This window comes from Pectobacterium jejuense (genome assembly GCF_026800125.1).
GTDB lineage: Bacteria > Pseudomonadota > Gammaproteobacteria > Enterobacterales > Enterobacteriaceae > Pectobacterium > Pectobacterium jejuense.
On record NZ_JAPQKX010000001.1, the window covers coordinates 689,568 to 785,270 of the forward strand.

At 51.2% G+C, this 95,703-nt stretch carries 85 protein-coding genes and 1 other annotated feature (1 of these 86 cut by a window edge); of the genes, 35 read left to right on the plus strand and 50 right to left on the minus strand.

The genetic code is table 11. From position 1 onward, the window contains the following. The 3 genes from rssA to galU form a co-directional block, all read left to right on the plus strand. Positions 1–4: the 3' end of a patatin-like phospholipase RssA gene (gene rssA, locus NXT09_RS03145; protein WP_205550552.1), read on the plus strand. It extends 902 nt beyond the left edge of the window; only the last 4 of its 906 coding nucleotides appear in the window; the start codon falls outside the window, past its left edge; its stop codon occupies positions 2–4. A 118-nt stretch (positions 5–122) separates the two neighbouring features. Beyond that, positions 123–1,139, plus strand: a complete 1,017-nt coding sequence (gene rssB / locus NXT09_RS03150; RefSeq protein WP_268578833.1) for a two-component system response regulator RssB — start codon at positions 123–125, stop codon at positions 1,137–1,139. Positions 1,140–1,344: 205 nt separating this feature from the next. After that, the gene (gene galU / locus NXT09_RS03155) at positions 1,345–2,256 is read left to right on the plus strand and encodes a UTP--glucose-1-phosphate uridylyltransferase GalU (RefSeq protein ID WP_268578834.1); all 912 of its coding nucleotides are present in this window, start codon (positions 1,345–1,347) and stop codon (positions 2,254–2,256) included. A 146-nt stretch (positions 2,257–2,402) separates the two neighbouring features. On the opposite strand, the gene hns is transcribed toward galU, so the two are convergent. After that, a complete protein-coding gene (gene hns, locus NXT09_RS03160; RefSeq protein WP_010275331.1) occupies positions 2,403–2,810 on the minus strand; it encodes a histone-like nucleoid-structuring protein H-NS in 408 nt (135 codons plus the stop codon). Between the two features lie 663 nt (positions 2,811–3,473). On the opposite strand from hns, the gene NXT09_RS03165 reads away from it, so the two are divergent. After that, on the plus strand, positions 3,474–4,070 hold the full coding sequence (locus NXT09_RS03165) for a thymidine kinase (RefSeq protein ID WP_015840216.1): 597 nt from the start codon (positions 3,474–3,476) through the stop codon (positions 4,068–4,070). A gap of 153 nt (positions 4,071–4,223) precedes the next feature. On the opposite strand, the gene adhE is transcribed toward NXT09_RS03165, so the two are convergent. Continuing rightward, positions 4,224–6,899 carry a bifunctional acetaldehyde-CoA/alcohol dehydrogenase gene (gene adhE / locus NXT09_RS03170; RefSeq protein WP_268578835.1) on the minus strand — a complete coding sequence of 892 codons (2,676 nt, stop codon included), beginning with the start codon at positions 6,897–6,899 and terminating at the stop codon, positions 4,224–4,226. Between the two features lie 1,007 nt (positions 6,900–7,906). Here adhE and oppA (NXT09_RS03175) point away from each other — a divergent pair. The 6 genes from oppA (NXT09_RS03175) to oppF all read left to right on the plus strand — a co-directional run bounded on the left by oppA (NXT09_RS03175) (position 7,907) and on the right by oppF (position 15,338). Continuing rightward, positions 7,907–9,577 carry an oligopeptide ABC transporter substrate-binding protein OppA gene (gene oppA / locus NXT09_RS03175; RefSeq protein WP_268578836.1) on the plus strand — a complete coding sequence of 557 codons (1,671 nt, stop codon included), beginning with the start codon at positions 7,907–7,909 and terminating at the stop codon, positions 9,575–9,577. Between the two features lie 191 nt (positions 9,578–9,768). Continuing rightward, positions 9,769–11,406, plus strand: a complete 1,638-nt coding sequence (oppA, locus tag NXT09_RS03180) for an oligopeptide ABC transporter substrate-binding protein OppA (protein ID WP_010295222.1) — start codon at positions 9,769–9,771, stop codon at positions 11,404–11,406. A gap of 53 nt (positions 11,407–11,459) precedes the next feature. Further along, on the plus strand, positions 11,460–12,380 hold the full coding sequence (gene oppB, locus NXT09_RS03185; protein WP_205592806.1) for an oligopeptide ABC transporter permease OppB: 921 nt from the start codon (positions 11,460–11,462) through the stop codon (positions 12,378–12,380). An 11-nt stretch (positions 12,381–12,391) separates the two neighbouring features. Then, entirely contained in the window at positions 12,392–13,300 is a 909-nt protein-coding gene (gene oppC, locus NXT09_RS03190; RefSeq protein WP_014915337.1) for an oligopeptide ABC transporter permease OppC, read from the plus strand. A gap of 11 nt (positions 13,301–13,311) precedes the next feature. Then, positions 13,312–14,307 (plus strand): ABC transporter ATP-binding protein, encoded by a 996-nt coding sequence (locus NXT09_RS03195; RefSeq protein WP_205550542.1) that lies wholly within the window; start codon positions 13,312–13,314, stop codon positions 14,305–14,307. After that, a complete protein-coding gene (gene oppF / locus NXT09_RS03200; RefSeq protein ID WP_205550540.1) occupies positions 14,304–15,338 on the plus strand; it encodes a murein tripeptide/oligopeptide ABC transporter ATP binding protein OppF in 1,035 nt (344 codons plus the stop codon). The genes NXT09_RS03195 and oppF overlap by 4 nt, the downstream gene beginning before the upstream one ends. A gap of 71 nt (positions 15,339–15,409) precedes the next feature. Here the strand turns inward: oppF and NXT09_RS03205 are convergent, their stop codons facing one another. Both NXT09_RS03205 and cls read right to left on the minus strand, forming a co-directional pair. Further along, the gene (locus NXT09_RS03205; RefSeq protein WP_010275303.1) at positions 15,410–15,733 is read right to left on the minus strand and encodes an HI1450 family dsDNA-mimic protein; all 324 of its coding nucleotides are present in this window, start codon (positions 15,731–15,733) and stop codon (positions 15,410–15,412) included. Positions 15,734–15,788: 55 nt separating this feature from the next. Then, positions 15,789–17,249: a cardiolipin synthase gene (gene cls, locus NXT09_RS03210; protein ID WP_010275301.1), complete on the minus strand. Its 1,461-nt coding sequence runs from the start codon at positions 17,247–17,249 to the stop codon at positions 15,789–15,791. A gap of 315 nt (positions 17,250–17,564) precedes the next feature. On the opposite strand from cls, the gene NXT09_RS03215 reads away from it, so the two are divergent. Next, a complete protein-coding gene (locus tag NXT09_RS03215; protein WP_085996914.1) occupies positions 17,565–17,741 on the plus strand; it encodes a YciY family protein in 177 nt (58 codons plus the stop codon). A gap of 86 nt (positions 17,742–17,827) precedes the next feature. On the opposite strand, the gene NXT09_RS03220 is transcribed toward NXT09_RS03215, so the two are convergent. Next, positions 17,828–19,501: a Tar ligand binding domain-containing protein gene (locus NXT09_RS03220; RefSeq protein ID WP_268578837.1), complete on the minus strand. Its 1,674-nt coding sequence runs from the start codon at positions 19,499–19,501 to the stop codon at positions 17,828–17,830. A 321-nt stretch (positions 19,502–19,822) separates the two neighbouring features. Next, positions 19,823–20,119 carry a YciI family protein gene (locus NXT09_RS03225; protein WP_205550537.1) on the minus strand — a complete coding sequence of 99 codons (297 nt, stop codon included), beginning with the start codon at positions 20,117–20,119 and terminating at the stop codon, positions 19,823–19,825. Positions 20,120–20,385: 266 nt separating this feature from the next. Here NXT09_RS03225 and tonB point away from each other — a divergent pair, with 266 nt between their 5' ends. Next, entirely contained in the window at positions 20,386–21,138 is a 753-nt protein-coding gene (gene tonB / locus NXT09_RS03230; RefSeq protein ID WP_268578838.1) for a TonB system transport protein TonB, read from the plus strand. Between the two features lie 125 nt (positions 21,139–21,263). Here tonB and yciA read toward each other — a convergent pair whose 3' ends face one another. The 3 genes from yciA to NXT09_RS03245 form a co-directional block, all read right to left on the minus strand. Then, positions 21,264–21,686, minus strand: a complete 423-nt coding sequence (gene yciA, locus NXT09_RS03235; RefSeq protein WP_010275288.1) for an acyl-CoA thioester hydrolase YciA — start codon at positions 21,684–21,686, stop codon at positions 21,264–21,266. A gap of 19 nt (positions 21,687–21,705) precedes the next feature. Further along, on the minus strand, positions 21,706–22,275 hold the full coding sequence (locus tag NXT09_RS03240) for a septation protein A (RefSeq protein ID WP_268578839.1): 570 nt from the start codon (positions 22,273–22,275) through the stop codon (positions 21,706–21,708). A gap of 199 nt (positions 22,276–22,474) precedes the next feature. Next, positions 22,475–23,227 (minus strand): YciC family protein, encoded by a 753-nt coding sequence (locus tag NXT09_RS03245; protein ID WP_268578840.1) that lies wholly within the window; start codon positions 23,225–23,227, stop codon positions 22,475–22,477. 350 nt (positions 23,228–23,577) lie between these two features. Here NXT09_RS03245 and ompW point away from each other — a divergent pair, with 350 nt between their 5' ends. Then, complete coding sequence (gene ompW, locus NXT09_RS03250; protein WP_268578841.1) at positions 23,578–24,210, plus strand: outer membrane protein OmpW; 633 nt, start codon at positions 23,578–23,580, stop codon at positions 24,208–24,210. Between the two features lie 210 nt (positions 24,211–24,420). Here the strand turns inward: ompW and NXT09_RS03255 are convergent, their stop codons facing one another. The 7 genes from NXT09_RS03255 to NXT09_RS03285 all read right to left on the minus strand — a co-directional run bounded on the left by NXT09_RS03255 (position 24,421) and on the right by NXT09_RS03285 (position 32,147). Then, positions 24,421–25,152: an oligogalacturonate-specific porin KdgM family protein gene (locus NXT09_RS03255; RefSeq protein ID WP_240585308.1), complete on the minus strand. Its 732-nt coding sequence runs from the start codon at positions 25,150–25,152 to the stop codon at positions 24,421–24,423. A 385-nt stretch (positions 25,153–25,537) separates the two neighbouring features. Beyond that, positions 25,538–26,344 carry a tryptophan synthase subunit alpha gene (gene trpA, locus NXT09_RS03260; RefSeq protein ID WP_039500924.1) on the minus strand — a complete coding sequence of 269 codons (807 nt, stop codon included), beginning with the start codon at positions 26,342–26,344 and terminating at the stop codon, positions 25,538–25,540. Then, the gene (trpB, locus tag NXT09_RS03265) at positions 26,344–27,537 is read right to left on the minus strand and encodes a tryptophan synthase subunit beta (RefSeq protein ID WP_268578897.1); all 1,194 of its coding nucleotides are present in this window, start codon (positions 27,535–27,537) and stop codon (positions 26,344–26,346) included. The genes trpA and trpB overlap by 1 nt, the downstream gene beginning before the upstream one ends. 13 nt (positions 27,538–27,550) lie before the next feature. Next, entirely contained in the window at positions 27,551–28,918 is a 1,368-nt protein-coding gene (gene trpCF, locus NXT09_RS03270) for a bifunctional indole-3-glycerol-phosphate synthase TrpC/phosphoribosylanthranilate isomerase TrpF (RefSeq protein WP_268578842.1), read from the minus strand. A 7-nt stretch (positions 28,919–28,925) separates the two neighbouring features. Continuing rightward, positions 28,926–29,924: an anthranilate phosphoribosyltransferase gene (gene trpD / locus NXT09_RS03275; protein ID WP_268578843.1), complete on the minus strand. Its 999-nt coding sequence runs from the start codon at positions 29,922–29,924 to the stop codon at positions 28,926–28,928. Between the two features lie 82 nt (positions 29,925–30,006). Then, on the minus strand, positions 30,007–30,585 hold the full coding sequence (locus tag NXT09_RS03280; RefSeq protein WP_010275261.1) for a glutamine amidotransferase-related protein: 579 nt from the start codon (positions 30,583–30,585) through the stop codon (positions 30,007–30,009). Further along, positions 30,585–32,147 (minus strand): anthranilate synthase component 1, encoded by a 1,563-nt coding sequence (locus tag NXT09_RS03285; RefSeq protein WP_268578844.1) that lies wholly within the window; start codon positions 32,145–32,147, stop codon positions 30,585–30,587. The genes NXT09_RS03280 and NXT09_RS03285 overlap by 1 nt, the downstream gene beginning before the upstream one ends. A 31-nt stretch (positions 32,148–32,178) precedes the next feature. Then, positions 32,179–32,283, minus strand: a sequence feature (Trp leader region). Positions 32,284–32,503: 220 nt separating this feature from the next. On the opposite strand from NXT09_RS03285, the gene rnm reads away from it, so the two are divergent. The 3 genes from rnm (at position 32,504) to rluB (ending at position 35,224) form a co-directional block, all read left to right on the plus strand. Then, positions 32,504–33,388, plus strand: a complete 885-nt coding sequence (rnm, locus tag NXT09_RS03290; protein WP_370690891.1) for an RNase RNM — start codon at positions 32,504–32,506, stop codon at positions 33,386–33,388. 151 nt (positions 33,389–33,539) lie between these two features. Next, positions 33,540–34,160 (plus strand): L-threonylcarbamoyladenylate synthase, encoded by a 621-nt coding sequence (locus NXT09_RS03295; RefSeq protein ID WP_268578846.1) that lies wholly within the window; start codon positions 33,540–33,542, stop codon positions 34,158–34,160. Positions 34,161–34,339: 179 nt separating this feature from the next. Next, positions 34,340–35,224 (plus strand): 23S rRNA pseudouridine(2605) synthase RluB, encoded by an 885-nt coding sequence (gene rluB / locus NXT09_RS03300; RefSeq protein ID WP_205550519.1) that lies wholly within the window; start codon positions 34,340–34,342, stop codon positions 35,222–35,224. A 207-nt stretch (positions 35,225–35,431) separates the two neighbouring features. Here the strand turns inward: rluB and cobO are convergent, their stop codons facing one another. Beyond that, positions 35,432–36,022: a cob(I)yrinic acid a,c-diamide adenosyltransferase gene (gene cobO / locus NXT09_RS03305; protein WP_268578847.1), complete on the minus strand. Its 591-nt coding sequence runs from the start codon at positions 36,020–36,022 to the stop codon at positions 35,432–35,434. Between the two features lie 18 nt (positions 36,023–36,040). Beyond that, the gene (locus tag NXT09_RS03310) at positions 36,041–36,802 is read right to left on the minus strand and encodes a YciK family oxidoreductase (RefSeq protein ID WP_268578848.1); all 762 of its coding nucleotides are present in this window, start codon (positions 36,800–36,802) and stop codon (positions 36,041–36,043) included. Between the two features lie 356 nt (positions 36,803–37,158). On the opposite strand from NXT09_RS03310, the gene sohB reads away from it, so the two are divergent. Next, complete coding sequence (sohB, locus tag NXT09_RS03315) at positions 37,159–38,205, plus strand: protease SohB (RefSeq protein ID WP_268578849.1); 1,047 nt, start codon at positions 37,159–37,161, stop codon at positions 38,203–38,205. Between the two features lie 74 nt (positions 38,206–38,279). Here the strand turns inward: sohB and NXT09_RS03320 are convergent, their stop codons facing one another. Next, the gene (locus tag NXT09_RS03320; RefSeq protein WP_039276201.1) at positions 38,280–38,549 is read right to left on the minus strand and encodes a YciN family protein; all 270 of its coding nucleotides are present in this window, start codon (positions 38,547–38,549) and stop codon (positions 38,280–38,282) included. A gap of 368 nt (positions 38,550–38,917) precedes the next feature. Here NXT09_RS03320 and topA point away from each other — a divergent pair, with 368 nt between their 5' ends. Continuing rightward, positions 38,918–41,518: a type I DNA topoisomerase gene (gene topA, locus NXT09_RS03325; RefSeq protein ID WP_205550510.1), complete on the plus strand. Its 2,601-nt coding sequence runs from the start codon at positions 38,918–38,920 to the stop codon at positions 41,516–41,518. 381 nt (positions 41,519–41,899) lie between these two features. Further along, complete coding sequence (gene cysB, locus NXT09_RS03330) at positions 41,900–42,874, plus strand: HTH-type transcriptional regulator CysB (RefSeq protein WP_005968651.1); 975 nt, start codon at positions 41,900–41,902, stop codon at positions 42,872–42,874. Positions 42,875–42,995: 121 nt separating this feature from the next. Here the strand turns inward: cysB and dtpA are convergent, their stop codons facing one another. The 11 genes from dtpA to NXT09_RS03385 form a co-directional block, all read right to left on the minus strand. After that, entirely contained in the window at positions 42,996–44,492 is a 1,497-nt protein-coding gene (gene dtpA / locus NXT09_RS03335; RefSeq protein ID WP_268578850.1) for a dipeptide/tripeptide permease DtpA, read from the minus strand. Positions 44,493–45,180: 688 nt separating this feature from the next. Then, the gene (nth, locus tag NXT09_RS03340; protein ID WP_268578851.1) at positions 45,181–45,816 is read right to left on the minus strand and encodes an endonuclease III; all 636 of its coding nucleotides are present in this window, start codon (positions 45,814–45,816) and stop codon (positions 45,181–45,183) included. Further along, complete coding sequence (locus NXT09_RS03345) at positions 45,813–46,520, minus strand: electron transport complex subunit E (RefSeq protein WP_268578852.1); 708 nt, start codon at positions 46,518–46,520, stop codon at positions 45,813–45,815. The genes nth and NXT09_RS03345 overlap by 4 nt, the downstream gene beginning before the upstream one ends. Continuing rightward, positions 46,517–47,146, minus strand: a complete 630-nt coding sequence (rsxG, locus tag NXT09_RS03350) for an electron transport complex subunit RsxG (RefSeq protein ID WP_268578853.1) — start codon at positions 47,144–47,146, stop codon at positions 46,517–46,519. Before rsxG ends, NXT09_RS03345 begins: the two co-directional genes overlap by 4 nt. Before the next feature lie 10 nt (positions 47,147–47,156). Next, positions 47,157–48,212 (minus strand): electron transport complex subunit RsxD, encoded by a 1,056-nt coding sequence (gene rsxD, locus NXT09_RS03355; RefSeq protein ID WP_268578854.1) that lies wholly within the window; start codon positions 48,210–48,212, stop codon positions 47,157–47,159. Then, complete coding sequence (gene rsxC, locus NXT09_RS03360; protein WP_268578855.1) at positions 48,213–50,483, minus strand: electron transport complex subunit RsxC; 2,271 nt, start codon at positions 50,481–50,483, stop codon at positions 48,213–48,215. Then, the gene (rsxB, locus tag NXT09_RS03365) at positions 50,476–51,054 is read right to left on the minus strand and encodes an electron transport complex subunit RsxB (protein WP_039473065.1); all 579 of its coding nucleotides are present in this window, start codon (positions 51,052–51,054) and stop codon (positions 50,476–50,478) included. The genes rsxC and rsxB overlap by 8 nt, the downstream gene beginning before the upstream one ends. Next, the gene (gene rsxA / locus NXT09_RS03370) at positions 51,054–51,635 is read right to left on the minus strand and encodes an electron transport complex subunit RsxA (RefSeq protein ID WP_010275190.1); all 582 of its coding nucleotides are present in this window, start codon (positions 51,633–51,635) and stop codon (positions 51,054–51,056) included. Before rsxA ends, rsxB begins: the two co-directional genes overlap by 1 nt. A 216-nt stretch (positions 51,636–51,851) precedes the next feature. Beyond that, positions 51,852–52,067: a transcription modulator YdgT gene (gene ydgT / locus NXT09_RS03375; protein ID WP_010275188.1), complete on the minus strand. Its 216-nt coding sequence runs from the start codon at positions 52,065–52,067 to the stop codon at positions 51,852–51,854. Positions 52,068–52,357: 290 nt separating this feature from the next. Beyond that, positions 52,358–53,863, minus strand: a complete 1,506-nt coding sequence (gene araA / locus NXT09_RS03380; RefSeq protein ID WP_240585322.1) for an L-arabinose isomerase — start codon at positions 53,861–53,863, stop codon at positions 52,358–52,360. 37 nt (positions 53,864–53,900) lie between these two features. Continuing rightward, complete coding sequence (locus tag NXT09_RS03385; protein WP_268578856.1) at positions 53,901–55,586, minus strand: ribulokinase; 1,686 nt, start codon at positions 55,584–55,586, stop codon at positions 53,901–53,903. Positions 55,587–55,958: 372 nt separating this feature from the next. Here NXT09_RS03385 and NXT09_RS03390 point away from each other — a divergent pair, with 372 nt between their 5' ends. The 7 genes from NXT09_RS03390 (at position 55,959) to NXT09_RS03420 (ending at position 63,769) form a co-directional block, all read left to right on the plus strand. After that, complete coding sequence (locus tag NXT09_RS03390) at positions 55,959–56,942, plus strand: arabinose ABC transporter substrate-binding protein (protein ID WP_205550467.1); 984 nt, start codon at positions 55,959–55,961, stop codon at positions 56,940–56,942. Positions 56,943–57,053: 111 nt separating this feature from the next. Then, on the plus strand, positions 57,054–58,577 hold the full coding sequence (gene araG / locus NXT09_RS03395; RefSeq protein ID WP_205550465.1) for an L-arabinose ABC transporter ATP-binding protein AraG: 1,524 nt from the start codon (positions 57,054–57,056) through the stop codon (positions 58,575–58,577). A gap of 18 nt (positions 58,578–58,595) precedes the next feature. After that, positions 58,596–59,582 carry an L-arabinose ABC transporter permease AraH gene (gene araH / locus NXT09_RS03400; protein ID WP_268578857.1) on the plus strand — a complete coding sequence of 329 codons (987 nt, stop codon included), beginning with the start codon at positions 58,596–58,598 and terminating at the stop codon, positions 59,580–59,582. Between the two features lie 63 nt (positions 59,583–59,645). Next, a complete protein-coding gene (araC, locus tag NXT09_RS03405) occupies positions 59,646–60,578 on the plus strand; it encodes an arabinose operon transcriptional regulator AraC (RefSeq protein ID WP_010275170.1) in 933 nt (310 codons plus the stop codon). Positions 60,579–60,692: 114 nt separating this feature from the next. Further along, entirely contained in the window at positions 60,693–61,739 is a 1,047-nt protein-coding gene (locus NXT09_RS03410) for an oxidoreductase (RefSeq protein ID WP_014915368.1), read from the plus strand. A gap of 329 nt (positions 61,740–62,068) precedes the next feature. Continuing rightward, entirely contained in the window at positions 62,069–63,061 is a 993-nt protein-coding gene (locus NXT09_RS03415; protein WP_268578858.1) for a bile acid:sodium symporter family protein, read from the plus strand. Between the two features lie 243 nt (positions 63,062–63,304). Further along, positions 63,305–63,769, plus strand: coding sequence for an SgcJ/EcaC family oxidoreductase (locus NXT09_RS03420; protein ID WP_205550457.1), 465 nt, complete (start codon positions 63,305–63,307; stop codon positions 63,767–63,769). Positions 63,770–63,848: 79 nt separating this feature from the next. Here the strand turns inward: NXT09_RS03420 and add are convergent, their stop codons facing one another. The 4 genes from add to manA form a co-directional block, all read right to left on the minus strand. Continuing rightward, the gene (gene add / locus NXT09_RS03425) at positions 63,849–64,865 is read right to left on the minus strand and encodes an adenosine deaminase (protein WP_268578859.1); all 1,017 of its coding nucleotides are present in this window, start codon (positions 64,863–64,865) and stop codon (positions 63,849–63,851) included. Positions 64,866–64,986: 121 nt separating this feature from the next. Further along, complete coding sequence (locus NXT09_RS03430; protein WP_268578860.1) at positions 64,987–65,964, minus strand: arsenic resistance protein; 978 nt, start codon at positions 65,962–65,964, stop codon at positions 64,987–64,989. 94 nt (positions 65,965–66,058) lie between these two features. Continuing rightward, the gene (locus NXT09_RS03435) at positions 66,059–67,618 is read right to left on the minus strand and encodes a YdgA family protein (RefSeq protein WP_268578861.1); all 1,560 of its coding nucleotides are present in this window, start codon (positions 67,616–67,618) and stop codon (positions 66,059–66,061) included. An 87-nt stretch (positions 67,619–67,705) separates the two neighbouring features. Next, a complete protein-coding gene (manA, locus tag NXT09_RS03440) occupies positions 67,706–68,878 on the minus strand; it encodes a mannose-6-phosphate isomerase (RefSeq protein WP_174868355.1) in 1,173 nt (390 codons plus the stop codon). 239 nt (positions 68,879–69,117) lie between these two features. On the opposite strand from manA, the gene fumC reads away from it, so the two are divergent. Beyond that, a complete protein-coding gene (gene fumC / locus NXT09_RS03445; protein ID WP_205566002.1) occupies positions 69,118–70,515 on the plus strand; it encodes a class II fumarate hydratase in 1,398 nt (465 codons plus the stop codon). Between the two features lie 62 nt (positions 70,516–70,577). Here fumC and tus read toward each other — a convergent pair whose 3' ends face one another. Beyond that, positions 70,578–71,513 carry a DNA replication terminus site-binding protein gene (gene tus, locus NXT09_RS03450; protein ID WP_268578862.1) on the minus strand — a complete coding sequence of 312 codons (936 nt, stop codon included), beginning with the start codon at positions 71,511–71,513 and terminating at the stop codon, positions 70,578–70,580. 167 nt (positions 71,514–71,680) lie between these two features. Beyond that, positions 71,681–72,949 carry an MFS transporter gene (locus NXT09_RS03455; RefSeq protein WP_268578863.1) on the minus strand — a complete coding sequence of 423 codons (1,269 nt, stop codon included), beginning with the start codon at positions 72,947–72,949 and terminating at the stop codon, positions 71,681–71,683. 114 nt (positions 72,950–73,063) lie between these two features. Between NXT09_RS03455 and NXT09_RS03460 the strand changes: the two genes are divergently transcribed. The 4 genes from NXT09_RS03460 to NXT09_RS03475 all read left to right on the plus strand — a co-directional run bounded on the left by NXT09_RS03460 (position 73,064) and on the right by NXT09_RS03475 (position 77,748). Continuing rightward, positions 73,064–73,960, plus strand: a complete 897-nt coding sequence (locus NXT09_RS03460; RefSeq protein WP_240585331.1) for a LysR family transcriptional regulator — start codon at positions 73,064–73,066, stop codon at positions 73,958–73,960. A 181-nt stretch (positions 73,961–74,141) separates the two neighbouring features. After that, positions 74,142–75,359 (plus strand): sugar metabolism global transcriptional regulator Mlc, encoded by a 1,218-nt coding sequence (gene mlc, locus NXT09_RS03465; protein ID WP_205566006.1) that lies wholly within the window; start codon positions 74,142–74,144, stop codon positions 75,357–75,359. 133 nt (positions 75,360–75,492) lie between these two features. After that, entirely contained in the window at positions 75,493–76,158 is a 666-nt protein-coding gene (bioD, locus tag NXT09_RS03470; protein ID WP_174865615.1) for a dethiobiotin synthase, read from the plus strand. 102 nt (positions 76,159–76,260) lie between these two features. Continuing rightward, on the plus strand, positions 76,261–77,748 hold the full coding sequence (locus NXT09_RS03475; RefSeq protein ID WP_268578864.1) for an MDR family MFS transporter: 1,488 nt from the start codon (positions 76,261–76,263) through the stop codon (positions 77,746–77,748). Between the two features lie 61 nt (positions 77,749–77,809). Here NXT09_RS03475 and NXT09_RS03480 read toward each other — a convergent pair whose 3' ends face one another. From NXT09_RS03480 to NXT09_RS03520, 9 genes are all read right to left on the minus strand, one after another. Further along, positions 77,810–78,109, minus strand: a complete 300-nt coding sequence (locus tag NXT09_RS03480; protein WP_095994553.1) for a DUF1161 domain-containing protein — start codon at positions 78,107–78,109, stop codon at positions 77,810–77,812. Between the two features lie 104 nt (positions 78,110–78,213). Next, positions 78,214–78,831, minus strand: a complete 618-nt coding sequence (locus tag NXT09_RS03485; protein WP_268578865.1) for a hypothetical protein — start codon at positions 78,829–78,831, stop codon at positions 78,214–78,216. A gap of 164 nt (positions 78,832–78,995) precedes the next feature. Beyond that, positions 78,996–79,346 carry a DUF1283 family protein gene (locus NXT09_RS03490; protein ID WP_174865612.1) on the minus strand — a complete coding sequence of 117 codons (351 nt, stop codon included), beginning with the start codon at positions 79,344–79,346 and terminating at the stop codon, positions 78,996–78,998. A 270-nt stretch (positions 79,347–79,616) separates the two neighbouring features. Continuing rightward, positions 79,617–80,366 (minus strand): bifunctional NADP-dependent 3-hydroxy acid dehydrogenase/3-hydroxypropionate dehydrogenase YdfG, encoded by a 750-nt coding sequence (gene ydfG / locus NXT09_RS03495; RefSeq protein ID WP_014915384.1) that lies wholly within the window; start codon positions 80,364–80,366, stop codon positions 79,617–79,619. Positions 80,367–80,573: 207 nt separating this feature from the next. Then, complete coding sequence (locus NXT09_RS03500) at positions 80,574–81,758, minus strand: pyridoxal phosphate-dependent aminotransferase (protein ID WP_268578866.1); 1,185 nt, start codon at positions 81,756–81,758, stop codon at positions 80,574–80,576. A gap of 309 nt (positions 81,759–82,067) precedes the next feature. Continuing rightward, entirely contained in the window at positions 82,068–83,285 is a 1,218-nt protein-coding gene (locus NXT09_RS03505; RefSeq protein ID WP_226308936.1) for a glycosyltransferase family protein, read from the minus strand. Between the two features lie 30 nt (positions 83,286–83,315). Then, a complete protein-coding gene (locus NXT09_RS03510; RefSeq protein ID WP_268578867.1) occupies positions 83,316–84,140 on the minus strand; it encodes a mannosyl-3-phosphoglycerate phosphatase-related protein in 825 nt (274 codons plus the stop codon). Positions 84,141–84,342: 202 nt separating this feature from the next. Further along, positions 84,343–85,305, minus strand: a complete 963-nt coding sequence (locus tag NXT09_RS03515; protein ID WP_268578868.1) for a GlxA family transcriptional regulator — start codon at positions 85,303–85,305, stop codon at positions 84,343–84,345. Positions 85,306–85,350: 45 nt separating this feature from the next. Further along, positions 85,351–86,127 carry an MBL fold metallo-hydrolase gene (locus tag NXT09_RS03520; RefSeq protein WP_268578869.1) on the minus strand — a complete coding sequence of 259 codons (777 nt, stop codon included), beginning with the start codon at positions 86,125–86,127 and terminating at the stop codon, positions 85,351–85,353. 246 nt (positions 86,128–86,373) lie between these two features. On the opposite strand from NXT09_RS03520, the gene pptA reads away from it, so the two are divergent. Continuing rightward, a complete protein-coding gene (gene pptA, locus NXT09_RS03525; protein ID WP_014915392.1) occupies positions 86,374–86,604 on the plus strand; it encodes a tautomerase PptA in 231 nt (76 codons plus the stop codon). A gap of 21 nt (positions 86,605–86,625) precedes the next feature. On the opposite strand, the gene yddG is transcribed toward pptA, so the two are convergent. The 3 genes from yddG to NXT09_RS03540 form a co-directional block, all read right to left on the minus strand. Continuing rightward, positions 86,626–87,537 carry an aromatic amino acid DMT transporter YddG gene (gene yddG, locus NXT09_RS03530; protein ID WP_268578870.1) on the minus strand — a complete coding sequence of 304 codons (912 nt, stop codon included), beginning with the start codon at positions 87,535–87,537 and terminating at the stop codon, positions 86,626–86,628. 191 nt (positions 87,538–87,728) lie between these two features. After that, positions 87,729–89,240 (minus strand): pyridoxal phosphate-dependent decarboxylase family protein, encoded by a 1,512-nt coding sequence (locus tag NXT09_RS03535; protein ID WP_268578871.1) that lies wholly within the window; start codon positions 89,238–89,240, stop codon positions 87,729–87,731. A gap of 9 nt (positions 89,241–89,249) precedes the next feature. Further along, positions 89,250–90,635, minus strand: coding sequence for a diaminobutyrate--2-oxoglutarate transaminase (locus NXT09_RS03540; RefSeq protein WP_205550419.1), 1,386 nt, complete (start codon positions 90,633–90,635; stop codon positions 89,250–89,252). Positions 90,636–91,048: 413 nt separating this feature from the next. Between NXT09_RS03540 and NXT09_RS03545 the strand changes: the two genes are divergently transcribed. After that, on the plus strand, positions 91,049–91,282 hold the full coding sequence (locus NXT09_RS03545) for a type II toxin-antitoxin system Phd/YefM family antitoxin (protein ID WP_039486865.1): 234 nt from the start codon (positions 91,049–91,051) through the stop codon (positions 91,280–91,282). A gap of 30 nt (positions 91,283–91,312) precedes the next feature. Further along, the gene (locus NXT09_RS03550) at positions 91,313–91,648 is read left to right on the plus strand and encodes a type II toxin-antitoxin system RelE/ParE family toxin (RefSeq protein WP_268578872.1); all 336 of its coding nucleotides are present in this window, start codon (positions 91,313–91,315) and stop codon (positions 91,646–91,648) included. Positions 91,649–91,695: 47 nt separating this feature from the next. Here NXT09_RS03550 and NXT09_RS03555 read toward each other — a convergent pair whose 3' ends face one another. Both NXT09_RS03555 and NXT09_RS03560 read right to left on the minus strand, forming a co-directional pair. Further along, positions 91,696–92,991, minus strand: coding sequence for a glycoside hydrolase family 10-like protein (locus NXT09_RS03555; RefSeq protein ID WP_268578873.1), 1,296 nt, complete (start codon positions 92,989–92,991; stop codon positions 91,696–91,698). 5 nt (positions 92,992–92,996) lie between these two features. Beyond that, on the minus strand, positions 92,997–93,284 hold the full coding sequence (locus tag NXT09_RS03560; protein ID WP_268578874.1) for a VF530 family protein: 288 nt from the start codon (positions 93,282–93,284) through the stop codon (positions 92,997–92,999). Positions 93,285–93,918: 634 nt separating this feature from the next. Between NXT09_RS03560 and NXT09_RS03565 the strand changes: the two genes are divergently transcribed. Continuing rightward, on the plus strand, positions 93,919–95,703 hold a 1,785-nt coding region (locus NXT09_RS03565), incomplete at its 3' end, for a tetratricopeptide repeat protein (protein ID WP_268578875.1).

Here is a 95,703-nt window from a genome sequence, read left to right on the forward strand (position 1 = left end):
ATAGTGAAGCGTACTGCATAGCGTTAACGCACATGCAGTGAAGAAGACAGGGTGTGCCGCCTATCCGGCACACTGGCGCTAAAGCAGGTGTGATTATTCGGTGTTTGAAGTAAGGGGTACTGATGGAACAACCACTAGCGGGTAAGCATATTTTAGTCATTGATGACGAGGCCGTTTTTCGATCTGTGCTCGCTGGTTATCTGACTTCTCTTGGGGCTTCAGTTCAGGAAGCGATTAACGGATTAGATGCGCTGAGTACTCTTGAACATTACCAACCCGATTTAATGATTTGCGATCTGAATATGCCGACGATGGGAGGAATCGAGTTCCTTGAACGTCTGCGCCTGAAAGACAACGACACGCCAATACTGATCATTTCTGCAACCAGCCAGATGGCGGACATTGCCAAAGTCTTGCGGCTTGGTGTTCAGGATGTGTTGCTAAAACCGATTCGTGATTATGCTCGTTTGCGTGAAGCCGTGATGTCCTGCCTGTATCCCGATATGTTCACTTCACAGTTGAATGAGATGGATCAACTCATGCAGGACATGGACTCCCTGAATCAATCTCCTGAAGCAGTCACCAAACTGCTTGCTCAGCTACAGCCGCCCGTTCAGCAAACGCTTGCTCGTTGCCGTGTCAACTATCGTCAGTTAACGGCGGCCGAACAACCGGGGCTGGTGCTGGATATTGCCGCGCTTTCGGATACTGAGTTAGCGTTCTATTGCCTTGATGTCACTCAGGGTGTCAATAATAGTGGGACGCTGGCAGCGTTACTGCTTAGAACCTTGTTCAATGGGGTGCTTCAGGAACATTTGGCCGATCAACAACACCGTTTGCCGTATCTGCCGACGCTGTTAAAGCAGGTGAACCAGTTGTTGCGGCAGGCGAGCCTGGACGGTCGTTTTCCTTTGCTCGTGGGGTATTACCATCAGCAGTTAAAACAGCTGATACTGATTTCCGCCGGGCTAAATGCGACGCTGAATGTTAACGAACAGCAGATAGCGTTGAATAGTGGCGTTCCTTTAGGCACGCTTGAAGGCGCTTATCTCAACCAGCTGAATTATCAGTGCGAAGCATGGCAATGCCAGATCTGGGGCGGCGGCGGCCGTTTACGACTGATGTTGACTACAGAATAGTCTGATAGCGCGAGATGGGGCTGGTTTCAGGTAATACCCATCTTTCGGTATTATTTTTTATTTCCTACTATGTAGGGAGTTATCTTATTTTTATTGAACGGTAACGTTGGGACAAGCGTGCTCTTGTTAAAGTCGTTATACTCTTGCGGTTATCTTGATTAGATAAATAAAGTTCATTATTTGAACGGTATATAAGAGGCTGTTTATGTCTATTGTGAATAAAAAAGTAAAAAAAGCGGTCATACCGGTTGCTGGCTTAGGGACGCGTATGCTGCCGGCCACCAAAGCCATCCCTAAAGAAATGCTGCCGTTGGTAGATAAACCGCTGATCCAATATGTTGTTAATGAGTGTATCGCAGCAGGGATTAATGAAATTATTCTCGTTACACACTCTTCTAAGAATTCTATCGAAAACCATTTCGATACCAGTTTTGAACTGGAAGCCATACTGGAAAAACGCGTTAAACGTCAGCTGTTGGAAGAGATTCAATCTATCTGTCCTAAGCACGTCACCATTATGCAAGTGCGTCAGGGGTTAGCCAAAGGGCTGGGCCATGCCGTATTGTGCGCGCATCCGTTAGTCGGAGATGAACCTGTCGCGGTTATTCTGCCAGATGTGATTATTGATGAATATGAATCCGATCTGAAGAAAGATAACCTGAGCGAAATGTTGCAGCATTTTTCTACGACAGGCCATAGCCAGATTATGGTTGAGCCCGTTGAAAATGTAAGTAGCTATGGCGTGGTTGATTGCAAAGGCGTGGAATTAAAAGCAGGGGATAGCGCACCTATGGTTGGTGTGGTTGAAAAACCTAAAGCTTCCGAAGCACCGTCTAATTTAGCCGTCGTTGGCCGTTATGTCCTTTCTGCGGATATTTGGTCTCTGCTGGAGAAAACACCGCCAGGCGCAGGTAATGAAATTCAGTTAACTGATGCCATCGCAATGTTGATGGAAAAAGAAACAGTAGAAGCGTATCACCTTAAAGGTGTGAGCCATGACTGTGGTAATAAATTAGGCTATATGCAGGCATTCGTGGAATATGGTTTACGCCATGATGGTTTAGGCCAGGAATTTGCGCAGTGGCTGCAGGAAACGATTGAAGCAGAAGAAAAATAACAGAATGTAATGATTGCTCTCTGTTTACAAAAAACAGAGAGCAGCCAAAAATGGCGACATATCTGTTTTCTCTTTGCAATATGCGTTACCAAAGAAAAACCCCCGATAGTTATCGGGGGTTTTTCGTATTCAGTACTTATAAACGATTACAGCAGGAAATCGTCTAAAGATTTACCTTGCTCTTCGATTGCTTTCTTGATTACTGCCGGTGTACGACCCTGGCCAGTCCAGGTTTTAAGTTCGCCGTTTTCGTCAGTGTATTGATATTTTGCCGGGCGGGCAGCGCGCTTGCTTTTACCTGCAACCTTAACTGAACCTAAAGACTGCAATAATTCGTTAGGGTCAATACCGTCTGCAATCAGCATATCGCGATATTGCTGCAATTTACGCGCACGTTCTTCAACTTCAGCCTGAACCTGGCTATCTTCTTCGCGGCGTTCATTAACCACGACTTCCAGTTTTTCCAGCATTTCTTCCAAAGTATCCAGGGTGCATTCTCTTGCCTGGGCACGCAGAGTACGGATGTTGTTAAGAATCTTTAGTGCTTCGCTCATTGTGATAATCTCAAATAATATTATTGGTGGCGTGTAGTGTGATAATAGAGTGCTATTTTCCTTTCTGCAATAGTCAAATTTGTAAGTTTGTTAAAAAACATCATTTTTAAAACAGATCTCACATCGTATGTTACATAAATATAAATACTTTCCTGTTATCAAAAAAATACATTTGGTATGCCGCTTTTCTACCTCAAACGGCAGAGAATGACTTATTGATGCCGTGCCGTTGTTATAAGGAACGTTTATATCTTTTATCATAACAGACCGTCGCTGGTGGGCGTATGGACAAAATGTGGCCGAGGAATAGCCCATTGCGCAGCGTGAAGACGAGTTGTTACAATAAGTGTTTACGACACGAATATCATATACTCCAAATAATTCGAGTTTCAGACAGGCGGCAAGAGACGGACAAATTCGTCGGGAACGAATTTAACCAGCCAACGGCTGGTCTCCGGAGAGAGACAGGATTTCTCTCATTTAATCCCGATGCGCTGACACAGGTAAGTGATTCAGGTGACAAATCTGCCGGGAGCAGATTTGAACGCTGCTAGCAGCGGCCCTTTAGGGTGAGTCCCACGACGGGCCGAGTATTTAAACGTCGCCAACGTACATGCAACTTGAAGTATTACGAGTATATAGCCTGCCTTTTGGAGTAACCGAGTGGCCCAACTTTATTTTTATTATTCTGCAATGAATGCAGGGAAATCGACGGCGCTATTGCAGTCGTCATATAACTACCAGGAGCGTGGGATGCGCACGCTGGTGTTCACTGCAGAAATAGATAATCGGCATGGCGTAGGGATAGTAAGTTCACGGATCGGCCTTTCTTCTCCTGCATTATTGTTTAATCCGCAGACATCGTTATTTGGATTGCTGGAGAAAGAGCACCGCGCTCAGCCCGTAGATTGTGTATTAATTGACGAATGTCAATTTTTAACCCGTGAGCAGGTGAGTGAGCTTTCCGATGTCGTGGACCAATTAGATATCCCGGTATTGTGCTACGGGTTGCGTACTGATTTTCGTGGCGATTTGTTTTCTGGGAGTCACTATTTATTAGCGTGGGCAGATAAGCTGATTGAGTTAAAAACGGTCTGTCACTGCGGCCGTAAAGCCAACTGTGTATTGCGGTTAGATGCACAAGGTAATGCCGTTCACGAAGGTGAGCAGGTCGTTATTGGCGGCAATGAGAGCTATGTTTCCGTGTGCCGTAAGCATTATAAAATTGCGCTGGGATTAACCCGTAAAGAAAGCGAGTAAGGCGGTTAAATATCCGGCAGACAGGGCGATTAATAAACGGTGTATTGATGCGTGTCTATGCTGAGTACGAGTAATAAAAATGCCCAACCTTAAAAGGGTTGGGCATCGTTGAAAGATAAACCGCCGTTAGGCTAAGGCGGTACAGCAAGAACGTTAGTGTGCGGCTTTCTTGCCGGTTTTAGCGGCTTTTGCTACAGGCTCAACCGCTTCCGTTTTTTCTTCTTCAGAGAACTTACGACCGTAGTAAGTATCCAGCAGAATCTGTTTCAGTTCGGAAATCAGCGGGTAACGCGGGTTAGCGCCAGTACACTGATCGTCGAACGCATCTTCTGACAGTTTATCGACCTTAGCCAGGAAATCGGCTTCCTGTACGCCAGCCTCACGAATGGACGTTGGGATCCCCAGCTCGGTCTTCATTTCTTCCAGCCAGTTCAGCAATTTCTCGATTTTCTGCGCGGTACGATCGCTTGGTGCCGTCAAACGCAGGTGATCGGCGATTTCCGCGTAACGACGGCGAGCCTGTGGACGGTCATACTGGCTGAACGTCGTCTGCTTGGTCGGGTTGTCGTTCGCGTTATAGCGAATCACGTTTGAGATCAGCAGGGCGTTAGCCAGACCGTGCGGAATATGGAACTCCGAGCCCAGTTTATGCGCCATGGAGTGACAGACGCCGAGGAAGGCGTTGGCAAACGCAATCCCTGCAATCGTCGCGGCATTATGAACACGCTCACGGGCAACCGGGTTTTTCGCGCCGTCGCGGTAGCTGTCTGGCAGGTTTTCCTTCAGCAGTTTCAGCGCTTGTAACGCCTGTCCATCTGAATATTCGTTTGCCAGCACGGAAACATAGGCTTCCAGCGAGTGGGTTACTGCATCGAGTCCGCCAAAAGCACACAGCGATTTCGGCATATTCATCACCAAATTGGCATCAACAATCGCCATATCTGGCGTCAGCGCGTAGTCCGCTAACGGATATTTCTGCCCGGTGGCATCGTCGGTCACTACGGCGAACGGCGTCACTTCGGAACCGGTACCGGATGTGGTGGTAATCGCCACCATTTTGGCTTTGACGCCCATTTTCGGGAACTTGTAGATACGTTTACGGATATCCATAAAGCGCAGCGCCAGCTCTTCGAAATGCGTCGTCGGGTGCTCATACATTACCCACATTATCTTCGCGGCATCCATTGGAGAACCGCCACCCAGCGCAAGAATTACATCCGGTTTGAAGGAATGCATTTGCTCTGCGCCTTTACGCACGATGCTCAGCGTCGGGTCAGCTTCAACTTCGAAGAACACTTCGGTTTCTAGTCCATGCTGTTTCAGTACAGACGTCACCTGATCGACATAACCATTATTGAACAAGAAGCGGTCGGTCACGATAAATGCACGTTTTGCACCATCGGAAGCGACTTCTTCCAGTGCGATTGGCAGTGAGCCGCGACGGAAATAAATGGATTTAGGAAGTTTATGCCACAACATATTCTCAGCTCGCTTGGCTACCGTTTTCTTGTTGATCAAGTGCTTCGGACCGACGTTTTCGGAGATGGAGTTTCCGCCCCAGGAGCCACAGCCCAGCGTCAGAGACGGAGCGAGTTTGAAGTTGTAGAGATCGCCGATACCGCCCTGAGAAGCAGGGGTGTTAATCAGGATACGCGCGGTTTTCATCATATTGCCGAAATGATTCACGCGCTCTGGCTGATTGTCCTGATCGGTATACAGGCAGGATGTGTGACCGATGCCACCCATTGCGACCAGTTTTTCCGCTTTAATTACGGCATCGTTGAAGTCTTTCGCACGGTACATCGCCAGCGTCGGAGACAGTTTTTCATGGGCAAACGGTTCGGATTCATCGACGGCCGTCACTTCACCAATCAGCACTTTGGTATTCGCAGGGACAGTGATACCCGCCATTTCTGCGATCTTCGGTGCAGGCTGGCCCACGATGTCTGCGTTCAGTGAACCGTTTTTCAGCAGAATACCCTGTACGGCATGCAGTTCTTTGCCTTTCAGCATGTAGCCGCCGTGGGTGGCAAAACGTTCGCGCACGGCATCATAGACGCTGTCTACCACGATGACGGACTGTTCTGACGCACAAATTACGCCGTTATCGAAGGTTTTCGACATCAGAATAGACGCTACGGCACGTTTGATATCTGCGGTTTCGTCAACGACAACCGGCGTGTTACCAGCGCCTACACCGATTGCCGGTTTACCGGAGCTGTATGCGGCTTTCACCATGCCCGGACCGCCAGTTGCCAGAATCAGGTTGATATCTGGGTGATGCATTAGCTGGTTGGACAGGTCGACAGAAGGCTGATCGATCCAACCGATGATGTCTTTCGGTGCCCCTGCCGCAATTGCCGCTTGCAGAACAATGTCAGCAGCTTTATTGGTCGCATTTTTTGCACGTGGATGGGGGGAGAAGATAATCCCGTTACGAGTCTTCAGGCTGATCAACGCTTTAAAAATTGCGGTAGAAGTGGGGTTGGTGGTGGGAACAATGCCGCAAATCAGGCCAATCGGCTCGGCAATCGTAATGGTACCAAAAGTGTCATCAGTAGAGAGGATGCCGCAGGTTTTTTCATCCTGATAGGCGTTATAAATGTACTCGGATGCAAAGTGGTTTTTGATGACTTTGTCTTCCACGATCCCCATGCCAGATTCGGCAACTGCCATTTTTGCCAGCGGGATACGGGCATCTGATGCAGCGAGTGCGGCAGCACGGAAGATTTTGTCCACTTGTTCCTGAGTGTAAGTGGCAAATTCCTGCTGTGCCTTTTTCACTCTTTCGACCAATGCGTTAAGTTCAGCAACGTTGGTTACGGCCATAATGCTCTCCTGATAAATGTTAAACTCTTTCAGTCAATTGTTCGCCGGATAGAACAGTATAGATAAACGAGCGGGAGGCGTTTTCGTTACCTGGCTATTCTTTTCTGCCTATTTCGCATTAATTGACTCAAAGAGCTTGTCAGCCACCGTTGTGGCGCGATTGTTGCTTTTTAAAATACTGTAACCGTCGATATCATGGATTTTTGAAATATTGTTTTGAAATTACGTCAAAATTAAGACGATCTGCGCGTCCGTTATGGTATGAAATGAGCATACCTATTTGTGGGTGCCTTTTTTGTGATCAATATCGAATTTTCTTTAAGCTGACACCATTCAGCAGCTTGATGTTGATAATGACTATCATTAACCGGACACAATTAGAGGTTTTTCTACCTAAAAGGGATTGTAAGGAATGGGGGGTATCGGAGTGGGACATTGTTAGGGGGACATTCCGGGCACGACGTTGTGCACATAACGAGAATGACCTGTTCGTATAAAACGTATTCGTATAAACGACGCTTATATCTTAATCGAGTTAGTTATTTTACGCGCAGCCTACTGTAAGGAAATCGCGTGCTATTATCGTGCAAGATGAGTAACTGAGTTGTTAAAATAATAACATTCCAGTCAGATAATGACGCAGACAGGTAAGCGTGCATCATCATTTTTGTGCTGTGAAAATGATAAAACCCACTACGATGTTTTTTTGTTCAAAATATATAAATTGCTGAATATTTAAAAAATATCTGCAAATAAATAGAAAAAACATTGTTTATCATGGGGTTAATGGTTGTGTTGAATGATTGAAATAAAACGTTTACTGGGCTGTAGTAAAGAAAATTAAGCAACATCAATGTAAAAATATTGGCGAATGTGTCTGCTTTTGATAGCTTCGAGTGTCGACCTGCTATTCGTTATTCACCCATAAATTAATTTTATGATTTATTTGGATAATGGGCGATCTTTTCTGCTCTATGTGACGGCGATTTTTACGCGTAGAGTCCGGTATGGCGTTGTATCAAGACAGGGGCGTTTATAAAGTGAAAACTCGCAAAACAAAACGATGCTTTGTTACCAGTATGATTGCCGCAGCAGTGATGGCGTCATGTGTGAATGTTCAGGCTGCTACTGTACCTGCCGGTGTTGAGCTGGCGAAAGAGCAGATTCTGGTGAGAAACAATGGCGCTGAGGTGTCATCACTGGATCCGCATAAAATAGAAGGTGTGCCGGAATCCAACGTCGCGCGCGATTTATATGAAGGGCTGGTGATTTCCGATCCAGATGGACACCCGATTCCTGGCGTTGCTGACCGGTGGGAAAGCAGCGACTTTAAAGTCTGGACGTTCCATTTACGTAAAGACGCCAAGTGGTCCAATGGCGAACCGGTTACCGCGCAAGATTTCGTTTATAGCTGGCAGCGTTTGGCCGATCCGAAAACCGTTTCTCCTTACGCCAGCTATCTACAATATGGTCATCTGCTGAATATCGATGACATTATCGCTAGCAAAAAATCTCCCGATACGCTGGGCGTAAAAGCCCTCGACGACCATACGCTGGAAGTTACATTAAGCGAGCCGATCCCTTACTTTTATAAACTACTGAATCACTCGTCCCTGTCCCCGGTAAATAAAGCGGTGGTGGAGAAATTTGGTGATAAATGGACCCAGCCGGAAAACTGGGTTGGGAATGGCGCCTACCGCCTGAAATCCTGGGTCGTGAATGAGCGGCTTGTACTAGAGCGTAATACCCAATATTGGGATAACGCCAAGACCGTGATTAATCAGGTCACCTATCTGCCGATTGCTTCTGAAGTGACGGATGTTAACCGCTACCGTGCGGGTGAGATTGATGTCACCAATAATAAATTGCCCATTGAGCTATTTCAGAAGCTAAAAAAAGAAATCCCACAAGAAGTTAACGTCAATCCCTACCTCTGTACGTATTATTACGAAATCAATAATCAGAAACCGCCATTTAACGATGTCCGGGTACGTACGGCTCTGCGCATGGGGCTTGATCAAGACATATTGACCAATAAAGTGAAAAATCAGGGCGATATTCCTGCCTATGGCTATATTCCTCCGTTTACGGACGGCTTGAAAGCGCATACGCCAGAGTGGTTTACCTGGCCACAGGCGAAACGTAATGAAGAAGCGAAAAAATTGCTGGCGGAAGCGGGCTATACCGCAGAGAAACCGCTGACATTTAATTTGCTCTATAACTCGTCAGATTTGCATAAAAAGATGGCGATCGCGGCGGCATCGATCTGGAGACAGAATCTGGGTGTTGACGTGAAGCTGGAAAACCAGGAATGGAAAACCTATCTCAGCACGCGTCATCAAGGCAATTATGACGTTGCGCGTGCCGGATGGTGTGCGGACTATAATGAACCGACATCCTTCCTGAACAGCATGCTGTCAGACAGTAGCAACAACACCGCGCATTATAAAAGTGCGGCGTTCGACAAGCTGATGGAGCAGGCGGTTCAGGCGAAAACGGACGATGAGCGTGCGCAAGTTTATCAGCAGGCAGAATCGCAGTTGGATAAAGATGCCGCGATTGTGCCGGTCTATTATTACGCGAACGCTAGACTGATAAAACCTTATGTCGGTGGCATCACCGGCAAGGACCCGTTGGATAATATACGGGTGAAGGATCTCTATATCATTAAGCATTAATCCGCGGTTATTTACGGTTTGATGCAAATGAAGTGAGCAAGCAGTGATTAATTTGGTGTTTAATCTCTGGTTACCCATTCCTGCCATGTGGGAATGGGTCGTGAGTCGAATCGATTAATCGTTTTCTCACCGGGCTCTAATTCAGGAATCGTGCTGGGATAACTAACACGACAACATTACAGGAGAAAATAATGACACACATCACAACTAAAAAAAGAGTAGCTGCCGCTATTATCGCGGCATTAAGTAGCACGATGGCTGTTTCTGCCTTCGCCGCGACCGTTCCCGCAGGCGTTCAGTTAGCAGAAAAACAGGAATTGGTCCGTAACAACGGTGCTGAAGTTTCCTCCCTTGACCCGCATAAAATCGAAGGCGTACCGGAATCCAACGTGTCGCGCGATCTGCTGGAAGGATTGGTTATTTCCGACGTTAACGGCAAAACCAGTCCCGGCGTAGCAGAAAGCTGGGATAACAAAGATTTTAAAGTGTGGACATTCCACCTGCGTAAAGATGCAAAGTGGTCCAACGGTGAGCCGGTTACCGCACAAGATTTCGTCTATAGCTGGCAGCGTCTGGCCGATCCAAAAACGGCATCGCCTTACGCCAGCTATCTGCAATATGGTCATCTGCTGAATATCGATGACATCATCGCCGGCAAGAAATCCCCGGATACGCTGGGCGTGAAAGCGATCGACGATCATACCTTTGAGGTGACGCTTTCCGAAGCGGTGCCTTACTTCTATAAGCTGCCTGTTTACGTCGCGATGTCCCCAATCAATAAAGCCGTCGTTGAAAAATTCGGTGAAAAATGGACGCAGCCGCAAAACTGGGTCGGCAACGGTGCCTACAAGCTGAAAAGCTGGGTCGTAAACGAAAAAATGGTGCTGGAGCGTAACCCGCAATATTGGGATAACGCCCACACTGTGATTAATCAGGTGACGTATCTGCCGATTGCGTCTGAAGTGACGGACGTTAACCGCTACCGCAGCGGTGAGATCGACATGACGTACAACAACCTGCCAATCGAACTCTTCCAAAAGCTGAAGAAAGAAATCCCGGATGAAGTGAAGGTTAACCCGTACCTGTGTACCTATTACTACGAAGTTAACAACCAGAAGCCGCCATTTAACGATGTACGAGTCCGTACCGCGCTGCGTCTGGGTCTGAGCCAGGATATTCTGACCAACAAGGTTAAAAATCAGGGCGATATTCCTGCCTATGGCTTTGTTCCACCATATATCGATGGCCTGAAAGCGTCAGTTCCAGAGTGGTTCACCTGGCCACAGGCGAAACGTAATGAAGAAGCGAAAAAACTGCTGGCGGAAGCGGGCTATACCGCAGACAAACCGCTGACGCTGAACCTGCTGTATAACACCTCCGATCTGCACAAGAAAATGGCGATCGCAGCGGCTTCTATCTGGAAACAGAATATCGGTGTGGACGTTAAGCTGGAAAACCAGGAATGGAAAACCTTCCTCAGCACGCGTCATCAGGGAACCTATGATGTTGCTCGCGCCGGATGGTGTGCAGACTATAACGAACCTTCAACCTTCCTGAACAGCATGCTGTCAGACAGCAGCAGTAACACCTCGCACTATAAGAGCAAAGAGTTTGATGCACTGGTGGCGAAATCCTTGCAGGTGAAAACCGATGAGGAGCGCGCTGCGGTTTACCAGCAGGCGGAATCGCAGCTGGATAAAGACGCTGTCACCATACCGGTCTATTACTATGCGAATACCCGACTGGTGAAACCTTATGTTGGTGGATTAACGGGTAACGATCCGCAGGATAATGTTTACGTGAAAGATCTTTATATCATCAAGCACTAATAATAATGGCTGGCGCACGCGGTTGTGCTGCCAGCCTTTTATAGGTACGAGCAATGTTAAAATTTATTCTTCGCCGCTGCTTAGAGGCGATTCCGACACTATTCATCCTGATCACCATCTCGTTTTTCATGATGCGATTGGCACCCGGTAGCCCTTTTACCGGTGAGCGTAATTTACCGCCGGAAGTGATGGCGAATATTGAAGCCAAATACCATCTGAATGACCCCATTATGACGCAGTACGGCAACTACTTGCTGCAATTGGTGCAGGGTGATTTCGGTCCTTCTTTTAAATACAAAGACTATTCCGTGAACGATCTGGTCGCGACGTCTTTCCCTGTTTCTGCAAAACTGGGGGCTGCGGCATTCATTCTGGCTGTTGTTTTTGGTGTGAGTGCCGGCGTGATCGCCGCGCTGAATCAGAATACGAAATGGGACTATACCGTGATGGGCTTTGCCATGACGGGGGTGGTGATACCCAGCTTTGTTGTTGCGCCGTTGCTGGTGCTGATTTTCGCCATTACGCTGCGGTGGCTACCCGGCGGTGGGTGGAACGGTGGGGCACCCAAATACATGATCTTACCGATGGTGGCACTGTCTTTGTCTTATATCGCCAGCATCGCGCGTATTACCCGAGGATCGATGATCGAGGTTTTACACTCTAACTTTATTCGCACCGCGCGCGCCAAAGGCCTGCCGATGCGCCGCATCGTCCTGCGCCATGCGTTAAAGCCTGCGCTGCTGCCTGTGCTCTCTTATATGGGGCCGGCATTTGTGGGGATTATTACCGGTTCGATGGTGATTGAAACCATTTTTGGTTTACCCGGTATTGGGCAACTGTTCGTAAACGGTGCACTGAACCGCGACTATTCACTGGTACTGAGCCTGACGATTCTGGTCGGCGGCTTAACTATTTTATTTAATGCGATCATTGACGTGCTCTACGCTGTTATCGATCCGAAAATTCGCTATTAATTGGGGGCGTTATGTTTTGGAATCGAAAAAACGTTGAAGCGTTAGAGAACTTCACCGAGCAGGCTGAGATTGAAGGGCGCAGTTTGTGGCAGGATGCGCGTCTGCGCTTTATCCACAACCGTGCGGCGCTGGCCAGTCTGCTTGTGTTGGCCGTGATTACCGTGTTCGTGATCTTCGCCCCGATGCTGTCTGCATTTGACTATGCGGATACGGACTGGGGAATGATGTCAGCTGCGCCGGATATGACGTCTGGACACTATTTTGGTACGGATTCCTCCGGCCGTGATCTGCTGGTTCGTGTTGCTATTGGGGGCCGCGTCTCGCTGATGGTTGGCGTCGCAGCGGCGCTGGTTGCGGTGATCGTCGGAACGCTGTACGGCGCGATGTCGGGTTATCTGGGCGGGAAAGTGGATTCGGTGATGATGCGTCTGCTGGAAATCCTCAACTCATTCCCGTTCATGTTCTTCGTTATTCTGCTGGTGACGTTCTTCGGGCAGAACATGCTGCTGATTTTCGTGGCTATCGGCATGGTGTCCTGGCTGGATATGGCGCGTATCGTGCGTGGCCAGACGCTGAGCCTGAAACGTAAAGAGTTTATTGAAGCGGCGATGGTTTCCGGTGTGTCCACGCGCGGTATCGTGTTGCGCCACATTGTGCCTAACGTGCTGGGCGTGGTGGTCGTTTACGCCTCTCTGCTGGTGCCAAGTATGATCCTGTTCGAATCCTTCCTGAGCTTCCTGGGTCTGGGAACGCAGGAACCGTTAAGCAGCTGGGGCGCCTTGCTGAATGATGGTGCGAACTCGATGGAAGTATCGCCGTGGTTACTGTTCTATCCGGCGGCGTTTCTGGTTGTCACGCTGTTTTGTTTTAACTTTATCGGCGATGGCCTGCGTGATGCCCTCGACCCGAAAGATCGCTGAGGAATATCGACATGAGCAAGATTGAGTTAACTGGCGCGCACGACGCGCTGCTACATGTTCAGGATCTCCGGGTAACGTTCAAAACGCAGGATGGCGACGTGACGGCCGTTAACGACCTGAACTTCACGCTTAACGCTGGTGAAACGCTGGGGATTGTCGGTGAGTCCGGCTCTGGTAAATCACAAACGGCGTTTGCGTTGATGGGGCTGCTGGCTCGCAATGGTCGTATCGGCGGCTCGGCACGTTTTCGTGGCAAAGAAATTCTCAATTTGCCTGAAAGCCAACTGAATAAGCTGCGTGCTGAAGAAATCAGTATGATCTTCCAGGATCCGATGACGTCGCTGAACCCTTACATGCGCGTCGGCGAACAGCTGATGGAAGTGCTGATGTTGCACAAACACCTGAGCAAAAGCGAAGCGTTTGAAGAATCAGTCAAAATGCTGGATGCAGTCAAAATGCCGGAAGCGCGCAAGCGTATGAAGATGTATCCGCATGAGTTTTCCGGCGGAATGCGTCAGCGCGTGATGATCGCAATGGCGCTGCTGTGCCGTCCGAAGCTGCTGATTGCCGATGAACCGACAACCGCACTGGATGTGACGGTTCAGGCGCAGATTATGACGTTGCTGAACGAGCTGAAGCGCGAGTTTAATACCGCCATCATCATGATTACCCATGACCTGGGGGTTGTTGCCGGTATTTGTGACAAAGTGCTGGTGATGTACGCCGGGCGCACGATGGAATACGGCGTTGCACGCGATGTCTTTTATCATCCGAGCCACCCGTATTCCGTTGGTCTGCTCAATGCCGTGCCGCGTCTGGATGCGGAAGATGACGTGCTGGCGACCATTCCGGGTAATCCGCCTAACTTATTACGTTTGCCGAAAGGGTGTCCGTTCCAACCACGCTGCCCGTACGCGATGGATGTCTGCCATAGCGCACCGGCGCTGGAATCTTTTGGTGATGGCCGCTTGCGCGCCTGCTTTAGAGCGATTGAGGAGGTGGTATGAACAACGCGGACGAGAAGAAGGTGTTGTTAGAAGTGGACGAGTTGAAAGTCCACTTTGATGTCAGAGATGATAAGCAGTGGTTCTGGCAGCCACCGAAAAAACTGAAAGCGGTCGATGGTGTGACGCTGCGTTTATATGAAGGCGAAACGCTGGGCGTGGTGGGGGAATCCGGCTGCGGTAAGTCTACGCTGGCGCGTGCCATTATCGGGCTGGTAAAAGCGACCGACGGACGCGTCACCTGGCTGGGAAAAGATCTACTGGGGATGAGCGCCGATGAATGGCGCGCCGCGCGGAGTGACATTCAGATGATATTCCAGGATCCACTGGCATCGCTGAACCCGCGTATGACCATCGGCGAGATTATTGCCGAGCCGTTAAAGGTTTATCATCCAGAGCTGGATCGACAGACGGTGAAAGATCGTGTGAAAGCGATGATGCTGAAGGTTGGGCTGTTGCCGAACCTGATCAACCGCTATCCGCATGAGTTCTCTGGCGGGCAGTGTCAGCGTATCGGCATCGCGCGTGCGTTGATTCTGGAGCCGAAGCTGATTATCTGTGACGAACCAGTTTCCGCGCTGGACGTGTCGATTCAGGCACAGGTGGTTAACCTGCTGCGCCAGTTACAGCGTGAAATGCGCCTGTCGCTGATTTTTATCGCCCATGACCTATCGGTTGTGAAGCACATTTCCGACCGCGTGCTGGTGATGTATCTGGGTCATGCTGTAGAGCTGGGAACGTACGATCAGGTCTACCAAAACCCACAGCACCCGTATACGCGTGCGCTGATGTCTGCTGTGCCGATTCCCGATCCCGATCAGGAGCGAAACAAGAAGATACAGCTGCTGGAAGGGGATTTGCCTTCACCGATCAACCCACCATCGGGCTGTGTGTTCTGCACGCGTTGTCCGATTGTCGGCCCTGAGTGTTCGAAAACCCGGCCATTGCTGGAAGGGAGCTTTACGCACGCGGTTTCGTGTTTGAAGGTCGATCCGCAGGCGCTGTTACCGGTGGCAGAAGCTGAATCGCAGTAATCCGTTTTATCGGCTACTGATGTAAAAAAGGCGTCTCCTGTGGGAGACGCCTTACGTTTAAGCAAGAAAAATTATTCTTTCCACAAAATGTGGCAAAGTTTGTGGTCTTTTTCCCGGCAAATCAGCACGCGGGCAAAAATATCCGTGATCTCTTCACCGTCTTCTTCAGCCAGCCCAATGACGACTTCGGCAAAAAAGTCAGGATTTAGGTCGAAATCAACGTGTTCAGCCCAGTCTTCAGCAGGGTCGAATAACTCTGCACCACCGCGCTCTTCAAATTGCAGGTTGAACAGCAGAATATCTGCCGGATCGAGATTATCAGCCGCGAGTTCCAAAAAGATATCGTAGGCCTGTTCCAATGCTTCGTCTTCGGTCAGGCGATTATTCAAATCCATAACGTCATTCCTGTTAATTCCCAATAGCCTTATTAGAACACGGGAAAACGCGTATTTATAGCAGGGGGCTGAAAAAGTAGAACAGCCGCTCGACGATACGTTGCCAGTAAGGGCGGTTTTGCCACTGCGTCGCGTTTAACAGGCGTGAACGGGCGATATAATCTTCCTGTACGCAGGCTAAATCGCTGCCGAACCCGGCGTCGTCAATCACCAGCGTAATTTCAAAATTCAGCCACAGACTGCGCATATCCAGATTCACCGTGCCGACCAGGCTGAGCTGTCCATCAACCAGTACGCTTTTGGTGTGCAGCAGTCCGTCCTTGAACTGATAAATTTTTACGCCAGCGGCCAGCAGTTCCGTGAAGAACGCGCGACTGGCCCAGCCGACCAGCACGGAGTCATTCTTGTGGGGAACAATAATGCTGACATCGACCCCGCGCTGAGCGGCGGTGCAGATGGCGTGCAGCAAATCGTCGCTGGGCACGAAGTAGGGCGTCGTCATGATCAACTGCTTACGTGCCGAATAGACGGATGTCAGCAGCGCCTGATGAATCATTTCTTCCGGGTAACCGGGGCCGGAGGCAATAACCTGAATGGTATGGCCGCTCTCCTGCTCGAATGGCATAACGTTAACGTCCGGCGGTGGCGGAAGCAGACGCTTGCCGGTCTCCATTTCCCAGTCGCAGCAGTAAATAATCCCCAGCGTGGTCGCCACCGGGCCTTCAATACGTGCCATCAGGTCGATCCATTGCCCAACGCCGGCATCTTGTTTGAATAAACGGGGATCGACCATATTCATGCTGCCGGTATAGGCGATACGGTTGTCGATCAGGATGATTTTACGGTGCTGCCGCAAATCCATACGGCGAAGGAACGCACGGAACAGATTGACTTTCAGGGCTTCGACCACTTCGATCCCGGCGGTGCGCATCAGTTCGGGGTGATGCTGGCGGAAAAATTGTACGCTGCCGGCAGAGTCTAGCAGAATACGGCAGTGTACCCCGCGTCGTGCGGCGGCGATAAGAGAAGAGGAGACTTGCTCAACCAGGCCGCCGGGTTGCCAGATGTAGAACACCATTTCGATGTTGCTGCGTGCGAGTTCAATATCACGCAATAGCGCTTTAATGGTGTCATCAAACGTGGTCATCAACTGCAACTGATTGCCTTTTACGCCGCCAACCCCTTGCCGTCTCTCACACAGCTGAAATAACGCGCTGGCGACTTCGCTGTTTTCCGTCGCGAAAATACGGCGATATTCTTTTAATTCTCGCAGCCATTTTGCCGTTGATGGCCACATTTTGCTGGCACGTTCGGCTCGGCGTTTGCCGAGATGGAGCTCGCCAAACGAAAGATAAGCGACAATACCGACAAGTGGCAGAATATAAATCACCAGCAGCCAAGCCATCGCAGAAGGCACCGCCCGACGTTTCATCAAAATACGCAGGGTCACACCTGCAATCAGCAACCAGTAGCTAAAAACCAGTAACCAACTTATTACGGTATAAAATGTCGACATAAAAGCAGCACAGTTCCCTTCTGCAAAGAATTAACAAAGTGTACGCATAGATTTATAAAAGGGGAAATGCCTTTCCTCTGAATATCCCCGTCATACTTCAAGCTGCATGTGCGTTGGCTACGTTCAGTCACCCGAATCACTTACTTGAGTAAGCTCATCGGGATTCCTTCTCTTGCCGCCTTCCTGCAACTCGAATTATTTAGGGAATAAAAGTTATGAGTAAGAAGATAATAGTTGAGAAAGGGATTCACTGATTGTCGCCGTGTATTAGGGGGGTATAATGCCCAGCGCGAGTGTATTAACAAGAGTCGCATAATGAAACGCAGTCGGAATGAAGTGGGTCGCTGGCGGATGTTACGTCAGGTCCAGCGTAGAAGAAGTCGCTGGTTGGAGGCTCAATCACGTACGTATCGTCATATTCGCTCTGCCCGTTATCTGCAACAAAAGCAGCAACGACGTGCATTGCTCTATGCGGTAACCTACGACTGGTAAGCCAGTGAGGAAAATAGCGACCCGAGGTTTGGTCGCTATTTTTTTATCACACGGTTTACCACACGCAGGTTTTTTCCCTCATCGACTTATCCCATGATTGGAATGCGCTGTGCCATTTCACTCTGATCAATCATCAGGTTAATGTCATCTTCCGGCGAGGGGAGAATAAACAGCGATACTGACGTATTTAAGCGTTCCGTTTGCTCCAGCAATGAGGCGAAGGTGTGTGCGGAGGCTTCAACCTGTCCCGCATTTTCCCTGACGGTGTCGTTCAGCGTGCTGAGCCGGGCGGTGACTTCATGGATGCTTTCGTTCTGCTGGTGCGATATCTCCGAAATCTCGCTCAGAAACGTGCCCGTGCCTTTCGCGGTCTGAATGATGTGTTGCAGGCTGTCATTCAGTTTGTTCACCAGTCGTGTTCCGGCGGTGACGCTGTTATCGGAATCACGAATCAGCACATTAATACTTTGTGCAGAATGGCTGCTTTGCGACGCCAGCGTGCCGACTTCCCGCGCGACAACGGCAAAGCCGCGTCCCATCGTTCCAGCTCGTGCGGCTTCAATGGCGGCGTTCAACGACAAAATGTGCGTCTGAAACGCCACGTTCTCTATCATCCCAATGGCTTCTGTCATCTCACGCGTTCTGCCTGCTATGTCTGACATCGCCACCTTGACGTCATTCATCATTGTTTCACCCTGAGCAGCGATCTTGCTGGTATCTTCCGCGTGCAAATTAGCCTGTTGGGTATGCTGGGTATTTTGTTCCAGATGCTGGCTAAGCTGAATAATATGTTCTGTGGTGACTTTGAGCTCGTGGGATTGGCGATTTGCCTGTTCGGAAAGCCGATGGTTATCTGCCGCGACCCGATCGACCTGCGTCACCATATGGTCAACGCCCTGACGAACCTGATTGACCAGGTTCACCAGACCTTCCTGCATTTGAATGACGCTGGTATTAAGCTGTTCAATTTCGCGTGTACCGCGCGTCTTTGTATTGACCGCATGCGAAAGGTCACCCGCGGCGATCAGTTTTAAGTGGGCAATAATGTGCGTCAGCGGACGAATAATGATCCGACTCACGCCAATCCACACGGCGATGGCAATTGCCAGCAAGAGGCCAAGAACCGTAATGAAAATCGTTTTTGCGTTATCGAGTGAGGATAAAAATTGTTGGCCATGCTGCTTTTGCAGCGCATCGGTATCTTGCAGATAGTGTGAATACTTCTGGGTAAAATCGCTTTGGTAAGCCTGTACCGGAACGGCAAAGAAAATATCGATCTGATTAGTGGTCTTTATGCCCTCGGCCAGCTCGACAAGCCCGGAATAAAGCTGACTGTAGCTCTTTTTCAAATCGATAAAAGCCGCGGTGTCTGCTTCAGCCGTTGTGACCGTCCCCAGTAGTTGGTAATGCTCCTGCGCCTGTTTTAGAGACACTTCCGCTTCATCCATCAGGCTGTGCCAGCTACCCTCAGACCCCGTTTCTTTGTCTACCAACAAATAAATGCCCGCTCGATTGAGCTTGTCGCTGGCATTCATCACTTCCATCCGTGCTTTATCCATTAAGGCTTGTTGCTGGCGAAGGCTCTCGTTAGCGGAAATATCCTGCCGAACCTGCGTCATCGTTTGAGAAATGACGCCGACGGAAACCAATTGCAATAAAGAAAATAACCCAATGATCAATAACAATCCGGAGAGAATACTGAGGCGATGACGGCGGCGGATAGTAGCAACTCCGTTTCGCAAAATCGCAGGCATTAACATGATTGCTGACCCTCTATAAATGAATAGCGGTCAAATTATCACTGTTAAATGACTAAAATATTTCAGCTTTTGGCGGGGGCGAAAAGGGCCATGATTTTCTAGTACAACCATGACCTGTATCAATTACTCGTCATACTTCAAGTTGCATGTGCGTTGACTGCGTTCAGTCACCCGAATCACTTACTCAAGTAAGCTCATCGGGATTCCTTCTCTTGCCGCGTTACAAGGTTTATAAATAAACCTTGCCCTAACGGGCCAACGCTTTGCGTTGTTCAAACGTTAACGTTTGTCCTGAAACTCGAATTATTTAGAGTATGACCCTTAAAACACTTTCTTGAATGGCTTCACGCTGACGTGTTTATAGACGCCCGCAGCAATGTAAGGGTCGGCGTTAGCCCATGTCGTTGCCTCATCCAGCGATGTGAATTCGGCGATAATCACGGAGCCGCTAAAGCCAGCCTGACCGGGATCTTCGCTGTCGATAGCAGGCAAAGGGCCCGCGGTAATCAGTCGACCCTGATCGCGCAATGCCTGTAAACGGGCAAGATGGTCCGGTCTGACCGACAGGCGTTTTGCTAATGAATCAACATTATCTTCAGCATAAATGACATAGAGCATAGCGACCTCACAGGTGGGAAGGTACCCTTTATCGTTTGGGGTGCCGGGTTTGAGAACCCCAGCGGTCAAACGCTATCGGGTAAGAGAAACGAGTTTCTATCATCATACGTGATGTTGTTTGAAGACAATAGTACGAGGACAATAGGTTGATTTGCCAGAGTAATCCCCCCACGATTTCTGTTTTTTTAACAATTCCACGGGTTGTTATTGAATATGATTGCTATTTGCATTTAAACTTGGGCGGCATAAGAGGATAAAGACAGACTATGCCGCAAAAAAAGTTTTTTTTGACCCGCCGTTACTCATGGCCATTCATACTTTCAGTCGGTTTTCACGGTTCACTGATTGCAGGTTTGCTGTACGCATCATTTAATAATTCAATCGAATTACCGCAGGAATCTAAGCCCATCAGCGTTGTGATGGTGAACCCCGCGGCCTATGAAGCGGCACCTGCTGCTAAATCTGCCCCGGAGCCAGAGCCGGTTAAGCAGCCAGAACCTGAGCCTGAGCCAGAACCGGAGCCAGTGCCGCAGCCGGTTCCTATGCCATTACCTGAGCCAAAGCCCAAGCCGCCGAAACCTAAACCGGAGCCTAAGCCGGTGAAGAAGGTTGAGCAACCGAAGCCGGTTAAACGTGAACCGACCGTTGAAAAACAGCCGCCTTCGCCGTTTACCAGCACAGAGCCAACGCGCAATGTGACTAACGCGCCTGTGAAGCAGGCACCGGCACCCGCAGCAAGCACGCAGTCAAGCGGGCCACGTCCGTTGAGCCGCGCACAGCCTCAGTATCCGGCTCGCGCGTTTTCTCTGCGCGTTGAAGGGCGGGTAAAAATGCAGTTTGATGTGGACGAGTCTGGACGTGTTGACAACGTGCGCGTGCTTTCTGCTGAGCCACGCAATATGTTCGAGCGTGATATCAAGCAGGCCATGCGTAAATGGCGTTATGAAGCGGGTAAACCGGGCAAAGACTTGGTTGTGACCATCGTCTTTAAAATTGACGGTGGGGCGGCAGTCGAATAATTCACGCCAATATGAAAAAGAAACGGGGCGCCTCTGTGTAGATAGCGCCCCGTTTTCGTTATGCCTTTATATCTGGTAATAATGTAGATACTTACGTCAGCGAGTTTTTAGTCTGATGCCAGATGTTATTCGCTTGGCGTGAAGTTGCTTTTACCTGCTGGCAGCTCACGCGGATGGCCTTCTTCGTCTACGGCGACGTAGGTGAATAACGCTTCGGTAGCCCGATAGCGCTGACCAATCGGCTCAGAGGAGACTTTCTTCACCCACACTTCAACGTTGACGTTGATAGAGCTGCGGCCAGTACGTAAACAACGTGCATAGCAGCAAACCACATCGCCGACGGCGACAGGTTTTAAGAACGACATCCCATCAACCCGTACGGTAACGACACGTCCCTCGGCAATTTCTTTCGCCAAAATCGCGCCGCCGATGTCCATTTGCGACATCAGCCAGCCGCCAAAAATATCCCCGTTCGCATTGGTATCGGCTGGCATTGCCAGCGTGCGGAGAACCAGTTCGCCCTGTGGTAACACGTTTTGTGTGCTCATTGTGTCTATCTCGCTTTGGCTATTGCTGTTGCTCGCTTTTTTCTTCTTCTGACTTTTCCTGATCGTTAGGCAAGTGACGATAGATATAAACGCCACAAATCAGCGTAAACAGCAGCGTCACACCGGTCAGACCAAAGACTTTGAAATTAACCCAAACGTTTTGCGGTAACCAGAAAGCAATATAGATGTTAACCAGTCCACACACCAGAAAGAACATAGCCCAGGCGAAATTCAGTTTCCCCCAGACGGGCTGCGGCAAGGTTAACTCTTTACCCAGCATTTTCTGAATCAGGGTCTGTTTCATCACAAACTGGCTAACCAGCAGCGCAATGGCGAACAAGGCGTAGATGATGGTAACTTTCCACTTGATAAACAGATCGTTATGGAACACCAGCGTAAGCGAACCGAAAACGACGACCATGGCAAAGGTGACCAGCGTCATTTTCTCTATTTTACGATACATCACCCAGGTGATCACGAGTGACAGCGCCGTTGCCGCAATCAGTGCACCCGATGCGATATAGATGTCATAAAGTTTATAGGCCGCAAAAAAAACGACCAACGGTATAAAATCAAGAAGTTGCTTCATTATGTCAATCCATCACTCAACAGTGTCGTAATCATAACCCGCGAGAGTTATCCGATAGCTCATGCCATTATCCTTTATTGTGGAACACCATTCCCGAGATATTGTAATAATTTGCAGAAAATTACGATTGGGTAGATAGCGAACGGAGATCTGGCGGAACCTATGCCACCAGAGCGATGGCATAGGCAAAGGGCGGTAATTAAGCGCGCAGCAGCATATAAAGGCGGAACAGATAAATGAGCAGGATCGCGGAGATCAGGTTGCCCAAGCCATTCAGAACCACGCTGAGCACGGTCGGTGAGGAAATCGGTAACTTCGACACGATCAGCAAAATAGCGATTTTAGCCAGTAACCACATCACGATGGCAGGCGCGGTTGCACGCAGGTTGCCGTAAGCCAGCTTGGTACTCACTTTAATGGCATTGAAAATCCCGCTTTTTTCCGTGACGACAATTACGGGTGACAAACTCAGCGCAATAGCCAGCAGCACGCCAGGAATGACCAGAAGCATCATGCCAAGCTGGATGAGCAGGGTACACAGCAGGATCAGGATAAGCAGACGCAGTAAAAAGGGTGCAGAGGCACCAATGGCTCGCAGTGCACTGGTGCGCTGTCCGTCAGAAACCAGCTGGATCAGCATCAGAACCCCGCCCGTCAGCAGCGCATTGCCCACTAACGCAGCAAAGGTGCCTGCTGCCGACATTTTCAGTAACACGGTTTGTTGTTCCGGCGTCATCTGCTGAATCATATCCATCAAGCCAGCTTCGACAGAAGATGACAGATCGCTGCTGGAACTGCTCAGAATCTGTAACTCGTCTCCAGAAGGCGATAGTGCATGATTCAGTATGACAGTAATGAATGCCGTCAACAGTGACATCATTAAGATGCTGATGAACTGGTTGCGGGTGAAATTCATCGTGTCACGGTACAACGTGTTAGCCGTGATAGGCATGCAGGCTCCTTGAAAAAAGATAAATCGACAGAGAGAACTTAACTCCCAATTGTAACCTGTTAATTCGCGCTGTGGCACCCCGTCAACGATGCAATGCTGCTTTTCCCCTCACTATGAGGTTAGTGTGGCATGGCTACTCATCGTGGCGCTTATCGCCGTCTGTGGTGTATTTGATGCTCTTACATCATTATTGATCTAGATCAATTTCATGATTTTTAATGAGTTGGCGATAAATGATTCAGTTCAATTTGGGCGTAAAATCTTTAAAAGATGTGATCTGGCTTAAAACAAGAATACCTACTTAGGGGTATATTTCGCTCGAAATTTAAACCCTATAAATGGAGTGGGTAATGAAAAAGACATCTTTCTTATTGTTGGCAGCGGCGCTCATGCCTGCATTGGCACAGGCTCATCAAGCGGGTGATTTCATTGTTCGGGCAGGTTCAACAACCGTACGGCCTGCTGAAAGCTCGGACAATGTACTGGGTTTAGGTGAGTTTCAGGTTAGTAACAATACTCAACTGGGTCTGACGTTTAGCTACATGATGACGGACAATATTGGGGTTGAATTACTTGCCGCCACGCCGTTCAAACATAAAGTCGGAACACCGGCAACGGGGACTATTGCGGAAGTTAAACACCTGCCGCCTTCGCTGGTCGCGCAGTACTATTTTGGTGATACTCAAGATAAATTACGTCCCTATTTAGGCGTTGGCCTGAATTACACCTTGTTTTTCGATGAGAAATTTAATGACACGGGGAAAGGGGCAGGGTTGAGCGATTTGAGCCTGAAGAATTCCTGGGGCCTTGCTGCGCAGGCAGGGTTGGATTACAACCTGGATAAAAACTGGCTGCTTAATATGTCCGTGTGGTGGATGGACATTGATACCGATGTGAAATTTAAAGCCGGTAACGATCAGCAAAGTATCCATACTAAACTTGATCCCTGGGCCTTTATGTTTGGCGTAGGCTATCGCTTCTGATTGTTAATTTAGTTTGATGTGAAGAATAAAAAATTTCCGGGAGAAATTTTTAACGTTGCATTAGCAACGGCCGGTAAGGGGGCGGCCAGGGATGGCACGCCATAAAAAACGGCGACGTGAATAACGTCGCCGTTTTTATAGACAGGAAATAACAAACCAATAAAGAGAACGCTATTTTTATTACAGCAATTATCTAGATGGCGTTAGCCATTAGAAATTGTATTGCACACCAACACGGTAGCGAGTTTGACGCTCGTCAGTGTTTTTGCTACCAACAACGTTGCCGACTTCAGCATAAGGCGTCCAGTTTTTGTCGTATTTGTACGCTAATTTAACGTTGTGAGTCAGGCCATAGTTGTCGTTGTCGGCAATGTAACCAGGAGCACCAGCTTTGGTCTTCTTGTCGTATTCAAATTCGTATTCAACCACAAAGTTTGCAGGCAGTTTATAACCCAGCGTACTGGTGATGGTGTAGCCTTTAATATCGGTAGGGTTCGCAGCTGTGTTGGTATTACCGATGTTGTTACTTTTACGCAGGTAAGATGCACGATAGCGCAGACCATAGTATAAGGAATCGGTAATGTTGGCCGTGCCTTTGATGTAAGGACGGTAGTTGTTGTCGTCTGAAGTGGTAACCATGTTTAGGCCGGTTTCCAGTCCAAAAGTTTTATCGAATTTGTACTGATAGCTGGCGGTAACTTCTGTACCGTTGCTGACCGTTTCGTTATACGGTTTGTTTGGGGTGGTATCGTTTTTGGATTGACCCCATTTGCCTTCCAGTGACAGGCCAAAACCGTTGTCAAAACGGTGGGACATCAGCAGGCGATCTTTATGATCGTTCTTTGCCGTATCTTGCATTTCATGACGATAGTCAATCGTCACAGCCATGGAGCTTAAGCTGATTAAGGAGGTTACCACCATCGTCAATATTTTAACTTTCATTTTATTATCCCAAGTCAAAGAGAATTATTATTTAAAAACGCGCTGCCACTTTTGTTCAGCGGTTCCATTCTATTTATTATTTCTTACAGTAATGTGAACAAGATCGTTAAAAAGAGAAAATTTTAAATGATCTCAGTTCTGTGATTTTCTTCGTATTTTATTAGTGGGATTTATGCGGTTTAAAAATTAAGGGGTAATTAATTTATTTTGTTGATGCGGAATTAAATAATTATTTCAATTTGAAAACATTTCTTACAATTATAATGAAGTGGAAACTAAATAATAATTGAAGATGTTTCGCGTTAATTAAATAAGAAATAATTTGAAACATTATTCGGCGCGCGATAGGACTTGTGTGAAGCACAAATCGCGCACCTGAAACGTGTTATGAACGCGTAGCGGCTTTCATTTCACTTACAAAGGCGTGTAATTCAGACAGCATGACGTCGGGCTGGTTCAGATTTTTTTCGATAATCCGTACGATCGCGGAGCCAGAAATGGCACCCGCTGCACCTGAGGCTAACGTTTCCCGCACTTGGGCAGGATCGGAAATGCCAAATCCTTGTAACGGCGGGGCGGCATGATACGCGTTCAGTTTGGCAACCAGATGATTCAGCGGCAGTTGCGCGCGCTTTTCTGCCCCAGTAACACCTGCGCGCGACACTAAATAGGTATAGCCACGTCCATAAGAGGCGATCTCGCGCAGCAGTTCATCGTCAGCATTAGGCGGACAGATAAAAATGGGGGCAATGCCGTGTCGCAGGGCAGCCGCACGGAAAGGCGCAGACTCCACCACTGGCACATCTGCTACCAAAACTGAATCGACGCCAACTTGCGCACAGCGCTGATAAAATTCATCAATACCGTTGCTGAAGACCAGATTGGCATACATCAGCAGGCCAATCGGGATTTCCGGGTATTTTTGACGTATAGCTGCCAGCATTTCGAAGCATTGGTCTGGTGTGACACCTGCCGCAAAGGCGCGCAGGTTGGCATCCTGGATGGTTGGGCCATCCGCCAACGGGTCAGAGAAGGGCACGCCCAGCTCCAACGCATCGGCACCGGCCGCAATCAGCGTGTCGATAATTTTCAGGGACTGCTCGGGAGAGGGATCGCCCAGCGTAACAAACGGAACGAACGCGCCTTCCTTTTTCTCTGACAGGCGGTTAAATAACTGTTGATAGCGTTCCATTAGATTTCTCCCCGATCTTTCAAAATATCGTGCACGGTAAAGATGTCTTTATCACCACGGCCGGACAGGTTGACCACCAGCAGTTGCTCTTTCTCCGGTTCCGCTTTAATCATCTTCAAGGCGTGCGCCAGCGCGTGGGAGGATTCCAGCGCGGGAATAATCCCTTCACCGCGGCAGAGTGCTTTGAAAGCATCCAGCGCTTCATCATCGGTAATCGAGACATAGTCGGCACGGCCAATGCTGTTCAGATAGGCGTGCTGCGGCCCTACGGATGGGAAATCCAGTCCGGCAGAAATCGAGTAAGATTCTTCAATTTGCCCGTCGGACGTTTGCATCATTGGAGACTTCATACCGAAATAGATACCGAGGCGACCGTGTTTTAACGGTGCGCCGTGTTGTCCGGATTCAATGCCCAAGCCGCCTGGTTCAATGCCGATCAGACGGACGCTAGTATCGTCGATGAAATCAGCGAACATCCCAATCGCATTAGATCCACCGCCAACACAGGCCAGTACCGCATCCGGCAAGCGACCTTCTTTTTCCAGAATCTGCGCTTTGGTTTCCTCACCAATCATACGTTGAAACTCGCGCACGATAGTTGGATAAGGATGCGGGCCTGCGGCCGTTCCCAGCAGATAGTGTGCCGTTTCATAGCTGCCGGACCAGTCACGTAGTGCTTCGTTGCAGGCATCTTTCAGCGTGGAAGAACCGCTGTGAACCGGAATCACTTCTGCACCCATCAAACGCATGCGGAATACGTTCGGCGACTGGCGCTCCACGTCTTTGGCACCCATATAGACGCGGCATTTCAGGCCAAGCAGGGCACAAGCCAGCGCCGTTGCGACGCCGTGTTGGCCCGCACCGGTTTCAGCGATGATTTCACTTTTACCCATGCGTTTAGCCAGCAGAGCTTGTCCGAGTACCTGATTGGTTTTGTGCGCGCCGCCGTGCAGCAGATCTTCACGTTTCAGGTACAGCTTGGTTTTCGTCCCAGCAGTCAGGTTTTTACACAGGGTTAACGCTGTCGGGCGACCCGCGTAGTTTTTCAGCAGATCGGTAAATTCGGCCTGAAATTCAGGATCTTTTTGTGCACTGACGAAAGCCTCTTCCAGCTGGCGTAACGCCGGGATGAGGATCTGCGGAACAAACTGTCCGCCGAATTCACCGAAGTAAGGGTTGAGTAATGTCATAATTTTCCCGTCTGTTTTAGTGCTGCGGCTGACGTAATGTCGCAAAAACCGCAGCAATTTTATGTGAGTCTTTTTTTCCCGGTTCGCTTTCTACCCCGGAATTGAAATCCAGTCCTGCGCAACCTTGCTGTGCCGCCAGTGCGCAGTTATCGCTATTCAGGCCACCGGCCAACAGCACGTTATTCAATGACTGATTCGCCAGCAGCGACCAGTTGAAGGTTTTCCCGCTGCCGCCCTGACCGTTGTCAAACACGTAGCGATCGACATGGGTGAGATTACGTTCAGGCAGCACATCCGCGATGCTCAGTGCTTTCCAAATCTGGCAGGTCGCTGGTAATTGCTGACGTAGTCGGTCGATGGTCTGTTGATCTTCATCACCGTGGAGTTGAACGGCCGCTAGCCCTAACTGCGTTGTGATGGCAACAATGTGTTCGACGGGCGCATTGCGGAAAACACCGACATAGCGCAGTGGGGCACCTGTCATAACGTCGGCGGCTTGTTTGGCGTCAACATAGCGTGGAGAACTGGCGACGAAGATTAAACCGCCGTAGAGTGCACCCGCTTGATAGGCGGCCTGTGCATCAACTGCGCGCGTCAGGCCGCAGACTTTGTTCTCGCCTAGGATAACGCGGCGTACTGCGCCGTTCAGATCCGGCTCAGACATCAGTGAACTGCCGATCAGGAAGCCCTGAGCAAAGGCGCTGAGTTCACGAATCTGTGCCTGGCAGTTGATACCGGATTCACTGATCACGGTGACGCCAGCAGGCAGACGCGGTGCAAGCGTCCGGGTACGGTCGAGGTCAATCGAGAGATCGCGCAGGTCGCGGTTGTTGATCCCAACGACGCGTGCTTCGAGCTGAATCGCCCGGACCAACTCTTCTTCATTACTGACTTCTGTCAACACGCCCAGCTTCAGGCTGTGCGCCACCTCGGCCAGTTGCTGATACTGCTCGTCGTCCAGCACGGACAGCATCAGCAGAATGGCATCGGCCTGATAGTAGCGAGCCAGATAGATCTGATAAGGCGAAATAATAAAGTCTTTGCACAAAACCGGTTGATGTACTGCTGCGCTAACCTGCGGCAGAAAGGCAAAATCGCCCTGGAAATACTTTTCGTCAGTCAAAACGGAAATAGCAGACGCGTAATCTTTATAGACCTGAGCTATTGCTACTGGGTCGAAATCATCGCGAATCAATCCCTTCGACGGTGAAGCCTTTTTGCATTCAAGAATGAAGGCGGGCTTATCTTGTTTCAGCGCCTGATAAAAGTCGCGCTGGCTGGGAACGATCTCATGCTGAAAAGAGGCCAGCGGCTGTACTTTTTCTCGTTCCGCAACCCAAAGCGCTTTATCACGCACAATTTTATGTAATACGGTTTCCTGCATGGTTCCATTATCCTCTGGCGGACAGGGCGATAACGCGCTGATAAGCCTGTCCACTATGAATGACTTCAAGCGCCTGTTGCGCATTTTGGCGCAGATCTTCTTGTCCGAATAATCTCAGGAGCAGCGCAACGTTGGCGGCAACCGCCGCGGCGTGCGCGCGTTCACCTTTACCTTGTAGCAGTGACGCGAGAATGTCACGATTTTCTTCTGGCGTACCGCCTTGTAATGCCGACAGCGGATACGCATCCAGCCCGAAATCGCGGTGCGTCAGTTCGTAGGTTTCGATCTCGCCATTGTTCAACTCGGCAACCTGCGTTGGCGCATGGATCGCGACTTCATCCATTCCGCCACCGTGTACAACTGCGGCACGCTGGTAGCCCAGCACCTTCAGCGTTTCGGCGATAGGGCGAACCAATTCGGGGCTATACACGCCAATCAGCGCCAGCGGTGGGCGAGCGGGGTTAACCAACGGCCCCAGCACGTTGAAGACGGTGCGCGTTTTGAGCTGCTGACGTACCGGCATGGCATGACGGAAGCCCAGATGGTATTGCGGAGCAAACAGGAAACACACGCCCAGGTCGTCCAGCGCCTTACGGGAATCCTGCGCGCTCATATCCAGCTTAATGCCGAAAGCGGAGAGTAAGTCAGAGGAACCGGAACGGCTGGAGACGCTGCGGTTACCGTGCTTGGCGATTTTCAGACCACAGCTGGCGGCAACGAAGGCACTGGCCGTCGAAATGTTGATGCTGTTGGTTCCGTCACCGCCTGTACCGACGATATCGGCAAATAAATAGTCAGGGCGTGGGAACGGCTGCGCATCGGCCAGCAGAGCCGTGGCCGCACCAGCGATCTCATCGGGATGTTCGCCGCGCACTTTCATACTAATCAACGCCGCTGCCAACTGGCTGGCTTCCAGTTCACCGCGAATAATGGCACCAAACAGCGCCTGACTTTCCTGACGGCTGATAGGGTTCGCGCCGTATAATTTTTCCAATATGTGTTGCATGGTCATGACATCCTGAGCAGTAGACGGTTCTGTGTCTTAAAAGACTGTTGTGTAGAAGACAGTTGCATAATCGTATCCCTCGTTAAGCCAGCGCCCAGTCCAGCGTTTGTTCCAGCAGTCGAGCGCCATGCGTGGTCAGGATCGACTCAGGGTGGAATTGAAAACCGCAGACGCGATCGGCATCGTTCCGCACGGCCATGACCATCGTGTTGAAGTGTGCGTTGACGGTCAGCGTCGACGGAATGTTGCTGCCGACCAGCGAGTGGTAACGAGCAACGGGCAACGGATGCGGTAAACCGCTAAACATGCCGCTGGCATCGTGGTCGATGGCTGACGCTTTGCCGTGCAGGATTTCACCCGCCTGACCGACATGGCCGCCATAGGCTTCCACGATGGCCTGATGGCCGAGGCAAATGCCAATAATCGGCAACTGACCGCGCAAACGTTGCAGCAGCTCGGGCATACAACCCGCTTCGGCTGGCGTGCCGGGGCCGGGGGAGAGCATCAGGATCGGTTTTTCCATTTGCTGTAACCGCGCGATGATGACGTCGGCAGGCAGATGGTTACGGTAAATCACGACCTGATGACCGCTGGCACGCAGCTGATCCACCAGGTTGTAGGTGAATGAATCGATGTTATCGAGCAGCAGGATGTCGGCCATCAGAAAATCTCCTTTGCATGGTGCGCACTGGCAATGGCTCGCAGTACGGCCCGGGCTTTATTACGCGTTTCGTCGGCTTCGGCCTGAGGGTTAGAATCCAGCACCACGCCCGCACCGGCCTGAACGGTGGCAATACCGTCTTCGACATAGGCGGAGCGAATGACGATACAGGTGTCCAGATCGCCATGAGCGGTGAAGTAGCCCACCGCGCCGCCGTAGCTGCCGCGTCGGGTTTTCTCACTTTCGGCAATCAGCTGCATGGCTCGGACTTTCGGTGCGCCGCTCAGCGTGCCCATATTCATGCAGGCGCGGTAGGCGTGCAGCACATCTAAATCTTCACGCAATGTGCCCACGACGCGGGAGACCAGATGCATGACAAAGGAATAGCGGTCAACTTTGGTCAAATCAGCAACGTAACGGCTACCCGGCTGACAAATGCGCGCCAGATCGTTACGGGCTAAATCGACCAGCATCAAATGCTCAGCCAGCTCTTTATGGTCGGTACGCATTTCCAACTCAATACGGCTATCGAGATCGCGATCCAATGAGCCATCGGCACGGCGACCGCGCGGGCGAGTACCGGCAATGGGGTAGATTTCGATTTGGCGGCTGTCGGCATCGTATTTCAGCGAGCTTTCCGGCGAGGCACCGAACAGCGTGAAGTCCTGATCCTGCATGTAAAACATGTAAGGGCTTGGATTGCTATCCTTCAGCGTTTGGTAGGCAGTTAGCGGTGAAGGACACGGCAGAGAGAAACGACGTGACGGCACGACCTGGAAAATTTCACCGATGCGGATAGCTTCCTGCATCTGGCTGACGACTTCCCCGAAGGCTTCATCGCTCTGATTGCAGCTCAGCGTCATGTCTTCGATGGACTGGCGCGGCAGTGCAGGTGCAGGCTGAGTGAGCTGATGTTGCAACTGTTCCAGACGCTGTTGCAGACGCTGCTTTTCGCTGTGGTTCGGTGTAAACAGACTGGCTTGCAGAGCGGTCACTCGTTTTTGGTGATCAAGCACCAGCAGCGTTTCTGCCAGATAGAAGCAAAAATCCGGGCAACGCTGCTGCTGGCTCAGCGCGGGTAATTCTTCAAACCCGGCAACCAGATCGTAGGCGAACAGGCCGCCGAGAAACATGGCTTCACGCTCATCTGTCGGGCAGGCGACCAGCGTCAGAATCTGACGTAAGGCATCAAACACGGACAGCGAACGCAGGCGAGCATCTTCGTCCTGCATGGCGTCTGCCAGTGGGAACGTGAGTTCACGACCGTTCGGACGTGGTTGATTGATAATCTCCACTGGCAGCGCGGCATCCAGAAGCGGCAGGAGGCTGGCGCCGTTTGCCGTTAGTGCCTGAATAGAAACCTGCTGACCCAGTGCGGTGATGCGCAGCGCGCTATCGACGATCAACAGGCTTTTCAGGTTTTCCTTGCTGTCGATTTCAGCCGACTCTAACAACAACGTTGCTGGTCTGGCACCGCAGAGCTGATGGAAGATGGCGCTGGGGTCGTTACGGTAAACGGCCTCAATACGCAGCAGTTCCAGTTTAGGTTGTGTTGTTTGCATTCTTGCTACCCGTTTAATGTTGTGCCCATCAAATAAAAAGCCCGCTTAGTTAAGCGGGCCTGGGAATATCTGCATGTGTGATAACAGCGATGCGTGATTAGTCCACCCGCGAGAGGGAAGAGCGCCACCAACCATGCTTCATCATTTTCTGCGTTGCCATTATCATCATCTCACTGTTTGTATACTGATTACTGTCCGCGTACTGCGCTTGCGTACTAGTTAACTGGTTCGGCGATAAAATGTCAACACCTTCAATATGATTATTTTATTACTCAGAGAAACGGCGGGCATTACCATTTACGCCCTATTGATGGCATCATGCGGCCTTCGCATTATTCTTGTTAATGGATAGGCTTGTGCCAGAAGATTCTCAACCGATATCGTCGTTCCCACTTTATGATTTGCATAGCCATACTACGGCATCTGATGGCCTTTTAACGCCGACGGCGCTGGTCAGTCGGGCGGTAGACATGCGGGTGAGCGTGCTGGCCATTACCGATCATGACACGACAGCTGGGCTTGACGAAGCGCAACATGCGATTGCACAGCAGGGGCTGCCGCTGAGATTGATTCCCGGCGTAGAGATCTCCACGCTGTGGGAAAATCATGAGATTCACATTGTCGGATTGGGGATGGATAGTGCACACCCAGCGTTAACGGGGTTGCTGCAACAGCAGGCGGCGTGTCGGCAGAGTCGAGCGGAGCAGATCGCGGCTCGACTGGAAAAAAACCGCATTCCCGATGCGCTGGCGGGCGCACAGCGTCTGGCGACGGGAGGGCAGATTACACGCGCGCATTTTGCACGTTATCTGATCGAACTGGGCATCGCAGCGAATATGAATCAGGTGTTCAAAAAATATCTGGCGAAAGGCAAAATCGGTTACGTGCCACCGCAGTGGTGCACCATCCCGCAAGCGATTGAGGCGATTCATCAATCCGGCGGTGTGTCGGTGTTGGCGCATCCGGGGCGCTACGATTTGACGGCCAAATGGCTAAAGCGTCTGCTAGCTACCTTCGCAGAAAGCGGCGGGATCGCGATGGAAGTGGCGCAATGCCAACAGGCACCGGATGAGCGTACGCAACTTGGGCGCTATGCGCGCGACTTCAACCTGATGGCGTCGCAAGGATCGGATTTCCACCTGCCGTGCGCCTGGATTGAGCTGGGGCGCAAACTGTGGCTACCTGCCGATGTCGAACCCGTTTGGCACCATCCGCTATTGGTTGAGGCTGGCAGCGCATAGCCGCGTTGATGCCATGACGTTCTTTTTGAAATAACAAATTCATGGAATAACAATCTTTTACCGCCAACACGTTCTATAATAATCCTTATTGCACGATGAAGCGGGCTGGAATGAACAGCGCCGCGAAATGTCAGACGTACGAGGTAGGGTCATGAGCCAGTTTTTCTATATTCACCCACAGAATCCGCAGCCGCGATTGATCAATCAGTCGGTGGAATTTTTGCATAAAGGCGGGGTGATTGTTTATCCAACGGATTCCGGTTACGCGTTGGGCTGTATGTTGGGCGAAAAGAACGCGCTGGAACGCATCTGCCGGATTCGCGATCTGGGGAGCGATCATAACTTCACGCTGATGTGTCGCGACCTGTCCGAACTGTCGACGTATGCCCATGTTGATAACTCGGCTTTCCGGTTGATTAAAAATAACACACCCGGTAATTACACGTTTATTCTGAAAGCGACGAAAGAGGTGCCTCGCCGCTTAATGAATGAAAAGCGTAAAACCATCGGCCTGCGCGTGCCGTCCAATCCTATCGCTCTGGAGCTGCTGGCTGCGCTGAATGAACCGCTGATGTCGACGACGCTGATGCTGCCGGGAAATGATTTCGCCGAATCCGATCCAGAAGATATTCAGGACAGATTGGGAAAACAGGTGGATTTGATTATTCATGGCGGTTCGCTGGGTCAACAGCCGACGACGGTTATCGATTTGACCGAGTCCTTGCCACGCGTCGCCCGTGAAGGTACTGGAGATGTCACGCCGTTCCTATAAACGCAGCGACGAGCGATAACAATCGGAATACAAATGGCGCGAAGATCGGTATAATCGCGCCAGTTTTTACTACGACGAATGATTTTTACGTAGACACTATTTTTACGTAACTAGCTGAATTTTATAAGCAGTTATGACTCCCCCCCGACGCCTGGGAAGGCGACACTAGAGGTTGCTCAATGAGCGAAAAGTTACAAAAAGTTCTGGCGCGTGCCGGACATGGCTCACGCCGCGAAATTGAAGTTATCATTCAGGCTGGACGCGTCAGCGTTGACGGTAAGATTGCCACTCTGGGCGATCGCGTTGAAGTGACGAAAGCCACCAAAATCCGTATCGATGGTCATGTGGTTACCGTTAAGGAAACCGAAGAGTCTGTGTGCCGCGTACTGATGTACTACAAACCGGAAGGTGAGTTGTGCACCCGTAACGATCCTGATGGCCGCCCGACAGTATTTGACCGTCTGCCAAAAATTCAGGGTTCTCGCTGGGTTGCCGTAGGGCGTCTGGACGTGAACACCTCCGGCTTGCTGCTGTTCACGACCGACGGTGAGTTAGCCAACCGCCTGATGCACCCTAGCCGTGAGGTTGAGCGTGAATACGCCGTGCGTGTTTTCGGTGAAGTTGATGACGAAAAGATCAAACAGCTAAGCAAAGGCGTACAGCTGGAAGACGGCCCGGCATCATTCCGCACTATCCGCTACCAGGGCGGTGAAGGTTTGAACCAGTGGTATAACGTGACGCTGACTGAGGGGCGCAACCGTGAAGTTCGCCGTCTGTGGGAAGCGGTTGGCGTGCAGGTTAGCCGCCTGATTCGCGTGCGCTACGGTGACATTACGCTGCCGAAAGGTATTCCTCGCGGTGGCTGGACAGAAATGCCACTGGAACAGCTGAACTATCTGCGTGAATTAGTGCAGCTTCCGGCAGAAACGGTATCGAAACTGCCGGTTGAGCGCGAGCGCCGCCGGGTGAAAGCGAACCAGATCCGTCGTGCAGTAAAACGTCACAGCCAGACCAATACTGCGCCAGCACGCCGTACTTCGCCAAAACCTAAGCGCAACGGGTAATATCGTTATCCCTACGCTTCACGGGCCGCTTTCGCTGCCCGCAATAGGTTGTTATTTATCGAATGAAAACGGGCGTAACGGAATAGAAGAGTAAAGCGTTTGCGCCAGGGATGGCGCAATCCGAGCTTACATGGACGTACTTGCAGCGTCTTTACGATCTATCCGTTACTCCTGCGCACCAGCGGTTGTCAGCAATAAGGCTAACGACTACCAGTCAATGCCTTGCTGGGCCTGAATTCCGCTATCAAACGCATGTTTTACAGGGCGCATTTCCGTCACGGTATCGGCCATTTCTAACAAATCACGATGGCAACCTCGTCCGGTAATAATGACCGTCTGCCCGGCGGGGCGCTGCTTCAATGCCGTGACAACGTCACTTAAATCCAAATAATCATAACTAATCATATACGTCAGTTCGTCCAGTACGACGAGGTCGATCTGTGGATCGGCTAGCATCCGTTTGCCATGCTGCCAGACGTGCTGTGCCGCTTCGGTATCCGTCTGGCGATTCTGCGTATCCCAGGTAAAGCCCGTCGCCATGACCTGAAATTCCACGCCGTGATGTTGCAGCAGATTCTTCTCACCGTTAGGCCATTCACCTTTAATAAACTGGATCACGCCCGCCCGTAATCCGTGGCCTATCGCTCGCGTGACGGTGCCAAAGGCCGCCGTGGTTTTGCCTTTCCCGTTACCGGTGAAGACGATCAGGATACCGCGTGTTTCATTCGCGGCGGCAATGCGGGCGTCGACCTTTTCTTTCAGGCGCTGTTGGCGTTGCTGGTGGCGTTCATCGCTCATCGTGCGTGCTCTTCTCTATTATTCGGCTGGACCGGCTTTTCTGCCCGGCTGTGCGTCAAAACTCATCCCCGTCTTACGGCGGCTGTCATCGCCCATCAGGTAGAGATACAGCGGCATAATATCTGCTGGCGTTTTCAGTCTCATCGGATCTTCGTTAGGGAAGGCTGACGCACGCATTCCGGTACGTGTCCCGCCAGGATTGATGCAGTTCACGCGCAGATTGTGCGAGCGATATTCTTCTGCCAGCACTTGCATCAGGCCTTCTGTCGCGAACTTGGATACGGAATAGGCTCCCCAGCCGGCGCGACCTTCGCGGCCCACGCTGGAACTGGTGAAAACCAGAGAAGAACAAGGCGATTTCAATAACAGAGGCAGCAACGCCTGTGTCAGCATAAAGGTCGCGTTGACGTTGACCTGCATAACCTGATGCCAGATCTCAGGCGTTTGCTGTGTGATAGGGGTGATTTCCCCGAGTAATCCGGCGTTGTGGAGAACCCCATCCAGGTGCGGTACTACCTGCGCCAGTTCGTCAGCCAGTTGAAAGCACTGCGCGGAGGATAAGGCCAGCATATCGCAGACAACAACGTGCGCTGGCGTACCGTGTTCCTGCTCGATCTGCTGTTTAACTGCCTGAAGTTTACTTTCTGTCCGCCCTAATAAAATGACGTGCGCGCCGTAGCGAGCGTAGGTCAGCGCGGCTTCCCGGCCAATGCCGTCGCCAGCACCAGTAACCAGAATGATGCGGTTTTGCAGTAAATCGATTTTAGGCTGGTAATGCACAATGAATTCCTCTTGCCGTGGCGCAAAGCAGCCACGCTTCAGATAATAGACCTGCTATCGTGTGTCAGCACGACGAGGTGCGTCGGTCGTGCCGCTCGGAACGTCAGATAATGGCGCATCCGGGCAGGGTGAATGGGGGTGTTATGCCTCAAATGTCGACTGTTTTCAATGAGACTGCCTCTATTTATCCCCGTGCTGTTGTAAAAAGCAGCAACAGGCGTAAAAACCGCAGGAATAACATCGCCATATTGCGTGCCATCAGTTAGGTTATAGGAAGGGAATGGCGCACGACGTCAACGCCATGGTTGGTGAGTAAACCAACATTAATTAATACGCAGTCAATGAGGACGGTGTTTGTGGAATTACTTTCTCTGTACGGTTTATTCCTGGCTAAGGTACTCACCATCGTGGTGGCTATTGGTGCATTAGTCGTTCTGGCATTCGGGATGACGCAGCGTAAGCGCCCACATAAAGGTGAGTTGCAGGTCACGAATCTGGGTGAACAATATCAGGAAATGCAGCGTGAAATGCAGACCGCCTGCATGAGCGACACCGAGCGTAAGCTGTTATCGAAACAAGAAAAGAAGAAAGAAAAAGAAACCGCGAAGCAAGATAAACAGCGCGTCAAACGTGGTGAAGAAAAGAGTGTTAAACCGTGTCTGTACGTGCTCGATTTCAACGGCAGTATGGATGCGGGCGAAGTCAGTTCGCTGCGTGAAGAGATCTCCGCCGTGCTCGCCGTGGCGAAACCGAAAGATGAGGTATTGCTGCGTCTGGAAAGCCCAGGCGGTGTGGTTCACGGTTATGGATTGGCGGCCTCGCAATTGCAACGTTTACGTCAGGGCGGCGTACGCTTGACGGTCTCCGTAGATAAAGTGGCTGCCAGCGGCGGGTATATGATGGCCTGCGTGGCTGACCGCATCGTCGCGGCACCGTTTGCGATTGTCGGGTCTATTGGCGTTGTGGCGCAAATCCCCAACTTCCACCGTTTGCTGAAAAACAAAGACATTGATGTTGAGCTGCATACTGCGGGCGAATTCAAGCGTACGTTGACGCTGTTTGGTGAGAATACCGAACAAGGTCGTGAGAAATTCCGTGAAGATTTGAATGTCACGCACACGCTGTTTAAGGATTTTGTACAGCAGATGCGTCCTTCGCTGGATATTGATTCTGTTGCGACGGGAGAGCACTGGTTTGGCACTCAGGCGAAAGATCTGGGGTTGATTGACGCTATCGGTACCAGTGACGATCTGCTGATTGCTGAAATGGCCAACCATGAAGTGTTAAGCGTTCGCTATACGCGGCGTAAGCGTCTGCTGGATCGTCTGACGGGCAGCGCTGGCGATACCGCAGAGCGACTGATGTTGCGCTGGTGGCAACGTGGTTCGAAACCCCTGCTGTAATTAATAAAATATTAAGCCGTACACAATCAAATGCCCGCGAATTTGCGGGCATTTGCATTTAATCGATAAGCTATTTAATCGATCAAGTCGTATTTTTCGGATAAAACATGCGCAAGATGCTTGAACATGTTAAATACCGCGGTGCTTTTTAAGGTCGGTATTCCGTTCTCATCGAGAAAAAACTCACCGCGAAAAACCAGCACGCCGTTTTTTTGTTCTACGCTATCAGCGACCATGCCATGCAAATAATCATCGTGATGCTTAATGATGTCATTGGCTTCAATTAATAAGCTCTGGCGGTCAATAGGACGCTTTTCTTCGTTAACCTGATGTTCAGGTGACATGATTGTTACTCCTGTACTCACCCTTGAAAAAAGGGGGCGTTGCACTATATCAACAAGGCTATTTCTAAAATCAATACCGCGATTTCAAAACGCAATGCGGTTATTTCAAAGTCGCATCAAGAGAAAGGGTACTGCGATACGGTTTCAGCGTAAAGCGTAGATTATGATACAAATGGACTACATTTTAGGTGCTTACCTGCCGATATTCAGTGTGGCAGGAGGCGGATAAAACAGGGTTTCCATGCTAATTAGGTTGCGTGGCAATATTTATCAGGTAGAGTGTGGGATTTTGCGCAGTCAGTAGAATCCGCTCTGGATGCCCCGAAAAATATCTGATTTTCAGAAGAATTCAGCAGGTAATAGTACATATGGGTAAAGCTCTCGTTATCGTCGAGTCCCCGGCAAAAGCCAAAACGATCAATAAGTATTTAGGCAATGACTACGTGGTGAAATCCAGCGTCGGTCATGTGCGCGATCTGCCGACGAGTGGCTCAGTCAGTAAAAAGAGCGCGGACTCAACGACTAAAGATAAAACGAAAAAGAAAGTCAAAAAGGATGAGAAATCCGCGCTAGTTAATCGTATGGGCGTCGACCCTTATCATGGCTGGAAAGCCAACTACGAAATACTGCCGGGTAAGGAGAAGGTTGTCTCCGAATTAAAAACGCTGGCGGAAAATGCCGACCACATCTATCTCGCAACCGACCTTGACCGCGAAGGGGAAGCCATTGCCTGGCACCTGCGGGAAATCATTGGTGGTGACGATCAGCGTTTCAGCCGCGTGGTGTTTAACGAAATCACGAAAAATGCCATTAAACAGGCGTTTGAAAAACCCGACACGTTGAATATTGACCGCGTAAATGCCCAGCAGGCGCGCCGGTTTATGGATCGTGTGGTGGGTTACATGGTTTCCCCGCTGCTGTGGAAAAAAATTGCCCGTGGCCTGTCCGCTGGGCGCGTGCAGTCGGTTGCGGTACGTCTGATTGTCGATCGCGAGCGTGAAATCAAAGCGTTCGTGCCGGAAGAATATTGGGAACTGCACGCTGATTTGCTGGCCGGCAGCGATATTCAACTGCAAATGCAGGTGACGCACCACAACGGCAAGCCGTTTAAACCAGTTAATAAAGAACAAACGCATGCGGCGGTCAGCCTGCTTGAGAACGCGCGTTATGTGGTTGCCGATCGTGAAGATAAGCCGACCAGCAGCAAACCGGGCGCGCCGTTCATCACCTCCACGCTGCAACAGGCTGCCAGTACGCGCCTTGGCTTCGGCGTGAAAAAGACCATGATGATGGCGCAGCGTCTGTACGAAGCGGGTTACATTACCTACATGCGTACCGACTCAACGAACCTCAGTCAGGATGCCTTGACGATGGTGCGCGGTTATATTGGCGAAGAGTTCGGCAAGCGCTATCTGCCGGAGTCAGCGAACCTTTACAGCAGCAAAGAAAACTCGCAGGAAGCGCACGAAGCAATTCGTCCTTCTGATGTCGGCGTGCTGGCTGACAATCTGAAAGATATGGAAGCCGATGCGCAGAAGCTGTATCAGCTGATTTGGCGTCAGTTCGTCGCTTGTCAAATGACGCCTGCGCAATACGATTCCACCACGTTAATCGTGGAAGCTGCCGATTATCAGTTGCGTGCCAAAGGCCGTACGCTGCGTTTCGATGGCTGGACGAAAGTCATGCCTGCGCTGCGTAAGAATGATGAAGATCGCACGTTGCCGACCGTGGCAGTGGGCGAGCCTCTGTCGCTGCAGAAACTGCTGCCAGGGCAACACTTCACTAAACCACCGGCACGTTACAGCGATGCCTCTCTGGTTAAAGAGCTGGAAAAACGTGGGATTGGCCGTCCGTCTACCTATGCTTCTATTATTTCCACCATTCAGGATCGCGGCTACGTTCGAGTGGAAAACCGCCGTTTCTATGCCGAGAAAATGGGGGAAATCGTTACCGATCGACTGGAAGAAAACTTCCGCGAACTGATGAATTACGATTTCACCGCACGGATGGAAAGCCGCCTCGATCAGGTCGCCAATAATCAGGCAGAATGGAAAGCGGTACTGGATGAATTCTTCAACGAATTTAGCCAGCAGTTGGAAAAAGCAGAGCAGGATCCTGAAGAAGGCGGTATGCGCCCCAATGCGATGGTATTAACCAGCATTGATTGTCCAACTTGTTCTCGTCAAATGGGTATCCGTACTGCCAGTACCGGGGTGTTCCTGGGCTGTTCCGGCTATGCACTGTCGCCGAAAGAGCGCTGTAAGACCACGATCAATCTGATACCGGAAACTGAAGTACTGAACGTGTTGGAAGGCGACGATGCCGAAACCAATGCGTTGCGTGCCCGTCGTCGCTGCGAAAAATGTGGTACGGCGATGGACAGCTACCTGATTGATAATCAGCGCAAGCTGCACGTTTGCGGGAATAACCCAGCCTGTGACGGATATGAGATCGAAGCCGGTGAGTTCCGCATCAAGGGCTATGATGGCCCGATTGTTGAGTGCGAGAAGTGTGGCTCCGAAATGCATCTCAAAATGGGTCGTTTCGGTAAATACATGGCGTGCACCAGCGAGACCTGTAGTAATACGCGTAAGATCCTGCGTAATGGCGATGTTGCGCCACCGAAAGAAGATCCGGTGCCGTTGCCTGAGCTGCCTTGCGAGAAGTCTGATGCCTATTTCGTATTGCGTGATGGCGCAGCAGGGGTCTTCCTTGCGGCCAATACGTTCCCGAAATCTCGCGAAACGAGGGCACCGCTGGTAGAAGAACTGGTGCGATTCAAAGATCGTTTACCGGAAAAACTGCGCTATCTGGCGGAAGCGCCTGTGGTCGATAAAGACGGCAACAAAACGCAGGTGCGTTTCAGCCGTAAGACCAAACAGCAATATGTCTCGTCAGAGAAAGACGGCAAGGCAACGGGCTGGTCAGCGTTTTACATCGATGGAAAATGGGTTGAAGGGAAGAAGTAACTTCTTTTCAGTTACCCTGCGCATAACTGAGTTATGTGTAAAACATCGCTAAATCAAGCCAGCCGTGAGGCTGGCTTTTTTGATCGCAGAAAATATTCAGATAAAACAGATGTATGAAGATTGTCCTGCGGTAGCATGACGATTGTTGATCCGTGATAGAGAATGATGCGGTTTACCTCGGTGATAATCGCATGCACCGCGTTCTTTATCGCTGCCGCCATGCGGAAATGGTTATATAAAAATAGTTTTTATGATTAAATGACATTAATTGATGGAAATATGCGCCAGATGGTTAAGACGCAATCAAGATCAATAAAACGGAACGTCGTCAGAACGTTGTGAGATGCCACGCGCACACTTCAATTGGGAATGGGATAAATTATGAAACTACAACAGCTTCGTTATATTGTTGAAGTTGTTAATCACAACCTGAATGTGTCTTCTACCGCAGAAGGGTTGTACACCTCCCAGCCGGGGATCAGTAAACAGGTCCGCATGCTGGAGGATGAGTTGGGCATTCAGATTTTTGCCCGTAGTGGAAAACACCTGACACAGGTGACACCAGCCGGACAGGAAGTCATCCGCATCGCGCGTGAAGTGTTGTCGAAAGTCGATGCCATCAAAGCGGTTGCCGGAGAGCACACCTATCCCGATAAAGGGTCGTTGTATGTAGCGACCACGCACACGCAGGCGCGTTACGCGCTGCCAAGCGTCATTAAAGGCTTCATCGATCGCTATCCTCGCGTGTCGCTGCACATGCATCAGGGCTCGCCGACGCAGATTGCTGAGGCCGTTGCGAAAGGCTCTGCGGATTTTGCTATTGCGACCGAAGCGCTGCATTTGTACGACGATCTGATCATGCTGCCGTGCTACCACTGGAATCGCGCGGTGGTGGTCAAACCGGATCATCCGTTGGCGTCTAAGACCGATATCACCATCGAAGAACTGGCCGCTTATCCTATCGTCACCTATACCTTTGGTTTTACCGGGCGCTCTGAGCTGGATACCGCGTTTAACCGCGCTGGCCTTACGCCGCGCATTGTCTTTACCGCCACGGATGCCGATGTGATTAAGACCTACGTGCGTTTAGGGTTGGGTGTCGGGGTTATTGCGAATATGGCGGTCGATCCGCAGACGGAAACCGATCTGGTGACCATCAACGCGAACAGCATCTTCAGCTACAGCACGACGAAAATTGGCTTCCGCCGCAGCACGTTCCTGCGTAGTTACATGTACGATTTCATCCAGCGCTTTGCGCCGCACTTAACGCGTGACGTCGTCGATTCTGCCGTTGCGCTGCGTTCGAATGATGAAATTGAAGCGATGTTCAAAGATGTGACGCTGCCCGTGAAGTAAACGTCATTCAGGACGGACCAACCAACGTAAAAAAGCCAGACACTGTCTGGCTTTTTATCATTCAAACGCTTTGCTCATCACTCCTCACGCACATATCGGCGTGAGGGGCTCAGGCTGGTTATCAGGCGGCTGCTGTCGTAGTGGCGACATCCTGCGTCATGCGTGTCAGTTTCGGCGCAGTCAGCAGCATCAGAATGGCGATGATGCCCGTGACGATACCAATCTGCATGAAGACATTGCTATAAATTTCCAGAGACGCGTGTGGGTCTACGACGTTCTCAGGCACGGCCATCATATTAGCAACGTAGCCTGCGATAATGGCGGCACCGGCTGACGTCAGGAACCAGGCACCCATAATGAAGCCCATCAGACGCTGTGGTACCAGTTGAGCGACCATCGCCAGACCCAGACCGGAGATCATCAACTCCCCGATACTTTGCAGGCCATAGCAGAGGATCAGCCAGTTGACGGACACAATACCGTGTTCGTTTGCCATGCTAGCGCCCCACGGCAGCACCAGAAACGCGCCAGAGCACAGCACCATACCAATCGCAAACTTGTGCGCCATTGGCAGCTGGTCGCCCATTTTGTTGTAAACCGCAGCCAGAATCGGGCTGGCAACCATAATCCAGAACGGGTTGAGCGCCTGATACTGCTCTGGTTCAAAGGTAAAGCCTAAGATCGAGTGCTCAACGTTGCGAATAGCAAAGAAGTTCAGCGATGTTGGCATCTGGTTGTACAGCACAAAGAAGACGACCGCTTCCAGCATCAACAGAAGCGCGACAATCATTTTCCGGCGTTCTGCTCCGCGCACCGCCAGCATCTCTTTGATGAAGATGGCGACAACGGCCAGTGAAATCAGCATCAGAATCCAACGTGCGATGCTCTGGTTGTGCAGCAACCAGGTGGAAAGGGCGACCAGCGCGACAATACCCGCGAGCGTGACCGCAAGCTTCGGCAGATTGATCGGTTGGAAATCTGGCTGAGAACCTTGTGTTCTGACCCACTTGCGGCAGAACATGAAGTTAACCAGCGTCAGAATCATACCCACTACGCTCAGGGAGAAGGCCACGCTCCAGCCATAGTTCGCGGCAAGTACCGGTGTCGCCAACATAGAAAAGAAGGAGCCGATGTTCACCGCCATATAGTACATGGTGAAAGCACCGTCCAGGCGCGGATCGTCTTTCGCATAGCTGGTAGACAGCAGGGCTGACGGGTTGGCTTTAAACAATCCGTTACCGACGGCAATGGTCGCCATACCGATATACACCCACGTCACGCTGTGGCCTGAGTAGGCAATCATGGTGTACCCGATCGCCAGCACGATGGCACCCAGCACGATCACACGTTTCGTGCCGAGGACTTTATCACCCAGCCAGCCGCCAATGGCGACGAAACCGTATACCAGCGCACTAAATGAGGAGAAAAGGGTAATAGAGTCGGTTTCGGACATGCCCAGCATTTTGACCAGATAAACTGCCATAATGCCTTGCAGACCGTAGTAACCAAAACGCTCCCACAGCTCGATGCTAAAGATGAGATAAAACGCTTTGGGTTGTTTGAAAGCGTTCATGCTGACGCTTTCAGGGGATTCGCTGTTGTTGTTTGCTGTTGACACAAAGACCTCTGATTTTACCTATCTCGTTTTTTTTAACGAGAAAATAACAAGAGTGAAGCAGTGAAACTGCCACCTCTTTTGACTAGTTATGGGGAGGAAAAACGGCGCTATATTGACGTGATTTTACGGACAGGCAAGTCATTTGACATGTTTTGTTGCAAGTGGTTTTGGTTGTTGGATAAAACTAGAAATTAAATGTTATGCAGAGTTTAATTTCATAACTTTCTTTTGCTTCAAATGATTATATTGGTTTTACCTATTTATTTTTCATAAAAGGGATATAATCTGCCTTTTACTTAAAATCAAGACAATATCATTAACTATGAATGAATATGCGGTTTAATCTTTTGCATATCACTAAATATGCAGTGAGTATAAAAATCCATCAATAACAGGAAATAAGATAAATATCGATATAATCACTCCATGTGATTTTCAATCACTAAATTTTCTATTAAAAATAACTTATTAGCCTTAAATAGTGGTTACTTGTACTTTTATACAGGCTTTTTGATAGAGGAATACGCTACAGCGCATCGAATAAACCGCCTGAGCGCATCGTTGTCTGAGCAGTAAGATGCAGAGAACACGTGGCTTGCTTTGCGAGTGAGAGAGCAAAAGACGAGGCGGAGTGAGGAATAACGGAGAAGAAGGTCTGGTGAGAGAGATTCCACCAGACCACAGTAGATTAAGCGTCGACCTTTTCGCCAAATTCACATAAATCTTCAATCAGGCAGGAACCACAGCGCGGTTTACGGGCAATACAGGTGTAACGACCATGCAGGATGAGCCAGTGATGGCAGTCGACTTTAAATTCTGCCGGAACCACTTTCAGCAGTTTTTCCTCTACCTGTTCGACATTTTTACCCGGAGCGAATCCTGTCCGGTTACTGACGCGAAAGATGTGCGTATCAACGGCAATCGTCGGCCAGCCAAACGCGGTATTCAGGACGACGTTTGCCGTTTTTCGTCCTACGCCGGGTAAGGCTTCCAGCGCGGCGCGATCTTCAGGAACCTGTCCCTGATGTTTTTCCAGCAATAAACGGCAGGTTTTGATGACGTTTTCCGCTTTGCTGTTAAACAGGCCGATTGTCTTGATGTAGTCTTTCACGCCGTCTACGCCGAGCTCAAGCATCGCTTCCGGCGTGTTGGCAACAGGGTAGAGCTTTGCGGTTGCCTTGTTCACGCTGACATCGGTTGCCTGAGCGGAAAGCAGCACGGCAATGAGCAATTCAAACGGCGTGCTGAAATGTAATTCAGTCGTCGGATGGGGATTGTTGTCGCGTAAACGCGTTAATATCTCAACCCGCTTGGTCTTATTCACAACGATTCCCCTACGGCACCTGTCACTGGCGTGGTTTTCCCTTCGGCGGCAGCGGCACGGGCTCGGCGTTGTTTCATTCTCTCATCGATCAAATATTTCACCGCCAGCAACAGCCCCAGACCGATAAACGCGCCCGGTGGCAGCATCGCCAGCAGGAAAGGGGAATCGAGGTGAACAACCTCAATGCGCAGCGCTTTAGCCCAACTGCCCAGCAGCAAATCTGCGCCGTCGAATAGCGTGCCGTTGCCCAGAATTTCGCGCAAAGAACCGAGTACCACCAGTGCGCTGGTCGCGCCTAACCCCATTGCCAGACCGTCAATAGCGGAGGGGAAAACCGCATTCTTGGAGGCAAAGGCTTCTGCTCGGCCGATAACGATACAGTTCGTCACGATCAGCGGGATAAAAATCCCCAGCGATTGATATAAGCCATAGGCGTAGGCGTTGATCAACATCTGTACGGTGCTGACCACCGAGGCGATGATCATAACGTAAATGGGAATACGGATTTCCGCTGGTACCCAGCGACGCAGCGCGGAGACGGCCATATTGGTACAGGTGAGAACCAGCGTGGTTGCCAGCCCTAATCCCAGCGCGTTAGTCGCGGTTGATGACACGGCCAGCAGGGGGCAAAGGCCCAGCAATTGAACCAGTGCCGAGTTGTTCTTCCATAACCCTTCAATGAAAAGTGCTTTGGTCTGACTCATTGGTTCTCTCCACAGGCGGACAGCGTGTTGATTTGTGATGGCAGCGTTTGCAGGTAAAGGGCGCTGCGTTTTACGCTGTTAATGACGGCGCGCGGCGTAATGGTGGCGCCGGTAAATTGATCAAACATTCCGCCTTCTTTCTTCACTGCCCAGCGGGCATCCCGCTCGTCCTGTACTGTTTGTCCGCTGAATCGGGTGATCCAGTCAGAAATTCGTACTTCGATTTTATCACCCAGCCCCGGTGTTTCATGATGCTCGGTAACGCGAACACCGAGTACCTTACCGTGAAAATCGGCCCCGACCAGCAGCCGAATAGCACCAGAATAGCCATCCGGCGCGGTACTTTCCAGTGCTGCGGCAACCGGCTCACCGTTCTGACGGGCGATGAACACGCGGTGCGGCGCTGACGATCCAAGTGCAGGATTAGTGACAACGTAACACTCTTTTTGTATGTCACTGTTGTATAACTCGGCGGGAACCACCTGATCCAGCAGCATCTTTTGCTGCAGCATCGCCTGATGCGAGATCGTCGGTTCCGTTAACATGTTCACCACGGCGGTTAATGCAGTCGTGCCAGCAGCAAATAGGGCCAGTGTTGTCGCGTGGCGGCGCATTGTCGTCATCATGGGCGTCTCCTCAGCGATGGTGGCCGTAAGCGCGTGGCTTGGTGTAATAGTCGATCAGCGGCACGGTGATATTTGCCAGCAGAACGGCAAACGCGACGCCGTCCGGATAGCCGCCGTAGGTCCGAATCAGCCAGACCAGTAACCCAATCAGCGCCCCGAAAATCAGGCGGCCCCGGTTGGTGGTTGATGCGGTAACGGGATCGGTTGCGATGAAAAATGCGCCGAGCATCGTTGCCCCGGACAGCAGATGTAGCATCGGTGGCGCGAATTTCTCTGGCGAAATGATCCAGCTTAGCGAGGCGCAGAACATCAACGACAGCAGGAAACTGACCGGAATATGCCAGCGAATGGTGCCGCGCATCAGCAAAAACAGTCCGCCGATAAGAAAACCGATATTCACCCATTGCCAGCCAATACCGGACAGCGATTGAGCAAACATCGGCTGTTGCAGAATGTCTTGCGGCGTTTGGCCAGAGCGCAGGCTGGTTTTAAACGTATCCAGCGGGGTAGCCTGACTGACGCCATCAACGTTGTGCATCAGCTGCTGCATGGTGTACCCGTCAGGCGTCTGTCCGGTAAAGATGATAACTAACGCATCATGGAAACCGACGGGAATGGTTTGCAGCGGAACGGGCGGCAGCCAGCTTGTCATCTGAACCGGGAAAGAGATCAGCAGCACCACATAGCCAATCATCGCGGGGTTAAAAGGGTTTTGCCCTAAGCCGCCATACAGCTGTTTAGCGATAATGATAGCGAAGACGGTTGCCATGACCACCATCCACCAGGGGGCCAGTGGCGGCAGACTGATGCCGAGCAGTACGGCGGTCAATAGTGCGGAGTTGTCTGCCAACGTGGTGCGTACGGCAAATTTCCTCAGTGACAGTGTCACACCTTCTGCGACAAGCGCGGTGGCCGACGCCAGCCCGACCTGAATCAGGTTGCCGTAGCCAAAGAAGTAATACTGCGCCAGCATACCCGGCAGACAGGCCAGAATGACCAGCAGCATGATGCGCTGTGTGCGCTGCTGGTTATGTGTGAACGGTGAACTCGCAATTCTAAAAGCCATTTATTCCTCTTGATATGACGATGCCTGCGCGGCTTTACGGGCTTTAACGCGAGCGATAGCGGCAGCAACGGCAGCCTTACGCGGATCTTCCGGCTCTTGTACTTCAGCAACGGCAGTCGGTTCTGCTACTACGTCAGGAGCAGCCGCCGAAACAGGCGCTTCCACATTTGTTGCAGCTTGCTGCGCGGCTTTACGGGCTTTAACGCGAGCGATAGCGGCGGCAACGGCAGCTTTACGCGGATCTTCCGGCTCTTGTACTTCAACGACGGCAATCGGTTCTGCTACAACGTCAGGGACAGCCGCCGGAACAGGCTCTTCCGTGTTTGTTGCTGGCTGTTGTGCGGCTTTACGAGCTTTAACGCGCGCGATAGCGGCAGCAACGGCAGCTTTACGCGGATCTTCTGGCTCTTGTGCTTCAACGGCGGCGATAGGTTCTGCCACCACGTTGGAAACCGCAGGAGTCGCCGCTTCGTCCGTACTTTCTGGGCTCACTGCCTCAGATTGCTGTGCAGCCTTACGCGCTTTAACCCGTGCCAGAGCGGCGGCCACAGCGGCTTTGCGCGGATCGTCAAGCTCGGCAGAGGGAACCTCGACCGCAGGCGCTTCCTGCTGCGTCGGTTGTTCACGTGCCCGTTCTTCGCGTAACTGTTCTTCACGAGCCTGTGCTTTGCGGGCAGCACGCGCGGCGATGGCGGCACTGTTATCCGGCTGTGCATCGAGGATGACCTCGATTGGCGAACCGACCTCTGTTGCGGCGGTTTGCTTACGGCGTACGCGCTCCAGTGCGGCCTGAACGGCATCTTTATCCGTGGTGGAGACGCTAGCCGCCGCCTTTTTGTGGCGCAGTTCGCGTGCCGCTTTTTCCCGCTCCATACGAGCCTGTTTGGCATCAAAGCGCACTTTGGCCTGTGCGGCACGCTGTGCCTCTTCGTCGATGGCCCGAATTTCGGCCTTTTCCTGACGGTAATACTGCACCAGCGGAATATTGCTGGGGCAGACGTAAGCACAGGCACCGCATTCGATGCAGTCAAACAGATGGTGATTGCGGGCTTTTTCGTGTTCTTGCCCGCGACTGAACCAGTAAAGCTGCTGCGGTAACAGGCCTGCCGGACAGGCATCGGCACATTTGCTACAGCGAATGCAGGATTGTTCTTCAGCAACCGGCTCCATTTCCGTATGTGACGGCGCGAGCAGGCAGTTGCTGATTTTAACGATAGGGACATCCAGCGACGGCAGGGTAAAGCCCATCAGCGGTCCACCCATCACCACCATCGGCTGCTTATTGACGTGGAAGCCGCCCTGTTTGAGCAGGTGACGTACCGGTGTCCCCAGTCGTGCCCAGACGTTGCCGGGCTGGCGCAAGGCTTCACCGGTCAGCGTCACCACGCGTTCGGTGAGCGGCTCGCCGTCGATCACGGCGCGTTTGATGGCGAAAGCCGTTCCGACGTTCTGCATCAATACGCCAATAGCGGCGGAGTGTTTACCGAACGGCACTTCCTTGCCAGTCAGAATCTTGGTGAGCTGCTTGGCACCGCCTGACGGGTATTTGGTTGGGATGACGCGCAGCTGCATGTCGCTGCGTTTGCCCAAGGCCAAACGCAGGGCGCTGATGGCTTCCGGTTTGTTATCTTCGATCCCAATCAGAATGCGTTTCGGCTGCAACAGGAACGACAGAATCTCGACGCCCTGAATAATCTCCTCGGCGCACTCCTGCATGAGTCGATCGTCAGCGGTGATATAGGGTTCACATTCTGCGCCGTTGATAATCAGGGTTTCAATCCCGCGCATCCCGCCTTGTAACTTGGCCGCAGTAGGGAAGCCTGCGCCGCCTAAACCCGCAATGCCAGCCTGATGCAGATGGGCAAGCAGGGTATCGACGCTTTGTTCACGGTAATCCGTCAAGGTTTGGCGTTCGCACCAGCGATCTTCGCCATCCGGCACGATGATGATGCTGAGTTCGGACAAGCCGGAAGGGTGCGCCGTCGTGTGCTGACGAATCGCGTTCACCGTTCCTGACGTCGGGGCGTGAACGGGCAACGTGCGGCCTTTTCCCCGCGTTAACGGCTGACCGCGCAGGACTTTATCGCCGACGCTGACGCAGATCTCGCCTTCCGGGCCAAGATGCTGCTTGAGCGGAATAATGAACTGTTCTGGCAGCGGGATCTGGCGCAGCGGCGTCTGGCTGGACTGCGTCTTCATTTCCGGCGGATGAATGCCTCCGTCGAAATCCCAGATCCTGTCTTTTTTAAAGGCGGAAAACAGCTTAAGCATGTCGTTCTACTTGAATAACGCGTACTGGAATCGTATCGAGATCCCATTTCCAGTTAGCGGGAGTCGGCGCGATAGGACGTAATTCGATACAGTCCGTCGGGCAAGGGGAGACGCAGAGATCGCAGCCGGTGCACAAATCGCTGACGACGGTGTGTACCGCTTTGGTACTGCCGATGATGGCATCAACCGGACAGGCCTGAATGCACTTGGTGCAGCCGATGCAGTTGCTTTCATCGATCCAGGCAACATGGCGTGCGGGGGCCTGAACATCGGCGTCACCTTCCAGCGGCTGCGGATCGACGTTGAGTTTTTCAGCCAGCTTCAGCATCATCGCTTCGCCGCCGGGGCCGCATTTATTAATACTTTCACCGTTCAGCGCGACCGCTTCGGCGTACGGCCGACAGCCAGGGTAGCCGCACTGACCGCACTGGCTTTGTGGCAGCATGGCTTCCACTTCTTCCACGATCGGATCGTTTTCGACTTCAAACCGACGGGAGGCGTAGCCGAGCACCAGACCGAATGCCAGCGCGAGGGCGCTTAATGCCGCAATGGCGATCCAGATAGCGGTCATCAGAATTTCACCAGTCCGGTAAAGCCCATAAACGCCAGCGACATAAGGCCAGCGGTGATCAGCGCGATAGACGAACCGCGGAACGGCGCAGGAATATCCGACACGGCAAGGCGTTCACGAATGGCGGCAAAAAGTACCATCACCAGCGAGAAGCCAGCCGCGCCGCCGAAACCATAAATCGTCGATTGCAGGAAACCGTGTGACAGGTTGATGTTGAGGAGAACCACGCCAAGCACCGCACAGTTGGTGGTAATCAGCGGCAGGAAGATCCCCAGCAGGCGATATAGCTCAGGACTGACTTTGCGCACGAACATCTCGGAAAACTGCACCACCACGGCGAGCACCAGAATAAAGGCCATGGTGCGCAAATAGAGAATATCGAGCGGAACGAGAATAAATTCGTTGATAAGCCAAGAGAACATGGAGCCCAGCGTCATCACAAACGTGGTCGCCATGCCCATGCCAATCGCCGCCTCGAGTTTTTTGGACACGCCCATAAAGGGGCACAGCCCAAGAAACTTCACTAAGACGAAATTATTTACCAGAAGGATGCTAACAAAGAGCAATGCGTATTCGGTCATTACGGTGCCTAGAAAACAAAACCGGACTATTATCAGGCATTGTTGGGTTTTCGACAACATACCCAAAGTAGGGTTATCGCCGTCCCCTTCAAGGGGCGGAAGGTCAGATTCGCTTAATAACAGAAGCGCCGGGCTATTATACAGTAACGAGCGGAGCGTTCTGCGTAATATCCCGGAAGGAAATTATTGCATAACTATTCTTTTTGTTGCGAACAACTACAGAACGTGATGCCAGACAGATTTTGGCACGCAGCCGAGATCGAACAAGCGCCCGCCGGATGCCAACTCAGCCCGCCGATGGTCCGCAGCACGATACATGTTGATGATTTCCTGACTGTCTGTCAGAGAATAATTGAGGTGATCAAAGAGTTTTTCCAGACTTTCTGTTGAGCTGACTTTCCTGAATTTGAGCAAATAGTCATGAACGGTCATGGTGATTGGTCTAATAGTTATGTGGTTGAGATGACTAAGTATATTCAAGCAAAAAAGCCTGTCTAGAGGGCGATGTAATAAAGTACGCTTATTTTTCAACAACAAACAAATGAAAATGAAAAATAACGGATTGACAGAAAAATGTGATGGCGTTTCGGGCAATGTCGGGCAACAGGGCGATGGAAAATCAGCGCGTGGGATGGAAAAGGCTTATAGATAAAAAGTACCGATAAAGGGGCAGACTGTTCACGGACGACTTATCCATAGACAACCGGCCCCTGAGAGCGGGCTTAGCGGCTACAAAGTTTGTAATACACCTCGTTCCAGCGCAGCGCATCTTTGAATTCGTGGAGTCGGGTTTCGTTATCGATCACCAGCAGTTCAATGTTCTGCATCTCAGCGTAGAGCCGCATGTGTTCAAGATCCAACGCCTGACTAAAGACGGTGTGGTGCGCACCGCCAGCCAGAATCCAGGCTTCGGCCGCCACTTCCAGCGACGGTTGGGCTTTCCAGATGGCACGGGCAACCGGCAGTTTCGGCAGCGGGCGCGGCTGTTCGATGGTATCGACCAGATTAACCAGCATTCTGAAACGGTCGCCCATATCGATCACACTGGCGTTGAGGGACGGCCCGGCCGGCGTTGAGAAAATCAAACGGGCAGGGTCGGCTTTGCCGCCAATACCAAGGTATTGCGCATCCAGGATCGGTTTCTGTTCTTTCGCAATCGTCGGGCAGACTTCCAGCATGTGGGAGCCGACGACCAGATCGTTACCGTTCTGGAAGTTATAGGTGTAGTCCTCCATGAAGGACGTCCCGCCCGACAATCCGCCGGCCATGACTTTCATAATGCGCAGCAGCGCAGCGGTTTTCCAGTCGCCTTCGCCACCGAAGCCGTAGCCTTGCTGCATCAGGCGCTGCACCGCCAGCCCTGGTAGCTGTTTCAGGCCATACAGGTTTTCAAAATCGGTAGTGAACGCGTGATAACCGCCTTGTTCCAGAAAGCGTTTCATCCCGAGTTCAATCTGTGCCGCATCCAGCAGGTTCTGACGGTTCGCGCCGTTGAGTTTCACCGCATCCGTCAACTGGTAGCTGGCTTCGTATTCTTCGATCAGCGCATCGATATCGCCTTTGGATACGGCATCAACCACGGCGGTTAAGTCGCCCAGCCCCCAGGCGCTGACGGAGTAGCCGAACTGGATCTGTGCGCCGACTTTATCGCCTTCGGTGACGGCGACTTCACGCATGTTGTCGCCAAAGCGCGCAACCTTCAGCTGTTTGCTTTCCTGAATGGCGGCGGCAACCCGCATCCATTTGCCGATACGGGCATGGGCGTTCTTATCTTGCCAGTGGCCGACGACAACCTGATGCGCCTGCCGCATCCGGGCACCGATGAAGCCAAATTCACGTCCACCGTGCGCGGTTTGGTTCAGGTTCATGAAATCCATGTCCATGGTGTCCCACGGCACTTCGGCATTGAACTGGGTGTGGAATTGCAGCAGGGGTTTACTGAGTACGCTCAGGCCGCCAATCCACATTTTGGCCGGAGAGAAGGTATGCAGCCAGGTCAGCAGACCGATACAGTTATCCTGATAGTTGGCATCGCGACACAGTGCCAGAATTTCGTCTGGCGTTTTCACCAGCGGTTTCAACACCAGCTTAACTGGCAGGTTGGCCTGTTGATTTAATCCGGCGACGACTTTTTCCGCGTTCTCTTTTACCTGACGTAACGTTTCCGGTCCGTAGAGGTGTTGGCTACCGATGACAAACCAGACTTCAAGCTGCTTAAAATGATCCATGATGACTCCTGTAACGTGATCCCCAGAGGGATAAAAATTAGTTTTTTGCCGTAGACGTTGGGCTATAGGCCGGTTCCGCGAGGCGGCACCACTGCTGATAGCGCTCATAAAGCTGCTGATAACGGGCAACGCGCTGGCTATCCGGCATTAAGGTGCGTTCTATGCCGCTGGCCATATGCTGCTGTGCCGTTGGGATATCGCCGTGAACGCCAGCGGCGACGGCGGCAAAGATCGCCGCACCGAGTGCACAGCACTGATCGGAAGCGACGATCTGCAAGGGACGATTCATCACGTCGGTACACACCTGCATGATGACGGGGGATTTCCGTGCGATGCCGCCCAGCGCCAGCACGTTCTCGACGGGAACGCCCTGATCTTCAAAGCACTCCATAATCGCGCGCGCGCCAAAGGCCGTCGCAGCGATGAAACCGCCGAACAGCGTGGGGGCATCAGTGCCCAGATTAAGATCGGTAATCACGCCTTTCAGTCGCTGATTGGCGAACGGCGTTCTGCGGCCGTTGAACCAGTCCAGCACGACAGGCAGGTGATCCAGCGTCGGGTTCTCCGCCCAGCTGTGCGTCAGCCGCTCCAGCAGTTTGGCTTCCATCGCCTGTAATGAGGTTTTGAGTTCAGGATGATCTTTCGCGGCTTCCTGTAACGACCAGCCCAGCAGTCGCCCAAACCAGGCGTACATGTCGCCGAAGGCGGACTGCCCGGCTTCGAGGCCGATGTAGCCGGGAACAACGCTGCCGTCGACCTGCCCACAGATACCGGCGATGGTGCGATCGGCAATGCGGGCGTCGTCGGCGATCAGAATGTCGCAGGTGGACGTGCCAATCACTTTAACCAGCGTATACGGCTGTGCGCCCGCGCCGACGGTGCCGACGTGGCAGTCAAACGCGCCGCCCGAGAGAATGACTGTTTCGGGGATGCCAAGCCGCTGTGCCCACTCGGCGGTGATGGTGCCGACTGGCTGTTCGGCGGTCCAGGTATCGGTAAACAGTGGGTACTGCAATGTCTCGGTCAGGCAAGGATCGAGCGCGTGTAAGAAATCTTTCGGCGGCAGTCCGCCCCAGCTCGGGTGCCAAAGTGATTTGTGTCCGGCGCTGCACCGTCCGCGGCGAATATCGGCAGGTGCTTGCGTACCGGAAAGCAGGGCGGGCACCCAGTCACAAAGCTCTATCCAGGAAACGGCGGCCTGACGCACCGCCTCATCGTCGCGGGAAACATGCAGAATTTTGGCCCAGAACCACTCGGACGAATAAACGCCGCCGATATAGCGGGTGTAATCCGGGAATTGGCCGCTACGGCACAGCGCGTTGATGGCTTCTGCTTCTTCTATTGCCGTGTGGTCTTTCCACAGCACGAACATGGCATTGGGGTTGTCGGCAAACTCGGGACGTAGTGCGAGGATCTGACCTTGCTCATCAATCGGAGCGGGAGTTGACCCGGTTGAGTCTACGCCAATACCGATGATGCTCTGCCGCTGTTCGTTCGTCAGGCGTGAAACCACGACCTTAACCGCCTGTTCCAGCGATTCAATATAGTCCAGTGGATGGTGTCGGAACTGGTTGTTGGCAGGCTGACAATATTTCCCCTCGCGCCAGCGGGGGTAGTAGACCACTTCTGTTTCCAGCTCTTGTCCGCTTTGGCAGTCAACGGCTAAGGCGCGCACCGAATCACTGCCGAAGTCGAGACCAATCGTAATAGCGCCCGCACTCATGCTTTGCTCCTCATTAATCCCAGATCGTTGGTGTTTACGATGGCAGGGATAACGAGAGGCGGTGAGGAGCGGTTAGCTGGAAGTATGTATTTTTCTGTCGCCAGCAGCCATTTTGTGAAGCTGGTCAAAGGTTAATGATTGGTTAAATTCGCTAAATGTATGCACAAACCTGTCATTGTTCCGGACTGTGATAAAGCTCTACATTCTTGCCGGGAATAACGACTAAAACATAAAGCGTCTGAATGCTACTGAGTAAAGGAATCGTGCTAAGTCTGTGTTTTTCCTTTATCCAGACCGGAAATACCCTACCAGGAACTCGAACTCGTTTCAGCGTTGCTGACGAATGAAAAGATAATTACACCGGAGAACATCATGCATAAATTCACTAAGGCGCTGGCAGCAATCGGGTTGGCCGCTGTTATGTCACAATCAGCTATGGCAGAGAACTTGAAGCTGGGTTTTCTGGTTAAACAGCCGGAGGAACCGTGGTTCCAGACGGAATGGAAGTTTGCTGATAAAGCAGGAAAAGACCTTGGTTTTGATGTGATAAAAATTGCGGTTCCCGATGGTGAGAAGACTCTGAACGCGATCGACAGTCTGGCGGCCAGTGGCGCGAAAGGCTTCGTTATCTGTACGCCGGATCCGAAGTTGGGGCCAGCCATTATGGCGAAAGCGCGCAGCTACGATCTGAAAGTGATCGCGGTTGATGACCAGTTCGTGAATGCCAAAGGCCAACCGATGGATACGGTGCCGTTGGTGATGATGGCAGCCACCAAAATTGGCGAGCGTCAGGGTCAGGAACTGTATAAAGAGATGACCAAACGCGGCTGGAAAGTAGAGGAAACCGCCGTGATGGCGATTACCGCTGATGAGCTGGATACCGCACGTCGCCGCACGACTGGCTCCATGGACGCGCTGAAAACTGCAGGATTCCCGGAAAAACAGATCTACAAAGTGCCGACCAAATCTAACGATATCCCCGGTGCATTTGACGCCGCTAACTCCATGCTGGTTCAGCATCCGGGCGTGAAAAACTGGCTGATTATCGGCATGAACGACAACACCGTGCTGGGTGGCGTGCGTGCAACGGAAGGTCAGGGCTTTAAAGCCGCAAACGTCATTGGTATCGGTATCAACGGCGTGGATGCGGTGAGCGAGCTGTCTAAAGGTCAGGCAACGGGCTTCTTTGGTTCACTGCTCCCGAGCCCGGATATCCACGGTTACAAGAGTATCCAGATGCTGAATGACTGGGTGACCAAAGGCGTTGAGCCGGAGAAATTCACCGAAGTGACCGACGTGGTGCTGATCACTCGTGACAACTTTAAGGTCGAACTGGAGAAAAAAGGCCTGATGTAATCACGCCTGATTTCGTAAAGACGCGGATAACGTCGGTCAGCATGACGCTGGTCGACGTTATCCTGATCGAAGTTATCCGCGCTCTACCTGCATCGTTATGAGGAAACAGACATGACAGCACAGTCACCCTATTTGTCGTTTCATGGGATTGGTAAAGAATTTCCCGGTGTTAAGGCGCTTTCGGATATCAGTTTTTCCTGCCATGCCGGCCAGATCCATGCATTGATGGGGGAAAACGGGGCGGGCAAGTCGACGCTGTTAAAGATCCTGAGCGGTAACTATTCACCGTCAGCGGGCGAGATCCATATTCAGGGTAAACCTGTACAGTTCAACAACACGATGGATGCCCTGAATGCGGGCGTTGCCATCATTTATCAGGAACTGCATCTGGTGCCGGAAATGACGGTCGCCGAGAACATCTATTTAGGTCAGCTGCCGCATAAATACGGCATGGTGAACAATTCGATACTGCGCTATGAAGCCAAACTTCAGTTGCAGCATCTGGGACTGGATATCGATCCTGATACCCCGCTGAAATACCTCTCTATCGGGCAATGGCAGATGGTGGAAATCGCCAAAGCGCTGGCCCGTAATGCCAAAGTTATTGCTTTTGATGAGCCGACCAGTTCGCTGTCTGCCCGTGAAATCGAGCAGCTTTTCCGTGTGATTACGGAATTGCGCAGTGAAGGCCGGGTCATTTTGTACGTTTCGCACCGGATGGAAGAAATTTTTGCGCTGAGCGATGCCATTACCGTGTTTAAAGATGGCCGCTACGTGCGCACGTTCGACGATATGCAGCAGGTGAACCATGAATCGCTGGTACAGGCGATGGTAGGGCGTAACCTGGGGGATATCTATGGCTATACGCCGCGTCCGCACGGCGAAGAACGTCTGACGCTGAAAGACGTAAAAGCGCCGGGCGTGAAATCCACGGTTTCCCTGAACGTGAAGCAGGGGGAAATTGTCGGGCTATTTGGTCTGGTAGGCGCTGGCCGCAGCGAACTGATGAAAGGGCTGTTTGGCGCGACCAAAATCACCAGTGGCCAGGTGCTGTTGGATGGCAAACCGCTGGTGGTGAATTCCCCCATCGATGCGATTCGGCAGGGCGTGATGCTTTGTCCGGAAGATCGTAAGGCAGACGGCATCATCCCGGTGCACTCGGTACGTGACAACATCAATATCAGCGCAAGGCGTAAGAGCCTGAAAGCCGGTTTTATTATTAATAATCAGTGGGAAGCGGATAACGCCTCGAAGCGCATTGCGGCGTTGAACATCAAAACGCCGTCCGATGAACAGCTGATTATGAATCTTTCCGGGGGAAACCAGCAGAAAGCCATTCTTGGCCGCTGGCTGTCCGAAGAGATGAAAGTCATTTTGCTCGATGAACCTACGCGCGGCATCGACGTCGGCGCGAAGCACGAAATTTATCATGTCATCTATGAACTGGCGAATCAGGGGATCGCGGTGCTGTTTGCCTCCAGCGATTTACCAGAAGTGCTTGGGCTGGCCGACCGGATTGTCGTCATGCGCGAAGGTGCCGTCTCTGGCGAACTGCTGCATACCGATGCCACAGAGCAGAAGGTGCTCAGTCTGGCTATGTTACGAACCCCCGATATCGAATCTGCGGTTGCCTGACCGCGAAGGAGCAAAATAATGTCAACGGTTACGTCTACAACCTCAGAAAAGAAGAAAAACGGTATGGGATTGTCCCGCATTTGGGATAACTACGGCATGCTGGTGGTGTTTGCTGTGCTGTTTCTTGGCTGTGCGATTTTCGTCCCGAACTTCGCGACGTTTATCAATATGAAAGGACTGGGGCTGGCGATCTCCATGTCCGGTATGGTGGCCTGTGGGATGCTGTTCTGTCTGGCTTCCGGTGACTTTGACCTGTCGGTTGCGTCAATCATTGCCTGTGCTGGCGTGGCGACGGCGGTGGTGATCAACATCAGTGAAAGCCTGTGGATCGGGGTCAGTGCCGGGCTGCTGCTGGGCGTGGCATTCGGTTTGCTCAACGGTTTTGTGATTGCCCGTTTGAAGATCAACGCGCTGATCACCACGCTGGCGACGATGCAGATCGCCCGTGGTCTGGCGTACATCATTTCCGATGGTAAAGCGGTAGGGATTCAGGATGAGCGTTTCTTCGAACTGGGCTATGCCAACTGGCTGGGTTTGCCTGCGCCAATCTGGATCACCATCGGCTGCATGATTCTGTTTGGCCTGCTGCTGAATAAAACCACCTTTGGCCGCAACACGCTGGCGATTGGGGGCAATGAAGAGGCAGCGCGTCTGGCCGGGGTACCGGTGGTACGCACCAAGATCATTATTTTCGCCTTGTCCGGCCTGGTATCGGCGGCGGCGGGGATCATTCTGGCATCGCGTATGACCAGCGGCCAGCCGATGACCTCCATCGGGTATGAGCTGATTGTGATTTCTGCCTGTGTGCTGGGCGGCGTGTCGCTGAAAGGCGGGATCGGTAAAATTTCTTACGTGGTGGCCGGCGTGCTGATTTTGGGGACGGTGGAGAACGCGATGAACCTGCTGAACATCTCTCCGTTTGCCCAGTATGTGGTGCGCGGTCTGATTCTGCTGGCAGCGGTTATCTTCGACCGCTACAAACAGCTGGCGAAGAAAACGGTATAAATGCCTGTGCGGCAGGTCAGAGCCTGCCGCTTTCTCTCATAACTAGCGTGTACCGGAGGCTCGATGTATCACCGTATGGCGCATGAATCTCAGCCTAATCCGCTGCTGCCGGGATATTCGTTCAACGCTTATCTTGTGGCCGGCCTGACGCCGATTCTGGCAGAAGGGCCGCTCGACTTCTTTATCGATCGTCCCGATGGCATGAAAGGCTACATCATTAACCTCACCATGAAAGGACAGGGTCAGGTCTTTGATGGCGATGAGACCTTTTTCTGTAATCCCGGTGACCTGCTGCTGTTCCCGCCGAAATCGAAGCATTTTTATGGTCGATCGCCGAGCAGCGATTGCTGGTATCACCGCTGGGTCTATTTTCGCCCGCGCGCCTACTGGGCGGATTGGCTGGAATGGCATACCAAAAGCAGCGGCATTGGTCGTATGAGCCTGCCGAATAACCAACTGCTGCTGGAATTCGATAGGCTGTTTGCCAATATCGAGCAGACGCAGCGTTCCGGACGTCGTTTTTCAGAAGAGCTGGGTATGAATCTGCTGGAGCGGCTGTTGCTCCGCGCGATGGAAGAAGATCCGCAAAGCCCGCAGAAGATCATGGATCCGCGCGTGATAGAAGCCTGCCAGTTTATTACCAGTAATCTGGCTGGAGAGCTGCGTATTGACGAAGTCGCGCGGCACGTTTGTCTGTCGCCGTCGCGGTTGGCGCATCTGTTCCGTGAACAGGTGGGCATTAATATTCTGCGCTGGCGTGAAGATCAGCGCGTGATTCGCGCCAAGCTGTTATTGCAGACGACGCAGGAATCTATTGCCAACATTGGTCGCGTGGTGGGGTATGACGATCAGCTCTACTTCTCACGCGTGTTCCGTAAGCGGGTCGGCGTCAGCCCCAGCGATTTCCGCCGCCGCAGCAGTGAAATCAACTATCCGGCCGCCAAAACGCTGCCCGTGGCATGGGGAGAGCGGATGCCCAGCGCCGTGAGCGGCTAGCGAACTAAAACGCATCAGATTCCCCTGGCGATTATCCCTCTCTGCAATCTGGCGGATGACGGGTATATACTGAGTGAGAAATCACAAAGTCAAAATAAGCTAAGGGGAATCGTCATGAGTGAGACCGTTCGTGTTGGACTGCTGGGCTATGGCTATGCCAGTAAGACATTCCACGCGCCGTTGATTGCAGGTACGACGGGTATGGAGCTGGTGGCCGTGTCCAGCAGCAGTGCTGAAAAAGTGCATGCAGATTGGGCAAATCTGCGAGTAGAGAAAGACCCTCAGGCGTTATTTAACGATCCCGATATTGACCTCATTGTTATTCCTACCCCCAATGACACGCACTTCCCGCTGGCGAAACAGGCGCTGGAAGCGGGCAAGCATGTCGTCGTCGACAAACCTTTTACGGTGACGTTGTCACAAGCATACGACTTGGGCGCCATCGCCGACCGTGTCGGAAAGATGCTTTCTGTTTTCCATAACCGCCGTTGGGACAGCGATTTTCTGACGCTGAAACAGCTGCTGGCGGCGGGAACGTTAGGAAATGTGGTGTATATGGAATCGCATTTCGATCGCTTCCGCCCCGAAGTGCGCCAGCGCTGGCGTGAAGACGGTAGTGAAGGCAGCGGGATTTGGTACGATCTTGGGCCGCACTTGCTGGATCAGGCGCTGGAGCTGTTTGGCTTGCCGGTGGCGATTCAGGTCGACATGGCACGGTTGAGGCCTGGCAGTAAGGCAATTGATTATTTCCACGCGACGCTGATTTACCCGCAACGCCGGGTTGTCCTGCATGCCAGTATGCTGGTGGCCGCCGCATCTGCCCGCTATATCGTGCATGGCACACGCGGCAGCTTTGTAAAGTACGGCCTTGACCCACAGGAAGATCGCCTGAAGGCGGGTGAACGTCCACCGCTGGCCGACTGGGGGCAGGATAAGCACGATGGCGTGCTGACGCTGTCTCGCGATGGCATAACGGCGGAACAAACGATCGCCACGATTCCGGGTAATTATCCGGCCTACTATGCGGCAGTGCGCGATGCGCTGACGGGTAAAGGCGAAAACCCCGTCAGCGTGCATCAGGCGATTCAGGTGATGGAACTGATTGAGCTGGGGCTGCTTTCCCACGAGCAGAAAAAAGCCGTCACGGTGAAAAATAGCTAGATTTACCGCGTTTTATTCCAGATAGTTAATGGTTTGTTTAAACAGGCGATCTTAGGATCGCCCTAGACTGCTGAGAAAATCAATCGAACGGTGATAATGGTCGAGGGTAAAAATGCGGTACATGCGTCTTTTACGCTCAATTTATGATGTTCGGAAGGCGCTTCTGATGCCTTTATCTCATTACTACCGTTTTCTGTCTGTAAACAGATTTATCGGCTCAGATTTCTAGATTTACATTTAGTCATAGATAACTTTGGGCGATCCTCGGATCGCCCGTATTGTTAGGGTGTTCATTCGGCTAATAACAGGCTAGGGGAAAGGTGTCGGGCATGGGGTGGTTACAACGGTTACGCATTGATAAATTCTTATTGGTTCTGATTCTGGTGGTGGTGACGGCGTCGATTCTTCCTGCTGAAGGCTCCGTGAAGGTTTTCTTTGAGCACTTGACCACTGCGGCGATTGCTCTGCTGTTCTTTATGCACGGCGCGAAGCTATCGCGTGAAGCGATTAGTGCGGGTATGGGGCACTGGCGTTTGCATCTGGTGGTGTTTGCCAGCACGTTTATTCTGTTCCCGCTGCTGGGAATCGGCATGAGTCTGCTGTCGCCCGTTGTGCTGACGCCGACCTTGTATCTGGGTTTCCTCTATCTGTGTGCGCTACCGGCGACGGTGCAGTCGGCGATTGCTTATACCTCAATGGCGGGGGGGAACGTCGCAGCGGCGATCTGTAGCGCCTCGGCATCCAGTATTTTGGGCGTATTTCTCTCGCCGATTCTGGTCGGTTTGCTGATGCATACGCAAGGGGGCGAAACGGACACGCTGCACGCTATTGGTTCTATTATCATGCAGTTAATGGTGCCTTTCGTGATTGGACATCTGTCTCGTCCATTGATTGCCAAGTGGGTTGAACGCAACCGTAAGCTGATTAATATTACTGACCGGTCATCGATTCTTTTGGTGGTGTATGTCGCCTTCAGCGAAGCGGTTGTGCAGGGAATTTGGGGACAGATCAACGTTTGGTCATTGCTTGCCGTTGTCGGCTGTTCGATCGTGCTGCTAGCGATTGTGCTGGTGGTGAATACGCTGGTTGCTCGTAAGCTGGGCTTTAATACTGCTGATGAGATCACCATCGTATTCTGCGGCTCGAAGAAGAGCCTGGCGAATGGGATTCCGATGGCAAACGTGCTATTTCCTGCCGCCGCTGTCGGTGCGATGGTGCTGCCGCTGATGATTTTCCACCAAATTCAGCTGATGGTCTGCGCTGCGCTGGCTCAGCGCTATGCCAAGCGTATAAACAAGGAACAGGATACGCCTCGCCAGTAAGAGATTATCGGTCTCTCGCATCATACAAAACGCCCTCGGTCTACACAGGCCGAGGGCGTTGTCATTTGTAACAAACACTTGTAACTCCGCGGAAACACAAGAAATAATCTATTACAGTGATAGTTTCATTGTGGTGTTACTTTTTTGTTGCGTTACGTTATAACAATAATCGCTCATCGAGATGTGTTGGCGATAGAGCAAGACACAGTTAATGATAATTATTATTTTGAGATCGAGGGAAATATGTTTAAAAAAACGGTGTTAACTTTAGCGATGTTAGGGACGCTGGCTTCTGCATCTGTGCAGGCTGCTCAGAGTGCACAATGTGTAAAAACCAGTCAAAAAGAGATAGCGTCGTTATTTGACCGTTGGAATGCATCGCTGAAAACGGGCGATGCGAAGCAAGTTGCGAAAAACTATGCGTCAGACGCGGTGCTGCTGCCAACGCTGTCCGATCAACCGCGTACGACTGACGCAGAGCGCATTGATTACTTCGAACATTTCCTGGCGAAAAAGCCGGTTGGTAAGATTGACACCAGCACGATCCGTATCGGCTGTAATAAGGCCGTTGATACCGGAACCTACACCTTCACATTCGGTGATGGTAGCGTAGCCAAAGCGCGCTATACCTACACTTACGGTTGGGACGTGAAACAGAAGAAGTGGTTGATTACGTCGCACCACTCCTCAGCGAACCCTGCTAGTTGATCTCTGTAATTTATTTTTAACAATCACGCATCAAGCGGCTAACAAAAGTTAGCCGTTTTTTATGTGCTGATGATAAAAATTACTGCGCAGTACCGCGTTTACGCAGAACCTTTTCACGCAACTGCTGCTTTTCCTGCTCGCTGATAAACGCAATGTTCAGGCCATTTTCCTGCGCTTTGCGGGTTTCTACCGCCGTCAGGCCAGCAAGTGGCGCCGCAATTTCATATTCGTGACGGATCTCTATGCCCTGAACCGCCGGGTCATCCGTATTAATCGTGGCGGGAATTTCATAACGCAGGAAGTGGACGAGCGGATGCTTATCCAGTGATTCCACGGTGCTGGTTTGAATGTTAGACGTCAGGCAGGATTCAATGCCGATCCCATGCTCCGCCATGTGTGTCATCAGGCGAGGATCGATAATGGCGGTGACGCCGTGTCCGATGCGCTCAGCACCCAGATGGTTAATCGCCTGCCAGATACTTTCTGGCCCAGCCGCTTCACCCGCGTGAACCGTAATGTGCCAGCCAGCATCGCGGGCTTGTCGGAAATGCGAAGTAAACTGCGCGCCGGGGTAACCCAATTCATCACCTGCCAGATCGAGCGCAACGATGCGATCGCGCTGGGACAGCAGGGCATCCAGCTCTTGCTGGCAGGCCTCAGTGCCGAATGTCCGGCTCATGATACCAATCAGACGGATATCGGTATCGAAATCACGGCAGCCTGCGGTAATGCCGTCGATCACCGCTTCAACAACGCCAGCAACCGGCAGTTTATGATTCATTGCCATATAGTAGGGAGAGAAACGCAGTTCTGCGTAATCCAGCCCGGCTTTCACGGCATCTTCAACGTTCTCGTAAGCCACGCGGCGGCAGGCATCCAGTGAACCGAGCACGGCCACGCCCCAATCGAGCTTTTGTAAAAAACTCAGTAAGTCAGGTTCGTTCTTGGTGACCTGGACGTGAGGGCGGAGCGCGTCAAGATCGCTGGCGGGTAACGCTATATTGTACTGGCGCCCTAGCTCCAGAATACTCTGGGCGCGGATATTACCATCTAAATGGCGGTGGATATCCGTCAACGGCAGGAGTGAATCAATCATAATGTTATTGTCTGATTACTGTTTTTCGTACGACAAAGTATAAAAAGAAATCGAGGTAAATAGCCAACAGTTAGCGACAAAACTCAACCGCCCTGAACAATCCTTGAGCAAAAACAATCTGTTATTGCTTTTCCTGACCCGTAAAACGGGCGTTCAGCTTAGGAATCGCGCGGATATAAATGAGTTCGCTGAGCAATTCTACTAACGTTTGACTGACGATCACGGCTGGAAGTAGTGGTAGTGCGCCGGGTATTGCCAACGCCAGCGGCAGAATAACCAGAGAATTTCGCGTACTGGCGCTAAAGGCCACGGCGCGCCCGCCAGCCGAATCTAACCGGAACAGTTGACTAGTGAACCAGCCGAGTAGCGGTGCCAGCAGCGCGAAGAGCACATAAAATGGCACCGCGAGTAATACCGCTGCCCAGGTGGTGCGCAGTTGAGGAATGACCGCCGCAACGACGATAAACAGCACCAGAGCGGTAGCCGGAACGGGAAGATAGCTCAATGCATCCGAAAATGTTGCCATTGTACGCTGTCGCGCCGCTAGCCATTGCAGAAGCGCGGCCAGCGCTAAAGGCACGGCAATCAGCCAGATAAACGCGTCGATAAAGGGCGCGAAGACGATAAGGCCAGCGGCGTCGTGGCCGAGAAATAGCGTCAGATAGAAGGGCAACGCCAACATTTGCAGCATCAATAAAATAGGCGTTGCGGCCAACAGGCGGGCGGCATCTGCGCGCCCCAGGTGTGCGAATGTCACCACGTAGTCAATACAGGGAGCAAGTAACACCAATATGATGCCCAGCTTCACCAGCGGTTCGGCGGGGAGAAAAGGCAGCAGCGCCGCGACTAGTAAAGGAATCACGATGAAGTTGGCAACGAGCAGCGCGCCGATGAATCTGATCTGAGTGATGCTTTTTCCGATCGTGGTCAGCGGCACTTGCAGGAACGTAACAAACAGCATCAGCGCTAGCGCCGGATTAATCACGACATCCCATTGCTCCGTTCCCGGCAGCACGAGGGCGGTTGCCACTGCCGCTATCACGGCAACAAAATAGATCGCAGCCTGATGGGCTTCCATGAAGGGTTTCAACGCGGACATGGTGTCATCTCAATATGAAGCAGAACGTGTAGAGCAGAAAAAACGGTGGCTGCTGGAGCGGCCACCGTGTGTTTCAGCGCGTAATGCTACCGAATTATTGTGCCGGTGGAACGATCGGCTCTTGCGGTGCGCCAGGCAGAGACTCTTCACCTTGTTCCGTTGGAACGGAGAAATACGGTGCGATGAAATCAGCCAGCGCTATTTTGTTGCCGTTGAAATCAATTTGACCATCGGCATAGTGCAGTGAACTGGTAATGGCGTTGTCTTTTGTGACGCTCAGTTGGTTACCTTCACCAATCTGGGCCATCGCTTCAACCTGTTGCTTCGCCATATCCGCAAGCTGTTTTTGCTCTTCCGCATTGGTCGTTTTTGGCCCGCTCTGTACCATCAATTCCGCTAGCATATCCAGCGGCAGATTGAGTTTGGCATCGAGTTTTTTGACCGACTGACGAATGATTTTTTCTTCATCTGACTGGGTTGCATCGTTCGCTTTATCCGTGCTCTGCAACGGATCGGTTAAATCCAGCGCCAGCGTGAACGTGCCTTCACCCTTGCTGTTTTTCCAGCTGATCGGGGAGATAGCAATGCTCGGGTTGCCTTTCAGCAGCTGTGGCAGATATTGCAGAACCGACATGGCAACGTCGTGCTGGTAAGTGTCAGGATCGATAGCGGTCGGATCCTGCAACATTTTCTGCACTTTTTCCTGATAGGCGGTGAGGAACTGTTTGGTGCCCGCACCGTCAAGCTGCGAAATGGACATGCTGACGTTACCAGAACCCAGATTGCGGTCGCCGATGATTAACGATCCCAGCGTTACGGCCAGTTTGCCTGCCAGATTCTTATCATCTTCCGTTGCGCTGCTTTGCAGAGAGAAGTCGTTCAAGGTAACGGCATCGCCACCTTCTACGATAAACGTCATCGTTTTAAAGGACAGGTTACCGTCGCCTAAATCAAGGTCGAATTTGCCTTTTTGATTGGTTCCCTTGATCGAGAAATCGGTGAGATCGACGTTCTCTGTTTGGCCCCAGGCATTTTTCCTTTCCATCTTCACGCTGCTGATGGTGGTATCCAGCTTGCTGCTGCGCAAGTCGTGCCCAATATCCACCACGGCTTCCGCGCCGCTGAAGGAAAATTTCTGTTCTGGCGTCTGATGGTCGATAGGGGCCAGCGTAACGAGTGACTGTGTATCACCGCTATAAGCGACGCGAGTTTCGGCCGTAAAGAACGGCTTATCTTTCGTCAGCTCAAACCAGGCTTTGACGGCCGGCGTGTTGGCTAACTCGGTATGGACAGACGCCATCGCCGGAGCGAGGTTGAATTTCTTGAGCTGTGCTAGCGGGAACGGCCCATGAGACACGGTTTCGTTGAAGACGAGTTCTTCACCGGGCGCAAGGATCTTCGCGCCTTCTGCTGTGCCTATCGAGCCATCTGCTTGCAGCACATAGGATAGGGTGCTGCTGAATACGCCGCCCTTATAGTCGCGATAGACGACTTTCAGGCCCGCGTTCGGGTAGGCTTGCTTGAGTTTGGTATTCAGCGTATCGGTAAAACCATCAATTTGCTGAGCCATCTGCTTGCCGGTGTACCAGGATGCACCGGTCCAGATGGCACCCAGAGCAACAATAACGCCTACGGCGACTAACGACTTCTTCATTTTTATTCATCCTTTAGTAAAAAAATGCGCGTTTTCAACGCGAAACGCTGGCAACTTCCCACAGGTAACTGCAGCGTATGGAACAAGTTATCGGTTAAATACGCGAGCGAGACGCCCCTGTCCCTCAACCGTTATCGGTGACTCACTGGCGGAAATGAAGCAGGACTCTCCCGGACGTAGCGAGAGCCGCTGCTCATTTTTTTGCAGGACGGCATGGCCGTCAATACAAAATACAATGGCGGCACTATTCTGGCTGAGCGTCTGCGGGCTCTGGCTCAGTTCGTGCAGCGAAAAAGCGAAATCTTCAACAGGAATCGGGAAACTGAGTTCATTACCCTGACGGTGTGGCGTCGTCAGCAGCTGGTTTGCGGGTTTGGCTTCGAATACGACATTATCCAGCAGCTCTGGAATATCAATGTATTTCGGCGTTAGCCCAGCACGCAGCACGTTGTCTGAGTTCGCCATGACTTCTAATGCCACACCTTTCAGATAAGCATGTGGCGTTTGCGCAAACAGGAACATGGCTTCGCCGGGTTGCAGCGTAATGACGTTCAGCAGCAGCGGGGAGAACAATCCGCTGTCGTCGGAATAGTATTGGGTGATCGCGCGGATGGTCGCCCAAGGCTCGTCATTTTGACTATTTAGCGCGGCCTTCAAGACGCCGAGCGCCCGCGATTTTTGCTCACCTTCCATACTCAACAGGTTGGTGAACAGCATGGCGAGATTCTTCGCATCGGGCTGTTGTAAAAACGCGGTGATGGACGGATGTGCGCTGGCGACGGGCTCTAGCAACTGTACAATTTCAGATAATTCTCGGAACCCATTCATAGCCTGAAAGGGCGTTAATGCGTAGACCAATTCCGGTTTGTGATTGGCATCTTTGTAGTTTCTTTCGGCTGCATCGAGCGGGATGCCCGCGGCATTTTCTTTCGCAAAGCCTTGTTCTGCCGACGATTTACTGGGGTGAACCTGAATGGAAAGCGGCTGTTCCGCGCACAAGACCTTAAATAAAAAGGGCAATTCACCAAAACGTTGCGCGATCGTTGCGCCAAGATGGGCGGTCGCGTCTTCGGCAATCACGTCTCGCAGGCTGCGGGTGTTGCCTTTTTCATCAATAATTGCCGAACTGCTTTTAGGATGGGCGCCCATCCAAAGTTCCGCCATCGGTAAATCGTTAGGGTTATCAATGCCATATAGCTCAGTTAAGGCGTGTTTGCTGCCCCAGGCGTAGTGCTGGACGCAATTGAGCATTTTTTGCATGTCGGCTCCCTGCTATTACATTAATTGTTAATTTCTGTGATGCTGGCTGTTAATTACTTGAGTGATTATGAATACACTGCATCTTCTTCGCTTCATGGTAATGTTTTATGTAGCGCGATGCCAGACAGTGTTAGTCGACCAATAAGCGTGATAAGGCCAGTGAGTGTTATCAGAATAGGCCCGGCGATGTGATTCGATGTCTTCTACTATTTGAATGTGTGTTTTAAGGAGGAAAGGTAATGAGCACGACGCGTAGTGAAAAAGACTCAATGGGACCGATTGATGTTCCTGCTGAACGGTTATGGGGCGCACAGACACAGCGATCGCTGGAACACTTCCGTATTTCTGAAGAGAAAATGCCCCGTGCGCTGATTTATGCGCTGGCGCAAACCAAGCGTGCGGCGGCCCGCGTCAACATGGATCTCACGCTTCTGCCTGCCGAACGGGGAAATGCGATTATTCAGGCGGCGGATGAAGTGTTGGCTGGTCAGCATGCTGGGGAATTCCCCTTAGCGATCTGGCAGACGGGGTCTGGCACGCAAAGCAATATGAATATGAACGAGGTGTTGGCTAACCGCGCCAGCGAACTGCTGGGGGGAGAGCGGGGCAACAATCGGTTGGTTCACCCCAATGACGATGTCAACAAAAGTCAGAGTTCCAACGACGTTTTCCCAACGGCGATGCATGTCGCCGCTGTCGTCGCGATCAACGAACACCTGATTCCTGAATTGAAAGCGTTACACGCTACGCTGGCGTCGAAGGCTGAGCAGTTTAAGGATATCGTCAAGATCGGTCGTACGCATTTACAGGATGCCACACCGCTGACGCTGGGGCAGGAAATCTCCGGCTGGGCCGCGATGTTGCAGCATAACCTGAAGCATATCGAAAACAGCGTGCCACACATTTGTGAGCTGGCGCTGGGCGGTACTGCGGTCGGAACAGGGCTAAACACGCATCCCGAATATGCGGTGCGCGTGGCAGCCGAGCTGGCGAAATTGACCGGTCAGCCGTTTGTGACTTCGCCGAATAAATTCGAAGCGCTGGGGACCTGTGATGCGTTAGTTCACGGGCACGGTGCCTTGAAAGGGCTGGCCGCATCGTTAATGAAAATTGCTAACGATGTACGCTGGCTGGCGTCTGGCCCGCGCTGTGGTATCGGCGAACTGAGCATTCCTGAGAACGAGCCGGGTAGCTCCATCATGCCAGGCAAGGTCAATCCGACCCAGTGTGAAGCGCTGACGATGCTGTGTTGTCAGGTAATGGGCAACGATGTCGCGGTGAATATCGGCGGCGCGTCTGGTAACTTTGAGCTGAACGTGTATCGCCCTATGGTGATTCATAACTTCCTGCAATCGATTCGCCTGCTGGCTGATGGCATGAAGAGCTTCGATGAGCACTGTGCGGTAGGTATCGAACCGAATCGCGATCGCATCAATCAGTTGCTGAACGAATCGCTGATGTTGGTGACGGCACTGAATACGCATATTGGCTATGACAAAGCGGCAGAAATTGCCAAAAAAGCGCACAAAGAAGGGCTGACGCTGAAGGCAGCAGCGCTCAAACTGAACTACCTAACCGAAGCACAGTTTGATGAGTGGGTTCGACCGGAAGAGATGGTCGGTAGCCTGAAAAAGTAATGGCGCGATAGTCAGCGTTTTATCCTGTAGCCTGCCGGTGTTTACCCGCAGGCTTTTTCTTTTCACTCAGGCGCATCGGTATACAGGTGCAAACGCGGAATGAGCAGGCGAAGTTCGGCTGCTTTCGGCTTATGTTTATGCTTGATGTTGTTGGCGTCATAAGGATTGAGTTCGCCAATAATGGGGATGTCGCCGCCGGATTCCTGCTGACAAAGCACGAGCAGGGGAGACGGGCAGGGATGCTGAACCTGTTTCTGCTGTTCGGGATACCACACGCGGGCGATAGGCTGTACTTTGACTGGACGTTTGATCTTCAAAACGGCGTCTTCCTGCAGCGACAATACCGCGTCAATCTCTTGCTCGACATGCTCAATCCACTGCGCTTTGGTATGCGGTGCTGTGTTTTTTGCCGCATTCAGGCTCTTGGTCAGTTTCTCCAGTAACTCCACACGCGTCATATTTTTAATGATGTGCTTATTCGCCCAGCCAAAGCGGACTGACGCTGGGTTCGTTATGAGCGTCAGCGAACGGTAAGCGCTCAGCGTGATCAATCCTTTCAAATGCGTGTGGACGAACTCAAAGCGCTGTTCTGGCTCCAACCCCGATTCGACGGTAATTATCTGCTCCAGCTCTTTTTTCAGCGCGTTAATTTCCGCGATGAGTGACTGTGCCTGCTGATACTGGGCGGCGTTGACGGAAAAGCAGAGTGCTCCTGGCAAGCGGATCGCGCTTTTACTACTGAGTGTTTCGGGGTAGTGGTGAATGAACAGACGCTGAAAGTGCGCTAGTCCTTTATCGCTTGCCTCCTGCCCAACGTACTGTGTGACGGTGATATGCTCGATAGGGTCGTGCTCCGTTCCTTTTTCCACATGCGGAAGGGAATAGACGCGCCCGGCCAGCAGTAGATACTCGGCAAACTGTTGCTGCATCAGCGCAAGTTTCTGCTCTAACGTCCGGAAACAGTGGTTCATGCGATCGATTAGCGTATAGAGGTTCATAGTAAAAGCCAATTTAGTTACAACATACTTATTTTTATACTAATAAACGGACAATTCAGCAATCGTGATCGGTATTATTTCAAACAGGTTTGACGGGGACATCGAGGGAGAGCGTGGAAACAGCGCGGAGTTTACCTGATTCAGGCAAACTCCGCTAAGAAAGAGGTTTAAAGGCGATGCTTGAGTATCAGGCTAACGACCAGCGCGAGAAGTAACAGGGCGCTCAGAAACGCGGTAATACCCATCCAGCCGAATGAATGCCAGAAGAATCCCCCCAGCGTGCCGGCCAGACTGGAGCCCAGATAGTAAGAAAAGAGATACATTGATGATGCCTGACCTTTCGCGCGCCGCGCCCGCTGGCCAATCCAACTGCTGGCTACCGAGTGAGCGGCGAAGAAACCGGCGGTAAAGAGCATCATCCCGCCAAAGATCGCGAAGAGTGGGCTCAGTGCCGTCATTCCCAGTCCCGCTAGCATCAGGAGGATTGCGACGCTTAACACCGGAGCGCGTCCGTAGCGGGCCGTTAATGCGCCGGCTTTCGGCGAGCTGTAGCTTCCGGTGAGATAAACGACGGAAAGTAAGCCGACCACCGCCTGACTGAGTAAATAAGGTGGTGCCAGCAACCGATACCCAATGTAGTTAAACAGGGTAACGAACGCGCCCATCAGCAAAAATCCCTGAAGGAACAGCAGCGGCAAGCCCGCGTCTCGCCAGTGCAGTTTGCTATTCAGCAGCAGCGTTTTTGGGCGCAGCGAACCGGGTCGGAAATGGCGTGATTCCGGCAGGATGCGCCAGAACGTAATCGCGGCAATGAGCGCCAGTACGCCGATCGTACCAATGGCGACTCGCCACGGGAAATAGTCGGTTAATACCCCGCTGACCAGACGTCCGCTCATGCCGCCAATTGAGTTACCGCTGATATATAACCCCATTGAAAACGCCAGCACGCTGGGGTGAATTTCTTCACTCAGGTAGCTCATGGCGACGGCCGCAACGCCGCTTAGAGACAGGCCCATCATCGCCCGCATGATCAATACGCCGTTCCAACTGGTCATAAAAGCGCAAATCACGGTACAGATCGCGGCCAGCATCAAGGACACGACCATCACATTCTTACGACCGATGGTGTCGGAGAGCGGTCCGGTAAACAGCAGCCCAAACGCCAGCATCACCGTCGAGACGGAAAGCGACAGGCTACTGGTCGCTGGCGAAATACCGAAATCTTGAGATAGCACCGGCAACAGCGGCTGAACACAATACAGCAGGGCAAACGTTGCTAACCCGGCAGAAAACAGCGCCAGCGTGACGCGCATAAATTGTGGCGTACCACGCGTAATATAAGGCGTTTTACCAGAATGTTTCGGGGCAATATCATCTGCATCGTCGGCCGTAGAAAGAGGCCAGTCGTTCGGTGCAGAAGATGGCAGGTTACTCACAATAATTCCTTACCGGAAAGGGTAAATCAGGCGTAAAACAACAATGTGAGGATCATAGAAGAGTGATATTATTTTGTATAATATATTAATAATCATGATTGATATGTTTAAAGTATGAATATCGAACTACGTCACCTTCGCTATTTTATTGCGGTCGCGGAAGAGCTGCATTTTGGCCGAGCCGCAGAGCGATTACGCATTTCACAGCCGCCACTGAGCCAACAGATTCAAATTCTGGAAGAGCAGGTGGGGGCTAAGTTGTTGGCGCGCAACAACCGGAATGTCCAACTCACGCCAGCAGGCGAGATGTTCCTGAAAGAGGCCTGGTCGATTATTAGTCAGGTCGATCAGGCGGCGGAACGGGCGTCCCGCATTCAACGTGGCGAGATTGGGGAATTAACGATCGGCTTTACGTCCTCCGCGCCGTTTATCAAAAAGATCTCCAGCAGCCTGCTGCGTTTTCGCCAAACCTACCCGGAAGTGCATATTCAGATGATGGAGCTTAACACCAAACAGCAAATTGAACCGCTGCTGAACGGTAAGCTCGATATCGGCATTATGCGCAATAACCCGTTGCCGGACGCGCTGGATCATCAGTTGCTGCTGCGTGAACCGCTGATTGCTGTCGTGCAGGAATCCCATCCGTTAGCGCAGCAGGACACTGGGCGGGCCATCAACATCACACAGCTGGCAAATGAGCCGTTCGTTTTCTTCTCGCGTGCGGTCGGAACGGCGCTGTATGACGACACGCTGACGCTGCTGAAACGCTATGGCATCAGCCCCTACATTACGCAGGAAGTGGGCGAGGCGATGACCATTGTTGGGCTGGTATCCGCGGGATTGGGTGTGTCTATCTTGCCTGCGTCGTTTTTGCGTATTCGGGTCGATGGCGTGAAATATTTGCTGCTGGAAGAAGAGGACGCTACAACGGAAGTCTGGCTGGTGACGGCACGACATCAGCCGCAAAGTGCAGCAGCGAAAGTGCTGATGTCGCTGATGCTGGGCGGATAATCGTTAAAATATGCGCGCTAAATCACATAACGAATCAAATATTTGACGAGTTTAGTGAAAAGCCCCACCATACCCGCAGTTTTTTTATTTTGCAGCGTGAAAAATAGTCATGCCGTAATAATAAAGATAAATTTTTCAACAGCAGTGCCAGCAATAATGCGAATCAGTAGGAGCCAGGTTTGTGATAACCGACGGTCAACCAGGACACATCGATCAAATCAAACAAATGAATGCCGGTGCAGTGTATCGGTTGATCGATAAGTACGGCCCGATATCACGTATCGAACTGTCCAAACGTGCTCAGCTCGCGCCCGCCAGTATTACCAAAATCGTCCGCGAACTGCTGGAAGCCCATCTGGTACAGGAAACTGAATATCAGGATGTGGGCAGCAGAGGGCGTCCCGCTATCGGCCTGATTCTGGATACCGAAGCCTGGCACTATCTTTCCGCACGCATCAGCCACAATACCCTGTTATTGGCGCTGCGCGATCTCAGCAGCAAGCTGGTTGTGGAAGAGGAAATCCCGCTTCCCGCCACGTCGTCACAGCCGCTGCTTGAGCGTATTCTGAATGAAATCGACCAGTTTTTTATTCGCCATCAAAAACGGCTGGAGCGACTAACCGCAATCGCAATTACCGCGCCGGGCATGATTGATGCCAGCAAGGGCATGATTCACCGGATGCCGTTTTATGACGTTGAGGAAATGGCGATTGGCCCCGCGCTGGAACAGCGCACGGGGTTGCCCGTGTATTTGCAGCACGATATCTGCGCCTGGACGATGGCCGAGGCGCTATACGGCGCATCGCGCGATTGCCAAAATGTGATTCAGGTGGTGATCGACCATAACGTCGGCGCGGGCGTGATTACTGGTGGCCGTATCCTACACGCAGGAAGTCGAAATCTGGTCGAAATCGGGCACACGCAGGTCGATCCTTATGGCAAGCGTTGTTATTGCGGCAATCACGGCTGTCTGGAAACGGTCGCCAGCACGGAAAATATGCTGGAACTGGCGCAACAGCGCATGAATACGTCCATGAGTTCACTTCTGCATGGTTCACCACTCAGCGTTGAGAATCTGTGTGATGCCGCGCTCAAAGGCGATCAGTTAGCCAAAGATATCATTAACGATGTCGGCCATAACGTAGGCCGCATTGTCGCCATCATGGTGAATCTCTTCAATCCCGATAAAATTCTGGTGGGCTCCCCCCTGAATAAAGCGGCCAGCATTTTACACCCTGCCATTTTAGGCTGTATTCAACAGCAATCATTCCCGCCCTATAGTCACAACATTCAGGTGGAGGCGACCCAGTTCTACAATCAGGGCACGATGCCTGGAGCGGCACTGGTAAAAGACGCACTCTATAACGGATCGCTGCTGGTTAAACTGCTACAGGGATAACCATAAAGGCGTAGAGCAACAAAACATTGCGCTAACGCAAACTGCCTGAATGAGGCATAGCCTAGACTTTCACGCTTGGAAAGCATTTTGGCTGTGCTTGTTTTTTGGTATTCAGGTGGTCTGGAGTTATCCCATGTTGAAACGTATTTTTGTCACTGGTACTGATACCGCCGTTGGCAAAACAGTGGTATCCAAGGCGCTACTGCAAAAAATGGCGCTGGCAGGCAAATCGGTTGCAGGCTACAAACCGATAGCAAAAGGGTGCGAAGAGACGGAAGCGGGCCTGCGTAATAAAGACGCGTTGCTGCTACAGGCGGCTTCGACACTCGAATTGCCCTATAACATGGTTAATCCTATCGCACTGCGGGAAGATGAAATCAGCGCCAGTGAAGGAACTATTGATTACTGCACGATGACGCAAGGCCTGCGCCACATGGGCGAGACGGCGGATATCGTGGTGGTTGAAGGAACAGGCGGATGGCGAACTGTTATGAACGATCTGCGTCCGTACTCCGAATGGGTGGTGCAGGAACAGCTGCCTGTTGTGCTGGTTGTTGGCATCAAACTGGGCTGCATCAGCCATGCGCTGCTGACCGCACAGGCGATCATCAACGATGGTTTACCGCTAGTCGGCTGGGTCGCTAACCGTATTAACCCCGGACTGGCGAATTACGCAGAAATCATTCACGTTCTGCGGAAAAAAATTCCGGCACCGCAGCTGGGCGAACTGCCTTACTTGCCACGCGCCGAACAGCGGGATCTCTCGTCTTATATCGATCTTTCTGCCGTCAGCTATTAATTTCTTTTGTCTTCTATTCCCGCTTCTCTGCGGGAATAAATTTTCTCCGTCACGCCACCTGTTATACTCACAGGCAGTTTTTCTTCTTATCCTGAAAATATAATGAAAACAGAGAATAACCTGCAGCAAACACCTGTCCCACATCGCCATTGGATTTTAATTGCCTGTATGTTGGCTATGTTCACGGCCGCGATTGAAGTGACGATTGTCGCCACCGCGCTGCCTACCATCATCGCGGATTTAGGCGGGTTTTCCCTATTGGGCTGGGTCTTTGCGGGTTATTTGCTGACGCAGTCGATCAGTATTCCAATTTATGGCCGGTTGGCCGACCTGTATGGACGCAAAAAGATATTCTTCTTCGGCATGATCGTGTTCCTGCTGGGGTCGATTCTGTGCGGATTCTCGACGCAGATGGGTTGGCTGATCGTCTTCCGCACCTTACAAGGGCTGGGCGCAGGCGCGATTACGCCGATTGCCTTCACTATTGTTGCTGATGTGTACAGCTCGACCGAGCGCCCGAAAATACAGGGCTATCTGTCCAGCGTGTGGGGCTTTTCCGCGATAATCGGCCCGCTGCTGGGGGCGTTTATCGTGCAACACTTCAACTGGGCGCTGGTCTTCTGGGTCAACGTGCCGATTGGGCTGTTCTCCATCTTCCTGCTGGCTCGCTATCTACCTACGATGAATACGGTGCGCCAGCATCAGCTGGACTGGATGGGGGCGTTCTATCTGATTGTGTCCGTCGCCAGTTTGCTGATGGCGCTGCTACAGGCTGAGGTGTTCGGTTACTGGGTGATCCCGCTGCTTGCGATCTCCGCCGTGGGCAGCATTATGTTAGTTCGACAGGAAAAACGCACGCCGGAGCCGCTGTTTCCGCTGGCGCTGTGGCGCAATCGGGTCATTATCGCCGGTAATCTCGGCGGATTGGTCGTCGGTGCCGCCATGATGGGCGTGAGCGCCTTTTTGCCGACGTTTATTCAGGGCGTAATGGGTAAAACGCCGCTGGAAGCTGGCAGTATACTGGCGATGATGTCGATTGGTTGGCCGCTGGCCAGCACGCTGAGCGGGCGCTTAATGCTGTGGACGTCTTATCGCTTTACAGCAATGCTCGGCGGTATTGTGCTGATTATCGGCAGTCTGACGCTGCTAACCGTTCAGCCGGACAGCAACCTTATGTGGGCGCGGCTTGCGGCATTTCTGATCGGTTCGGGAATGGGGCTAAGCAGCACAACGTTTCTGGTATCGATACAAAACTCGGTGGACTACTCCATCCGCGGCATTGCGACGGCTTCCGCCATGTTTACCCGCATGCTGGGTTCCGCGCTGGGAACGGCAATCCTTGGCGCGACGCTGAACATCAGTCTGCACTGGCGATTGCCGGACGTGAGCGATCCACTCCAAACGCTAATGGATCCAGCCAAGCGCATCCTGCTGAGCGTCAACCAGCTTGATGCGCTGGCATCGCAAGTCGCCTCGTCTATCCACGGCGTATTTATCGTTTCTGCACTCATCGCGGGTATCACGCTGCTTTCCGCCAGAATGATCCCGGCAAGCCAGCGACCGGGGCAGGCTGAAACCAGACAAAAATAAGGCAAAAGAAAAGGCGCGAAAGCGCCTTTTGAACATTTACTTTGAACATCCAGAGGAAGGGTTACGGAGTGGTCGTCGGCTGGCCTTCTGCTGGCGCTGGCGCACTTTCCGTATTGGCGTCGCCCTCAGCATGACGGGTGTATACAATTTTATATGAATCACTCTCGCAGTGACCAACCACCTGACCACTGGCCTGATTCACCTGATCGTTCGGGACGATATCCAGCGTAAAACCGGATTCTGGTACACCATTGGCTATGATTTTCTGGGCAATATCCGCTTTCACACTCTCGCAAGATGCCAGTGCAGCCAACGGAGTAACCAGGAATAACGCGGCACCAAAAATGACGGTTTTTTTCATCTTTCGATCCTTTTCTCTGAAAAAAGTCCCTTTGAGTATATCAAACGATGACGATAACGCGAAAAAGCCGCGAAATCAGGCCATCAATGATGGCCCGGAGAAGGTTAAACGCAGGGCCCGGTGGCACAGCCATACATCATAAATAGCGGGAAAAGGGCAACTGCTGGAATCATGAGGGGCGCAAGCAGCACCTCTTTGCCAGAGTTATCACTGCTGTTGATCACTACCGGAATGGGCTGTGGCAGGCGACCATTTGTTGTCGGGCTGATCAATGAGCCGTCTTTCTCGCTAAATGTGCCGTTCGCACTAAAGGTGACTTCACCTTTTCCCATTGTCGTAGGAATTTGCGCCGCGTAGAGTTCGCGTAAATCCACTTCCTGCTTTTGGGTCAATCGGCGAGTATCAATCACGTTTTTATATCTCGCGTAGACCAGGCCATTACGGAGAGAAAAATCGACCCTCACGCCAGTGATGATGTCTTTGTAATCACGATAAAACGCGTAATAGTCCTGATACTCTTTTTGAGCGCGGGCGTCAGAGAATTTATAAACGTAGGTAGCAGACTCAGCGATAAGCATCCCATTGTCATTGGTGATATTCGTGATGTTATCCGTCTTCGGATAGGTGCTTGCACACGAACTGACCAATAGACACATGATAAACACACTCCACAGTTTGATGTGAAAAGGGCGTGAAAGTAACTGCACGAGATCCATATTCATCCTGATGCACTCCATTTTGGATAACAATGCGTGTTGGTACGATACAGCGATAATCGTTGAGTTTAACGGTGATGTCCCCTCGGGTGCAGGCTAATTTGCTGCACTATTTTGCTGCAATATGAAGAGAAAAGGGGAAACCCACGCCAGAAGGCGTGGGTGAAAAATCAGGGGGTAACGGGGCGGCCACTGCGGCGGTCGAGACAGCGTTCTGTCGTGTTTTCCCAGTAAGCATTGACGTTATAGCTGGCGTTGCATTTTTCACGCCCATCAATCGCTTTTTCCGTTTTATCGAATTCTTTCTCAACGCGGTTGTTCACTTTATTACGCAGTGAGCGAGTTGAGTCCCATTGCTCTTTGCTTTGACGCGCGGCTTCTTTCGACAGCGCGCTGTCGCCGGAATCAACAATGATGTGGCGTGTCTCTGCCAGTGCGGCAGGCTGCCAGGCAGCGGAAACGATAACCAGAGAAAGCGGGATGAAGGCCCGAATCAAAGAAGAGAAAGAGTAGTGGTTCATGTTTCACCTTGACAGAACGAATGATAAAAACAAACGCCGGTGCAGCAGAACGATAAAGCGCACGGCAAGCGATAGACAACAAAAGGCGATCGCCGTTCCCTGTAACCCCCGAGCTTTGTGCAAAAAGGAAGGTTACCTATAACGAGAAGTATACATCCTTCGCTTCAACGGCACTATAACCGTGCAGCATCTGGTAAAAGCGGTTTGTGAACCAATAGAAAAGGGCATGAAACTGCGTTCATGCCCTTAATTCTTGTGTTTCAGTAATGATTAACCTTCGCGGTGTACGCTTAACCCAGCAAAAGACTGGCTGACCGGCATCATTTCCAACGTATTGATATTTACGTGTGCTGGCAGAGTCGCTACCCAGAAAACGGCTTCAGACACATCTTCGGCGGTCAGCGGCGTCGTGTTGTCATAGGTTTTACTGACTTTGTCGTCGTTACCCTTGAAGCGCACGGCCGAGAACTCCGTTCCACCGACCAAGCCCGGTTCGATATTCGTTACGCGGATTCGGGTGCCAGACAGATCGGCACGTAATCCCAGGCTAAACTGCTGTACGAACGCCTTGCTGGCACCGTACACGTTACCGCCCGCATAAGGCCAGTTTCCTGCGGTAGAACCGATATTGATGACGTGGCCGATATTGCGCTCCACCATGGCGGGCAGCAGCGCACGCGTCATGAACACCAGTCCTTTGTTGTTGGTATCGATCATGTTTTCCCAATCGTCTACCGAGGCTTTATGCGCAGGTTCCAGACCCAGCGCCAGTCCGGCGTTGTTCACCAGCACATCAATGGTCCGCCATTCGGCTGGCAGGGCAGCAACGGCCTGTTCGATCGCCTGACGGTCGCGCACATCCAGTTTTAACGGATACAGCGCATCACCCAGTTCTGCCTTCAGCGCATCCAGACGTTCCTGACGGCGGCCGGTCGCGATCACTTTATGGCCTGCACTAATGAATTTACGCGTAATTGACTCACCAAACCCAGCCGTTGCACCGGTAACAAAAATAATCATGCTCTTATTTCTCCCTGACCGTTTTCATATTTTGCTTGTGCCTGATATCAATATAAATAATGAAAGGCATACGATCATTTAGCCGCGCAATTCCCTGTGGGTCAAGCGTTACTCCGGTTTCAACGATGCGGTTCAGGAATCATCGCCCCTCAGAACGAGAGGCGAATGTCGGCCACGACGGTGCGACAAGGTTGGTATGGAGGAGGATTAAATCCAGTTCTTGTTGCGGAATTCACGCATAGTATCCGCGACCCACTGCATTTCCTGCGGTGTCCCTAACGAGATACGACACCAGTTATCCGCCGGAGGAAATGCGCGGCCAATTAGCACTCCCGCGTCTGCCATATGCTTTTGGTAATCCTTAAGCGGCACGACCAACTGGTGGAACACAAAGTTTCCCTCTGACGGTAAGTAAGGGAGTTTCAGGTCATCCAGCGCTTTCAGCAGGATTTGGCGCGACACATCATTACTCTTTTTGCTGTAGGTAATGAATGCCGAATCGTCCATGGAGGCCAATGCGGCATCCACGCCGCTAAAGTTGATTTTTTCGCCTGCGACATACCTTCCCATCAACGCAATAACGTTGGGATGGGCGACGGCATACCCAACGCGCATACCTGCCATGGCGTGTATTTTGGAGAACGTTTTGAGCAAAATAATGTTCTCTGCACCCTGCGTGATCATCGGTGAAATAGAGCGAAAACGCGGGTCATTGACAAACTCGGCGTAAGCCTCATCGACGATAAACATCGTATTGGCTGGCTTGCTGGCAATCCACGGTTCGATTAACTCCGCCGGCGTAATCGTGCCCGTTGGGTTATTGGGATTGACCAGATAAACAATGGAAGGGCCGCTGTAGCCTGCCACGGCGGCTTTCAGCCCTTCAAGATCGAATGCCCAGTTGTCGAGCATTTTGACTTTCGTGACACGGATGCCGGCAATTTTCGCAAAGTGTTCGCCATCGCCGTAGGTTAATTCAGGAATCACCAGCTGTGTATCCAGCGAGGCGTAGGCTTCAATGGCCGCCCGAATGCCTTCGGACGATCCGGCCGTCAGCAAGATAGAAGGAGCCTCGACCTGATGATGCGCCGCCAGCTTATTGCCAAGCAGTAAAATTTCATTTTTTGCATAGCGATTGGCTTTCACGACAGCCTCGCGCGCGGCGGCTTGCGCTTTGGGCGACATGCCTAATGGGTTCTCATTGAAGTTAATACGGATTGGGTTAGTGGCCGACGGTGCGGTAAATGCAGCGTTCTCAGGTTGAGTCTCGGCAAAAACCCGCGAACTTAACCCTGTTGTTACTGCCGCCGTTCCCAGCAGGGCGCCCGAAAGTTTTAATAATGCTCTGCGTTTTGGGTTTAACACGTCGCTTTCATTGATTAAAAAATTCATCAAAACACTCTCCTTAGTTACATAATGACAGGAGAGCTAAAGCATAAAGCGCGCCAACTTCATTAATCGACTGAACGCTAATGCCTTGTCAAATAGGTGAAATAACATTTTCTTACGACAAGTATGTCCGTCTGGCGGGAAATGCTGCATTTTCTGATGCGTCGATTAAAGGTAAGAAAAATTGGTTGATTCATCGAGTGATTAAATCGAATGATATGAATTACTTATGCAAGGGAGCCATCATGACGCATGCAATGATGCATCATGATGCGTTTGCCCTATGAGATAGCGAGTACATAGCGGAAGACATCACGTTTCCTGATTGTCGGCTTCGACCGCCGCATACAACCGCTCAAGGATATCGGGAAACGCAGACTGCACGCGGTTCCAGCTTGGCACAAACGGTTTATCACCCAGGACGTCACTATAGGCATGACCTGCAAAGGTGATGACATCAGAAAATAATTCCACCGCTGACTCCTCTTTATGACGGTCGAAACTCAGGCCGTTCATACGTGCGTCATGCTCGAAAGCATCGATCATATCAAGCGCGGTGCGATAGTAGGTCGCTCGCAGGACGCGGAAAGAGTCTGTGGTGATATTCACGCCGAGTATCGCCAGCTTGCGATACAGCGCTTTTGTGATGTCCGCCGCCATGCGCTGCAATCCCGCGTTAGGATCGTCTTCAGACATTGGCTGATGTTTATGGTCGTAGCGATCGGCGATATCCACCTGACAAATGCGGCGGGTCGCGGTGCCGCGATAAATTTCTGACAGCACGCCAATTTCCAGTCCCCAATCGCCAGGAATGCGCAGATTGTTCAGAATGGTGGTGCGCATCGCAAACTCGCCGGAAAGTGGATAGCGGTAACTGCGCATGTAATCCAGATAGTCCGAATTGCCGTAGACCTTTTGCAGCGATTTCAGTAACGGATAGACCAGCAGACGTCCCACGCGGCCATTCAGTTTTCCCTCTGCAACACGGGCGTAATAGCCTTTGCAGAAGTCGTAATTAAAGTGCGGATTCGCCACGGGATAGAGCAGGCGAGCCAGCATCGCACGGTCATAGGTGACAATGTCACAATCGTGTAAGGCAACACAGGCAGAACGACGCGATGCCAGCGTGTAGCCGACACAAAACCAGACATTCCGGCCCTTGCCGGGCTCCTCTGGTGCTAGCGATTTTTCTGCCAGTTCGTCGCTGAGTGCTTTCAGGCGCGGGCCATCGTTCCATAGGATGCGATGTCGGTGCGGCAGGCGAGAGAAGAATTTTCGAGCGTAAAGAAACTGTTCCCGATCGGCGCGATCCAACCCAATTACAATTTCGCCAAGGTAAGAAACCTGAGACAGCTGATCGACAATGTGGCTCAGCGCGGGGCCTTCCAGCTCAGAGTACAGCGAGGGCAGAATCAGCCCCATACTGTTTTGCCCGGAAAATACCTGAAGTTCATACTCCAGTTCTTCCGTGCTTCTCTGAGTGAGATTGTGAAAATTGGTAATGATGCCATCTTGATAAAATTCGCTCATCCTATGCTCCCATACCCTATTGCGGCTATGTCATGCCGAGAAATGATCGTTGCCAATAAAATGCTCCAGTCCTTCACTCCAGCCTTGAGGCCCTGAATTCTGCGTGCAATATTGCTTGCCGCTGTACGATTCAGGCAGGTTAACAATTTGATTTCCTTTGCCTTTAATTAATACGGCGTAGTCCACCATGCATAACAGGGATATATCGTTCGGACCGTCACCCAGACCAAGCGTTTTGACGTCAGTACCGTATTTCTCGATATACTGTGTTTTTATCCAGTTAACCATGAATCCCTTACTCGTTTGGGCACTCATGGCGTGATAAAAGCGACCACCTTGGGTCAGAGTCAGCCCCGCCTCTGCCAATGACTGGCAAAAACGCGGTAGGGCATTTTGCTCGTCCAGCCACAGCAGCGGTTCAGTGGCTTCTCGCTGTTGCGCGCGTTGGGCGTCTTGCACGGTTAATCCCGTCATCTCTGCTATTTCCGTACTGCTCATATCGCCAAAGCCTTTGAAGCAGAAACCGGATGCGCGCAGCAATTCCAACTGGGTGCGGATAACGGAATACCCTGCACCCATCCTCTTCCTTGGATAATCAGGATGTGATTGCCATGTTGGCGGCAGCACGGCAATGGCGCCGTTTTCCGCAATATAGGGATACAGTTCCAGCCCGAGCGCCCGCCGTAAGGGCTCAACTTCAGCCGCCGTTTTACTGGTGGTGATAATCAACGGAATTTCCTCATTCACCAGCCGTGTCAGCCACGGTTGCGCGGCATCCCACTGGTAAGTCTCATGATCGAGCAACGATCCGTCGAGATCGCTGAAAATAATCAGCTTCTTATTACGCGTTTGCATGGGTTCTCCATGTTTTATCGTGGATAAACAGAGAGTAACGATGGACGATTAACGTTAGTCAGAAAGGGCGCGTGTTTGTCAGTGAGGTGTTGTGTTCGTGATATTGATGACTGTGATCATCATCACACTTTAAGGATAGGTGGCAATCCGTGTCTTCACCAATAATATAATGATCTGGCTATTTTTTGGCAGGCGATGAATATCAGCGAGTGGTGCCTTTATCCTGAAACGTTTTACGCCAGTCGGTCGGGCTCACGCTAAAACGCTGTTTGAACTGTTGGCGAAAGGTTACCGCTGACTGAAAACCCACGCTATCCGCAATCGCTTCGATGGAGTGAGATGTCGATTCCAGTAATGCCTGGCTATGGTGAAGCCGCTCCGCCGTTAGCCAGTCGCTAACCGTCATGCCTGTGGCCCGGAAGAAATGTCGGGTAAATGTCCTGCGGCTCATCTGCACACGGCTTGCCAGCGCATCCAAAGAGTGAGGCGAACGGAGATGGCTGCGCAGATAGTCCAGCAACTGATTGATTTTACTATCTCGCGTATTTTCCGGCACCGGATGTTCAATAAACTGAGCCTGCCCACCTTCACGGTAAGGCGGGATCACCAGACGGCGGGCGACACGGTTAGCAATAGCGCTGCCGCAATGTTGACGAACCAGATAAAGGCAGCAGTCTATTGCCGCCACCGTGCCTGCAGACGTAATCAGATGTTCGTCTTCGACATAGAGCGCGTTGGTATCCAACTGCACATGAAGAAAGCGGGCGATAAAATCCTGCTCAAACGCCCAGTGTGTCGAGGCACGGCGGCCATCTAGCAATCCGGCGTAAGCCAGCACATAAGTTCCCAAACATAATCCGGCGATCTGTGCTTTGCGGGTTGCGGCAGCGCGTAACGCATCCAGAAGCAGTGCAGAAGGGCGAGTCTCTGGATGGCTCCAGTAGGGAACCACGATCAAATCGGCGTTTTCTAATGCGGAAAATCCGTGATCAACGTTGATAGAAAACCCGTGCTCTGATGCCACCATGCCCGGTTTTTCCGCACAGAAAAAAAGCTCAAATTGTTTTTCTTCATAGAGCATGTCGCTGAAAACCATACCCGGTATAGATAAATGAAACGGGCTAAAATTCTCGGAGACAACCACCGCGACGGTCAGCACAGCCATAATAGCCCTCATCAAATCATCAATAGGTTCCGGTTACTGTCCGGCTCAGAATTGCACGCTTTCGCCATCGTTCGGTACGTGCGCGACGGACTGAAGCTTTTCTTCATGCAAATAGTCACGCAGTTCAGCCCGACTCAGAAGGCAATGGTTCACCGCTTCCATATGTGTTGCGACAATCGCCGCATTGGGTACGAGCTGATGCACACGCCGTACATCCTCTTTTCCCATGATAATGGAACCGAAGCCGGGAATGACCGCATTGCCGATATTCAGCGCCACCACATCGGGCGTGTGATGCGTCAGTGCAGCAATAACATGCTGATTCCAGACGGTATCGCCAGCCAGATAAAACGATTTCTCATGCGCATGCTGGAAGATAATCCCGCAAACATCACCTAGTCGTTCCGCCATCTGTGGATTAGCGTAGGTTTCATCAGAACCGTGTTGGCCGGATGTTTTGATCAGCGTTATGCCGTCATATTCCGTCTGCTCATCCAGTACACGCACCGAGGTAAATCCCGCTTGCCGAATGAGGCCAGCATCCTGCGCATTTTGGCTGAAGATCGGCATTGTTTTCGGGATAGCATCGATGGCTGCATCATCCCAATGGTCGAGGTGTGTATGCGTCACAATCACGGCATCAACATCCAGAATTGTCGCCATAGGCAGAGGAAGATCGACCAGTGGATTACGCAGATGTGCATTTGCCGTTCCCGGGAAGCCGGGATAGGTCGCCTTTGGTGCCAGCATCGGGTCAATCAGAAACGTTTTCCCACCAAATTCCAGTCGTAATGTCGCATTGCGAATCTGCGTTATTTTCATCTTATTGCTCCCATATCCGGTTAACTGGCAGCGCTGTTACGCGCCAAACAGGAGCAGTATAAGAATCTGGCAGCTCGCTAACAGTGGCCTGAATGACACACTTCGATGAGTTTAGGCCAATTTATCTCAAGTGGATTGTTTATCATCGGGCAAACTATCCTATTGCCGTCTTCATGCACACTAGCTATCTTAACTCACTGGCTAGCTTAACCAACGTGCTGTTTCATCACTGAAAAGGACCATTCCATGCCCCATATCGATGTCAAACACTTCCCAAGGAATCTGTCTGAAGAAGAGAAGAAAGCCGTCGCGGAAGATCTTGCTGCGGTCCTGAAGAAGCATTTCGGTTCTTCCGACGAATCGCTTTCTGTCGCGTTAAATGAAATCCAGCCGGAGCGCTGGAAAGATGACGTTTACGACCCGTTCATCAAACCGCAGTTGGATACGTTGCCGAAAAAACCGGGATATTCGTATTAGTTTGCCCCGCATCCTGGCGCATTAATTAGCCTGCTCCGAGACGTTTTTCAATGTAGCTGAGCGGGTTGACCACCAACACAGCAGCGATCCCAGACTGACCATTGCCGCACCTTGCCAGAAGGCCACGGTTAACGTCGAGTTGAGAATAAATGCCGCAAGCGCAGCGGAAATAACGGGAATGAAATAAGACGCAGTCGCCAGAACGGTGACATTACCGTGCAGAATACCGATATTCCACGCAGCGTAACCAAACCCCATCGCACCGGCGGCGAGAATCAAACTGATGATAACAGGCGTGCTGATAATAAATTCAGGTTGAGGAGCGAATAGATATTTAACCCACAGCGTTAATGCCGTCAGTATAAAGAAGAGGGTAATACCGTTCGCGCCGTTAGCAATCTTCTTTGTCACCGCACAGTAAATTGCCCAGATAATTGCCCCGCCAAAAGCCAGCCCATAGCTTAATGGATTGCTATAGAGGTTATTCATAATACTGCTCAAAGATAAACCTTCGTCACCGCCTAATACCCAGCCAATCCCCGTGATTGCAAGCAACATGCCGGGGATAATAACCAGACTGGTTTTTTGCCGATTAACCAGTACGGATAACAGGATCGTCAGGCTCGGCCAGAGGTAATTAACCATGCCGACTTCTATTGCCTGCGTGCTGTTATTGGCATAGCCAAGAGAGAGGGAGAGGCACAGTTCGTAGCAGACAAACAGAATGCTGCCAGTGATAAGGTAGGATACTGGAAAGGTTTTTATCTTAGGAAAACCGACCGTCATTAATAGCATCACCGAGCTTAACGTATAGATCATCGCCGCACCGCCGACGGCGCCGAATCCTTCATTCACGCTCCGAATCAGCCCGACAATCGCACTCCACAGTACGACTGCGATTAACCCTATTAACGTTGCTTTTTGTGATGTCATTTATTCATCTATCCTAGCGTTTCGATTTATTCCGTAACGACTTATTCCGTGACTATTTATTCCGTAACTATTTATTCCTTAACCACGGTATCCGTGTGCCAGTGCAATAATACAGCCAGAAAACCCAGAAATAAAAAAGCCGATAACCTATTATTGTTATCGGCTTTTCACGATGCAGTAAAGCAGGGGAATTACGCGGTCAGCAGAGGCTGTGCCGTGCTTTCAACCAGATCCAGCAGAATTTTGACATCGCCCAGGTTGACCGTTGGGTTCAGCAACGTCAGTTTCAGGCAGGTAACACCGTTAAATTCGGTGACACCGACGTTGGCACGACCTGATTCCAGCAATGCATCGCCAATGCGTTGGTTAAGCAATGCGATAGTCGCGTCATCCGCTGTCGCCAGCTGTTGCGGGCGGAAACGGAACAGAACGCTTGCCAGCTGTGGCTGCATCACCAATTCCAGCGTGGCATGTTCATCCACATACTGTGCAACCTGTTGCGCCAGCGTAACGCCGTGATCGATGATCGCTGCATACTGCTGTTGGCCCAATGCTTCCAGACCCATCCACAGTTTCAGCGCATCAAAACGGCGCGTCGTCTGCAATGATTTAGACACCAGATTCGGGACGCCCTGCGCTTCATCGAACTCAGAGTTCAGGTAAGCCGCCTGATAGCGCATCAGCTCATAGTGACGCGCTTCTTTCAACAAGAAAGCGCCGCAGCTGATGGTCTGGAAGAATTGTTTGTGAAAATCCAACGTAATGGAATCCACCAATTCAATGCCGTCCAGATAATCGCGATACTTCTCGGACAGCAGCAGCGCGCCGCCCCAGGCTGCATCAACGTGTACCCAAATCTGATGTTCTGCCGCCAGTGTTGCAATCGCCCGTAAAGGATCAATCGCACCCGCGTCAGTGGTACCGGCCGTCGCCACAATCGCCAGAATCTGCTCACCGTTAGCTTTGGCCAGCGCCACTTTCTCAGCTAAATCGTTCAGATCCATACGCGCGAAGCGATCGGTTTTCACCAGCGTAACGCATTGATAACCCAGACCCAGTAAAGCCATGTTCTTTTGCACCGAGAAATGGGCATTTTCAGAACAGAACACTTTAATTTTCTTCAGGTTACCAACCAATCCATCTTGCTGGATCGAATGTCCCTGACGGGCAAAGAAGGCATCACGCGCCAACATCAAACCCATCAGGTTACTCTGGGTACCGCCGCTGGTGAATACGCCAGCATCGCCAGATTGATAGCCGACCTGGGTACGCAGCCATTCAATCAGCTTCATCTCGATGATGGTCGCAGACGGGCTTTGATCCCAGGAGTCCATGCTTTGGTTCGTGGCGTTAATCAAGACTTCCGCTGCCTGACTGACCACCAAACTCGGGCAGTGCAGGTGAGCGACACACTGTGGGTGATGCACCGACAGGCTGTCTTTCAAAAAGTACTCAATCGCACGCTCGATAGCGGCCTGGTTACCCAGGCCCTGCGGATTAAAATCCAGCGTGATGCGTTCACGCAGTTCAGCAACGGTTTTGCCCTGATACATCTCAGGCTGTTGCAGCCACTGCATGACGGCTTGGCTACTCTGCGTAATCGCTTCCTGATAGGCTTCGATACTCTGTGCAGAGGAGGCCAGAATCGGGTTGATTTTTGTTTCCACTGCTTCTGTTTCCACTAATTGGGACATCGTGGTCATTCGCTCCACTCAGACTGGCTTCACGCCAGCAGACAGCAGGGCGTTTTCAAATTTATCCAGGAAGATTTCCAATTCAGCATTGCTGATCAGCAGGGAAGGCAGCAGACGCAGAACGCAACCATGACGGCCACCGCGCTCCAGAATCAGGCCCGTTTCAAAGCATTTTTTCTGCAACAGGGCAGACAGCTCGCCATCAGCCGGGTAGCAACCCATGTGATCCTGCGCTTCATTAGGCTTAACAATCTCAATCCCGATCATTAATCCCAGACCGCGAATGTGGCCGATCACCGGATAGCGTTTTTGCAGCTCAGCCAGTTTGGCTTTCAGCCATTCACCTTGCTCAGCAACTTTGTTTGCTACCTGATTGTCTTTGAGGTGCTTCAGCGTCGTCAGGCCGGTTGCCATCGCCAGTTGGTTACCACGGAAAGTACCCGTGTGGTGACCCGGTGACCAGGCATCAAACTGCTTCTTGATACCCAGAACGGCTAATGGCAAGCCGCCACCTACTGCTTTAGACATCACGATGATATCTGGCTCAATGCCAGCGTGTTCGAAGGCGAAGAATTTACCCGTGCGTGCAAAGCCAGCCTGAACTTCGTCGATGATCAGCAGAATACCGTGTTCCTGCGTCACTTTACGGATGCGCTGCAACCACTCGACAGGTGCCGGGTTAACGCCGCCTTCACCCTGAACAGCTTCCAGAATGACCGCCGCCGGTTTGCGTACGCCACTCTCAACGTCGTTGATCAGGTTTTCAAAATAGTAGGTTAATGCTTTAACACCGGCTTCACCGCCAATGCCCAGCGGGCAGCGGTACAGGTGCGGATAAGGCATAAACTGGACTTCAGGCATCATGCCGTCGACGGCTTCTTTCGGCGACAGGTTACCGGTTACGGACAGTGCGCCATGCGTCATGCCGTGGTAGCCACCGGAGAAGCTGATCACACCAGCGCGACCGGTGTATTTTTTTGCCAGTTTCAGCGCAGCTTCAACAGCATCGGCGCCAGAAGGGCCCGTAAACTGGAGGCAGTACTCTTTGCCCTGACCAGGCAGTAAGGAAAGCAGATATTCGGAGAACTGATCTTTCAACGGCGTTGTCAGATCCAGTGTATGTAACGGCAAGCCGCTAGTAATGACACGTTGGATGCTTTGCAGCACGTCAGGATGGTTATGTCCAAGCGCCAGCGTTCCCGCCCCAGCCAGACAATCAAGATATTGATTATTCTCAACATCAGTAATCCACACGCCTTCAGCTTTCGCAATTGCCAGAGGCAATTTGCGTGGATAACTCCTCACGTTCGATTCAAATTCAGCTTGTCTTGCCAAATAGGTTTCATTGTTTCCGTTTAATGAATTCGCACCTAAACTGTCAATACGGACTTTATCCGTCATCATATCTCTCCTACAACCGTGAGCTCGCAGGCAACCACAGTTGAATAAATGAATTAAACACGTAACTACTATAAGAAAAACGCGGCCAATATAGGTTTTTTCAGTCACCGACTCAATGATTTATTTCGTTTCGAAACTTTTATTTTTTCACATAAAAATCAACTGGTTGATTGGTTTTTTACGAATCATGATGTCATAGCTACTTTACATGCTTATTAAATAAGCAAAAAAAATCCGCCTACCGCAGAATTCTTGAACCGAAAAAGCGGCAATTAGAGGGGTAAACAGCACGTTTAGCTATAGCGATCAGGGAGAAAACCACAAGTAAGAGAGAGTCGTGATGATGCTTTACACATTGTTTTCAGTCTATATAAAGACTAAATTAAGACTGAAGTCGATATCAGGAGGAAAGCATCATGAAGATCGAGACGATTAGCTATATAAAGAAAAACGCAGCCACGCTTGACCTCGCTGAACCCATTCTGGTGACCCAAAATGGCGTTCCTGCCTACGTTATTGAATCCTACGATCAACAGCAGGAACGGGAAAATGCCATTGCACTGCTGAAGCTTCTAACGCTGTCTGAGAAAGATAAAGCTGAAGGAAAAGTGTTCAGCAGGGATCAATTGCTGGATGGGCTGGAATTCTGAACTGACAATGTCAGCAGGAAGGGATGCTAAATGGAAAAACCGAGAATAACGATAGAATACACCTCGACGGTCAGAGTCTGTATCAGCGATATTGTCAGCCATCTCCGCCGTATTGATGTAGAACCCGGTCCGGTGATCCATGAAATTCTGGACCAATTTGAGAGTAAAATCCGGCAGTTTCCTTTGAGCTGTCAGATCAGCCCGGAACTGTTGAATATTGGGTGCGGAAAATACAGGGAATATAATACTTCAGGAGGATATCGGGTCCTTTATTCAATCGAAAATACTCTGGTTACCGTCCACGCTCTTCTTGCTCACCGACAAGATATTCAGCAATTATTATTTAAGCGCTTGATTCAGGCGTGAATCAGCACCAGAGGAAGGGGCAGAGGTTTTGAAGCCTCTGCCGTTCGTTAAATCGGATTCCAGCGGTTTCTGAGGTAATTAACCGCTTCCTGGGTCTGTGGTTGGTTGAGATAGTTCTCTCTGAACAGAATCGTCCCGTTGATTTGCGGCATAGACTCGTTCAAATCGAGCTGTTTTTTCAGCTCCGGCACGCCGCCATTTATCGTCCAGTCAGGCTCATTCTTTGAAGGTTCACCCACTTTATACAGCGCAACGCCAATATAGAGGCGTGTGTTTGTGGGCTTCACCACATCCGCCCACCATTTTGCCAAGACATCATAGCGAGCCGCGTCACGTGCGAACGGCCAGTAGATCTGCGGGGCAATGTAATCCAGTAACCCTTGTTGCACCCACAGGCGGGTATCGGCATACGCTTCATCGTAGGCGGCCGCGCCTCGCGTGTCGGAACCTGCCGCATCGTGTGACCGGTTGCGCCATACGCCTGCTGGGCTGACGCCAAATTCAACCTCAGGTTTCAATTGCTTGATAGTGCGCGACACCTGCTCAATCAACAGCTGCGTATTGTGCCGCCGCCAGTCCGCCTTTGAGCCAAATCCCTGACCCTGTTTTTTAAAGGTTTCACCATCGTTAAGCATCGAGCCGGATGATTCGGCATAGAAGTAATCATCGAACTGCACACCATCAATAGGGTAACGCGCCACGACTTCAGCCACGATACTGGTGATCCAGTTTCGCGCTTCTGGGATACCCGGGTCGAGCACAAAGCGATCGCCTGCCGTGCGGATCCAGTCACGATGCAATACAAATACGCTGGCCGGGTTCTGCGACAAGGTGCGATTTAGCTCCGTCACAGTTGACGGTTTAGTGTTAACGGAGACGCGATAGGGATTTAACCAGGCATGGACTTTCATACCGCGTTTGTGCGCTTCATCCAGCATGAATTGGAGCGGATCGTAGCCCGGATCCTCACCAATATTGCCCGTTAACATATCTGACCAGGGCAATATCTTAGAAGGCCAGAGCGCGGTACCATCAGGCTTAACCTGAAAAAATACGGTATTGATACCGAGACTTTTCAATTTATCCAGCTTGCCTTTCAGCGCTTCCTGCTGCTGAGTTATGCGTATAGCAGGGCTACTGGCATTGACGGATGCTATCGGCGGCCAATCCAAGCGGGAGACGGTCGCCAGCCAGACACCGCGCATGGGTTCCTTATTCTGCTGCGATTTCGCCGGAAGCGGCTGTTTAACAGGAGGAAGCGGGGTAACAAGCGAACTCGGTGGCTTAGACGCGCAACTGACAAGTAGAAGCGCAGCGGCAATCAGTACGACTGGCTTTTTCACGTTGGTTAGCTCTTATTTCTGCGGCTATTAGCCCAGGGATCAACAGCGCTATCATCTGATTTTACGGGAGCGGAATCGTCCAGAGAATCAAGGTACAGTGCTTCAACTTCGGCACGCGCCCAGGGTGTCCGACGCAGAAACTTTAAACTGGATTTAACGCTTGGATCGCTTTTAAAGCAATTGATGTTGATCCGTTTACCCAACTCAACCCAGCCAAAACGGGCAACCAACGCATTGACTTGCATTTCAAGCGTGACGCCATGCAAAGGATCTTTAGAAGTATGAGCTGTCATGTAACGTCCAGTAGTTTCAGGTTTTTGTGTTCAGGATTCGGCGTGTAGCAAGGGAAGGTTACAAGAAAGCGGGGCGAGCGGCAATGTTATGTCCGCAGCATAATCACACTGATAGTGAGAGGCTGAGGTATAATTTTTTACTCACTATCCTCTTGTCAATACAAGGTGATTTAGATGTAATGGAAAGTAGAGCTTTCAAGAGGAAGGTTTCTCGGTGCAGATCAATTCTTACATTTACCAACGAAGAAATTTCGATTGTATATACCTTGATTAATAACCTACCTACGGTAATATTATGAAACACCAACAACTAAACTGGGAGAGGCAAACATTGTGGGAGCATAGTGATATTATATCAACTTAAGGGAAAATCACAGAGATGGGAATGATAAGCTTAGTTGAGATAATAATATTTTACAATAACTAGGAAATGTTAAATGTTTTATTTCAGTCTCTACTTTACTTCATTAAACTCACATCTAAAAATAAAAAATCATTGCTTTTACTAATGAAATTAAAAACACGAAAAAGGTAATGTAAGGTCGAGTAAAAAACATTAACGACTTACATGCAGTTAATTTACTATTGAACTTATTAAAATTAGGTTGGAAATGTCAATTTTGAGAAGGATATAATGAAAAAATTAAGCGCTGCGGTGATTTTTATCTTTTGTTTACTTAGCTCTTTGCATGTGGACGCGAAAATAAATCGAAACGAGCACATTGAAGATAAAAATATTAATGAAGTTTTCGAATCGATAAGAAACCAAAAGTATATTAATGAAGGTTATGATAAATCAATCATCTCTTTAGATAAAAAAATAGGTAATTTTGATACTGCGCTTTCTTCATTAAAAGATAATGTATCAAGAATAGATGCTTATTCAAGCAATGTCATGGTTGCATATAATTTCTTGACTTGGTTTATCCCACTAGCAATAGTGGTGCTATCATTGATTTCTATTCCCTTTTTTTGGAACAGAACAAAAATGATTCATAAAGATGCTATAGATAAATGGATTAAAGATAATGAAGGTTTCTTAATTGATGAATCTAAAAAGGAGTTCTTAAATCGGCTCACAGAGAAATATGAAAAATTAGTGGATGACATATACAGTGAAAATAAAAAAAACGTCAATGAACCTGAACAATCTAGTCAAGTAAAAAAAGAATTTGATGCTAAATCGTTAGATGGTAACAATCGAAGAGAACAGACAAATTCTGATGATAATCATAAAGACAAACCTGAACCTGAAAATAAACCCTCCACTCAACCTCGAGAGGGAACTGGCACCATTAATAGTGAGATTTCTGCAGAATACACAGATAGTTTAGAGGTAACAAAAGGTGATGAACAAAGTGTCAATTCAGCAAAAGAAATAGAAACTCTAAATAATAACAAAATAAATAATGACAATAATGTAATTAATAACATTGACATTTCAGTTGAACAGGAACTATCTGGGGATAAGACTGATGCATACCAGAGACTAATTATACAATTGAATGATTCCACATTGCCGGAAAAAGAGGTTACTGCCTACCAGGAATTCATTGAAAAATTTAGCGATTCCGATGATCCGGAAATACAAACGCAGTTAGCGATTGTCTACCGCAGCATGGGTATAGCCTATGGAAAGTTAAACCAGTCGGAAGAAAAAATCGCGGCCTACCGGAAACTGATTGAGCGGTTTGGTGACTCAGAATTCGAAGCCGTACAGGCTCAGGTAGCGATGGCTATGCGGGGTACGGGAGTGACCTACGGAGAATTGAATAAACCGAAAGAGGAAATCACGGCCTACGAGAAACTGATTGAGCGGTTTGGTGACTCCGACAATCCGGCCATTCAGGAGCAACTGGCGATGGCCTACCGCAGCATGGGTATAACCTATGGAAAGCTGAATCAGCCGGAAGAAAAAATCGCGACCTACCGGAAACTGGTTGAGCGGTTTGGTGATTCAGAATTCGAAGCCGTACAGGTTCAGGTAGCGATGGCCATGCGGGGCACGGGGGTCACCTATGGACAGTTGAATCAGCCGGAAGAAAAAATCGCGGCCTACCGGAAACTGATTGAGCAGTTTGGTGATTCAGAATTCGAGGCCGTACAGGCTCAGGTAGCGATGGCTATGCGGGGTACGGGAGTGACCTACGGAGAACTGAATAAACCGAAAGAGGAAATCACGACCTACCGGAAACTGATTGAGCGGTTTGGTAACTCCGACAACCCGGCCATTCAGGAAGAGCTGGCGATGGCCTACCGCAACATGGGTATAACCTATGGACAATTAAATCAGCCGGAAGAAAAAATCACGGCCTACGAAAAACTGATTGAGCGGTTTGGTGACTCTGACAATCCGGCCATTCAGGGGCAACTGGCGATGGCCTACCGCAGCATGGGTATAACCTACGGAGAACTGAAT

What these genes read in the sequence shown, in the direction of transcription:
- rssB (WP_268578833.1), top strand. Translation starts at nt 123, where the DNA reads ATGGAACAACCACTAGCGGGTAAGCATATTTTAGTCATTGATGACGAG.
- galU (WP_268578834.1), top strand. Translation starts at nt 1,345, where the DNA reads ATGTCTATTGTGAATAAAAAAGTAAAAAAAGCGGTCATACCGGTTGCT.
- hns (WP_010275331.1), bottom strand. Translation starts at nt 2,810, where the DNA reads ATGAGCGAAGCACTAAAGATTCTTAACAACATCCGTACTCTGCGTGCC.
- adhE (WP_268578835.1), bottom strand. Translation starts at nt 6,899, where the DNA reads ATGGCCGTAACCAACGTTGCTGAACTTAACGCATTGGTCGAAAGAGTG.
- oppA (WP_268578836.1), top strand. Translation starts at nt 7,907, where the DNA reads ATGGCGTTGTATCAAGACAGGGGCGTTTATAAAGTGAAAACTCGCAAA.
- oppA (WP_010295222.1), top strand. Translation starts at nt 9,769, where the DNA reads ATGACACACATCACAACTAAAAAAAGAGTAGCTGCCGCTATTATCGCG.
- oppB (WP_205592806.1), top strand. Translation starts at nt 11,460, where the DNA reads ATGTTAAAATTTATTCTTCGCCGCTGCTTAGAGGCGATTCCGACACTA.
- oppC (WP_014915337.1), top strand. Translation starts at nt 12,392, where the DNA reads ATGTTTTGGAATCGAAAAAACGTTGAAGCGTTAGAGAACTTCACCGAG.
- NXT09_RS03195 (WP_205550542.1), top strand. Translation starts at nt 13,312, where the DNA reads ATGAGCAAGATTGAGTTAACTGGCGCGCACGACGCGCTGCTACATGTT.
- oppF (WP_205550540.1), top strand. Translation starts at nt 14,304, where the DNA reads ATGAACAACGCGGACGAGAAGAAGGTGTTGTTAGAAGTGGACGAGTTG.
- NXT09_RS03205 (WP_010275303.1), bottom strand. Translation starts at nt 15,733, where the DNA reads ATGGATTTGAATAATCGCCTGACCGAAGACGAAGCATTGGAACAGGCC.
- cls (WP_010275301.1), bottom strand. Translation starts at nt 17,249, where the DNA reads ATGTCGACATTTTATACCGTAATAAGTTGGTTACTGGTTTTTAGCTAC.
- NXT09_RS03215 (WP_085996914.1), top strand. Translation starts at nt 17,565, where the DNA reads ATGAAACGCAGTCGGAATGAAGTGGGTCGCTGGCGGATGTTACGTCAG.
- NXT09_RS03220 (WP_268578837.1), bottom strand. Translation starts at nt 19,501, where the DNA reads ATGTTAATGCCTGCGATTTTGCGAAACGGAGTTGCTACTATCCGCCGC.
- NXT09_RS03225 (WP_205550537.1), bottom strand. Translation starts at nt 20,119, where the DNA reads ATGCTCTATGTCATTTATGCTGAAGATAATGTTGATTCATTAGCAAAA.
- tonB (WP_268578838.1), top strand. Translation starts at nt 20,386, where the DNA reads ATGCCGCAAAAAAAGTTTTTTTTGACCCGCCGTTACTCATGGCCATTC.
- yciA (WP_010275288.1), bottom strand. Translation starts at nt 21,686, where the DNA reads ATGAGCACACAAAACGTGTTACCACAGGGCGAACTGGTTCTCCGCACG.
- NXT09_RS03240 (WP_268578839.1), bottom strand. Translation starts at nt 22,275, where the DNA reads ATGAAGCAACTTCTTGATTTTATACCGTTGGTCGTTTTTTTTGCGGCC.
- NXT09_RS03245 (WP_268578840.1), bottom strand. Translation starts at nt 23,227, where the DNA reads ATGCCTATCACGGCTAACACGTTGTACCGTGACACGATGAATTTCACC.
- ompW (WP_268578841.1), top strand. Translation starts at nt 23,578, where the DNA reads ATGAAAAAGACATCTTTCTTATTGTTGGCAGCGGCGCTCATGCCTGCA.
- NXT09_RS03255 (WP_240585308.1), bottom strand. Translation starts at nt 25,152, where the DNA reads ATGAAAGTTAAAATATTGACGATGGTGGTAACCTCCTTAATCAGCTTA.
- trpA (WP_039500924.1), bottom strand. Translation starts at nt 26,344, where the DNA reads ATGGAACGCTATCAACAGTTATTTAACCGCCTGTCAGAGAAAAAGGAA.
- trpCF (WP_268578842.1), bottom strand. Translation starts at nt 28,918, where the DNA reads ATGCAGGAAACCGTATTACATAAAATTGTGCGTGATAAAGCGCTTTGG.
- trpD (WP_268578843.1), bottom strand. Translation starts at nt 29,924, where the DNA reads ATGCAACACATATTGGAAAAATTATACGGCGCGAACCCTATCAGCCGT.
- NXT09_RS03280 (WP_010275261.1), bottom strand. Translation starts at nt 30,585, where the DNA reads ATGGCCGACATCCTGCTGCTCGATAACATCGATTCATTCACCTACAAC.
- NXT09_RS03285 (WP_268578844.1), bottom strand. Translation starts at nt 32,147, where the DNA reads ATGCAAACAACACAACCTAAACTGGAACTGCTGCGTATTGAGGCCGTT.
- NXT09_RS03295 (WP_268578846.1), top strand. Translation starts at nt 33,540, where the DNA reads ATGAGCCAGTTTTTCTATATTCACCCACAGAATCCGCAGCCGCGATTG.
- rluB (WP_205550519.1), top strand. Translation starts at nt 34,340, where the DNA reads ATGAGCGAAAAGTTACAAAAAGTTCTGGCGCGTGCCGGACATGGCTCA.
- cobO (WP_268578847.1), bottom strand. Translation starts at nt 36,022, where the DNA reads ATGAGCGATGAACGCCACCAGCAACGCCAACAGCGCCTGAAAGAAAAG.
- NXT09_RS03320 (WP_039276201.1), bottom strand. Translation starts at nt 38,549, where the DNA reads ATGTCACCTGAACATCAGGTTAACGAAGAAAAGCGTCCTATTGACCGC.
- topA (WP_205550510.1), top strand. Translation starts at nt 38,918, where the DNA reads ATGGGTAAAGCTCTCGTTATCGTCGAGTCCCCGGCAAAAGCCAAAACG.
- cysB (WP_005968651.1), top strand. Translation starts at nt 41,900, where the DNA reads ATGAAACTACAACAGCTTCGTTATATTGTTGAAGTTGTTAATCACAAC.
- NXT09_RS03345 (WP_268578852.1), bottom strand. Translation starts at nt 46,520, where the DNA reads ATGAGTCAGACCAAAGCACTTTTCATTGAAGGGTTATGGAAGAACAAC.
- rsxG (WP_268578853.1), bottom strand. Translation starts at nt 47,146, where the DNA reads ATGATGACGACAATGCGCCGCCACGCGACAACACTGGCCCTATTTGCT.
- rsxD (WP_268578854.1), bottom strand. Translation starts at nt 48,212, where the DNA reads ATGGCTTTTAGAATTGCGAGTTCACCGTTCACACATAACCAGCAGCGC.
- rsxC (WP_268578855.1), bottom strand. Translation starts at nt 50,483, where the DNA reads ATGCTTAAGCTGTTTTCCGCCTTTAAAAAAGACAGGATCTGGGATTTC.
- rsxB (WP_039473065.1), bottom strand. Translation starts at nt 51,054, where the DNA reads ATGACCGCTATCTGGATCGCCATTGCGGCATTAAGCGCCCTCGCGCTG.
- rsxA (WP_010275190.1), bottom strand. Translation starts at nt 51,635, where the DNA reads ATGACCGAATACGCATTGCTCTTTGTTAGCATCCTTCTGGTAAATAAT.
- ydgT (WP_010275188.1), bottom strand. Translation starts at nt 52,067, where the DNA reads ATGACCGTTCATGACTATTTGCTCAAATTCAGGAAAGTCAGCTCAACA.
- araA (WP_240585322.1), bottom strand. Translation starts at nt 53,863, where the DNA reads ATGGATCATTTTAAGCAGCTTGAAGTCTGGTTTGTCATCGGTAGCCAA.
- NXT09_RS03385 (WP_268578856.1), bottom strand. Translation starts at nt 55,586, where the DNA reads ATGAGTGCGGGCGCTATTACGATTGGTCTCGACTTCGGCAGTGATTCG.
- NXT09_RS03390 (WP_205550467.1), top strand. Translation starts at nt 55,959, where the DNA reads ATGCATAAATTCACTAAGGCGCTGGCAGCAATCGGGTTGGCCGCTGTT.
- araG (WP_205550465.1), top strand. Translation starts at nt 57,054, where the DNA reads ATGACAGCACAGTCACCCTATTTGTCGTTTCATGGGATTGGTAAAGAA.
- araH (WP_268578857.1), top strand. Translation starts at nt 58,596, where the DNA reads ATGTCAACGGTTACGTCTACAACCTCAGAAAAGAAGAAAAACGGTATG.
- araC (WP_010275170.1), top strand. Translation starts at nt 59,646, where the DNA reads ATGTATCACCGTATGGCGCATGAATCTCAGCCTAATCCGCTGCTGCCG.
- NXT09_RS03410 (WP_014915368.1), top strand. Translation starts at nt 60,693, where the DNA reads ATGAGTGAGACCGTTCGTGTTGGACTGCTGGGCTATGGCTATGCCAGT.
- NXT09_RS03415 (WP_268578858.1), top strand. Translation starts at nt 62,069, where the DNA reads ATGGGGTGGTTACAACGGTTACGCATTGATAAATTCTTATTGGTTCTG.
- NXT09_RS03420 (WP_205550457.1), top strand. Translation starts at nt 63,305, where the DNA reads ATGTTTAAAAAAACGGTGTTAACTTTAGCGATGTTAGGGACGCTGGCT.
- add (WP_268578859.1), bottom strand. Translation starts at nt 64,865, where the DNA reads ATGATTGATTCACTCCTGCCGTTGACGGATATCCACCGCCATTTAGAT.
- NXT09_RS03430 (WP_268578860.1), bottom strand. Translation starts at nt 65,964, where the DNA reads ATGTCCGCGTTGAAACCCTTCATGGAAGCCCATCAGGCTGCGATCTAT.
- NXT09_RS03435 (WP_268578861.1), bottom strand. Translation starts at nt 67,618, where the DNA reads ATGAAGAAGTCGTTAGTCGCCGTAGGCGTTATTGTTGCTCTGGGTGCC.
- manA (WP_174868355.1), bottom strand. Translation starts at nt 68,878, where the DNA reads ATGCAAAAAATGCTCAATTGCGTCCAGCACTACGCCTGGGGCAGCAAA.
- fumC (WP_205566002.1), top strand. Translation starts at nt 69,118, where the DNA reads ATGAGCACGACGCGTAGTGAAAAAGACTCAATGGGACCGATTGATGTT.
- tus (WP_268578862.1), bottom strand. Translation starts at nt 71,513, where the DNA reads ATGAACCTCTATACGCTAATCGATCGCATGAACCACTGTTTCCGGACG.
- NXT09_RS03460 (WP_240585331.1), top strand. Translation starts at nt 73,064, where the DNA reads ATGAATATCGAACTACGTCACCTTCGCTATTTTATTGCGGTCGCGGAA.
- bioD (WP_174865615.1), top strand. Translation starts at nt 75,493, where the DNA reads ATGTTGAAACGTATTTTTGTCACTGGTACTGATACCGCCGTTGGCAAA.
- NXT09_RS03475 (WP_268578864.1), top strand. Translation starts at nt 76,261, where the DNA reads ATGAAAACAGAGAATAACCTGCAGCAAACACCTGTCCCACATCGCCAT.
- NXT09_RS03480 (WP_095994553.1), bottom strand. Translation starts at nt 78,109, where the DNA reads ATGAAAAAAACCGTCATTTTTGGTGCCGCGTTATTCCTGGTTACTCCG.
- NXT09_RS03485 (WP_268578865.1), bottom strand. Translation starts at nt 78,831, where the DNA reads ATGAATATGGATCTCGTGCAGTTACTTTCACGCCCTTTTCACATCAAA.
- NXT09_RS03490 (WP_174865612.1), bottom strand. Translation starts at nt 79,346, where the DNA reads ATGAACCACTACTCTTTCTCTTCTTTGATTCGGGCCTTCATCCCGCTT.
- ydfG (WP_014915384.1), bottom strand. Translation starts at nt 80,366, where the DNA reads ATGATTATTTTTGTTACCGGTGCAACGGCTGGGTTTGGTGAGTCAATT.
- NXT09_RS03500 (WP_268578866.1), bottom strand. Translation starts at nt 81,758, where the DNA reads ATGAATTTTTTAATCAATGAAAGCGACGTGTTAAACCCAAAACGCAGA.
- NXT09_RS03505 (WP_226308936.1), bottom strand. Translation starts at nt 83,285, where the DNA reads ATGAGCGAATTTTATCAAGATGGCATCATTACCAATTTTCACAATCTC.
- NXT09_RS03510 (WP_268578867.1), bottom strand. Translation starts at nt 84,140, where the DNA reads ATGCAAACGCGTAATAAGAAGCTGATTATTTTCAGCGATCTCGACGGA.
- NXT09_RS03515 (WP_268578868.1), bottom strand. Translation starts at nt 85,305, where the DNA reads ATGGCTGTGCTGACCGTCGCGGTGGTTGTCTCCGAGAATTTTAGCCCG.
- NXT09_RS03520 (WP_268578869.1), bottom strand. Translation starts at nt 86,127, where the DNA reads ATGAAAATAACGCAGATTCGCAATGCGACATTACGACTGGAATTTGGT.
- pptA (WP_014915392.1), top strand. Translation starts at nt 86,374, where the DNA reads ATGCCCCATATCGATGTCAAACACTTCCCAAGGAATCTGTCTGAAGAA.
- yddG (WP_268578870.1), bottom strand. Translation starts at nt 87,537, where the DNA reads ATGACATCACAAAAAGCAACGTTAATAGGGTTAATCGCAGTCGTACTG.
- NXT09_RS03535 (WP_268578871.1), bottom strand. Translation starts at nt 89,240, where the DNA reads ATGACCACGATGTCCCAATTAGTGGAAACAGAAGCAGTGGAAACAAAA.
- NXT09_RS03540 (WP_205550419.1), bottom strand. Translation starts at nt 90,635, where the DNA reads ATGATGACGGATAAAGTCCGTATTGACAGTTTAGGTGCGAATTCATTA.
- NXT09_RS03545 (WP_039486865.1), top strand. Translation starts at nt 91,049, where the DNA reads ATGAAGATCGAGACGATTAGCTATATAAAGAAAAACGCAGCCACGCTT.
- NXT09_RS03550 (WP_268578872.1), top strand. Translation starts at nt 91,313, where the DNA reads ATGGAAAAACCGAGAATAACGATAGAATACACCTCGACGGTCAGAGTC.
- NXT09_RS03560 (WP_268578874.1), bottom strand. Translation starts at nt 93,284, where the DNA reads ATGACAGCTCATACTTCTAAAGATCCTTTGCATGGCGTCACGCTTGAA.